Source organism: Sphingobacterium yanglingense (assembly GCF_004363245.1).
GTDB lineage: Bacteria > Bacteroidota > Bacteroidia > Sphingobacteriales > Sphingobacteriaceae > Sphingobacterium > Sphingobacterium yanglingense.
The window spans coordinates 1-115,343 of the sequence record NZ_SNYV01000014.1 but is presented as its reverse complement, the minus strand read 5'-3'; the positions used below and the strand labels follow the sequence as shown (position 1 = coordinate 115,343).

At 40.4% G+C, this 115,343-nt stretch carries 101 protein-coding genes, 6 tRNA genes and 1 other RNA gene; 55 read left to right on the top strand and 53 right to left on the bottom strand.

Annotated features, from left to right (window positions below; translation table 11 throughout):
- Nucleotides 1–125: 125 nt before the first annotated feature.
- Nucleotides 126–1,475, bottom strand: coding sequence for a sigma-54-dependent transcriptional regulator (locus CLV99_RS11710; protein WP_133584696.1), 1,350 nt, complete (start codon nt 1,473–1,475; stop codon nt 126–128).
- Between the two features lie 125 nt (nt 1,476–1,600).
- An RNA gene (rnpB, locus tag CLV99_RS11705) (RNase P RNA component class A) lies at nt 1,601–2,012 on the bottom strand.
- A 127-nt stretch (nt 2,013–2,139) separates the two neighbouring features.
- Between rnpB and CLV99_RS11700 the strand changes: the two genes are divergently transcribed.
- The 5 genes from CLV99_RS11700 to CLV99_RS11680 all read left to right on the top strand — a co-directional run bounded on the left by CLV99_RS11700 (nt 2,140) and on the right by CLV99_RS11680 (nt 4,733).
- The gene (locus CLV99_RS11700; protein WP_133584695.1) at nt 2,140–2,511 is read left to right on the top strand and encodes a DoxX family membrane protein; all 372 of its coding nucleotides are present in this window, start codon (nt 2,140–2,142) and stop codon (nt 2,509–2,511) included.
- A gap of 20 nt (nt 2,512–2,531) precedes the next feature.
- Nucleotides 2,532–3,029 carry an SRPBCC family protein gene (locus tag CLV99_RS11695; protein ID WP_133584694.1) on the top strand — a complete coding sequence of 166 codons (498 nt, stop codon included), beginning with the start codon at nt 2,532–2,534 and terminating at the stop codon, nt 3,027–3,029.
- Nucleotides 3,030–3,043: 14 nt separating this feature from the next.
- Nucleotides 3,044–3,496: a VOC family protein gene (locus CLV99_RS11690; protein ID WP_133584693.1), complete on the top strand. Its 453-nt coding sequence runs from the start codon at nt 3,044–3,046 to the stop codon at nt 3,494–3,496.
- A 7-nt stretch (nt 3,497–3,503) separates the two neighbouring features.
- Nucleotides 3,504–4,022, top strand: a complete 519-nt coding sequence (locus CLV99_RS11685) for an SRPBCC family protein (RefSeq protein ID WP_133584692.1) — start codon at nt 3,504–3,506, stop codon at nt 4,020–4,022.
- 249 nt (nt 4,023–4,271) lie between these two features.
- Nucleotides 4,272–4,733, top strand: coding sequence for a copper resistance protein NlpE (locus tag CLV99_RS11680; protein WP_133584691.1), 462 nt, complete (start codon nt 4,272–4,274; stop codon nt 4,731–4,733).
- A gap of 3 nt (nt 4,734–4,736) precedes the next feature.
- Here CLV99_RS11680 and CLV99_RS11675 read toward each other — a convergent pair whose 3' ends face one another.
- Both CLV99_RS11675 and CLV99_RS11670 read right to left on the bottom strand, forming a co-directional pair.
- The gene (locus CLV99_RS11675) at nt 4,737–5,657 is read right to left on the bottom strand and encodes an endonuclease/exonuclease/phosphatase family protein (protein WP_133584690.1); all 921 of its coding nucleotides are present in this window, start codon (nt 5,655–5,657) and stop codon (nt 4,737–4,739) included.
- Between the two features lie 77 nt (nt 5,658–5,734).
- Nucleotides 5,735–6,661, bottom strand: a complete 927-nt coding sequence (locus CLV99_RS11670) for an endonuclease/exonuclease/phosphatase family protein (RefSeq protein ID WP_162850099.1) — start codon at nt 6,659–6,661, stop codon at nt 5,735–5,737.
- Between the two features lie 244 nt (nt 6,662–6,905).
- Between CLV99_RS11670 and CLV99_RS11665 the strand changes: the two genes are divergently transcribed.
- The 11 genes from CLV99_RS11665 (at nt 6,906) to CLV99_RS11610 (ending at nt 17,123) form a co-directional block, all read left to right on the top strand.
- Nucleotides 6,906–8,081, top strand: a complete 1,176-nt coding sequence (locus tag CLV99_RS11665) for a glycosyltransferase family 4 protein (protein ID WP_133584688.1) — start codon at nt 6,906–6,908, stop codon at nt 8,079–8,081.
- A complete protein-coding gene (locus tag CLV99_RS11660) occupies nt 8,069–9,091 on the top strand; it encodes a lysylphosphatidylglycerol synthase domain-containing protein (protein ID WP_133584687.1) in 1,023 nt (340 codons plus the stop codon). Before CLV99_RS11665 ends, CLV99_RS11660 begins: the two co-directional genes overlap by 13 nt.
- A gap of 21 nt (nt 9,092–9,112) precedes the next feature.
- Nucleotides 9,113–10,285 carry a glycosyltransferase family 4 protein gene (locus tag CLV99_RS11655; RefSeq protein ID WP_133584686.1) on the top strand — a complete coding sequence of 391 codons (1,173 nt, stop codon included), beginning with the start codon at nt 9,113–9,115 and terminating at the stop codon, nt 10,283–10,285.
- Nucleotides 10,286–10,373: 88 nt separating this feature from the next.
- Nucleotides 10,374–10,745, top strand: coding sequence for a hypothetical protein (locus tag CLV99_RS11650; protein WP_133584685.1), 372 nt, complete (start codon nt 10,374–10,376; stop codon nt 10,743–10,745).
- A gap of 243 nt (nt 10,746–10,988) precedes the next feature.
- Nucleotides 10,989–11,849, top strand: coding sequence for a DUF3347 domain-containing protein (locus CLV99_RS11645; RefSeq protein WP_133584684.1), 861 nt, complete (start codon nt 10,989–10,991; stop codon nt 11,847–11,849).
- An 8-nt stretch (nt 11,850–11,857) separates the two neighbouring features.
- Nucleotides 11,858–14,089 (top strand): multicopper oxidase domain-containing protein, encoded by a 2,232-nt coding sequence (locus CLV99_RS11640; protein ID WP_133584683.1) that lies wholly within the window; start codon nt 11,858–11,860, stop codon nt 14,087–14,089.
- Nucleotides 14,090–14,242: 153 nt separating this feature from the next.
- Entirely contained in the window at nt 14,243–14,701 is a 459-nt protein-coding gene (locus CLV99_RS11635) for an SRPBCC domain-containing protein (protein WP_133584682.1), read from the top strand.
- Between the two features lie 33 nt (nt 14,702–14,734).
- Nucleotides 14,735–15,667 carry a DUF1801 domain-containing protein gene (locus tag CLV99_RS23330; protein ID WP_211348530.1) on the top strand — a complete coding sequence of 311 codons (933 nt, stop codon included), beginning with the start codon at nt 14,735–14,737 and terminating at the stop codon, nt 15,665–15,667.
- 151 nt (nt 15,668–15,818) lie between these two features.
- Nucleotides 15,819–16,211, top strand: coding sequence for a VOC family protein (locus tag CLV99_RS11620; RefSeq protein ID WP_133584681.1), 393 nt, complete (start codon nt 15,819–15,821; stop codon nt 16,209–16,211).
- 11 nt (nt 16,212–16,222) lie between these two features.
- Nucleotides 16,223–16,687, top strand: a complete 465-nt coding sequence (locus CLV99_RS11615) for an SRPBCC domain-containing protein (RefSeq protein WP_133584680.1) — start codon at nt 16,223–16,225, stop codon at nt 16,685–16,687.
- 7 nt (nt 16,688–16,694) lie between these two features.
- Nucleotides 16,695–17,123, top strand: a complete 429-nt coding sequence (locus tag CLV99_RS11610) for a DUF1801 domain-containing protein (protein WP_133584679.1) — start codon at nt 16,695–16,697, stop codon at nt 17,121–17,123.
- A 50-nt stretch (nt 17,124–17,173) separates the two neighbouring features.
- On the opposite strand, the gene CLV99_RS11605 is transcribed toward CLV99_RS11610, so the two are convergent.
- Nucleotides 17,174–17,836 carry a tetratricopeptide repeat protein gene (locus CLV99_RS11605; RefSeq protein WP_133584678.1) on the bottom strand — a complete coding sequence of 221 codons (663 nt, stop codon included), beginning with the start codon at nt 17,834–17,836 and terminating at the stop codon, nt 17,174–17,176.
- A 312-nt stretch (nt 17,837–18,148) separates the two neighbouring features.
- On the opposite strand from CLV99_RS11605, the gene lon reads away from it, so the two are divergent.
- Nucleotides 18,149–20,629, top strand: a complete 2,481-nt coding sequence (gene lon / locus CLV99_RS11600) for an endopeptidase La (RefSeq protein ID WP_133584677.1) — start codon at nt 18,149–18,151, stop codon at nt 20,627–20,629.
- A gap of 49 nt (nt 20,630–20,678) precedes the next feature.
- On the opposite strand, the gene CLV99_RS11595 is transcribed toward lon, so the two are convergent.
- From CLV99_RS11595 to thrS, 5 genes are all read right to left on the bottom strand, one after another.
- Entirely contained in the window at nt 20,679–21,266 is a 588-nt protein-coding gene (locus tag CLV99_RS11595) for a 2'-5' RNA ligase family protein (RefSeq protein WP_133584676.1), read from the bottom strand.
- Between the two features lie 197 nt (nt 21,267–21,463).
- Nucleotides 21,464–21,808, bottom strand: coding sequence for a 50S ribosomal protein L20 (gene rplT, locus CLV99_RS11590; RefSeq protein ID WP_021069890.1), 345 nt, complete (start codon nt 21,806–21,808; stop codon nt 21,464–21,466).
- Between the two features lie 100 nt (nt 21,809–21,908).
- Nucleotides 21,909–22,109 (bottom strand): 50S ribosomal protein L35, encoded by a 201-nt coding sequence (gene rpmI / locus CLV99_RS11585; protein ID WP_021069889.1) that lies wholly within the window; start codon nt 22,107–22,109, stop codon nt 21,909–21,911.
- Nucleotides 22,110–22,145: 36 nt separating this feature from the next.
- A complete protein-coding gene (gene infC / locus CLV99_RS11580) occupies nt 22,146–22,670 on the bottom strand; it encodes a translation initiation factor IF-3 (protein ID WP_380893145.1) in 525 nt (174 codons plus the stop codon).
- 48 nt (nt 22,671–22,718) lie between these two features.
- The gene (gene thrS, locus CLV99_RS11575) at nt 22,719–24,644 is read right to left on the bottom strand and encodes a threonine--tRNA ligase (RefSeq protein ID WP_021069887.1); all 1,926 of its coding nucleotides are present in this window, start codon (nt 24,642–24,644) and stop codon (nt 22,719–22,721) included.
- A gap of 237 nt (nt 24,645–24,881) precedes the next feature.
- On the opposite strand from thrS, the gene rlmF reads away from it, so the two are divergent.
- Nucleotides 24,882–25,796: a 23S rRNA (adenine(1618)-N(6))-methyltransferase RlmF gene (rlmF, locus tag CLV99_RS11570; RefSeq protein WP_246032747.1), complete on the top strand. Its 915-nt coding sequence runs from the start codon at nt 24,882–24,884 to the stop codon at nt 25,794–25,796.
- Nucleotides 25,797–25,839: 43 nt separating this feature from the next.
- On the opposite strand, the gene CLV99_RS11565 is transcribed toward rlmF, so the two are convergent.
- Both CLV99_RS11565 and mgtE read right to left on the bottom strand, forming a co-directional pair.
- Nucleotides 25,840–25,913 (bottom strand) — tRNA-Asn (locus CLV99_RS11565).
- A gap of 111 nt (nt 25,914–26,024) precedes the next feature.
- The gene (gene mgtE / locus CLV99_RS11560) at nt 26,025–27,404 is read right to left on the bottom strand and encodes a magnesium transporter (RefSeq protein ID WP_133584674.1); all 1,380 of its coding nucleotides are present in this window, start codon (nt 27,402–27,404) and stop codon (nt 26,025–26,027) included.
- Between the two features lie 681 nt (nt 27,405–28,085).
- On the opposite strand from mgtE, the gene CLV99_RS11555 reads away from it, so the two are divergent.
- Together CLV99_RS11555 and CLV99_RS11550 are read left to right on the top strand one after the other, a co-directional pair.
- Nucleotides 28,086–30,878: a TolB-like translocation protein gene (locus CLV99_RS11555; protein ID WP_133584673.1), complete on the top strand. Its 2,793-nt coding sequence runs from the start codon at nt 28,086–28,088 to the stop codon at nt 30,876–30,878.
- Nucleotides 30,879–30,963: 85 nt separating this feature from the next.
- Nucleotides 30,964–31,377, top strand: a complete 414-nt coding sequence (locus tag CLV99_RS11550) for a hypothetical protein (protein ID WP_133584672.1) — start codon at nt 30,964–30,966, stop codon at nt 31,375–31,377.
- Nucleotides 31,378–31,380: 3 nt separating this feature from the next.
- Here the strand turns inward: CLV99_RS11550 and pssA are convergent, their stop codons facing one another.
- Nucleotides 31,381–32,061 (bottom strand): CDP-diacylglycerol--serine O-phosphatidyltransferase, encoded by a 681-nt coding sequence (gene pssA, locus CLV99_RS11545; RefSeq protein WP_133584671.1) that lies wholly within the window; start codon nt 32,059–32,061, stop codon nt 31,381–31,383.
- Nucleotides 32,062–32,134: 73 nt separating this feature from the next.
- Nucleotides 32,135–33,637, bottom strand: a complete 1,503-nt coding sequence (gene rho, locus CLV99_RS11540) for a transcription termination factor Rho (RefSeq protein WP_133584670.1) — start codon at nt 33,635–33,637, stop codon at nt 32,135–32,137.
- Nucleotides 33,638–34,118: 481 nt separating this feature from the next.
- Between rho and CLV99_RS11535 the strand changes: the two genes are divergently transcribed.
- Together CLV99_RS11535 and CLV99_RS11530 are read left to right on the top strand one after the other, a co-directional pair.
- Nucleotides 34,119–35,843 carry an MFS transporter gene (locus CLV99_RS11535; protein ID WP_133584669.1) on the top strand — a complete coding sequence of 575 codons (1,725 nt, stop codon included), beginning with the start codon at nt 34,119–34,121 and terminating at the stop codon, nt 35,841–35,843.
- Between the two features lie 197 nt (nt 35,844–36,040).
- Nucleotides 36,041–36,898, top strand: a complete 858-nt coding sequence (locus CLV99_RS11530; protein ID WP_133584668.1) for an N-acetylglucosamine kinase — start codon at nt 36,041–36,043, stop codon at nt 36,896–36,898.
- A 60-nt stretch (nt 36,899–36,958) separates the two neighbouring features.
- Here the strand turns inward: CLV99_RS11530 and CLV99_RS11525 are convergent, their stop codons facing one another.
- Nucleotides 36,959–37,657, bottom strand: coding sequence for a metal-dependent hydrolase (locus tag CLV99_RS11525; RefSeq protein ID WP_246032746.1), 699 nt, complete (start codon nt 37,655–37,657; stop codon nt 36,959–36,961).
- Between the two features lie 18 nt (nt 37,658–37,675).
- A complete protein-coding gene (locus CLV99_RS11520) occupies nt 37,676–37,990 on the bottom strand; it encodes a YbaB/EbfC family nucleoid-associated protein (protein WP_133584667.1) in 315 nt (104 codons plus the stop codon).
- 175 nt (nt 37,991–38,165) lie between these two features.
- On the opposite strand from CLV99_RS11520, the gene CLV99_RS23325 reads away from it, so the two are divergent.
- Nucleotides 38,166–38,645 carry a hypothetical protein gene (locus tag CLV99_RS23325; RefSeq protein WP_211348528.1) on the top strand — a complete coding sequence of 160 codons (480 nt, stop codon included), beginning with the start codon at nt 38,166–38,168 and terminating at the stop codon, nt 38,643–38,645.
- Between the two features lie 56 nt (nt 38,646–38,701).
- On the opposite strand, the gene CLV99_RS11510 is transcribed toward CLV99_RS23325, so the two are convergent.
- Nucleotides 38,702–39,562: a hypothetical protein gene (locus CLV99_RS11510; protein ID WP_133584666.1), complete on the bottom strand. Its 861-nt coding sequence runs from the start codon at nt 39,560–39,562 to the stop codon at nt 38,702–38,704.
- Nucleotides 39,563–39,710: 148 nt separating this feature from the next.
- On the opposite strand from CLV99_RS11510, the gene CLV99_RS11505 reads away from it, so the two are divergent.
- Entirely contained in the window at nt 39,711–40,295 is a 585-nt protein-coding gene (locus CLV99_RS11505; protein ID WP_133584665.1) for a thymidine kinase, read from the top strand.
- A gap of 140 nt (nt 40,296–40,435) precedes the next feature.
- Here CLV99_RS11505 and CLV99_RS11500 read toward each other — a convergent pair whose 3' ends face one another.
- Nucleotides 40,436–40,948 carry a glutathione peroxidase gene (locus tag CLV99_RS11500; protein WP_133584664.1) on the bottom strand — a complete coding sequence of 171 codons (513 nt, stop codon included), beginning with the start codon at nt 40,946–40,948 and terminating at the stop codon, nt 40,436–40,438.
- Nucleotides 40,949–40,975: 27 nt separating this feature from the next.
- Entirely contained in the window at nt 40,976–41,839 is an 864-nt protein-coding gene (locus CLV99_RS11495; RefSeq protein WP_133584663.1) for an N-acetylglucosamine kinase, read from the bottom strand.
- A gap of 217 nt (nt 41,840–42,056) precedes the next feature.
- On the opposite strand from CLV99_RS11495, the gene CLV99_RS11490 reads away from it, so the two are divergent.
- Entirely contained in the window at nt 42,057–43,790 is a 1,734-nt protein-coding gene (locus tag CLV99_RS11490; protein ID WP_133584662.1) for a M61 family metallopeptidase, read from the top strand.
- Between the two features lie 18 nt (nt 43,791–43,808).
- Here the strand turns inward: CLV99_RS11490 and CLV99_RS11485 are convergent, their stop codons facing one another.
- On the bottom strand, nt 43,809–44,315 hold the full coding sequence (locus CLV99_RS11485) for a hypothetical protein (RefSeq protein WP_133584661.1): 507 nt from the start codon (nt 44,313–44,315) through the stop codon (nt 43,809–43,811).
- Nucleotides 44,316–44,588: 273 nt separating this feature from the next.
- Between CLV99_RS11485 and CLV99_RS11480 the strand changes: the two genes are divergently transcribed.
- The 3 genes from CLV99_RS11480 to CLV99_RS11470 are packed head-to-tail and all read left to right on the top strand — an operon-like array spanning nt 44,589 to nt 48,214.
- Complete coding sequence (locus tag CLV99_RS11480; RefSeq protein WP_133584660.1) at nt 44,589–46,349, top strand: AMP-dependent synthetase/ligase; 1,761 nt, start codon at nt 44,589–44,591, stop codon at nt 46,347–46,349.
- Entirely contained in the window at nt 46,339–47,346 is a 1,008-nt protein-coding gene (locus CLV99_RS11475) for a YihY/virulence factor BrkB family protein (protein ID WP_133584659.1), read from the top strand. The genes CLV99_RS11480 and CLV99_RS11475 overlap by 11 nt, the downstream gene beginning before the upstream one ends.
- A 7-nt stretch (nt 47,347–47,353) precedes the next feature.
- Entirely contained in the window at nt 47,354–48,214 is an 861-nt protein-coding gene (locus CLV99_RS11470) for a DMT family transporter (RefSeq protein ID WP_211348527.1), read from the top strand.
- A gap of 33 nt (nt 48,215–48,247) precedes the next feature.
- Here CLV99_RS11470 and CLV99_RS11465 read toward each other — a convergent pair whose 3' ends face one another.
- The 5 genes from CLV99_RS11465 to CLV99_RS11445 form a co-directional block, all read right to left on the bottom strand.
- A complete protein-coding gene (locus CLV99_RS11465) occupies nt 48,248–50,956 on the bottom strand; it encodes a carboxypeptidase-like regulatory domain-containing protein (RefSeq protein ID WP_133584658.1) in 2,709 nt (902 codons plus the stop codon).
- A 168-nt stretch (nt 50,957–51,124) separates the two neighbouring features.
- Nucleotides 51,125–52,603, bottom strand: coding sequence for a cardiolipin synthase (cls, locus tag CLV99_RS11460; RefSeq protein ID WP_133584657.1), 1,479 nt, complete (start codon nt 52,601–52,603; stop codon nt 51,125–51,127).
- Nucleotides 52,604–52,701: 98 nt separating this feature from the next.
- Nucleotides 52,702–54,042, bottom strand: a complete 1,341-nt coding sequence (locus CLV99_RS11455; RefSeq protein WP_133584656.1) for a dihydrolipoamide acetyltransferase family protein — start codon at nt 54,040–54,042, stop codon at nt 52,702–52,704.
- Between the two features lie 103 nt (nt 54,043–54,145).
- Complete coding sequence (locus tag CLV99_RS11450) at nt 54,146–55,402, bottom strand: competence/damage-inducible protein A (RefSeq protein WP_133584655.1); 1,257 nt, start codon at nt 55,400–55,402, stop codon at nt 54,146–54,148.
- A 179-nt stretch (nt 55,403–55,581) separates the two neighbouring features.
- Nucleotides 55,582–58,230 (bottom strand): putative LPS assembly protein LptD, encoded by a 2,649-nt coding sequence (locus tag CLV99_RS11445; RefSeq protein ID WP_246032745.1) that lies wholly within the window; start codon nt 58,228–58,230, stop codon nt 55,582–55,584.
- Between the two features lie 164 nt (nt 58,231–58,394).
- Between CLV99_RS11445 and CLV99_RS11440 the strand changes: the two genes are divergently transcribed.
- From CLV99_RS11440 to CLV99_RS11430, 3 genes are all read left to right on the top strand, one after another.
- The gene (locus tag CLV99_RS11440) at nt 58,395–59,204 is read left to right on the top strand and encodes an N-acetylmuramoyl-L-alanine amidase family protein (RefSeq protein WP_133584654.1); all 810 of its coding nucleotides are present in this window, start codon (nt 58,395–58,397) and stop codon (nt 59,202–59,204) included.
- A gap of 140 nt (nt 59,205–59,344) precedes the next feature.
- A complete protein-coding gene (locus tag CLV99_RS11435) occupies nt 59,345–60,292 on the top strand; it encodes an MlaD family protein (RefSeq protein WP_133584653.1) in 948 nt (315 codons plus the stop codon).
- Nucleotides 60,293–60,452: 160 nt separating this feature from the next.
- A complete protein-coding gene (locus CLV99_RS11430; RefSeq protein ID WP_133584652.1) occupies nt 60,453–60,794 on the top strand; it encodes a DUF4870 domain-containing protein in 342 nt (113 codons plus the stop codon).
- 33 nt (nt 60,795–60,827) lie between these two features.
- On the opposite strand, the gene CLV99_RS11425 is transcribed toward CLV99_RS11430, so the two are convergent.
- The 7 genes from CLV99_RS11425 to CLV99_RS11395 form a co-directional block, all read right to left on the bottom strand.
- On the bottom strand, nt 60,828–62,927 hold the full coding sequence (locus tag CLV99_RS11425; protein WP_133584651.1) for a S9 family peptidase: 2,100 nt from the start codon (nt 62,925–62,927) through the stop codon (nt 60,828–60,830).
- A 252-nt stretch (nt 62,928–63,179) separates the two neighbouring features.
- The gene (locus CLV99_RS11420; protein WP_133584650.1) at nt 63,180–63,605 is read right to left on the bottom strand and encodes a TRASH domain-containing protein; all 426 of its coding nucleotides are present in this window, start codon (nt 63,603–63,605) and stop codon (nt 63,180–63,182) included.
- Nucleotides 63,606–63,634: 29 nt separating this feature from the next.
- Nucleotides 63,635–64,771 carry an efflux RND transporter periplasmic adaptor subunit gene (locus CLV99_RS11415; RefSeq protein ID WP_133584649.1) on the bottom strand — a complete coding sequence of 379 codons (1,137 nt, stop codon included), beginning with the start codon at nt 64,769–64,771 and terminating at the stop codon, nt 63,635–63,637.
- A 76-nt stretch (nt 64,772–64,847) separates the two neighbouring features.
- On the bottom strand, nt 64,848–68,006 hold the full coding sequence (locus CLV99_RS11410; RefSeq protein WP_133584648.1) for an efflux RND transporter permease subunit: 3,159 nt from the start codon (nt 68,004–68,006) through the stop codon (nt 64,848–64,850).
- Between the two features lie 60 nt (nt 68,007–68,066).
- The gene (locus tag CLV99_RS11405; RefSeq protein WP_133584647.1) at nt 68,067–69,464 is read right to left on the bottom strand and encodes a TolC family protein; all 1,398 of its coding nucleotides are present in this window, start codon (nt 69,462–69,464) and stop codon (nt 68,067–68,069) included.
- A 90-nt stretch (nt 69,465–69,554) separates the two neighbouring features.
- Nucleotides 69,555–69,977 carry an HYC_CC_PP family protein gene (locus CLV99_RS11400; protein WP_133584646.1) on the bottom strand — a complete coding sequence of 141 codons (423 nt, stop codon included), beginning with the start codon at nt 69,975–69,977 and terminating at the stop codon, nt 69,555–69,557.
- 170 nt (nt 69,978–70,147) lie between these two features.
- Nucleotides 70,148–73,087, bottom strand: coding sequence for a M16 family metallopeptidase (locus CLV99_RS11395; RefSeq protein ID WP_133584645.1), 2,940 nt, complete (start codon nt 73,085–73,087; stop codon nt 70,148–70,150).
- A 481-nt stretch (nt 73,088–73,568) separates the two neighbouring features.
- Here CLV99_RS11395 and CLV99_RS11390 point away from each other — a divergent pair, with 481 nt between their 5' ends.
- Nucleotides 73,569–74,204 carry a DUF6266 family protein gene (locus CLV99_RS11390; protein WP_133584644.1) on the top strand — a complete coding sequence of 212 codons (636 nt, stop codon included), beginning with the start codon at nt 73,569–73,571 and terminating at the stop codon, nt 74,202–74,204.
- 75 nt (nt 74,205–74,279) lie between these two features.
- Here the strand turns inward: CLV99_RS11390 and creD are convergent, their stop codons facing one another.
- From creD to CLV99_RS11375, 3 genes are all read right to left on the bottom strand, one after another.
- A complete protein-coding gene (gene creD / locus CLV99_RS11385; protein ID WP_133584643.1) occupies nt 74,280–75,752 on the bottom strand; it encodes a cell envelope integrity protein CreD in 1,473 nt (490 codons plus the stop codon).
- Nucleotides 75,753–75,861: 109 nt separating this feature from the next.
- Nucleotides 75,862–76,164: a winged helix-turn-helix domain-containing protein gene (locus CLV99_RS11380; RefSeq protein WP_133584642.1), complete on the bottom strand. Its 303-nt coding sequence runs from the start codon at nt 76,162–76,164 to the stop codon at nt 75,862–75,864.
- On the bottom strand, nt 76,161–76,781 hold the full coding sequence (locus tag CLV99_RS11375; RefSeq protein WP_133584641.1) for a hypothetical protein: 621 nt from the start codon (nt 76,779–76,781) through the stop codon (nt 76,161–76,163). Before CLV99_RS11375 ends, CLV99_RS11380 begins: the two co-directional genes overlap by 4 nt.
- A gap of 314 nt (nt 76,782–77,095) precedes the next feature.
- On the opposite strand from CLV99_RS11375, the gene CLV99_RS11370 reads away from it, so the two are divergent.
- From CLV99_RS11370 to CLV99_RS11360, 3 genes are all read left to right on the top strand, one after another.
- Nucleotides 77,096–77,177 (top strand) — tRNA-Leu (locus CLV99_RS11370).
- Nucleotides 77,178–77,253: 76 nt separating this feature from the next.
- Complete coding sequence (locus CLV99_RS11365; RefSeq protein WP_133584640.1) at nt 77,254–78,591, top strand: trigger factor; 1,338 nt, start codon at nt 77,254–77,256, stop codon at nt 78,589–78,591.
- Nucleotides 78,592–78,664: 73 nt separating this feature from the next.
- A complete protein-coding gene (locus CLV99_RS11360) occupies nt 78,665–79,222 on the top strand; it encodes a GNAT family N-acetyltransferase (protein ID WP_133584639.1) in 558 nt (185 codons plus the stop codon).
- Here CLV99_RS11360 and CLV99_RS11355 read toward each other — a convergent pair.
- The 4 genes from CLV99_RS11355 to CLV99_RS11340 form a co-directional block, all read right to left on the bottom strand.
- Nucleotides 79,219–80,694, bottom strand: coding sequence for a DUF3943 domain-containing protein (locus CLV99_RS11355; protein WP_133584638.1), 1,476 nt, complete (start codon nt 80,692–80,694; stop codon nt 79,219–79,221). The two genes, CLV99_RS11360 and CLV99_RS11355, sit on opposite strands and share 4 nt — an antisense overlap.
- Nucleotides 80,695–80,927: 233 nt before the next feature.
- Nucleotides 80,928–81,641: a pirin family protein gene (locus CLV99_RS11350; protein ID WP_133584637.1), complete on the bottom strand. Its 714-nt coding sequence runs from the start codon at nt 81,639–81,641 to the stop codon at nt 80,928–80,930.
- A gap of 114 nt (nt 81,642–81,755) precedes the next feature.
- Nucleotides 81,756–82,325 carry a Crp/Fnr family transcriptional regulator gene (locus CLV99_RS11345; protein WP_133584636.1) on the bottom strand — a complete coding sequence of 190 codons (570 nt, stop codon included), beginning with the start codon at nt 82,323–82,325 and terminating at the stop codon, nt 81,756–81,758.
- Nucleotides 82,326–82,330: 5 nt separating this feature from the next.
- Entirely contained in the window at nt 82,331–84,478 is a 2,148-nt protein-coding gene (locus tag CLV99_RS11340) for a prolyl oligopeptidase family serine peptidase (protein ID WP_133584635.1), read from the bottom strand.
- Nucleotides 84,479–84,653: 175 nt separating this feature from the next.
- On the opposite strand from CLV99_RS11340, the gene CLV99_RS11335 reads away from it, so the two are divergent.
- The 11 genes from CLV99_RS11335 (at nt 84,654) to CLV99_RS11285 (ending at nt 95,208) form a co-directional block, all read left to right on the top strand.
- Nucleotides 84,654–85,403: a UDP-2,3-diacylglucosamine diphosphatase gene (locus CLV99_RS11335; protein WP_133584634.1), complete on the top strand. Its 750-nt coding sequence runs from the start codon at nt 84,654–84,656 to the stop codon at nt 85,401–85,403.
- A complete protein-coding gene (locus CLV99_RS11330) occupies nt 85,391–85,954 on the top strand; it encodes a Crp/Fnr family transcriptional regulator (protein WP_133584633.1) in 564 nt (187 codons plus the stop codon). The genes CLV99_RS11335 and CLV99_RS11330 overlap by 13 nt, the downstream gene beginning before the upstream one ends.
- A gap of 91 nt (nt 85,955–86,045) precedes the next feature.
- A complete protein-coding gene (locus tag CLV99_RS11325; RefSeq protein ID WP_133584632.1) occupies nt 86,046–86,375 on the top strand; it encodes a DMT family transporter in 330 nt (109 codons plus the stop codon).
- Between the two features lie 168 nt (nt 86,376–86,543).
- Complete coding sequence (prfA, locus tag CLV99_RS11320; protein WP_133584631.1) at nt 86,544–87,617, top strand: peptide chain release factor 1; 1,074 nt, start codon at nt 86,544–86,546, stop codon at nt 87,615–87,617.
- Nucleotides 87,618–87,690: 73 nt separating this feature from the next.
- A tRNA-Asp gene (locus CLV99_RS11315) sits at nt 87,691–87,764 on the top strand.
- Nucleotides 87,765–87,830: 66 nt separating this feature from the next.
- A tRNA-Asp gene (locus CLV99_RS11310) sits at nt 87,831–87,904 on the top strand.
- 32 nt (nt 87,905–87,936) lie between these two features.
- Nucleotides 87,937–88,010: transfer RNA gene (locus tag CLV99_RS11305), tRNA-Asp, on the top strand.
- A 361-nt stretch (nt 88,011–88,371) separates the two neighbouring features.
- The gene (locus tag CLV99_RS11300; RefSeq protein WP_133584630.1) at nt 88,372–88,962 is read left to right on the top strand and encodes an RNA polymerase sigma factor; all 591 of its coding nucleotides are present in this window, start codon (nt 88,372–88,374) and stop codon (nt 88,960–88,962) included.
- A 5-nt stretch (nt 88,963–88,967) separates the two neighbouring features.
- Nucleotides 88,968–90,056, top strand: coding sequence for a S1C family serine protease (locus tag CLV99_RS11295; RefSeq protein ID WP_246032744.1), 1,089 nt, complete (start codon nt 88,968–88,970; stop codon nt 90,054–90,056).
- A gap of 326 nt (nt 90,057–90,382) precedes the next feature.
- Entirely contained in the window at nt 90,383–93,829 is a 3,447-nt protein-coding gene (locus tag CLV99_RS11290; RefSeq protein ID WP_133584628.1) for a SusC/RagA family TonB-linked outer membrane protein, read from the top strand.
- 8 nt (nt 93,830–93,837) lie between these two features.
- Nucleotides 93,838–95,208, top strand: coding sequence for a RagB/SusD family nutrient uptake outer membrane protein (locus CLV99_RS11285; protein ID WP_133584627.1), 1,371 nt, complete (start codon nt 93,838–93,840; stop codon nt 95,206–95,208).
- Between the two features lie 100 nt (nt 95,209–95,308).
- On the opposite strand, the gene CLV99_RS11280 is transcribed toward CLV99_RS11285, so the two are convergent.
- Nucleotides 95,309–95,944: a peroxiredoxin gene (locus tag CLV99_RS11280; RefSeq protein WP_133584626.1), complete on the bottom strand. Its 636-nt coding sequence runs from the start codon at nt 95,942–95,944 to the stop codon at nt 95,309–95,311.
- 146 nt (nt 95,945–96,090) lie between these two features.
- Between CLV99_RS11280 and CLV99_RS11275 the strand changes: the two genes are divergently transcribed.
- Nucleotides 96,091–97,227, top strand: a complete 1,137-nt coding sequence (locus tag CLV99_RS11275) for an acyl-CoA dehydrogenase (RefSeq protein ID WP_133584625.1) — start codon at nt 96,091–96,093, stop codon at nt 97,225–97,227.
- A 10-nt stretch (nt 97,228–97,237) separates the two neighbouring features.
- Here CLV99_RS11275 and CLV99_RS11270 read toward each other — a convergent pair whose 3' ends face one another.
- The 3 genes from CLV99_RS11270 to proB all read right to left on the bottom strand — a co-directional run bounded on the left by CLV99_RS11270 (nt 97,238) and on the right by proB (nt 99,975).
- Complete coding sequence (locus CLV99_RS11270) at nt 97,238–97,627, bottom strand: hypothetical protein (RefSeq protein WP_133584624.1); 390 nt, start codon at nt 97,625–97,627, stop codon at nt 97,238–97,240.
- Between the two features lie 6 nt (nt 97,628–97,633).
- Nucleotides 97,634–98,881 (bottom strand): glutamate-5-semialdehyde dehydrogenase, encoded by a 1,248-nt coding sequence (locus CLV99_RS11265; protein WP_133584623.1) that lies wholly within the window; start codon nt 98,879–98,881, stop codon nt 97,634–97,636.
- A gap of 62 nt (nt 98,882–98,943) precedes the next feature.
- Nucleotides 98,944–99,975 carry a glutamate 5-kinase gene (gene proB, locus CLV99_RS11260; protein WP_133584622.1) on the bottom strand — a complete coding sequence of 344 codons (1,032 nt, stop codon included), beginning with the start codon at nt 99,973–99,975 and terminating at the stop codon, nt 98,944–98,946.
- A gap of 406 nt (nt 99,976–100,381) precedes the next feature.
- Between proB and CLV99_RS11255 the strand changes: the two genes are divergently transcribed.
- Nucleotides 100,382–100,813 (top strand): hypothetical protein, encoded by a 432-nt coding sequence (locus CLV99_RS11255; protein ID WP_133584621.1) that lies wholly within the window; start codon nt 100,382–100,384, stop codon nt 100,811–100,813.
- A 24-nt stretch (nt 100,814–100,837) separates the two neighbouring features.
- On the opposite strand, the gene uvrB is transcribed toward CLV99_RS11255, so the two are convergent.
- Complete coding sequence (gene uvrB, locus CLV99_RS11250) at nt 100,838–102,865, bottom strand: excinuclease ABC subunit UvrB (protein WP_133584620.1); 2,028 nt, start codon at nt 102,863–102,865, stop codon at nt 100,838–100,840.
- A gap of 123 nt (nt 102,866–102,988) precedes the next feature.
- Between uvrB and upp the strand changes: the two genes are divergently transcribed.
- The 3 genes from upp (at nt 102,989) to CLV99_RS11235 (ending at nt 104,875) form a co-directional block, all read left to right on the top strand.
- Complete coding sequence (upp, locus tag CLV99_RS11245) at nt 102,989–103,636, top strand: uracil phosphoribosyltransferase (RefSeq protein WP_133584619.1); 648 nt, start codon at nt 102,989–102,991, stop codon at nt 103,634–103,636.
- Between the two features lie 149 nt (nt 103,637–103,785).
- Nucleotides 103,786–104,259: a ribonuclease H-like YkuK family protein gene (locus CLV99_RS11240; RefSeq protein ID WP_133584618.1), complete on the top strand. Its 474-nt coding sequence runs from the start codon at nt 103,786–103,788 to the stop codon at nt 104,257–104,259.
- 61 nt (nt 104,260–104,320) lie between these two features.
- On the top strand, nt 104,321–104,875 hold the full coding sequence (locus CLV99_RS11235; RefSeq protein ID WP_133584617.1) for an AAA family ATPase: 555 nt from the start codon (nt 104,321–104,323) through the stop codon (nt 104,873–104,875).
- Here CLV99_RS11235 and CLV99_RS11230 read toward each other — a convergent pair.
- The gene (locus CLV99_RS11230) at nt 104,859–105,473 is read right to left on the bottom strand and encodes a S24 family peptidase (RefSeq protein WP_133584616.1); all 615 of its coding nucleotides are present in this window, start codon (nt 105,471–105,473) and stop codon (nt 104,859–104,861) included. The two genes, CLV99_RS11235 and CLV99_RS11230, sit on opposite strands and share 17 nt — an antisense overlap.
- Before the next feature lie 401 nt (nt 105,474–105,874).
- Between CLV99_RS11230 and CLV99_RS11225 the strand changes: the two genes are divergently transcribed.
- Nucleotides 105,875–106,285, top strand: a complete 411-nt coding sequence (locus CLV99_RS11225) for a BrxA/BrxB family bacilliredoxin (RefSeq protein ID WP_133584615.1) — start codon at nt 105,875–105,877, stop codon at nt 106,283–106,285.
- 73 nt (nt 106,286–106,358) lie between these two features.
- Here CLV99_RS11225 and CLV99_RS11220 read toward each other — a convergent pair whose 3' ends face one another.
- The 4 genes from CLV99_RS11220 to CLV99_RS11205 all read right to left on the bottom strand — a co-directional run bounded on the left by CLV99_RS11220 (nt 106,359) and on the right by CLV99_RS11205 (nt 109,370).
- Entirely contained in the window at nt 106,359–106,547 is a 189-nt protein-coding gene (locus CLV99_RS11220) for a hypothetical protein (protein ID WP_133584614.1), read from the bottom strand.
- Between the two features lie 61 nt (nt 106,548–106,608).
- Nucleotides 106,609–107,226, bottom strand: a complete 618-nt coding sequence (gene prfH / locus CLV99_RS11215) for a peptide chain release factor H (protein WP_133584613.1) — start codon at nt 107,224–107,226, stop codon at nt 106,609–106,611.
- Nucleotides 107,227–107,230: 4 nt separating this feature from the next.
- Complete coding sequence (locus tag CLV99_RS11210; RefSeq protein ID WP_133584612.1) at nt 107,231–108,631, bottom strand: RtcB family protein; 1,401 nt, start codon at nt 108,629–108,631, stop codon at nt 107,231–107,233.
- A gap of 7 nt (nt 108,632–108,638) precedes the next feature.
- Nucleotides 108,639–109,370: a hypothetical protein gene (locus tag CLV99_RS11205; RefSeq protein WP_133584611.1), complete on the bottom strand. Its 732-nt coding sequence runs from the start codon at nt 109,368–109,370 to the stop codon at nt 108,639–108,641.
- A gap of 564 nt (nt 109,371–109,934) precedes the next feature.
- Here CLV99_RS11205 and CLV99_RS11200 point away from each other — a divergent pair.
- On the top strand, nt 109,935–111,146 hold the full coding sequence (locus tag CLV99_RS11200; RefSeq protein ID WP_162850098.1) for a type III PLP-dependent enzyme domain-containing protein: 1,212 nt from the start codon (nt 109,935–109,937) through the stop codon (nt 111,144–111,146).
- Nucleotides 111,147–111,264: 118 nt separating this feature from the next.
- On the opposite strand, the gene CLV99_RS11195 is transcribed toward CLV99_RS11200, so the two are convergent.
- Nucleotides 111,265–111,338, bottom strand: a tRNA-Pro gene (locus CLV99_RS11195).
- A 201-nt stretch (nt 111,339–111,539) separates the two neighbouring features.
- Here CLV99_RS11195 and CLV99_RS11190 point away from each other — a divergent pair.
- Both CLV99_RS11190 and CLV99_RS11185 read left to right on the top strand, forming a co-directional pair.
- Nucleotides 111,540–111,935: a group III truncated hemoglobin gene (locus CLV99_RS11190; RefSeq protein ID WP_133584609.1), complete on the top strand. Its 396-nt coding sequence runs from the start codon at nt 111,540–111,542 to the stop codon at nt 111,933–111,935.
- Nucleotides 111,936–111,948: 13 nt separating this feature from the next.
- Nucleotides 111,949–112,251, top strand: a complete 303-nt coding sequence (locus CLV99_RS11185) for a Smr/MutS family protein (protein WP_133584608.1) — start codon at nt 111,949–111,951, stop codon at nt 112,249–112,251.
- A gap of 10 nt (nt 112,252–112,261) precedes the next feature.
- Here CLV99_RS11185 and CLV99_RS11180 read toward each other — a convergent pair whose 3' ends face one another.
- The 3 genes from CLV99_RS11180 to CLV99_RS11170 all read right to left on the bottom strand — a co-directional run.
- Nucleotides 112,262–113,569: a M20/M25/M40 family metallo-hydrolase gene (locus tag CLV99_RS11180; RefSeq protein WP_162850097.1), complete on the bottom strand. Its 1,308-nt coding sequence runs from the start codon at nt 113,567–113,569 to the stop codon at nt 112,262–112,264.
- A 156-nt stretch (nt 113,570–113,725) separates the two neighbouring features.
- Complete coding sequence (locus CLV99_RS11175) at nt 113,726–114,724, bottom strand: 3-keto-disaccharide hydrolase (protein ID WP_133584606.1); 999 nt, start codon at nt 114,722–114,724, stop codon at nt 113,726–113,728.
- 235 nt (nt 114,725–114,959) lie between these two features.
- A partial coding sequence (locus CLV99_RS11170) for a thioredoxin family protein (RefSeq protein WP_170180430.1) occupies nt 114,960–115,343 on the bottom strand: 384 nt, incomplete at its 5' end.

The following is a 115,343-nucleotide window of genomic DNA, read 5'->3' as shown; positions in this document are numbered from 1 at the left end:
ACATCTCCAACTGTATTTATTATAATTGGACTAATACTACTGGTTATTGTAGTATTCATGCTTTACAATAAACAAAAGAGAAGGTATAACGATTAAAAAAAGGGCTAACGCCCTTTTTTTGTTTATCAAAGATTATACTTCTTTACCCGCTCTTCAGAGACTCCTACCGCACGAGCAGTCCGCTCAATGTCACCTCCATTTTTACTCAGCTTATGAGCCAAAAATTTCTCTTCCGCGAATGCCAAGAAATCTTCCAGCGTATTCATTCTATCCAAATCAATCATAGAAGTTGTACTTCCCATACCATGATGGGTAGATACCGAAGGATTAGCAAATGAATTCACTTCTTTATCCGTAATCTTACGATCACTCAAAATAATAAGTCGTTCCACCATATTGCGCAACTCCCTGATATTTCCAGTCCAAGGAAGCGCTTGGAGCGCTTTCATTGCATCAGCTGTTATCTCTTTCGTCGGTATATTATAATCAGCGCAGATTTCTTCACAGAATGATGTAGCTAACGTAGGAATATCGTCTTTACGTTCTGCCAAAGAAGGGACGTGAATCAAAATCACACTCAATCGGTGGTATAAGTCCATTCTAAAGTTTCCAGCATCTATTTCTTTCAACAGGTCTTTATTCGTCGCTGCAACAACACGTACGTCTACCGATATTTCCTTTTCACCCCCTACACGTGTAATTTTATTTTCTTGAAGCGCCCGCAATACCTTTGCCTGCGCCGAAAGACTCATATCACCAATCTCATCTAGAAACAAGGTCCCTCCACTAGCTTGTTCAAACTTTCCGATACGTTGCTTTATAGCCGAGGTAAATGAACCTTTTTCATGCCCGAACAGTTCAGATTCGATTAATTCGGAAGGTATAGCAGCACAGTTTACTTCCACCAAAGCGGATCCTGCCCGATTTGATTTCTCATGTAACCATCGAGCGACCAATTCTTTTCCAGATCCATTAGCTCCTGTGATCAATACCCTAGCATCCGTAGGTGCCACCTTTTCTATACTATCTTTAATAAGTGATATCCCATCTGATGCACCCAATATTTCTTTAGTTTTAGAAACCTTCCGCTTCAATACCTTTGTTTCTTTAACTAAAGATCCTTTTTCAAGAGCATTACGTACCGTAATCAACAGACGATTTAAATCCAATGGCTTTTCCAAAAAATCATAAGCTCCCTTTCGCGCAGCCTCCACCGCTGTTTCTATCGTACCATGGCCCGAAATCATAATAAACGGAATATCCGAAAACTCTTTAGCAGCCGTCAGAACCTCCATCCCATCCATCTTGTTCATCTTGATATCGCACAGGGTCAAATCAATCTTCTCTTTCTTGAGAAGCTCTAATCCATCTACACCATTATCTACATCAAGAACCTTATAATCCTCATATTCCAAAATATCACGCAGCGAACTACGGATAGGACGTTCATCATCAATTATTAAAATTGTAGCCATATTCACATTTGAATTAATGTCGAGCAAAATAAGAAAAAACTTTCAGGATTCCAATGAACCCCAGGTAGCTGATAACTGCAGGAATAACTCTTTAAATCATTAAAAAGCACAAAAGAAGGAAATAAAAAGAAGCAAACCTTGTAAGCCGGGTTCTGTTCCCAATAAATTGGGATTCTATCATTTATCTAGCCCTACAATCACTCATAGGGTCCATCAACCTACCCATTGCGGTTCCCGATAAATCGGGAGAAGACGAGCAGCCTTCAGCTCCCGCAACCTATTTGGTTTTTCAACACACGAGGTTTACCGTAATGCATGTCACCATACAAGACCGTGAGCTCTTACCTCACGTTTTCACCCTTACCCTGACTAATCAAGGCGGTATATTCTCTGTGGCACTTTCTGTCTCCGACAAATCGGAGCCTTCCCGTTAGGAAGCGTGTTGCTCTATGTTGCCCGGACTTTCCTCTCTTCCAGTAGACCGACAGTACGTAACTTATCGGACACAATCGAAACAGCGATAGAACCAGTTTGCTTCAGCTGCAAAAGTAAGATATTTTTTAGAGACAAATAATTTTAAATTTTTTAAAACTTATCTTATGTCAAGTTGTTTATTCTATCCCTATAATAACTTTGAATAATAAATTATAAACGACTAGATATTATGAAGATTTTCAAACTCGTCATTTGTTCCCTATTCGGGTTGATGTTTATCAATGCAGGGCTCAACAAGTTCTTCATGTACATCCCCGTTCCTGAAATGTCCCCCGAACTCACTCAAGTGACCCAAGCTTTTGCAACCATTAAATGGCTTATGCCCTTAATTGCAACTGTCGAAATCATTGCTGGAGTTCTCTTCATTATCACCAAGACCAGAGCATTGGCTGCACTTATGATTCTACCTATTATGATCGGAATCGTACTTCATCACCTCACATATGCACCAGATGGACTACCAATGGCACTGGTACTCTTCTTCATTAACGCTTGGATAATTATCGATAATAGAGATAAGTACAAACATCTTATATCTTAATCACACAGCAATATACGATTATGGCCAACAGTCTATTTAACATCGATCGCAATACAAGCACTATCACAGTGACTAGTACCTACCATGCATCAATCGAACGGGTGTGGGCCGCCTGGACCGAGTCCAATATATTAGACCAATGGTGGGCACCCCACCCATGGAAAGCGGTAACAAAAGAAATGAATTTCATCCCCAAAGGGCGATGGCTTTACGCCATGGTCTCTCCAGAAGGGCAAAAAGTATGGAGCTTATTGCAATACATAGATATTGTAAGCCATCATTATTTTACGGCCGAAGATGCTTTCTGTGATGAAAATGGTGTAAAATCTATAGATAGCCCTCCTAGTAGTAAATGGCATAATGCAATGGTACAAACCCCTAGTGGCACCACAGTGACCAATACAATAGAATTCGAAAACGTAGAGGCAATGGATAGCCTATTAGAGATGGGCTTTCGCGAAGGATTCCAAATGGGATTAAACAATCTCGAACAATACCTATCAGAACATAACACGTAATAAATAAACAGACTATGGCAAAAATTCACGCTTACTTAAATTTTAATGGCAATTGCGAAGACGCATTTGCCTTTTACAAAACCGTTTTCAATACAGACCTTATCGGCACCTATCGTTTTGGCGATATGCCTGCAGACCCTAACTTTCCACTTAACGACGAGGATAAAAGAAAGATTATGCATACCGCACTGATGATCAATGCAGACAGTATGCTCATGGGATCGGATTGCATCGAAAATTTTGGACATAAAGCTACCCCAGGGACCAACACCTACATCATGCTCGATGTAGCATCGACGGAAGAAGCTAAAAAACTGTATGATGCATTGGTAGTCAATGCTCAAAATGTAGAAATGCCATTAGGCGAACAATTTTTCGCTGAGCTCTATGCTTCTTTCACCGATCAATTTGGAATTTCGTGGATGGTCCATTACGAAGGAAAAAATCAAATGATGAACCAACAATAATCAACAAATGAAATTTATTAAATATTTCCTATTCACTGTACTGGGGTTGATCGCGATCATCCTTCTTGTTGCCGCTATACTGCCAAAAGACTTTCATGCTGGCAGTCAAATAGTCATCAATCAGCCTTCATCCTTAGTATTTGACTATGTAAAGCAAATAAAAAAGCAAGGAACCTATGATAGTTGGTCACAACAAGATCCTCAAATACAGAAAGAGTACAGCGGTACCGATGGGACTGTAGGCTTCACTTACACTTGGCGTAGTAAGAAAGTAGGAGACGGAAAGCAAATCATCACAAAAGTAGAAGCCGGCAAACGTTTGGAAATGGATCTTTTTTTTAATGGATCTGATCAAGCCAATAAGTCTTTCATACAGGTCGATTCGCTCGCTCCCAACCAGAGTGAGGTTCGCTGGGAGATTAATGGAACAATGCCCTATCCTTTTAATCTTATGTCAGTTTTTTATGACATGAACAAAGATTTTGAAAAGGGTCTCAAAACGCTCAAAGGAATCTTAGAAAAATAACAACAGCAGAAAAGCCAAAACACCAGAAGTTCTCTGTAATTTACAGAGAACTTCTTTTTGAATACCGAACCTAGGTTTTCACAGACTACCTCCCATCATTCCTTACAAATCGAATCACCTCCAAGTGGAGTAAGTGCAACAGGCAACAATTCCCCCCTCCTTCAATAATAAATACGATCTTTTAACGGCTACTTAAAACAAAAGGGAACGGTAATTGTATTTACCATACAATTACAAAACAATTTAAGTATGAACAAATCACTTACTACCATTGCGCTATGTTCAATTCTGGCTTTCACAGCCTGTAATTCCAACAATTCAAATAGCCAAAAACAGCAGGACTCTACGGTACACAACCACAGCCATGCAGATTCTTTAGATACCGAGCACACCTCTCAGAACTCCGTCGATTGGATGGGTACCTACCAAGGTACAACACCTTGTGCGGATTGCCCTGGAATAGAGACGACCGTAAAGTTATATAAAGACGATACTTTCTCTTACAAAGCAACTTACCAAGACCGTAATCTTACTGTGGCAGACACTGGCAAATTCATGTGGCACAACAATGGAAGTGTAGTACATTTAAAAGGAAAAGATACGGATATCAAATACAAAGTTGGTGAAAATGTATTGATGCAACTTGATACAGAAGGCAAAGAGATAACTGGAGAGTTAGCAGAAAAATACAATCTTAAAAAGACTCCATAATATCTACTGGTACTCCCATTTTAAGTTTACATGCACCGCCAAATGATCTGATAACGCTAGATTAGCATCGTCTTTGAACAGCACACGATCTACATCATAAAAGGTAGGTGTAAACTTAAAATGGGTACTATTCCGATATAATACCTTATCCAAGCTTTCTGTCATATCGGTCAATGACAGCATATCTTTTGCCTTAAATTCAGGATCAACAACCGGAAATACCCCTTCCCTCTTTAAGCCTATCCAAACATCTTCCAAAGCCGTCTTTTTGAGAAAATCCACCATATTATCTTCACCATAGGCATAATGAGCATTAAAATCTCCCATGACCAACAGAGGGCGCTCCAACGAATGATCATGTATATATTGCGCCAATTGATTTAAATTATGTCGTCTTGCCTGTGCGGACCGAATAGTATCATGTGCATTAGCATGCAGATTATACAGATCTATCGTTATCGTTTTGGAGAGTTGTACACGGATATAGCTAAATCCCTTGGGAGTCAAGCAATCCGATCCATGACATACGCTCCAAGGTATGCGCCGATATTCCAATATCGGGAACTTTGATAGCGTACTCAGTCCATCACCGAAGGGAACCTTCCCCTTGTGGATCGTTTTATAAGGATGCTCAGCAGTAGAGAACAAGAAACTGTTATAGTTAAAATCTTCCTGCACATTTACAATATCATAATTATTAAGGAGCCTACCGATGATCTCCATGCTCGTCTTTCGAGGAGTATCAGCACTGGAAATCCGCTGCGGAAGACCCGCGACATTATAAGTCAGCACCTGAATGGTGCCACAGCGCGCATCTTCGACGTCTACCGGAGGCAATACAGCAGAGATAAATATATTCCTGGCTTTCCTAAATCTTAGGAAAAACAACAATAGAACAATCAGAAGACTAATAATATAAAACATTCCAATAACGTGTAAAGTTATTTAAATAGCTACAAAATTAGTATTCCTTTGAGAATTTATTTTAAGCACTAAAAACACTATTTGACACTTTGCCAACATAGCTTCAACGAAATGGCACAATGATCCGAGAGCGGTTGTCCCAACTCATTCTGAAAAAGATCATGCTCTACCTGATAACTTGTAGGATGTAGTAATAGGCGATCACTGTTCCTAAAATAGATCTTATCAATACTCTCACAGCCATTCGTCACGTTCAAGGCAGGTTGCGCATTAAATTCATCAACCACCTCTGGAAAGAATCCATCATTTTGCAAAAGAACCCAGCTGTCAATTACATCCACTTTCTCCTGAAATTCCTTTATCCATTCTCTTTCAAATGCATAATGAGCATTAAAATCTCCCATCAGTAGAATTGGCTGGCATGCAGAGTGCTCCTCTACGAATAGTGCCAATTGCTGTAAGTTTGCTCTTCTTGCCCGCGTAGCTTGAATATCATCTTGTGCGGTAGCATGTACATTATATACATCCAGAAACACGCCTTTGGCTAACTCCACTCTGGCGTACGAAAATCCCTTCGGAGTCAAACAGTCCGCCCCATTACAATCCTCCCAAGCGATGCGCTCGAACTTAATAATTGGATAATTGGACAGCGTCGTCAACCCATCTCCAAAAGGCACTCCCCCCATATTAGATGTCCGATAACGATGCTCATTATCACGATAGAGAAACTTGTTGTAGTTGAAATCTTCTTGAATATTAACCAAATCAAATCTATTGATTTTTTGGCCTATGCTGACTATACTGGATTCACGCGGTGTCTCCGCGCTAGAAATCCACTGTGGCAAGCCTGCAATATTATAGGTTAGGACATCGATTTCTCCGAAAGACATTTCAGGAAGAGGTAACACGCTAGGTACCAAACTGTGCTGTACCGTACCTTTGCTTCTAAAAGCCAGCAACAGGCAAGCTATACCACATACAACGGATAGAATTAAAATTCTCATGTTCCATTGCTTCTTGTTCCTTTCGTAAGACAAATACAATAACATATCTTTTTATTCTGATCTACAGCAAAAGTACAGCAGCAGTATAAACACAGACCCACTTCTACATTAACAATCTGTAGCTCATCTGTATCCATAATATTAACCCCAAACATTTTGATTACAAATCGGTTACAAAATCTTAACACTTCCTTATCCCTGACATCACGTTTACCGTATATTTTTACAGATAAAGTTTATAAGAATGAAGAAAATAGCCTTCTTTACCGAAATATTGATTGCCGATTTTGACGGTGCTTCACGCACAATGTTCCAATTAATAGAACGAATCGACCCTAACGTATTTGACTACCTATTCGTTTACGGAAATGGACCAGAACAATTTAGAGACTTTAAATCCTATAAAGTACCGACTTTTAGAATTCCTGTGAATGAAGATTACTGCCTGGCCATACCTCATCTCATAAAAGCAAAATTAGAAGCCACCTTGGATAGTTTTTCGCCTGAGGTAATACATATAGCTACTCCTTCCCTTCTTGGCTTTTTCGCACTCAATTATGCCAAGAAAAGGGGAATCCCCGTCCTGACCATATATCACACACACTTTATTTCCTATATCGACTACTATTTTAGAAACCTTACTTCCTTAGTAAAACCCACTCAGCATTGGATCAAAAAAGCAATGTTGAGCTTTTACAACCGCTGTGGAGTGACCTATGTCCCCACACAATCTATTGCAGACGAGCTATCAACCATAGGAATCGACACCGAAAGAATCCAAATTTGGCCCAGAGGTATAGACTGTCAGCTCTTCACCCCATTAAAACGAGATTGTCGTTACATACAGCATATTACAGGCAATAACAAACCCAATATTTTATTTGCAAGCCGCTTAGTCTGGGAAAAGAACATAAAAACCTTGATTGCTATCTACCATAGATTAGCTCATGAGCGATTAGACTACAACTTGATCATAGTGGGAGAAGGTACTGCCCAAGCTGTTGCCATGCAAGAAATGCCCAACGCCTATTTCTTAGGCAAGAAAAACCATGAACAGCTATCTAAATTGTATGCATCTGCAGATGCATTTGTATTCACCTCCACCTCCGAAACCTATGGCAACGTTGTTGTCGAAGCTATGGCCTCTGGGCTTCCTTGTGTAATTGCAGATGGAGGAGGCTCAGCTTCCCTAGTCCAACATGGTATATCTGGATTTAAATGTAGTCCTCAAGATCCCTCAGAATACGTACACTCGTTAAGATCTATAATCGAAGACAGTTCCTTAAGGTCGAAGTTCAGGAAAGAAGGACTCGAGTTCGTATCACGATTGGACTGGAACACACTGTCTCAGCAGTATTTTCTAGATATACAACAGTTAGCGCTCCAAAAACATAGATCAGGTTTGGCATGGGCAAACTAATTTCGGGACGCCAACTCTTCAAAGTGGTGATAATTCTTATTGCTATAGTTTCTATAGGGGTATTTATTGCACACACCGACTTTATTACCTTAAAAAAGCAGCTCGAACTAGTAGGTTTCCGGTTTGTCTATATCCTGTTACTAACATTTTCGGCATATTTTATCGGAACCATAGGTTGGTGGGTATGTCTGGGACAACAGAGAAAGAAGATACATTTACTCCAACTGTTCGCAATTCGACAGGTTGGCGAAACACTCGCCTTGTACAATCCGACCAGCGTGATAGCAGGCGATCTATTGAAGGCTCAACTGCTAAAACCATACGAGATTAACCAAGAAGTTGCATTGAGATCCGTAACGTCTTCTAGGATTACTGCTACCCTGTCTCAGATATCACTATTCATCATCGCTATGATTTGGCTTTTAGCCAATGCTGAACACACATCCTTATCCAAAGAGCTAACGTGGATAATAAGCAGTGTAATCTCCTTACTGCTTCTGATAAAAATAGCTTTATTCATTGCGCTATCCCGTCCTGCAGGCCATGTACCTGTACAGGACCAAAGCTCAATCTGGAAAAAAACATTAACAGCCCTATCCATAACTTTCTACAACTGTAAGATCTTCTTTCAACAGGACAAAAAAAACTTCTGGTATTCCTACCTGTTATTTGCTTTGCACTGGGTTATTGGTAGTATGGAACTTTATCTTCTACTCGCATTCATCGGATACCCCATACAGATCATGGATGGCCTCGTACTAGATATGTCCATCATCATTATAAAAAGCGTAGGAGCCGCAATTCCCGGTCAGATAGGTATTGAAGAACTTGCCAACAAAATCACTTTAGATATGATTGGCGTCAAAAATGCCACCCTATGGGTTTCTATTTCCATACTCCGGCGATTCAGGCAATTAATATGGTGTGTTATCGGGTTGCTATTAGCCATATTGTTAAAAGCCCTCCATAACCAAACACGAACCAAACCAATCCCCCTATCAACCGATTAATACCTATAGAAAAATTAAGCCATGCAACAATTGCACCCTATAGAAATACTATTTGTAAGCCATAAGTCCCCTCCTGCAACAGGTGGAATGGAAAAGCAAAGCTATGAACTGATCAATGGTGTGGCCTTATACATCAAAACGCATACCATTGTCTATGACCATCAAGAGTCGCTCTTCGCATTCTTTCTCAAATTAAACAGCCGTATCCTGACATTGATCAAAGCGAATCCGAAAATCAAGATCATACACTTCAATGATGGCTTGATCGCTGCTATTGCCTCTTATCATAAAGGATACGAACAGCTAAAAAAAACCGTAACGATACACGGCTTGGACGTTGTATACCCGTTAGCGTATTTTCAAAAGAAAATTATTCCTCGCTTTAACAGCTTTGACCGTATTTTTGCCGTAAGCGACGCGACGGCAAAAGCCGCTTATGATCGTGGAATCAAGATCGAAAAACTTCAGGTGATACCCAATGGTGTGGACTTTCCTGAGCATCAAGTTAAAAAAAAATTAGCTGACATCAGCCACAAGTACCCAGACATACAGATAGACAAAAAAACATTCGTCACCCTAGGTCGCCCTGTAAAACGCAAGGGATTCTCTTGGCTCTTACAACAAGTCATTCCTCATGTAGATACAGATTTCCAATTGTTGATGCTAGGTCCCTATAGTACCAAAGAGACTTTAACAGACAGATTAATCAATCTACTCCCCTCAAAACTAAAGAATCTGACCATGTTATTTCTGGGGTACCCATCGGATCAAAGCTCACTCCGAAAAATACTACCACACTGCTACCCTAAAGTTATTCATTTGGGTAAAGTGCCTTTCGAAGACTTACAGATAATCCTCAATGAGTCTCTCGCATTCTTGATGCCTAATATCCCGATTCCTGGAGATATGGAAGGCTTTGGGTTAGTGTGTCTAGAAGCATCTACAGCAGGATCTTTGGTCATTGCATCTGCAATAGAGGGGATAAATAGTGCAGTGCAGCACAAAAAAAATGGCATACTTGTTCCGGCGGAAAACAGTCCTGCTTGGATAACTGCCCTAAAGGAGGTTATAGATAACCCAGACCTCTATAGACAACAAGCAAAAACCTACGCTGAATATACACGTGCAACTTACAGCTGGGACATCATGGCACGTAATTATGGTACCGCCTTTCTAGAGATATGCAATAAATGAGTTCAAAGGCACAGTTATTGTATATCACCGTATAGTTACGCAAAATGACTTTCCATTTATAAAGGAAATATGTAATTTTACATTACGCATGAAAAAGTATATGTTCATATGTTTCACCTTACTCTTTGGTCTACTCACCTTGACCAAATCAGTATCTGCTTGTGAGCAACATGAGCCTGTACACAGTGCCCCTTCCTGCTGCGACCAAGAACATAAGAGCAAGACGCACGATTGTTGTCAGACGGAAACTTCCTCTAAACATGACCATGGCAAACACTGCGATGGGCAATGTAAAGGTGCTAGCTGTCAACAAAGCGGCATTAAATTTCAACTCTTCTTTAACCAGACCAATATCCACCAATGGAGCGGCAACGCCAATGGAAAGGTCTCCTTCTGTGCCAACGACAACCGTATTATACCAGGTTTTCTGTCGACATGGCTTCTTCCCAAAATAGGTTAATTTAACAACTGTATAGCCAAAGGTATGTCTTTACCAGACCTATCCCTATGCTATGATTCGACCTTTAAGGGTAAATCAATCGGATAAATTTAAACAAATTCGCATACAAGCGGTTAAACAATAAGCAGGATAACATATGCATTCACAACAAGGCATGCATTCCATCCGCTAATAGATTAGTTAGTCACCGTTAAGAAACAAACCGATCCGCCAGTTGACGGATCACAAAGTAATTATACACATATGAAGACAATTATTTTTTGGATTAGTATCTGGAGTATACTATTCACTACTACCGATATATACGCACAAGTTAAAAATGCAAAGACAGAAACATTTCATGTCAATGGCAATTGTGATATGTGCAAAGCTACCATCGAGAAAGCTGGGAACAAGAAAAAAGAAGCTCAGTTGATATGGGATTCAGCTTCACAAAGCGCCAAGATCGTTTACGATGCCGAAAAAACAAACAGTGATGCCATTTTGAAACGTATAGCCTTAGCCGGTTACGATAATGAAAAATACCTAGCTCCAGATGAGACTTATACCCAATTACATGGCTGCTGTCAATACGAAAGAACATTGAAGGGGAAAGAGGTGGCAGCGGTAAGTTCCAACCACACACACAAGCAGGAACATCAGCACCATAGCAGTGATAAAACCAAAACAGAATCACACACCTTTCAAACAGTCATGGAAACTTATTTTCCCCTAAAAGATGCATTGGTCAATTCAGATTCAAAAGCTGCTACTTTACAAGCCAAGTCACTACTTCAAGCTATCGAAAGCTTAAAAATGGAAACACTTTCTAATAACGCTCATCAGATTTGGATGGACCAAGTAAAAGAAATCACTACATCGGCCAATAATATCGTCAATAGTTCCAACATCACCGATCAACGGAAACATTTTGCAGCCTTGTCAACTAAATTGTATCTCATGGTCAAGGCCAGCCCATTAAAATCCCCAATATACTACCAAAACTGCCCCATGTTTGAAAATGGAAAAGGAGCAAACTGGCTGAGTTTAAATGAGGAGATCAAGAATCCATTCTATGGTTCAAAAATGATGACCTGTGGGAGTGTAAAAGAAAAAATAAACTAACCTGAACTATGCTGTTAAAAAAAATAAATATAACACTACTCCTGCTACTGTGTCTACTAGGCACAGTACAGGCGCAACGTACGGTAACTTACCACCTCTATCTGCAGGATACAGTCGTTACCTATGGAGGTATAAAAAAGAGAGCCATTGCGGCCAACGGGCAAATCCCTCTACCGACATTAACATTCACAGAAGGAGATACAGCAGAAATTATCGTGCACAACCAATTAAAAGAAAGCAGTTCTCTACATTGGCATGGCGTATGGCTTCCCAACCGCGAGGATGGCGTCCCGTTTCTAACACAGATGCCCATTCCACCTGGTACAACCTATACCTATCGTTTCCCTATCATACAGAACGGCACCTATTGGTATCATAGCCATTCGGGACTACAAGAGCAAATCGGCATGTATGGCTCCATGGTATTCAACAAGAGAAAAGACGATCCTACATTCAGAAAAGGAGTAGACGACATTCCCTCAGTATCTGTCATGCTCAGCGAATGGACAAATACTAAGCCCGAAGTCGTCCAGCGAATGCTTCATACAGGCAACGATTGGCCGGGCATTAAAAAGAACACTGTACAAAGCTATGTTGAGGCCCTAAAAGAAGGACATTTAAAAACAAAGGTAACCAACGAGTGGAAACGTATGGAGGCCATGGATGTCAGTGACGTTTATTATGAAAGCTTCCTTATCAATGGGCAGCGCTCCAGCCAATTAGCACAATTCAAAGCTGGAGACCGCGTCCGATTACGAGTCGCCAATGGAGGAGCATCGTCTTACTTCTGGCTTACCTATGCAGGTGGAAAAATAACTGTAGTCGCTAATGATGGCAATGATGTACAACCTGTTGAAGTCGACCGGCTGATAATCGGTGTCTCCGAAACTTACGATATCATTGTCACTATACCCGCTGAGAACACTTCCTACGAGTTATCAGCTACGGCAGAAGATCGCTCTGGTGCCGCCTCTCTTTTCATAGGGGAAGGTATCCGACAATTAAACACGCCATTACCAAGGCTTCGTTATTTTGAGGGGATGAAAATGATGAACGACATGATGAAAATGAATGGTGATATGCATGACATGGGAATGCAGATGAGCCTACAAAAAATGGACATGAATGCCGTAATGTATCCCGAGATGACCGGACAGCAACATGAGATGCAGTCCTCTTCTGATCATAGCGGGCATCAGGAGCAGAACAAGCATGGAAATAATATGGAGAAGGTCACTCTGAATTATGCTATGTTAAAAGCCACCGAAAAAACAACCCTCGACGCCAACGCCCCCATACGGGAACTCCGATTTGAACTAACGGGAAATATGAACCGATATGTATGGAGTATGGACAATCGAGTGATGTCCGAAACAGATAAAATTCCCGTCAAAAAAGGTGAGATTCTCAGAATTACCTTGTATAATAACTCCATGATGCGCCATCCCATGCATCTACACGGCTTTGACTTTAGACTCATCAACGGACAGGGCGATTATGCTCCAATGAAAAATGTCATGGATATTATGCCTATGGAGACCAATGTCATCGAGTTCGAAGCCAATCGTGAGGGCGATTGGTTTTTCCATTGTCACATCCTGTATCATATGATGGCTGGAATGAATCGGGTATTTGAGGTTGGAAACTACAACAATCCCCTACTTCCAGACAAAGAAAAAGCATACAAGGTACTTCAGAAAGAGAGTAATATGATTCATTTCATGGCGCAGAATGATTTTGCTACCAACGGTAATGATGGAGAGGCCATGCTTCAAAATGCCCGTTGGAGCCTGGGAACCGAATGGCGTCTAGGATATAATGATATGCATGGCTATGAAGTCGAAACCCATTTGGGAAGATATATTGGTAAAATGCAATGGCTTATGCCTTTCGTTGGCTTCGATTGGCGCTATCGCAGAATGGGCGAAGATGAGCATGAGAAAAACATGTTTGGTCAGGTAAACAAGAAAGACAATAGAAGTGCTATCAGTTTAGGAGTAATGTATACCCTACCCCTATTAATCAATTTTCAGGCAGAGGTGTACCATGACGGTATAGCCAGACTCTCCTTAATGCGGGAAGACATTCCGCTTTCCAGAAGGCTACGAGGCGGGTTCATGGTCAACACCGATAAGGAGTACATGGTAGATCTTAGGTATATACTCCATAAAAACCTTGGAATCCGCACGCATTATGATAGTGATATGGGATTTGGTGTAGGTGTCGCTGTCAACTACTAAAAACAACAATGATGAAACAAATTCGCTATTCGGTGAACGGGTAGCGAATTTGTTTTTTATGATTCGCTATACGGACAACTAAAAACCTATTTTCACTATTTTTGTTTTTAGTATAACAAAGCTTTCCAATCAAGTCGACTAAAACAACAACAGATGAACAAGACGTTATCAGCAAAAGCTTCAATTCAGATTCAGAAGCCCATAGAACAAGTTTTTGATGCTATCATTTCTCCAGAAAAGATGAATCACTATTTTATAGAACACGGCACCGGACAACTAGAAACTGGTAAAACCGTTCAATGGAAATTTCCGGAATTTGAAGATAAATTTCCGGTAACAGGCCAACAAATAACTCAAAATGAATATATTTCTTTTGACTGGAGCGGTGGTGCCGAAGGCATGTTAGTAGAAATATTCTTAGAATCGCAAGCAGACGGTAGCACGGTCGTTCGTATCAAAGAAAGTCAGATGATGGCAGATGAAAGCGGTATCCAGCAAGCGATCGGTCAGACCGAGGGATGGGCCAATTTTTTAGCCTGTCTAAAAGCCTACTTGGAATACGGCATAAATCTTCGTACAGGCGCTTTTAATTTTATGAAGAATATCAAGTAAGCGAGTGCCCCTAATTACTTAAATACAAATACGATGCAGACATCTTTCTCTACCATAGATGAGTACATTCACAGCTTTGATAAAAACACTCAACAAACACTGGAAGAACTCCGTGAGATTATTCGCGATGCAGCACCAATTGATGCCAAAGAGACAATTAACTACGCCATGCCTACCTATCGTTGGCATGGTAATCTTATCCATTTTGCGAAGTTTAAAAACCATATAGGAATATATCCTGGTCCAGCCGCAATAGAGGCTTTGGCAGACAAATTAGCTTCATTTAAAACGACAAAAGGCGCTATCCAGATACCATTGGACCAAAAACTACCTCGAGAATTAATCACCGATATCGTCTATTTCAATACACATCTCCTTAAAGACAAGCAGGGGCCTACCTGGGATGCTCATCGTGACAAGTGGATAGACTGTGAAGAATTTATGAATCAGCTGATCCTACAAACCGAGCTAAAAAAAGAATTCAAATGGGGAACCGACATCTACACCCTCAACGGTAAAAATGTAATAGGTTGGGCTGGCTTTAAAAATTTCTTCTCGCTTTGGTTTTATAATGGTGTTTTTTTAGAAGACCGAGACAAAGTACTGGTAACTGCATCCGAAGGGAAGACGAAGGCCTTGCGACAGTGGCGTTTCAAAAGTGTTCAGGAAATGGATCCGCAAAAAATACGCAGCTACATTGATGAAAGTATACAGACCATAAAAGACGGTAAAGAGATAAAAATTGAACGGACACCAGTTCAACCGCCGGAAGGATTTTTTAAAGAAGCATTAGAACAGAATAACACTTTAAAGCAAGCATTCGATAATTTGACTCCGGGAAAACAGAAAGAATACATAGCTTACATCAATGAAGCAAAGCAGGACAAAACAAAACACACTCGAATGGAAAAAATAACGCCTCTGATTTTAGATGGCAAAGGACTGCACGACAAATACAAACGTTAATATAATTCTTGTCTTGTGTCAAGTATAGTCTCCTATCCATATCCTATATTTAATAGCGGATTGATAAGGTATTGATTCATCAAACAAGAAGGCACGATGCTATTGCCCAACGGTGTCAATCTATTTCAACAATCACACAAAATATGACCATATGAGTAAAAACAAACCCAAACATGGACAATTTTATTGGACAGACCTCACTGTAGATAAGCCTACTGAATTAAAGGAATTTTACAAAACACTATTTGGATGGCAAGAAATCGGAGTAGCGATGGAAGATGGTGAAGAATCGTATGAAGACTATGCAATGGCAGTTGATACAGAAACTCCCGGAGGTGGAATATGTACACATCGGGGAGTCAATTCAGGTATTCCACCACAATGGATTCCCTATTTTTTTGTCAATGATGTAAAAGAAAGTCTTTCCACTTGTCTACAACTCGGAGGCACACTACTAAAAGAGAGTAAAAAGAAAGACGGCAGCCTCAACTATGTGATTGTCAAAGACCCACAGGGTACCGTCTTTGGAATGGGAAACATGTAGATATAAGGGCTATGAAAAATTTAAAAACGCTATACTATACAAGTACAATACAGGCCACTCCACAAAAGGTGCATCAAATAATGTTAGCACCGGAAAGCTATAGAGACTGGACCTCTTTCTTTAGTCCAGACTCTGACTTTAGGGGCGACTGGTCCGAAGGTTCAAAAGGATATTTTACAGCAAAAGATGAAACCGGGCATGAAGTAGGTTTAATAGCAAGTATTGACAAGAATATACCTGGAGAGCTCGTGACCATAAGACATATCGGCATCTTAGGAAAAGATGGAGAATTATATGAAGGCGAACAGGTAGATGGATGGAAAAACGCGTATGAAATCTATAGATTCCGTGAGATCGAGGGAGGAAACACCTATCTTCTTTGTTCCGTAGAAGTTGATAGCGAAGAGCACGAGAAGATGTTTGAAGATATTTGGCCCAAATCTTTGGTTCGATTAAAAGAACTCTGCGAAAAATAAATTTAAAATGGCTAAAAATAAAACAGAATATACAGACGAAGACGTCATTGCCTTTATTGAAAAGGTTGAAAACGCTCAAAAAAAAGCCGATAGTTATCGACTTATAGAACTGATGGAGGAAGCCACAGGTCAAACAGCAAAAATGTATGGCCCTTCAATAATTGGATTTGGCACCTATCATTACAAGTATGCGAGTGGTCACGAAGGCGAGGCTCCTCTCCTAGGCTTTTCTCCACGCAAAGCAGCCATTTCACTTTATGTTTTCACGGGGGCAGATGAACATAGCTATCTTCTAGAAGGGTTGGGAAAATTCACGATGGGCAAGGCTTGTATCTACATAAAAAAACTAGCTGATATCGACGAACAAAAACTATCCTTAATGATGCGCACTACACTTGATTTTATAAGCAATAAATACGAACGTATATATTCTTAATCACAAAAAAAGGTTCTCCAAATAGAGAACCTTTTCTGTATGACTTTAATCTATTTTAGATTATCGCGATAGATCTTAGCTTTCTTCAGTTCAGTCTGAATATCCTTACGTGCCGCATCATATGAAAGCACTTTTTCATAATCAGTCACCGCCTTATTGTAAGCTTCTGTAGCTGCGACTTTGTTATAATTATCCGTACCAGCTGTTCCTTTTAAAATACCCAAATCACGGTAAGTTACCGCTCTATTTTGATACAACTTAGCATCATTTGCATTTACAGCGATAGCCTTTGTATAATCTCCGATTGCGGATTGAAGCAACTGCTCCCTTTGGGCATTTGAAAGCTTACTATTTTCTGCCAATGCGTTATTTGCCTTCGCTTTATAATAATACGCGTTAGCATTCTTCGCATCCAATGCGACTACTTTTCCAAAAGAGGTCGCTGCTTTCTGAAAGTCGCCCGACTGAAACTGAGAATATCCTAACAAATACAGTACATCTGGATCTTTAGATTCCGTAGGCATTGCTTTCTCCAAATGGGTAACAGCCGATTTGAAATCTCCCTCAAGCAATGCTTTCTGTCCTAATCTCACATTTGGATTACTATGCTCCTGCTGTTGCGCTTGAGCTGTCAAGGTCATCAAAGCCAAGGCCAGTGCTGACATTCCCAACTTCAATGATCTCAATTGATTATTTGCAATTTTAATATTCATATCCTTGATTTAATGTTTCTAGTTCACGTTTTAAAGTAAAAATGCCATAATAAGTTTAAGTCATCAACAAATACTTATAAACATTTCCACAATATTACAATTTCTTTTATTTTTATCATTATCTACAACATCAAAATGCTGTCATAAACCAACATACCACGTGACGATTTAGCAGGTTTCATAAATACTATAGCATAAATAATACCAGTTTTTACTCTTGGCACTTAGCTTGTACTATAAGCATTCATAATCCATAATGGAAAAAGTACACCTAAAGTCTGACATGTTGTCGGATTTTAAACAAAACAATATATGAGCAAATTTGACACATTCGACTTCAACCAGGCAATTCCAATAATTAGTGAGGATACCGAATTCTTCCCGTTATTGAGCCCGCAGGATGAAGACGAAATGCGAAACGAGGATATACCTGAGATTTTATCTATTCTTCCACTACGTAACACCGTTTTATTCCCTGGTGTTGTTATTCCGATAACAGTCGGCCGGGATAAATCTATAAAACTCGTCAAAGAGGCCTACAAAGGAGATAAAACAATCGGTGTTGTATCCCAAAAGGATATGTCTGTCGAAGACCCTGGTTTTGACCAGCTCCATAAAGTCGGAACGGTAGCCAATATTATCAAAATATTACAGATGCCGGATGGTAATACAACCGTTATTATTCAAGGTAAACAACGCTTTAAGCTTCAAGAGCTCGTTCAATCGGAGCCCTACATCAAAGCCAAAGTAGAACGCTTTGCTGAAGAAAAGCCAAAAACCAGCAGTAAGGAATTCAAAGCTTTAATTTCTTCCATCAAAGAGCTTGCTTTACAGATTATCCAACTATCCCCTAACCTTCCATCAGAAGCAGGGATAGCGATTAAAAATATAGAGAGCCCTACGTTCTTAGTCAACTTTATCTCTTCCAACCTTGCACTGGAATTACCGGCTAAACAAGAGTTACTAGAGCTAAAAGATTTTGTTAAACGGGCCAGACTACTGCTAGAGCATTTAACAAATGAAGTGCAGATTTTGGAATTGAAAAATCAAATTCAAAACAAGGTACGTGTAGATTTGGATAAGCAACAACGGGATTACTTCTTAAATCAGCAACTTAAAACAATCCAAGAAGAGTTGGGGGGTAATACCCCTGATTTGGAGATGGAGGATTTAAAAAAACGTGCTAAAAATAAAAAGTGGCCTCAAGATGTAAAAGAACATTTTGACAAAGAAATTGAAAAACTGGCCCGGATCAATCCAGCTGCAGCGGACTATTCGGTGCAACTCAATTACCTAGAGCTTCTTCTAGATCTTCCTTGGGGCGAATATACAAAAGACAAATTTGATCTAAACAGAGCTATAAAGGTATTAGACAAGGACCATTACGGTTTAGACAAAGTTAAGCAACGCATTATAGAATACCTCGCGGTATTAAAGCTCAAAAACGATATGAAAGCGCCTATACTTTGTCTTGTCGGGCCTCCAGGGGTAGGTAAAACATCCTTGGGGAAATCTATAGCCAAAGCACTAGGACGTAAATACACACGTATGGCCTTAGGCGGAGTAAGAGATGAAGCTGAAATCAGAGGTCACCGCAAGACTTACATTGGGGCTATGCCAGGCCGGATTATACAGTCGCTTAAAAAAGCTGGCACTTCCAATCCCGTCTTTGTACTCGATGAAATTGACAAGATAGGTTCAGATTTTAAAGGGGATCCCTCTTCAGCATTATTAGAAGTGCTGGATCCAGAACAGAACACTCATTTCTATGACCACTATGTGGAGATGGAATATGATTTGTCAAAAGTGATGTTTATTGCTACTGCCAACTCTCTAAGTACCATACAACCGGCACTACTCGACCGTATGGAGATAATAGAAGTAAATGGTTATACTATTGAGGAGAAGATAGAAATTGCAAAAAAACATTTACTGCCAAAACAACGTGAAATGCATGGCCTCCAGAACAAGGATGTCACATTGAACAATAAAGTAATTGAAAAAATTATTGAAGAATATACCAGAGAATCTGGTGTCCGTGGTCTAGAGAAAAAGATTGGTTCTGTTGTAAGAGGTATTGCGACCAAGATTGTCATGGAGAAACCTCATAGTGCAAACGTCAGTGCAGAGGTTGCCGAAGAAATTCTAGGTGCGCCAATTTTTGATAAAGATAGCTATGAGAATAATGACGTTGCTGGAGTAGTTACCGGATTAGCATGGACGTCTGTTGGTGGCGATATTTTGTTTATAGAATCTAGTCTCAGCCCGGGAAAAGGTAAACTAAGTCTAACCGGTAATCTTGGTGATGTAATGAAAGAATCTGCTGCCATTGCTATGGCTTACTTACGTTCCCATGCCGAAGATTTTGGAATCGATTATCGCATTTTTGACCATTGGGACGTCAACATACATGTGCCAGCAGGTGCCACTCCGAAAGATGGACCTTCTGCCGGTATCACTATGCTTACCGCGTTAACTTCATTGTTTACACAACGTAAAGTCAAAGAAAAGTTAGCAATGACAGGCGAAATCACATTACGTGGCAAAGTCCTCCCTGTTGGTGGTATAAAAGAAAAGATACTTGCCGCCAAAAGAGCTAATATCAAGGAAATTATTCTTTGCAAATCGAACAAGAAAGATATTCTAGAGATCAAAGAAGATTATATTAAAGACATGCAGTTCCACTATGTATCGGAGATGCATGAAGTAATTGATCTAGCTTTATTAAAGAGCAAAGTAAAAAAAGCCAAAGATCTCAATAAATTTAACAACGAACCGGCTAAAGAAAAATAAAAGCACATCTTAAAAAAAAGCATCATTAAAAAATGATGCTTTTTTTTGTCTAAAAATTAAAGCTCAATTGCCCTGCTCCATATACCTTCCTTTCTTTCCCACCGAATGGGATTTTGGTATATATATCATATTGCTTCACAATGGGATTGAATACACGTATAAACACCGCATCACAGAAGAAATCTAGATCAATTTGTTGAAGGTTGCTTTTTGCTTCTTTAAGCATATTTTCCTCAAGGCGCCGACCAATAGATAGGTGCGGTTCTTTGGAGATAGAACGCAGAGAGAACTTCGCTTTCAGCGCATTGATGACTACCGCAGAACGCTGATTAAAATAATACCGAGATTGTACAGTTGGAGCAATATAGTAAGTATAGCTATCTCCATTCTGAAAAACAGAATAGTCGTTGAAATATACATATTGAGCATGTTCATAGCTCAACTCTTCGCGCAATATCGCTACTATACCTTCCAATTGATCCTGGGTGGCCTCAAATTCACAAATCGTTATATGCCCTGCGGCATTACAGCTAGAATACCAGCCAACCAAGGATTTGAGCACATCTTTTATGCCTTTGATTTTGGCATTAACTTTTTCACAAGGCATAAAAGCCAAAGATATCTTAACACTTTCCATCGCACATTCTTTAAGGTTACCTCTTAAAGATAAGAAAAACTAAGCAGATCTCCTCACCTTATGAATCGATAAAAGTACAAACCACTATCGGCAAATTAAACGCCTAACAGTCTGACCCCATCTGTCTTAAAAAAGAAAAAGGAACCCGATTGGGTTCCTTTTAATATCTAACAAATTGACTGCGATTTAAAACTAAATTAATTTACAGCGTCAATAACTGCTTTGAAAGCATCAGGGTTGTTCATAGCTAAGTCAGCTAAAACCTTACGGTTCAATCCGATATTCTTAGCATTCAATTTACCGATCAACTTAGAATAAGAAATTCCGTGCTGACGGGCACCTGCATTGATACGCTGAATCCATAAAGCTCTGAACTCGCGTTTTTTGGTTTTACGGTCGCGGTAAGCGTACTGTAAACCTTTTTCTACTGTATTTTTAGCAATAGTATATACTTTGCTACGTGAACCGAAATAGCCTTTAGCTAATTTCAAAATTCTTTTTCTTCTTCTTCTCGAAGCAACTGCGTTAACCGAACGTGGCATAATTATTAAAATTTAATTTGGTAAAAGGTGTTACGTTTTTCAGCAAGCTTACAACCCTATACCCGGTCAAAAAATATTGTTTTTTTTTGTTAAGAAAGGATTACTTTCCAAGAACTAACATACGTTTTACATTACCTAAGTCTCCGTCAGAAACATAAGCTGTTTGCGTAAGATTACGTTTTTGTTTAGTAGTCTTTTTAGTCAAGATGTGGCTTTTGTAAGCGCTTTTTCTTGCAATTTTACCTGTCCCAGTCACTTTAAAACGTTTCTTAGCGCTGGAATTGGTTTTTACTTTTGGCATAATACTTAATATTTATATCAATCTGTTAGAATACTTTTATTTCTTAGCGCCCTTTGGAGCCAACGTCAAGAACATGCGTTTGCCCTCCAATTTAGGCAACAACTCTACTTTACCATAGTCTTCTAGAGCCTGAGCAAATTTCAACAATAAAATCTCTCCTTGCTCTTTAAAGACAATAGCACGTCCTTTAAAGTGTACATAAGCACGGACCTTCTCTCCAGCTTCCAAAAACCGCATAGCATGTTTCAATTTGAATTCAAAATCGTGCTCACTGGTATTCGGTCCAAAGCGAATCTCCTTAATAACTGTTTGTTTGGCATTCGCTTTGATTTCCTTTTGCTTTTTCTTCTGCTCATAAATAAACTTGCTATAGTCTACAATTTTACAAACAGGAGGAACAGCATTTGGAGAAATCTCGACTAGATCTAGCTCCAATTCGTCGGCCATCTCTAACGCTTTGCGGGTAGGGTATACCCCTGGCTCAACATTATCCCCAACTAAACGTACCTCAGGCACACGTATGAATTCGTTAATACGATGCTCCGGTTCTTTTTTCCTCATTGGTGGTCTAGGACCACTAGGTCTTTTTAATGCCAAATGTTTAAAATTTTAAACGGTTATTTCTTTTATTAATAAATCTCTAAACTCATCAGACGTCATTGAACCCAAGTCCACTGACCCATGCTTACGAACAGAAACTGTGCCACTTTCCATCTCCTTTTCCCCTACAATAAGCATGTAAGGCAATTTTTTAACCTCAGCATCACGTATCTTACGTCCTACTTTCTCGTCACGGAGATCGATTAGACCGCGAATATCGGAATTATTTAGCGATTCCAAAAGTTTTTGCGCATAATCTTCATATTTTTCTGACACTGGCAAAACGATAAACTGCTCAGGAGCAAGCCATAACGGAAACTGTCCACCACAGTGCTCGATCAATACCGCTACAAACCTTTCCATAGAACCAAACGGCGCACGGTGAATCATCACTGGACGATGTTTTTGGTTATCGCTTCCTGTATATTCCAATTCAAAGCGCTCTGGCAAGTTATAGTCAACTTGTATCGTACCCAATTGCCATTTACGGCCCAATGCATCCTTAACCATAAAATCTAGTTTAGGACCATAAAACGCAGCTTCACCGTATTCTACGACAGTTGGCAATCCTTTTTCTGCAGCAGCTTCAATAATAGCCGATTCAGCTAAAGCCCAGTTTTCATCCGAACCGATATATTTGGTTTTATTCTCTGGATCACGTAAAGAAACCTGCGCTGTATATTCATTAAAGCCCAACGCTCCAAATACATAAAGAACCAAGTCGATAACCTTCTTAAATTCTTCCTTCACTTGATCAGGACGACAGAATAAATGGGCATCATCTTGTGTAAACCCACGAACACGAGTTAAACCATGAAGCTCACCAGATTGTTCGTAGCGATATACCGTTCCGAACTCTGAAAAACGAACCGGCAATTCCTTATACGAACGAGGCTTAGTCTTATATATCTCACAGTGGTGAGGACAGTTCATTGGCTTTAACAAGAACTCTTCTCCCTCTACCGGCGTTTTTATCGGCTGGAAAGAATCTGCACCATACTTCTCATAATGTCCTGAAGTGATATAAAGCTGTTTGTGCCCAATATGTGGAGTCATTACAGGTTCATAGCCTGAATTCAGCTGTGCTCTTTGCAAGAAGTCTGTTAGCTTCTGTCTTAAAGCAGTTCCCTTAGGCAACCATAATGGTAATCCCATACCCACTTTTTCAGAAAAAGCAAAAAGCTCCAGCTCTTTACCCAACTTGCGGTGATCTCTCTTCTTAGCCTCTTCAATAAACTTGAGGTAATCCGAAAGTTCCGATGCCTTCGGGAAGGTAACACCGTAGATACGTGTCAACTGCTTTCTTGTTTCATCTCCACGCCAGTAGGCCCCAGCAACATTAGTCAGCTTAATAGCTTTGATAAAACCAGTATTCGGGATGTGTGGACCTCTACATAGATCTGTAAAGTTACCTTGCGAATAAAAGGTAATCGACCCATCCTCTAGATCTTTAATCAAGTCCAGCTTGTACTCGTCTCCTTTATCTTCAAAATAAGCCAGTGCTTCGGCTTTAGAAACACTTCTTCTATCGAACACCTCTTTCTTCTTGGCCAATTCAAGCATTTTATCTTCAATCTGCTTAAAATCGTCAGAAGAAAACACCTGATCTCCAAAATCCACATCATAGTAAAAACCCGTTTCAATAGAAGGGCCAATACCAAACTTAATACCTGGATACAATTCTTCCAATGCTTCTGCCAACAAGTGTGCAGAAGAGTGCCAAAAAGTAGACTTGCCCTTATCGTCATTCCAAGTCAACAACTTGACAGCGGCATCCGAATCGATAGCACGGGACGCATCCCACACTTCCCCATTTACCTCTGCTGCTAATACATTGCGTGCTAAACCTTCGGAGATAGATAGAGCTACCTGCATAGCGGTAGTCCCTTTTTCATACTGACGTACCGAACCGTCAGGGAGAGTAATGTTAATCATCTACAATTATGATTTTAAAATTTGTTAATGCTTTAGGCACACCCACATACAGTATGTACAATTACACTGTTCTACATGCAGGCCCACCTAGTTAATTTAATAAACGTCCAAACATAGATAAAATGCTTGGCATTAGCGAATCCCTAACATAAAAAAGCCACATACATGCACTAATTTTACCTTTAAATGCTATTTAATAGCGCTACAAATGTACCTTTGTTTTTTCAACAATAGTAAATGAACATGATTCCAAAAGGCGCTACTCCTTCAAAACTGCACCCTCGCAACAAACACCGCAATGGCTATCAGATGGAAAAGCTGTGTAAAAGCAATCCTGCCCTTCTCGCCTTCGTATTTACGAACGACTTCGGTACCCAAAGCATCGACTTTGCCAACCCCAAAGCCGTATTCGAATTAAACAAGGCTTTACTTGTCAGCGAGTATAAAATTAAAAACTGGCAAATTAGCCCAAATAGCCTTTGTCCAGGCATCCCAGGAAGGGCCGATTATATACACTATATCGCAGACATCTTGGCAAAAGACAATAATGGTCAAATACCAACAGGAGAAAAAGTCAAAGTTCTTGACATCGGCACAGGCTCTAGCATAGTCTACCCACTTATTGGGGCACAAGAATACCTATGGGATTTTACAGCTACCGAAATCGACCCAAAATCTATTCAATACGCTGAAATAAACGTCAACAAAAACATCTGGCTCAAAAAGAAAATACAATTGAGATTCCAAGATGACAAAGAACACATCCTACAAGGTATTATATTTGAAAAAGACAGGTTCGATGCTGTAGTCTGCAATCCCCCATTCTTCAAATCGCGCGAGGACAACTGGAATGTAAGCTCCAAGAAATTCCAGAACCTACACAAGAACAAAGAGCAGCCAACCGTTCAAAACTTTTCAGGCCACCCTAACGAGCTATGGTATCCTGGAGGGGAGAAAGCTTTCATCTCAAAATTAATCTACGAGAGTATACAATTTAAAGATCATCTCAACTGGGTCACAACTCTTGTCTCAAGCAAAGACCACATCAAACCATTGGTCGCCATACTCGAATACCACAAAGCTGCTGCTATAGAAATCATCCCTATGCAACAGGGTCAAAAAATTTCAAGAATTCTTGCTTGGAAATGGTAATAAAAAAAGCCATCAACTTATGTTGATGGCTTTACAAACATTGCTCCTGAAGCTGGGCTCGAACCAGCGACCCTCTGATTAACAGTCAGATGCTCTAACCAACTGAGCTATTCAGGAATCTTATGTTGTTTTCCCTTTCGGTGATGCAATTATCGGAAGTTTAATTTGTCTTTGCAAATATTTTTAAGCACAAATTCGCAACTTCCTCAAATCCAATCAGATTTTTTATCATAAATAAATACCACCCAAGATAAGACTGGCAATAGTGAAATAAATAATCAATCCTGTAACGTCAACTAGGGTCGATACAAACGGTGCAGACGAACTTGCAGGATCGGCCCCCAAGCGTCTTAGAATAAAAGGCAGCATCGATCCGGTGAGCGACCCCCACATGACCACCCCGACCAAAGACAGACTCACGACCAGCCCTACCAATACCCAGTATTCACCGTAAGCATCCAAGAATGCCTCGAAGCCTGCAACACGTACAAACCCTAGAACTCCCAGTATCATACCCAGCAATAATCCTGAAATAATCTCACGTTTCATAACACGCCACCAGTCTGACAGAGTCACTTCTCCCATGGCCATTGCTTGAATGATCAAAGTCGATGCCTGCGAACCAGAGTTACCTCCACTAGACATAATCAGCGGCATTAGCACCATTAAAAAAACAGCCTTCTCTAGTTGCCCTTCAAACTGCTCGATTACGGTAGCAGTCAACAATTGCCCCAAGAACAAAACGACAAGCCAGCCCCCACGTTTTTTAACCAAGTGCAAAATCGAGACATCCAAATAAGGTTCGTCCAAAGCCTCCGTACCACCGATACGTTGCATATCTTCGGTATACTCTTCGTTAGCCACCCAAAGTATATCATCGATTGTCACAATACCCAACATAATCCCCTGCTCATCCACCACCGGTAGAGCGACTCTATTATTCATCCGGAAGACCGTAACAGCTTCCTCTTGCGGATCGTTCGCATTTAAAGAAATCAAGCGGTTATCGATCAACTCGCCAACCCGTGTTTCTGGATCGGCCAATAAAATATCTTTGATTCGAATATCATCAATTAGCTTTCCTTCGGAATCGATCACATACAGCACATCAATAGTTTCCGATGCGCTTCCGTACCGACGGATATGATCTAAAATACGCGTAATACTCCAGTGTGCTTTCACCGTAATATAGTCAGGCGTCATCAGTCGCCCCACACTATCTTCAGGATACCCCAACAGCGAAAGAGCTTCCTTTCGCTCCTCTGGAGAAAGCATGATGATAAGACGTTTTACAACATCTCCCTTAAGCTCTCCGAAAAACGAAGTCCGGTCATCGGGAGGCATCTCATTAATAATCTCCCGGACTTTTGCAGCGGATAATTTTTTGAAGATACGCTCTTGCGTCGGGAAGTCTAAAATACGGAATACGTTGACAGCTCGTTTTAGATTTAAGGTTTCCAAAAAAAGTGCACCGTGCTCGGGAAGTTCGTCGATCAATTCCTCGACGTCAGAAATATTAAGTTCATTCAGAAAATCCTCTAGCGCTACCAGATTACCTTCCTCAATTAGCTGTTCTACATGCACGACCTGCATTTCCAATTCTTCCATATTGCCTCCGATATTTATCCTACATGTTTTACTTCTTTTGAAAGAGTATGTTAATTAGTGTGCACCTATCAAACACCAGATAGTGGTTTTAAGTACGTTTGCAAAAGTCGCCTTTTTATACCGAAAAATATAATCTTTTTTTTTGCTTGATTTACATCCAAATTCAAAACAGACACTATCCCAAAAAAAGACATTATGTCACTTCTTGTTAAAATTAAAAAAGCTCCTCATCTGATAAAATAAAAACCAAATATGCATTTGTTGAACTGACAGCACGAGACACAAAACCTGATAACACTAAAAGGAAGACTTCGTGCAAAACGAAAGTCCCCTTAGAAAGGAAAGCACATTCCTCACCTTTGGAAACACATTACCTTTAAAGCCTAAAGTCTCACCGCCGCTGACTTTCTCAAAAACAACAAACCTAATACTGAGTTAATAAAAAAACACTACTTTAGTAGCTGTATGCACAACAGCATTTTGATATACTTCAAAAGGCATAAAAAGTAACTTTTTGAATATAAAAAACAAACAAAAAAAAGATTAAACAAAAGAAGTTTAACCAATAAAAATCAACACATTAAGTTTAATAAACTAAACAAAAACAAAACACAAGAACTAATTAATTTGCTATTATTTTTAGCAATAAAGAAATTCATCTTATTAATCAATTGCTACTAAATGAAAATCAAATCATTACTAACATTTATATTAACCATAAATTTCTATATACTCTATAGTCAGGTTTTCGATTACAGTCAAGCCCACTATAAGGTAAAATGGAAGCAAATCACGACGGACCAATTCCGGCTCATCTTCCCCAGCGAGTTTAGCCCCAGTGCACCGAAGCTAGCTAATAATATCAGCCAATATATACAAAACACTTCCTCCGATTTAGAAAGAAAATCACGATTCATCAATATCATAGTTCAACAAAATCACATACAACAAAACGGTTTTGTGCAGTTAGCCCCACGTAAATCAGAGATCTACTCCACCCCCTCGGCTATTGCTGACAACCAGGAATGGTTGCCCAATCTAGCGCTTCATGAATCAAGACACATCGCCCAATTTGACAATTTGACAGGTAAAATAAGAGCTCCTTTTGGCGAACAATTAGCCCTCGCTCTATTCGGTTTGAACCTTCCCGGCTGGTACTTTGAGGGGGACGCCGTCCTTCAGGAAACATTGTTTTCTAAAGGAGGAAGAGGCCGACTTACCTCCTGGCAAATGCCTATTCGAACAGATATTTTAACTGGACGAACTTATGATTTCAACAAATATGTTCATGGCTCTTTTAAAGATATAGTCCCCAGTTTCTATACAATTGGTTACTTTATGAATAGCGAACTTTATCAAAAAGACTCTTTGATCCATGGCAAAATATTAGCCGAAATGAACGGAAAATTACTCCGACCTTTTAACTTTCAACGCAGCTTGAAGAAGAATTACGGACTAAAATCCAATGCTATCTTTAAGCTAACAATGGCAAATTTAGCCAAGACATGGACTCCTGATTCAGTGCTTTTCGACACCGACATCCCAGAAAAAACTGACCGATATCCGACCAATTACCTGCTACCACAAACTAACGAACAAGCGACTTTTGCACTACAAGAAGGTCCGCAAAGAACAGCGAGAATCGTCCAAACAGATCAAAAAGCACCTCACAACAGCACCCCAGTCTTAACTTTGGGCCTCCAACTCATGCCCTATTTTCACTTACGAGACCAACTCATCACTTGGGACGAATACCGCAAAGATGCAAGATTTGAAAAACAAACCTACAATGTAGTCATGGTCTACGATATGGCCAGCAAAAAGAAAAAAACACTTAGCAAAAACAGCCGTTACTACACTCCGATCATCGCTCCAAATCAAAAAGAAATCATCTGTATAGAGGTAGATCTCGCCAATAGAACCTCCCTGGTATGGTTAGATATTGCCTCCTCCAAAAAGATTGACTCCCTCATTTTACCTGTAGGATTACATCTTCAACAACCCCAGTTCAACACCAACGGAACACATTTAATAGCTATAGCTGTTAGCGAAGAAGGCACTAATTTGATGCAGATAGATCTGCAGACAAAAAGCTTAACACCACTACTTGACTGGTCAAATGCACAAATAGAAAGACCCATTTTCGACCAAGATGCCATTATATTTAAAGCAAATTACGGTAATAAAGACGACCTATTCAGATGGAAAAAAGGAGAAATAACCAAACTAACAGACAGTCGTTTTGGAGCTTTCAACCCTTCCTTACATGCAGACACACTATGGTACAATGATTATACCCCAAAGGGATATCAGATACGAAGTATTGCTTTATCCCAACTTAAAGAACAATCTATTAAGCCTCACATGATAGAAGCACTCTATAGCAATCAAAGCCTAAACAGAGCACACAATACCCCAATAGACACCTCTATCAGAACAGAATACACAATTAAAGACTATAAAGCCTTCAAAAACAGTTTTAATTTCCACAGTCTAACACTTAGCGGAAATGACTTCGAGAGTTTTGACAACTTAAAACCGGGCATCTTCTGGATTTCCAACGACCTTCTCAACACCACAGACCTAAGGGTAGGATACGAATATGACAACGATATCCAAAAAAGCATCTATTCCGCGTCACTATCATATCAAAAGTATTTTCCAAAGATTACCTTATCCTACACCGACAAAGGTCAGATTGGATCCGCACAGACCAACAATTCAACAAGCATCCCCTTTGACTGGAGAGAACGTACCACCGCACTTGACATCAGCTTACCCTTCAGCAAATATCGGGGTAACACTATATATTCGTACGGATTCAATTTCGGGACATCCTATCTCAAGAGATATAACATAAGCTTAAGCAACTTAACGAACTTCAATGACGCAATCGCATTCCCGCTCAATTATCAAGTTTACTTCAATCGTAACTCACGTAGAGCGACAATGGATATCACTCCGAGATGGGGACAAAACATCAGTTTCACATTCCGCCATCTACCATTTGAAGATCAACTGACAGGAAGAGCCTGGTCATTACGCAGCAACTTCTACTTCCCTGGTTTAGCATTGAACCACAGCCTTCAGATACGGTACAGCATGCAGTCTACAACAGGCAGATACATCTATACCCGAGACATCCCCCCTATTGAAGGCTTTTCCTATATCCCTTACGAAACGGTAAAAAACACACTATTATTTGACTACAGATTTCCTATTAGCTACCCTGACTTATCTATAGGCCAAATCGCTTACATAAAACGTATACGGGCTCGTCTATCTGCCAATTACCAAAACATCCATAGGGCAAGCTTCGTCCCTAAGTCAAGCAGCGCAGGGATAGATATAGACTTCAACCTGTTTAAATACAACTTTCCTTTATTCACCGCTTCTGTAAAAGGCACTTATATCAACGATTCAAAAGCAACAAAAAAAGCATTTCCAACCTTCGGACTAAGCTATACATATTAACTACAAGAAGAATCATAAAAAAACAAAACAAACACCAAATCAGTTTGTTACCTAACTACACACATACAAAGGACCGAAAACACTTATGGCACTGATACCAAGGGAAACGGAGCTACAAGAAGGATTAACAGCAATTTTCGACCACCTTCTCCTTAAAAAGGAAGGCGTCAAGAAAGAACTTGTCCGTACAAGAAAAGATTTCAACAAAGCATGTGACCACCACATCAAAAATGGATTTCAATCCGAACAAGAGTGGGTAAATGCCAACATTTGCCACCAAAACAAATTCATAGAATATGAAATGTACTGCCACATAATAGACATACTCAATGACTTTAAAGATATATATGGACAATTCCCCGAATATATCGAAATGCACCGCACCTTAAATCAAATTATGATAAAGCTAGCGCAAGATGAAAAGTACGAACTGGCAGCCATAGCAAAGCTATGGGTAGACAAGATCGAATCCACAATCCAGGAGTACAGTTATTGTTAACAGCTATAATCTGCTCTCCTGTTTGAAATGAAGAAGGGAGAATATGATATAACATACAAAGATAATAGGCACTGCCATAACCTTAAGCAACAAGACCATTACCAAAGAAACCATCAGAAATAGGTATTTGAATTTATTCTCGGCCCAACCCAACGAACTTAATTTCATCGAGAACAACCGAAGTTCGGACACGAGCAACAAACTACAGATCAAGGTCAACACCAATAAAAAATACAGATTCCCAATCAACAAAGGATATGAACCCGCTAAAAAAGGCAGAGAAACAATCAAAAACGTATTCATAGGCGTATTTACTCCAATAAAATCGGATGTCTGCCGCTCATCGAGATTAAATTTGGCCAATCGCAAAGCAGAAAAAACCGTTATCAAAAAGCCAAGGTAAGGAACATAAGTATTATCTGTAGTCTGTTGTAATAAACTATACATTACAGCCCCTGGCAGGAAACCAAAACTCACCATATCCGCCAACGAATCCAACTCCTTACCTATTAATGATTTTACATGGAGCAAACGTGCTACCATACCGTCAAAGAAATCAAAAATACCGGACGCCAAAACACAATACAGCGCCAGCGTATATTCCCCCCTAAAAACACACAGAACACCAATACAACCACTAAAAAGATTCAAACAAGTTATGGTATTCGGAATATATTTTTTCATCGTATGAATTTACAATATGTACAAAAAAAGCCATCTAAAACTAGATGGCTTAAAAATATCAATTTAATACGGATTATCCATTCATACTCATCAAAAATTCTTCGTTTGAGCGTGTTCCTCTCAATTGTTGAAGTAAAAACTCCATCGCTTCAGTCGAATTCATATCTGAAAGATGATTTCTCAATACCCACAGACGCTGTAATGAATCTTTATCCATTAACAAGTCATCACGACGCGTACTCGAAGCAGTAAGATCGATAGCTGGGAACAAACGCTTGTTGGCAAGTTTACGATCCAGCTGAAGCTCCATATTACCTGTACCTTTGAATTCCTCAAAGATCACATCATCCATTTTAGAACCTGTATCCGTCAATGCTGTAGCCAAAATAGTTAATGATCCACCGTTTTCTATATTACGTGCCGCACCAAAGAAACGTTTAGGTTTATGTAGTGCATTTGCATCCACACCCCCAGACAAAATCTTACCAGAAGCAGGAGCTACTGTGTTATATGCACGTGCAAGACGTGTAATAGAATCTAACAAAATAACCACATCATGCCCACATTCTACCATACGTTTAGCTTTCTCTAGTACGATATTAGCAATCTTCACGTGTCTATCCGCCGGTTCATCAAAAGTAGACGAAACTACCTCGGCACGTACTGACCTAGCCATATCAGTCACCTCTTCAGGACGCTCATCAATCAACAGAATAATAAGGTACACTTCAGGATGATTTTTCGCGATTGCATTAGCTACCTCTTTCAACAAATTGGTTTTACCTGTCTTAGGCTGAGCCACGATCAATCCACGTTGTCCCTTACCGATAGGTGTAAACAAATCCATGATACGCGTTGAATAGTTATTTGTACCCAAATCTAGGTTTAACTTTTCATCAGGGAACAAAGGCGTTAAGAAATCAAACGGGACACGATCTCTCATTTCCGCAGGATTTTGGCCATTGATCGACTCAATCCTTACCAAAGGAAAGTATTTCTCACCTTCCTTAGGAGGGCGGATACTACCTCTTACATTATCTCCCGTCTTAAGTCCGAACAACTTAATCTGAGACTGAGACACATAAATATCATCTGGAGATGTCAAGTAATTATAATCCGAAGAACGTAAGAATCCATAACCATCTGGCATAATTTCCAACACACCTTCATTAACAATTACATTATCAAAATCCGTGTTTGTCGAAGATGAACTTTCCGCTTTCTTAGTTTCTACAGGACTTCCTTGCTCTTGCACTGCTTGTACAGGCTCACTAGCAACAGATTCTGAATTAAACAAATTTGGTGTAGCCTCATCCTCTGGTTTATCTCGACGCACAACAGGAGATGCTTCTGTTTTTACAGTCCGAGTACGACGACGGGGTTTATCTGCCGAATCTTCTTCCTCTTCCGATCCTCCAGCTACGGCCGGCACTTCAGCTATTGGCTGCTGAGCAATCTCAGCAATCCTATCAATTAATTCTTGTTTACGAAGTTTTTCAACCTCGACAATGCCTAACACCTTCGCTATCTCGCGCAATTCTGACACGAGTTTTGAATTCAATTCGTTAATATTCATTAATGTTGAATTATGATTGTACTTTTTGGATTTTTAATAGTTTGAAATTTAACCTTAATACTTAAAAAGCTTTCCTTTTTAAGTTACTATAATCAAAACGAAAAAAATATCACTTTCTTATTCTGAATCAGGATAAACTTGAGAATGCACAAAGAAAACCATAAGATTTGATATTTCAAAAAAAAAATAAAAAATCTATCCTAATACAAGTACTTATTGTCCATATAGATATCATTATGATTTAAACATATTTATTTTTTTCGTATGTTTAACTTCTGTAAGTACAACTTAAACCAAAAACACCACCATAGTAACAGGAATGAGATAAATTATAGATAAAAAAGCAATGTAACTGTGCCATAGGATGCACAAGCACTAATATTAGCAAAACAGTAGGTGCACATTTTAAAAACGTACCTCCTATGTTTACGTCATTCCATACGACAAAGAAAAAACAAACATTTAGAAATAATTATATAATATGAATAATAATAAGGAAACAAATTATTCTGCCCTATACACCTTAATTGTTGTATTTTTCTTTTGGGGCTTCATTGCTGCGGGGAACAGTATTTTCATTCCTTTCTGCAAAAACTATTTCCATCTAGATCAGTTTCAATCACAGCTTATTGACTTCGCATTTTACAGTGCGTATTATGTAGGTGCATTGCTACTTTTCATCTTCGGAACACTATCAGGCCGAGACATTGTTGGAAAATGGGGCTACAAAAGAAGTATAGTCTATGGGTTACTATTTTCAGCCTTAGGAGCCGCAGCAATGATTGTAGCGGTAGAAGTAAACCTGTATTTCGGTATGCTCATCGGTCTGTTTATTGTAGCCCTAGGTTTTTCCCTACAACAAACCGCAGCCAATCCATTTGCAGTACTATTAGGAGATCCTAAAACGGGGGCTTCTCGAGTCAATTTAGGAGGCGCTGTCAATTCTTTTGGAACTACCATAGGCCCATTGGTCATTGGATATGCACTCTTTGGTACATTTGAAACAATTTCTGATACCGAAATATCAAACTTGCCCCTAAACAAAGTCATCTACCTTTATATAGGAGTCGGTTTGTTATTTATCCTAGCAGCAGCGCTCTTCCACTTTTCCAAAAAGGTACCCGCAGGGATTAATAATGAACCCATGGAGTCTGCCAACAAAGCAAAGAATACCCTCATCACGATGACTGTACTCCTTGCATGTATGTTTATTCCAGTGTTCTTAAGCTACAAAAGCGATATCGCATTACAGATTGTAGGCCTACAAGAACAGATCAAATCTACCTCAGATAGCGGATTAATTCAGCAACTAAAAGATCAAATCAAAGAAATCGGGCACCCACTGGAACTAAAACGGATGGCACTTTTATTTGGCGCCTTTATAGTTGTTGTTGGATCATTATTATTCTCCTATAGTCGGGCTACCAAAGCAGCAGAGGGCTGGGGTGCTATGAAATACCCTCAACTCGTATTAGGGATGTTAGCTCTTTTCATCTATGTCGGTGTAGAAGTTGCAATCGGCAGTAATCTAGGGGAGCTATTAACCTTAGAAGAGTTTGGCAGTTTGCAATCATCTGAGATTACGCCCTACATCTCCATGTATTGGGGCGGGATGATGATTGGACGCTGGGCAGGGGCGGTTACCGCATTTAATTTTGCCAAAGCAACAAAACAGATTCTTGTCGCCACTATACCATTTGTAGCCTTTGGAATTATATTGGCTGTAAATTCTATAGCTGGGTTTGATATGTCTCATTTATTTTTCTTCGCTATCTGTATCATTGTACAGGTCATAGCATTCTTCATCAGCAAAGAAAAACCAGTACGCACATTAGTCATTTTTGGAACTCTAGGTGTCCTCTCTATGTTTATTGGACTCGTGTCTTCAGGCACAATTGCAATCTACGCTTTCCTTACCGGAGGTTTAGCCTGTTCCATTATGTGGGGATCTATTTTCTCCCTTTCTATTGTAGGAATCGGCAAATACACCGAACAAGGGTCTGCCTTCTTAGTAATGATGATTCTTGGCGGTGGTATCATCCCTCCTATACAAGGTAAGTTGGCAGATATCATTGGTATACACAACTCTTACATCATTCCACTGCTTGGTTTTATGTATATCATCGCTTTTGCTATCCTCGCCAAGCGATTCCTCAAGAAACAAAATATAGACATAGACCAAGTTGAAGGCTCCTCGAGTCATTAAGCATGAAAACTAATTGTACTTTTTACACTAAGTTTTAAATAAAAAAAACGCCTTCTACATTAGTTTGAGGGCGTTTTTTTTATTTATCAGCTTTTCCTTTCAAAATATTACGATAGTTTATCATGGATATTTGTTAATAAAAATGTATCTTCGAGGTGCATATAAACATTTGAATTACTGGACTAAAACAAACTAGAATGATCATTATTGCAGATGGAGGTTCAACCAAAACCAATTGGTGCCTATTAGACGATAATCAAAAAAAAATCTATTTTAATACTGAGGGTTATAATCCCTATTTCGTAGGAAGCGACTATATTGTAAATTCTCTAAAAAAGGGATTACCACAAGATCTTCCTTTAGACAAAATAAAAGAGGTCAACTACTACGGAGCAGGCGTACATAATCAAGAAAAAGCAAAGATTGTCGAAGAGGCTTTCCGCGTATTATTTCCAAATGCAAAAATTGAAATCGGCCATGACTTATTAGCTGCAGCTCGCGCACTATTAGGTAAGGAGGCAGGTTTTGCTGCGATATTAGGCACTGGAACCAACAGCTGTATCTATAACGGAGACGAGATAACACACAATATCAATTCAGCGGCATATATTCTAGGAGACGAAGGATCAGGATCATATATTGGCAAAAAACTATTAACCGACTTCGTCCGCGGTCTAATGCCTGAGGATGTCTCCAAAGTATTCTTCGACACCTATAAGCTTACACCAGACGAAATCATGGATAGCGTTTATACCAAACCGCTGGCAAACCGCTTCTGTGCTAGCTTTAGCAAATTCGTATACGACAACAACGTTAATATCGAATACACACGCAAAATTGTTGACGACTCGTTTGAAGCATTCTTTGCAAACCTAGTAAGTAAATATCCAGACTATCAAACCTATACATTCAACTGTATTGGCTCTGTAGGTTATAATTTCAGAAATGTATTAGAAGAAAAAGCAACCCAATACGGAATGAAAGTTGGAAAAATATTACGTTCGCCAATTGACGACCTCGTAAAGTTCCATATTGATAGATCAATGGGCAACTAAACGAACATTACATTAGCAACAAAAAAGAGGAACATTTTCAACGTGTTCCTCTTTTTTGTTTTATAAAGACAAGGTCTCTCCGACGTCCGGCAGATATAAGGTCGCCCCTTCGGCAGCGAACACTTTCTTAGCCTCTTCCTTATCAATAGCGATCGGCGGGAAAGTATCATAATGAATTCCTACGACTTGCTTACAATTGACAAGTTTAGAGGCTTTGACCGCATCATACATGTCCATGGTATAATGACCTCCAATAGGCAAAAAAGCCCAGTCCAATGCCAGATCTTCCAACAATTTCATCTCTAGCGTTAGAGCAGTATCTCCAGCAAAATAAATCTTTTTATCACCTATAAAGAAAATAAAGCCACATGGCATTCCCCCGTAAACTCCATCCGGAGTAGAATTTGTATGTAGCGCATACACCATCTTAACCTTACCGAAAGGAAGATGTAATGTACCTCCGAAATTAAATTCAATAACCCTATCTTCCGACACCCCTTCTCTTCTTACCCAAGCAGCGGTCTCAACAATTGCCGCAACAGTAGCGTCACTATTCTTCTGGATTTCTAACATATCCGCCACATGATCTTGATGACCATGGCTTAGAAAAATATACGAAGGCTGTAACAACTGCACATCAACTCCTTTGGCTAAAGGGTTGAACGAAACAAAAGGATCCAAAAGCACCTTGGTTCCATTAAAATCAAACTCTACACAAGACTGCCCTAGATATCGGGCACTTATATTATTGGCATTCATATAAAAATCCTCCGATTACTATTTGTTAAAAAGATTACCTAAGCCTCCTAATCCTCCAAACATATCCTGCGTTGCTGCCTGCATCTCCGTCTGACTTACATTTTCAGCCTGCGCCAAAGCCTTATTAAGAGCAACCAATAAAAGATCCTCTATTTGCTCCTTATCCCCCTCTGCAAATAATTCATCGCTAATGACAATCTCCTTTATCTCCTTATTTGCTGTCGCTACAACACGGACCTTCCCTCCTTCAGCCTCAGCAGAAACAGATATATTATCCAACCTAGACTTAATCTCCTGCGCCTTCTGTTGCGCTTGAAATAATTTATCAAACATAGTATTTTCTTTATATTAAATATTCATCGTTTCTTCTATAGGTAGCCTATTCTTTTAGAACTCACTTTAGACATACCACCTACACTTTTCTCCGACCAAAATACGAAATCAAGATTGTAGCTCAAAATAACGAACATAATTAGGTTTATACCCCGTCCCTGCTTAAATTTGCAACATGACAAAATACAAGGAGATAATAGCCACACTAAAACAGCAAGACGATGTACTGGCCGAACATTGGGAAGAGGAAATTGATACCATTATCCACAAATTAAAATTTCTCACACCCGATGCCATTCCTTCTGTCTGTATCGTAGATCAAAATAATTTTCAGGTTATCCATTCTGATGAACTTCAGGAAAAAGTAAAAATTGCCGGAGGCACTTTGGCCGAAAAGCTTCATTCTGATATCGCTATTTTCATTATACTCCAACGTGATGAAAGTTTATATAGCCTAATACCTACTTTTATCAATTCACAGGCCGACAGCAAAGCTGTAGCAAACAACAATATATATATTGTTCAAACAGATCACTTCAACGAAGGCGAAGCAACCTACCTACAGGATGTGGAGATCCTAGCAGAAATCATCCAGCCAAAATATTTTATTTTTGGAAGGAATGGTTCAGACTGGATCAAATTTGATCTGAGTTAATATCGTTCAACAAAAATGGCATCTTTAAAAAGATGCCATTTTTGTTTACTTTCATATTAATTTGAGAACTTCTTTCTCAACAGTATGTAAAACTTATCCACCGTCTGTGGTTTCTCTGCCCAACCGTTTTTCAACGCATAGTTAGATTGTAAGAAAGCATCTGCTTCGGCAAAATTGTTCAATCTATTTAACAGCTCCAATGCTTCACTATAAGCCAGGCTATATCCATTAAACAAATCTTTAATAAACAAGAGTTTATCATTCAAACTCACAGCCGATTTCAGATCCATCACCCGTTCCTGTGCATTGGATGTCTGAAATTGTTGAGTCATATTTACACCCGCAAGGCGTTGTTGGTGAATCAACTCATTTATCGTCAATGGTCTTGTCGATTCTTCCTCTATTACTGTCTCTACTTTAACCTCAACCTGCTCCACAACCAGTACTTTCTTTTCTTCAATAACTTCACGCACCACAGATTCCTCTTCCTTCTTTATAGGAGCCACAGGCTCTTCGAATCGTTGTTCCGCTTCGAATGAAGTTTTAGTTTCCGCTGCCGGAGCTTGATCTACAAAACTAGCTGGAGCTTCCGTCTGTACCGGTGCCACTGGAGCCGCAGGGATTTCTTCAAATATCGCCTGTGAATCTACTTCTTTCGTAATGACCGATTCTGGAGTAAATACAGGAGCTTGAGGTGCAGTTTCAAAGACAACATCATTTATGATCTCTACCTCTTCGAACTCCACAAAGTAACCCAGTGCTTTGATATGATTCGACAGATAATCAATATCCCCCTCTAAGAGAGTCAGTTCTACCGCATCGAGATCCTCATTAGACTTTAACAATTCATATTTAGAGTTAATATCAGAAAGAAGGTAATCTATCTTCGCAAACAATTGATCTTTAGACTTAGCCATGGGTATCGTATTTTTTTATAATGAACACTAGTATCCTACATCTTAGGTATACCAAAAATAAGATATAATTTCGATATTCGTGCTGTTGTAAGTACGGATTTGTGATATATTAACAGTTCCCAAAGCACTATTAATAAATAAAAATAATATGTTATTTTCCGAACAGTATTTCAATCGAAGAGATGGACAGATAGGAAGCATCGAGGTGATTTGCGGATCCATGTTTTCTGGAAAGACCGAAGAGCTTATCCGTAGAATGAAGCGGGCTCAATTCGCTAGGCTTCCCGTTGAAATATTTAAACCTTCCATCGACGTAAGGTATGCCGAAAAAGAAGTTGTATCACATGATAGCAATAGCATTCCATCGACACCAGTCAATCATTCTTCTGCAATACTACTTTTGAGCAGCGACACTAAAGTCGTAGGTATAGATGAGGCACAGTTTTTCGATGACGAACTGCCCAATGTCTGTGCACAGCTCGCCAACAAAGGGGTACGTGTTATCGTAGCAGGGCTGGATATGGATTTTCAAGGTAAACCATTTGGGCCTATCCCCGCACTGCTTGCCATTGCCGAACACATCACAAAGGTACATGCAGTGTGTGTACGATGCGGATCGCCGGCCAACTACTCCCACCGGATTACAGCACATGAAAACATCGTATTATTAGGCGAAAAAGAAAGCTATGAACCACTATGCAGGTATTGCTATCACACCGCAAATGATATTTAACACAAACTTAATTTTAAGTAACCTTAAATATGCAAGTAAGCCCCTACTTTTGTAGTGTACTTCATAAAGATGAGTTTCATCAAAATTTAGGTTAAAAATTGGTTAGTTAAAAACACTCTTGCCCATCAAGAGTGTTTTTTTTATAACTGTCCAGTCAACACCATATCCATCGGACTCACTTGCGACCGATAGCGGTGGATCAACTTACCATTTTCATCGACCAAAAACTTCTCAAAGTTCCATTTAATAGCTCCTGTAAAGTCAGGATTAGGCTGTTCGATCAAAAACTTAAACAAGGGGTCGATCTTATCGCCTTTAACTTCGACCTTTTCTGCCATGAGAAAACTTACCCCATAGTTTTCTTGACAAAACTCTTTGATCTCCTCATTGGCACCCGGTTCTTGATTACCAAAATTATTCGCAGGAAAACCTATGATGACCAAATTGTCCCCATATAGTGTATGCAACTCCTGCAGATCTTTGTACTGTTTAGTAAAACCACATTTTGATGCAGTGTTCACTATCAATATTTTTTTTCCTTTAAACTCCGAAAGCTCAATTTTCTTTCCATCTATAGACGTAAAAGAAAAATCATACACACTAGCTGGTGGTACAATCATATTAAGCACCATAATCAATGCGACTGTAAACATAATTAACGTTTTTTGTTTTATAATGACTTAATAATCAACACTACTTGACTCACGCTGTATGATAAAATGAAATATCTCTTCTATCGGCGAGCGCAATATTTTCCCCACTTCTACCCCATGGAGATTGCACACTGCTTGCAGATGCATATCAAACACATACGCGATACTGCCCACAAAATTGCACTTATACTCCCAAAAATTAGGATACGTCATGATATTTGTGCGTACAAACTCATCAAATCCATCTGTCAAAAGCTTATCCACGTAAGGATGCGCTCTATGTTCTGACATAAAGGGCATAAACGATGCCAGATAAGAATTAGGCCTATCCCGTTGATAGACATTCTTGATTACAATATCTTTAGTCACATGATACTTGGCTTCAAAGAGTTTTGCCAAATCCCGAGGCATAGTACCATAGAGAAAACTTGTTATCAGTCTTTTGCCAAACCAAGCCCCCGATCCCTCGTCCCCTAATACATATCCGTTACCATGTAGGCTAGTCTGTAGATCTTCTCCTTCGTAATAACTGATATCAGAACCTGTGCCTAATGTTGCCACCAGGCCCTTTGTCGACCCGCAGGTAGCATAAGCTGCTCCCAACAGATCCGACTCGACAGCAATAAACGCTTTCGGAAACAGCACAGTCAATGCATTAGAGACAATCTCTCTCCGATCAGGTGTGATACAGCCTGCACCAAAAAAATAAACCTCTCTTATTTCATCAATGTAAGGTATAATCTCAGGGACATCTTTCAATACCTTTTCTATTTCCTTTTCATTCACGAAAAAAGGATTCAAGCCTTGTGTCTTAAAAAACAAAGGCTTACTATCCGGCACATTCAACATCCAATCCGAACTAGACGAACCACTATCCGCAACTAAAATCATTCTTTCTTACTTTACAAACAACAATACTTTTGTATGTCAAACTTAGATAAAATGCTTTGCATTCACCAATTCCGAGATGAAAAATTACCGTCTCAAAGTACATTTTATATATCAGATATAATTTTGAACTCCCCCCCATTACCCCTACCTTTGAATCAGGTTGCCAAAATATGCACCCATAAATAAAAATGGTCATTAAAGAACACCTTATTTACATATGAACCCCTCTATTCATTTTACACTCTCATTCAGCGAACCACAGGCACATTATGTAGAAGTGGAAATGCACATCAAATCCTTTACTTCTTTAGACTACCTCGATTTAAAAATGCCCGTATGGGCACCAGGATCTTACCTGATTCGAGAATACCCAAAAAATGTAGAACGCTTTTCAGCCTCATCTACCGAAGGCAAAGAGCTTAAAACATATAAAACGAGTAAAAACACCTGGAGAGTAACTCATAATGGGGACGATATTATTGTCAAATATGCTGTTTATGCTTTTGAAAATTCAGTACGTACCAGTCATATCGACCACTCTCATGCCTTTCTCAGTCCAGTAGGTATTTTTATGTTCGTCAACGAGCATCTGCACCTTCCATGTGACATCTCTGTTCATATGCCCTCGCATTGGAATAAGATATCAACAGGTTTGGAACCAGGCAAAGACTTACATACCTATCATGCTGACAACTTCGACATCCTTTATGATAGTCCCTTAGAAATAGGGAATCAGGATACCTGGTCGTTTGAAGTAGACGGTGTACCGCATGAATTTGCAATGGTAGGGATAGCTGATTATGACCGTGAACAAATCTCCAGAGATGTATCAAAAATCATAGCAGAAGAAAATAGAATCTGGGGATCCAACCCAAATCAACACTATACCTTCATCACGCACAATTATCAGAGCGCACACGGAGGTCTCGAACACCTTAACTCCACCGTTCTCGCGGCTTCAAGATATACTTACAGCCAACCGAACACCTATAAAGGCTACCTGAGCCTTGTGGCCCATGAATACTTTCACCTCTGGAATGTAAAACGTCTGCGTCCAAAAGCCTTAGGTCCTTTTGACTATGAACAAGAGAACTATACCACCGGATTGTGGATCATGGAAGGTTTTACAGCGTATTATGACAATCTGATTGTACGTAGATGCGGCTTCTATGAAGAACGCGAATACCTACAGCAACTGGCCATAGACTTCAATACCGTCTATAACAGACCTGGCTACGAATTACAAAGTGCCGCCATGTCAAGCTTTGACACTTGGATCAAGCAATATAGACCTGACGAGAATTCCCACAACACCAGCATCTCTTATTATAACAAAGGAGCAATGCTTGCAGTAGCGTTAGACCTTAAAATCATAGCAGAGACACAAGGAGAACGCCGACTAGACGATGTCATTAAAGCTGCCTATGAGCAGTTTTACCTCATTGAAAATAGAGGCTTCGAAGAGGACGAATTCCGCCTCTTGGCAGAACAAGTCTCAGGCGTAGATTTACAAGAGATATTTCAGGCTGCACATAGCCTAGAAGAGTTAGATTACAACAAATACTTTAACGCAGTAGGTTATCGATTGATTGATCATAATGCCAATCAGCATACCCCTACATTAGGCATAAAAATCGTACATAGCGACAGCAAGACCATCATAAAACAAGTAGATCGCAACTCTGGTGCCTGGAAGGGAGGATTGAACGTGGAAGATGAGTTAATCGCTATCAATGGACATCGGATAGACCCACAGAATAAAGCCTTTGACTACATATTAGCGCAGGCAAAAGTTGGTGATACCGTAAGCATACTCATAGCCAGAGATGGACTAGTGCACACCTTAGAAATCCCAGTGCTTCTCTCCGATAAGAAAGCGTTTAGTATCGAAGTCATCCCAGATGCAGATACTAGAGCAACTGAGCTAGGTAAAATATGGTTGTCTCTATAGAGACAACCATATTTTTTTTTAAAACTTATACCGCACAGAAAACCCAAAGGGATCAATCAACCGGATACTAGACTCTTGTATAAAGTCAAAGTAAGGCTTCAAATCCAATGAAATGGATAGCGGCGTGGTCGGAATCCGGTATTCAACACCGATTACTCCGTCAATACTCAAAGCCACCTCAGAATCTTTAGGGTAATCTCTTCCATTCTGATAGTCACGGTAAGCCTTTTGTGTATAGCTACCTACACTTCCCCCAAAGCCATAGTACCACGAAAAATCATCATTAATCGGTTTATGGAATTGATACAAGCCCACAAGCCTAAAACGATTAGTTCTTGAGTTACTCTGTATACTCATGATTGCCTCCACAGCACGGTCCGGAGACAGCGTGTATCGATAATTAATACCCGTTGCAGAGCCAAAACGGGCTCCGATTGCATGTTGGCTATCCAATTGTGCAAAACTATCCTTACCTATAAAAAGCAAAACTGCTACAAATAGAAGATTACGTAAAGTTTGATTCATACTATATTCCAATAAATTTCAAAATTAACACATTTACATTGTAAAAAAAATCACGGTCTACAAACTCCCCTTCACACGCGTGGACAGTGTACAGGACAACAGGCCTTGTGGTTTAAGTTCCATAATCTATATAACGTATAAAAATAGAAATAGGTATGTCATTACTACCTTTTTAACCATTTTTGATTTCAATTCTTCAAGCCGATTCACTATATTTATAGAAGCCACAGTTTGGGGCTCTTATCCATTTGTAAACATCAAAAAAAGAATATCATGAGCAGTGCAACAAGATTATTCGATTACATAAAGAACGACCAGTATACCGCCGATCGCGAACTACTACTCGCCAAAAGAGAAGACAAAGGCTGGAAAAAATACAACAAAACGGAAATCATAGAACTGGTAGATAGCCTTAGCAAAGCAATGCTATCCAAAGGACTTCAAAAAGGAGACCGTGTTGCACTGATGTCAGGGAACCGACCGGAGTGGAATATCATCGACTTTGCCTGCAATCAAATCGGGGTAGCACTAGTCCCATTATACCCTACTCTCTCAGCACAGGACCTATCCTATATCATCAATGACTCCGACGTCAAACTCATCTTCATCAGTAACGCAGAACTCACAAAAAAAGTAAGTCTCGTTCTCCAAGAAAATCAGCTAGACATTAAAATATACACCTTCGATCCGGTCGATCAACATCTAAACTACAGCACATTGGTTGACGAGGGTAGAAAGTCTAGTATAGATTTAGCACCTTACAACGATGCCGTCACAACGGATGATCTTCTTACACTAATCTACACTTCGGGTACCACTGGAAAACCCAAAGGGGTATATTTAACCCATCATAACATCATTAGCAATGTGGAAGCCTGTACTCACCTATTGACAGACGATATTACCAAAGCCCTGAGCTTTCTTCCGCTATGTCATATTTTTGAGCGCATGGTAGTCTATCTGTACATATCAAATGGTGTACAGGTCTATTATGCTGAAAATTTAGACAATATTGTACAGGATATCAACGATGTTAAACCACAGCTTTTTGCTACGGTTCCACGTGTATTAGAAAAAGTTTACGATAAAGTTATCGAAAAAGGAAAAGCCTTGACCGGAATAAAGAAAGCATTGTTCTTTTGGGCCGTCAATCTTGGACACGAGTTTAAAGAACCTCATGCCAATTCCGCCTTCTACAACTTCAAACTCAGTATTGCCCGAAAACTAATTTTCTCCAAATGGCAGGAAGCCCTAGGTGGCAATATTAAATTCATTATATCCGGAGGGGCAGCCTTACAGGAGCGCCTAGCCCGTGTATTTTGGGCCGCAGGCATAAAAGTACTTGAGGGATACGGCCTTACAGAGACTTCACCCGTAATCGCTGTCAACTCCTGGGATCCCAAAGACGTCAAGTTTGGAACAGTAGGACGCGTACTCAAAAATTTAGATGTCAAAATAGCTTCAGACGGCGAAATCTTAGTAAAAGGGCCTTCTATTTCATCTGGGTACTACAAAAACGATGAAGCTACAAAAGAAGCCATCGACGAACAGCATTATTTTCACACGGGTGATATTGGCGAACTCACTCCAGATGGCTTTCTACGGATTACGGATAGAAAAAAGGAAATGTTTAAAACCGCTGGCGGTAAATACGTTGCTCCTCAAGTACTCGAAAACAAGCTTATGGAATCAACACTAATTGCACAGGTAATGGTCATCGGAGAAAACCAACGTTTCCCCTCGGCACTTATTGTGCCGGCCTTCGAAGAACTTGAAAAATATTGCAAATTCAAAGGAATTCCTTACGAATCCAAAGAGAAAGCTATCCAGACTCCACAAATTTTAGAAAAGTACCAGCAGGAAGTTAACAAAGCAAATGCTAACTTTGGCCACTGGGAACAGATCAAAAAATTTGTTTTACTTCCTACAGAATGGTCCATCGACAGCGGTGAACTCACACCGAAATTATCGTTGAAGAGGAAAGTCATCATGCAGAAGTTTGAAACAACGATTAAAGAAATCTATGCAGAATAAAAAAGGGCAAACAAAAAAAAAGAGTTCTATCATCCAAAAATTAAAAGGCTTTGGACAATTGTTACTTGATGCCGGAAATGGATTCATCGATGACAATTGTATGAAACTAAGTGCCTCACTTGCCTATTACACTGTCTTCTCCATAGGTCCATTACTGATTATTCTCGTCTGGGCATTAGGTTTTGTATATGGCAATCACCTTGAGGGGCCGGATGGGGCCCAAAACACGGTTATGTCCGAATTGACCGATCTATTAGGCCCCGACATATCCAAATTGCTAGAAAGCGCAGTACAGAAGATTTCCTTTGAAAACAAATCCAGTATCGGACTTGTCGTAGGTATATCCACTTTAATCGTTACAGCGACGACAATCTTTGTCGACATTCAAAACTCCATAAACACCATTTGGAAGATAAAGGTAAAACCCAAAAAAGGTTGGTTAAAACTAATCATAAATCGACTAATATCATTTTCTATGATACTAGGTCTTAGCTTTCTTTTAATGGCGTCCTTACTTATTAGTAGTGTTATAGGCATTCTCGCTCGACATATAGGCAATCTCCTCGGAGACTGGGACATCCAATTATTAGGCTGGATCAATTCCGGCATCACCTTTATCGTCATTGCAGTCCTTTTTGGTTTCATTTTCGCAGTTTTACCCGATGCCAAGATTCGTTTCCGGGACATCTTAGGAGGAGCAATCTTTACAACTATCCTATTTATGATCGGGAAGTATGGCATCTCGCTCTACTTATCTGTCAATGCGACCGCTACCGCTTATGGTGCAGCAGGCTCTATCATTATACTTTTAGCGTGGGTATACTATTCCGCAGCTATACTCTATTTTGGAGCCGAGTTTACGAAAGAATACGCCATCCGCTACGGAAAAGGCATAACCCCGGCCTCATTTGCCGTTCTCGTCAAACAGACAGAACTGGAGATCACCCCCAGCACAGCGAATAAACAATCACCTTCAAAAGACAATCCTCTTATTTAACTAGAACATGCAGGACAAAAGTGTTCAATACATGCTACTGGCAGGTTTCTTCTTCGCCATGATGAATGTATGTGTCAAATACGTTTCTCATCTCCCGACCTTAGAAGTCGTGTTATTCCGTTCCATCTTTAGCCTCTGCGTTACCTATTACCTATTGCGGAAAAACAACATTCCTCCTTTAGGCAACAACAAAGGCACACTGACCCTACGAGGCATAGCCGGCTGCCTAGGCCTTATTGGATCCTTCTACACCTTACAGCATATTCCATTAGCTTCTGCCGTAACCATCAATTATCTTTCACCATTCTTCACAGCGATATTGGGAATATTCATTGTCAAACAAAAAGTTCGAGCAATTCAATTTCTATATTTCGCCATTTCCATAACGGGAGTAATTCTTCTAAAAGGTTTTGATTTTAGGATAAGTACCTTAGACCTCATTATTGGTTTAGGAGCAGCCTTTTTCGCAGGAGTAGCTTACAACATGATTGCCAGAGCCAAAAATGACGAACATCCGCTAGTTATTATATTTTACTTCCCCCTACTGACGATACCTGTTGCCGTAGTGTACTGCCTTTATGATTGGACAACTCCTATTGGTATAGATTGGTTTTATCTCCTATTGATCGGCATATTCACACAGCTCGCGCAATACTATATGACCCTTTCCTATCAAACCGCTAATCTGGCCAAAGTGGCCAGCCTAAATTACCTAGGGGTAATATACGCTTTAGGCTTTGGTTACTTCATCTTTGACGAAAGTTTCAGTACCATGAGTTTCGTTGCCATCGGTATTATATTGTTAGGTGTATTACTTAATCTGTTTGACCAGAAAATCTTAACGAAAATTCGCTCTATTAGAGTTTAAAATAAGAAAGGGAGCCTGTAGCTCCCTTTCTCTTTATTTTACATTGTAATAATATACCGTCCGTCCGATTCTGCCGGCATTGTCTATACCTTCAACAACCACTTTATATTTACCATTGCCATCCGCATTGAAATAATCAAGCGCTATCGTCCCAGTTTCATCAATCATTATATCCGGATTCCAATAAACCGTCGTCCTATAATCATTCGTTGACTTACTTTGCTCTGTATCGTATTTAGGCATATAAAACTTACGCTCCTTAATATAGCCCAACGGATACAAATCAACCACATTCGACTTCGGAAGCAAAGCTTCTATCTGTGCCAATGTCATACGAGGACCTTTCGGCTTCTCCTTCTTCGTGATGATAGAGACCACACCGTCATTTTGATACAGACGGCTCACCGTTCCCAAGTCATCTCTATTAAAAATCTCAATTGCCTCGATTTCCATAGGGACAATAGAATTAAGTGTATTCTCGTCGATAGGCATCCCATTCAAGAAAAACTGCACGGGAACTCGGCTACCTTGGTTATAGCTGCGGGTCAGATAGTATTTCAAGGTCTGGCTATCATAAGTCACCCCAGTCAATAACGTATTCAAACACATAGTCAGCATATTACATCCGTTGAGACGATCTCCTTCAATGCGATGATCTGCCATAGAAAGACCAGATAATGCTGAGAATTCCTTACTTGTCCGCACTTCTTTTCTAGAGGCCGTCACAGTAACTTCATCAATAAGGTTAGATGTTCTAAACTCATTTCTACTGTTCGCTAAATAATCTACCATTTGCTTATCGATATTTAAGATATCATTCGCTTTATAGGGATTATTATTATCGACTTCCGGATAATAAGATTGATCTAAATTGATAACAAGATTTCGGTAATTATCGTTGCTTCTCGCATTGACAGTCACCTTCACCGAATCAGGAAAATTCAGATCTTGAAAAACGAATCGACCATCCTTATCCGTGTACGCATCTTTTCGTAATGCGCGTGCAGGTATAGACAACAATAAGCCCCCATTTGGATAAGGTCTACCCGTATTCAGACGTAATGTTCCTGAGATTGCTATCCCCTGTTCAGGCATGAAATTGACCTGCGGATACTTCTCTGCCACCAAATCATCATAATTAAAACGACGGAACCCTTGTGTCATCAATAAAGCATCCATCGCCTGCTTTCTATTAGCAACCTCTTTATCAAAATAATAACCCGGTTTCTCGATAAAACCGCGCAAGTCAGATGTCAGTAAAAGACTACTAAGAATACCATTTTCCTGATGATCGTCATACGGCACCTTTGTTTCATCTATCACCGCTACCGAGAGCGAGCTCATTAGTTTTTCTGAAGTTATATTGCTGATATCCAACTTTACTTTTTCTTTCCTTGCATAGTTTGCTTTATCCGTTTTCACCTGAATCGCGAGGTTCTCGGCAAGGTCATAAAACACCAAACGTTCACTCAACGCCTTTCCTTGAGGACTCATCAACGTAAATTGTATGATTCCGTTCGGTAGATCCTTGACCGGTACAGATAGTGCCAGGCTCGCATTTTTCATTGTCGCTTGTGCACCGTAGATAAGCTGTCCATTCATTTGTCCAAAAATGTAAAAAGGCTGATTTTCAATCTTTGGAAAATAACTATCACTCGCCACAAGGCCCACCTGTATCGCTTCTTCATCGACCTTAGACACCACTACATTGATTCCTTCAGCCTGTACTTCAGGAAGGTCAAACGTCCTTTCAGCTCCACCATCTACAGACACAGTCGCTTTGTAATGCTCCCCAGCAATCGGCAACAGATTAAAATACCCCATTCCTAATCCCAAATCAGCAAACTCAACAACTACCTTTTTCTTACTATCGATGACCTTACCTGTTACTTTTACACCTTTTCCTTCTGTGTTCACAGCTTTAAAAGCAACATTCTTTGCCACTCCAGCCAATAAATCACCTCCTTCTGGAAAAAACTGTACATCCAAAGACTCTGCCAACGCATTCTTCAATGGAAAATCACCTATCATAGACGACTCCCCATCGACTTTTACAATCAGACGTCCCTTTTTTAACATCTCCTTATCCTTTGATGAGAAAGAGACTGTCACCCTTCCCATATCATCCGTTTCGGATTTTCCCTTATCAAAGGGATCCCAGCCATCTATTGCTTCCCATGTCACCTTCTTTTTAGCCAACAAAGCCCCTTTAGAATCGCGGAATTGAATCGTAGCTTTCGTTTTATTTCCCTCTGGTGAATAGACAATCTCCGATGCTAACTTTTTATTAATAGCATCACCTACCGTCACAATCTTATTAAAGAAATAACCGACATCAAAGTTCATCATCCATTTCGTATAAGCTCTAAAGCGATAATTATCCTGCTTCATAACTTGAGGGTCTAGCACAAAATGACCTGATCCAGCATTGTTCTTTAAAGGAATACGTAAAGTTTGTATTAAAGAGTCCCGCCCATTGATAATATCAACATAAGCTATTTTGCTCGGATCATACGACACGGGGTTATGATAAAGGTAAGTCTTAAACCAAAGCGTATCTCCTACCGCATAATAAGGTTTATCAAAATGTACGTGCACCTTCTCCAACGGATATACACCGAAATATTTCTGCACACGGTCTACAACCGTATTAATAGGGATTCGAGGGACTTCTTGTGCCCGTACCGTCTGAAAAAATAGAAGTAATAGGAATAAGGAATAAATAGGATATATCTTTTTCATCTAATAAATTGTCTTAAACCGGCTATGTCGGTTACATCAAAGCGTATTTAGCTAAAGATAAATATTTTTAGCTTTTATCCGCCTGAAATACGAAAATTAAGCAGGTAATTTAACACATTTTCAGATATACACAGGCTTGCACAGTCGGCTATGCTTTCGTAGCCTCCTTTATAATAATGGAGCCATTAATCTACAGACCGAATCTACGCCACGTTTCCACCGCGGCCGGTTCATCCAATCTTCTAAGGTCAGAACATCACAGTCTAATTTATCTAAATCAAAAAGTCGCTCTGTCTGTAAACACAACGACGTATCCGAAACCACTGCTGCAATTTCGTAGTTGATATAAAAACTTCTGATGTCCAGATTAACCGTACCAATAAACGTCAATTTACCATCTACAGTCATCGTTTTTGCATGTAAAAATCCTTTCTTATACAATAAGACCTCTACCCCTCTTTCAAGTAGAGGCTTCAAAAAAGAAAAAGAAGCATGTTGTACAAAATATGAGTCCGAAGTAGATGGGATCATCAATTCAACCTTCACTCCCGAGGCTGCCGCAACAATCAATGCACGCTCAAGTTCCTCACTTGGAATATAATAGGGAGTACACAACCGTACATGTTGATTCGCTTCACCGATAGCAATCAGCATCGCTTCCATATTATAAGGACCGACCGATGCAGGATCACTGGACACAAAACCAACTCCTGCATCTCCACTGGACTCCTTATGCATTCTTATCATATGCAAATAGCCATCTTCCAATAGAAAAGGAGCACCATCAGTCTGATTCCAAGAGCTCCAAAAATTGATCTGCAACATATTGATCGCTAACCCCTCGATACGCAATGAAATATCACGCCAGTAAGCTGCCTTTCTATTTGCAGAAGTATTACTATACCTGTCCGAGATATTAATTCCTCCTATATAGCCCACTTTACCATCTACTACGACTATCTTGCGATGATTACGATAGTTGGAATTAGCTAAAGAAGTAAACGTGACAGGTAGGAAGGCATGGAAATCAATCCGGGAATCCTTAGCGCGTCGCATATATTTAACCAAATCCGGTGATCCAAAACTATCCACAACCAGTCGAACGACCACTCCTTCAGCGGCTTTTTCCTCCAGGATGTTCAAAATATCTAATCCCACATGGTCCGGCTGAAAAATATAATACTCCATGTGGATCGAATGCTTCGCTGCCCGTAAATCATCTTTCAATGCTTCAAACTTCTCTTCTCCATTTACCAAAAGTCGAACATCATTATCCAATGTCGGCGACGACAATCGTTCTCTTTTCATCAAGCGGAATACCTTAGACAGATCGCCGATTTCCGCATGTATATCCTGGATAAAAGACTCCATTAGCGGATCCAGTAATTCCCATTGTTTTTCTAAGCGTAATGCCTGCTGCTTATTGATCTTCTTTATTTTCTGGACTTTCACGAACTTCTGTCCGAAGAAATAATATAAGATAAGCCCTATAAAGGGAATGAATATAATCACCAAGATCCAAGCTATAGTTTTTGTAGGATTTCGGTTTTCAATCAAAATCGCACTGATAACCCCAATATATAGGATTGCCAATGGAACCCAATACCAACTTAATGCAAAATCAACAAATGGCTTTATCGTCTCCATAGGGCGGATATTTATTTTACAACCGAAATATACCAATTATAAAAAGGCTATACAAGCAAAAAGCCTATGCGGGGCATAGGCTTTTTGTTTATTATAGATTAAATCTCTCGATCTTTATCCCAGTTTTCTAAGTAGTCTCCCACTCTTTTCAAAAACGTTCCGCCTAACGCGCCATCAATAACCCGATGATCATAAGACATCGTCAAGTACATCATATGACGGATAGCGATCACGTCTCCGGCTTCAGTCTCTAAGACCGCTGGTTTTTTAGTAATAGTACCTACCGCCAATATCGCTGCCTGCGGTTGATTAATAATAGGCATACCAAAGATATTGCCGAAAGCACCAATATTGGTAAATGTAAATGTCCCACCTTGGGTATCATCAGGTTTCAACTGATTACCTCGCGCACGCACAGCTAAATCATTGACCGCTTTACTGAGACCGACCAGACTCAATTGATCCGCATCTTTAATGACCGGAACAATTAGATTACCAGAAGGTAATGCTGCCGCCATACCAATATTAATATGTTTTCTCTTAATAATATTATGTCCATCAACAGACACATTAATCATAGGAAAATCCTTCAATGCTTTTGTAATGGCCTCTATAATCAAAGGTGTAAACGTTATATTTTCACCTTCTCTTTTCTTAAAACTATCTTTTACTTTGTTACGCCAATTCACCAGGTTCGTCACATCAGCCTCAACCACCGAAAACACATGGGGCGAAGTACGGATGCTATTAACCATATGGTCTGCGATTAACCGACGCATACGATCCATTTCAATGATTTCATCACCATTGTTGGCCTTTACCACTTGTACCGGAGTTACAGGCACCTGCTTTTCCGTTCTTACTTCAACAGGTTGAGTGCTAACAGCGGACTTACGGATAGGCTCTCCGTCAGACCGCTTACTAATATAATTTAGGACATCCTGTTTAGTCACTCTACCGTCCGAACCAGAACCACTGATTTCTCCTAGTTCTTGCGTAGACAGACCTTCTTGTTGTGCGATACTCTTGACCAATGGAGAATAAAAACGCTCTTCGCCAACAGCTCTTTCTCGAGTAGTAGGTATAGTAGACTGGCGTTCTAAAGCGTCCAATCCAGGAATAGGTGTTTCATTTTCTTCTTCGGAAACAGGAGCTTCTACAGGAGTTGATATGGCCGTTTCTTCAACTTCCCCCGCACCTTCTACTTCCAACAGAGCGATTACATCGCCTACCTGCGCTACTTGTCCCTCTTCAAATAGAATTTCTTTCAGTATACCTTGAACAGGTGACGGAACTTCTGAATCCACCTTATCGGTTGCCACTTCGACCACGGTATCGTCCTCGTCAATACGCTCTCCCACAGCTTTCACCCATTTCGTCAAAGTCGCTTCAGAAACACTCTCCCCCATCTTTGGAAGTACCAATTTGAATATTCCCATAATTATTTCGTGTTTTATCGCACTAAGTTAAAGAATTACGAATGAAATCCCTAAAAACAAAATATAATATTTAAATATAGAGATAACCTAAAATTATATTCCACTATTTACCCTTATCCTTCTTATACAATTTCCACAACATATTCAAAGCCTGTGCCATACTTCTTTCAATATTAACATGCCTATCATTACGAAAGTGAAACAACTGGGTTACGGTTTCTGAAGGGCCTGCTACAGCAATCCAAACCGTTCCTACAGGCTTTTCCGGAGTTCCCCCTGTCGGCCCTGCGATACCACTAGTTGCAATACCATATGTCGCATCGCCCAATCGCTTTACTCCTTCCGCCATTTGAATGACGGTTTGTTCACTTACTGCGCCGAAAGCTTTTAAAACCTCCTCGTCTACGCCCAATACCTGTTGCTTAATGCGGTTGTGATAGGCTACTATACCACAGTCAAACATTGCGCTCGCTCCTGGAACGGCAGTAATAGAACCTGCCAGAAGCCCACCGGTACAACTTTCTGCTATCGCTAGACGGATACCATCCGCAGTGAATTTTTCAACTATTGCTTCCTCAATAGTCACATCCTTTTCAGCAACCAAGTACTCTTCTGTACGTGAAGCAATACGCCGGGCAAAAGCATCCGTTTCTTTTTTAAGCGTTACCGCCTCTCGCCCTACTGCCGACAAGCGAAGCCGCACTGTACCTAACTTTGGTAGATAAGCCAAACGGATATACGATGGCAATTCAGCTTCTATATCCGCAATCATCTCTGCGAGATAGGACTCTCCTATGCCCATGGTGATAACATGCGCATGATAAATACTATGTTCGCTCCTAAAAGCTGCCAATTTCGGGGATACCCGTTTTTCCATCAGAAACCTCATTTCAAATGGCACACCTGGCAAAAACACAAAACACCGTCCTTCACGTTCAACCCACATTCCCGGTGCGGTCCCAACATCATTAAAGAGAACTTCACTACACGCCAATACATCCGCTTGCCCATAGTTCATGACAGGCATAGTCCGTCCATTTCCGAATTTTTCAAAAATAGACTTCACATGACTCAATACCTGTTCGTCCCGAATTAATGTAGTTTGAAAAAAAGAAGCAATGGTTTCCTTTGTCACATCATCTTTGGTGGGGCCGAGTCCTCCGGTGACTATAATAAAATCTGACCGTTTAGCGGCTTCGTCCAAGGCATGAGAAATAGCTTCTCTACTATCCGAAATGGACACAATTTGATGAACAGTAATATTCAGGGAATCTAATAACTGTCCAAGCCATGCCGAATTTGTATCAACGACCTGACCAAGCAATATCTCGTCCCCTATGGTTATAATTTCTGCTTTCATAATTACCATGAAGTTATAAGGTTACAAAGTTAGGAAAAGTTATGAGGTTACAAGGTTATGAAAAGTTACAAGGTGATAAGGTTATAAAGTTATAGAAGCCCCTTGATAACTAGATAATCCCGATACTCGGGACAGGCTCCCCATAACTCGATAACTTCAGAACTCGTTCACTTGATAACTTAATAACTATAATGACTATTTCGTTTTGTTAACTTCAGATCCTGCAAAACGGAAGCCTTGGCTCTAATGGTAATATTATAACTCTGATAACGTCCAAATGGCACCCATCCCACAGACATATCCCAGCAGTGCAAATCCCGATAAATAGAGAAACGTGTCAAAGACACTTCCTTCTGTTTGAAATCGTATCCTGAGTTAAACTGTATCTTCCATTTTGGAGTCACATTCACATCGCCGTGTACATTGATCGTAGCAGAATAGTCAGAACGTTCGCGTCGTACCACTGTATCAAAGCGTTTAAAATATTGAAAACTGAAAGATCCCGCTAGATTCCAAGGAATATTAAAATCCACAAAGGCATTGGGGTCTCGACTGATACGTGATAACGCCTCCGATTGCTCCTTGGTCATATTTGGCATACTATTACGCATCGAGTCAATATTTCCATTTCGGCTCTTTGAAGCATCTGGGTTGAAACTATAGTCAAAAGATAAACCAAAATTTGTTAACCGTGCCAATTTACCATTTTCTATAGCGAATTTATCAATACGTCTACCGGCATAGTCCAATTGGTAAGGATCCAAACTACCATTGAAATTCAGATTAATCTTTTCGTTAAAAATAGTAGTTCTTCCCGAAAAGCTAATGGTTGAAAGTTTTAATGAGTCCGCTGCAAAATTATAGTTACCACTAAAAGTCAAGCCTTGAAGGATAGGTATTTTCTTAAAGCCTTTACCCGTCGTATCATTTTCCGTACGAATTTTAGCCTCAATATTATTATCTACCGAGAAACCAATTCCCATGGATTTACCCGCAGAAGGTCCTCCAAAAATAGCGCCGTCAAAAATCGAGTATTCTGACAAACGTCCATTTTGATCGATATAAGACTTATAAAAACCAAACTTCGGATCCGAAAAATCCGGTCTATAATTAAAGTTGATAGATGGTGTTACGACGTGCCGTATAGCGTCTATTTTACCCATTTTCGGATATCTACCATACACCTTAGTCGACAAACCAGTCGAGAACGAATAGTCATAAGCTCTTCTAAACCCAGAAACGGTGTCACGTGTATCGATATAACCGTTAATTTCATTATCTATCCCTTTACGGATGGTTTGTAGATACCACCGTTCTGTATAGTTCATCGAAGTATTAAACTGGAAGTACTTGAAAGCATTCAAGCTCAAACTCACGGGGATGTTATGTTGAAATCCGTTTGTAAACTGCTTTAAAGCCTGTTTCGTAAAAAGCACGGAGTCACCTGTCGAAATAGAGTTTCTACCTTGCATGCTATATCCTACCGTAATCCGTTGGTACCACTTCTGCTCACCTACCCTATCCTTAGAATCAAAAGGATTAAACGTTGATACGTTAAGTGCAAAAGTTGGTAATTCTAAATCCACTTTACCGCTAGCCATATCTTGTCGATGACTCAAACTGGATGTAAAATTCACTTTTCCGTCAGCAAAGACCTTACCATAGCTAATAGACGAAGACATGTTATTTCGCGTCAACTGATTGTAGTCATAAGTACTGTTTGCTCCGGTATTTTGAAAATATGACGCTGTACCAAAATTCACGGAAGCAGAGAAGGATGTTCCCGGATTTGCTTCCTGACGTTGGGTATGGTTCCACGTAACATTGAAATCTTTGTTACTGCCGTAGTTACTAGCTCCCTCGGTACCGACCTTGGTCGATGCATAACGAATGTTAAAACCTCCACTATACTTATAATTCACCAAATAATTGGTACGTACTGAAGCATCCCACGAACCTTTGGAGTAGAAACTACCCCGGATCTCTGAATCCCAATAGTCGTTAAAAGTAAGGTACCAACCCATATCGCGTAAACCGAATCCACGGGCCACATCATCACCAAAAGAAGGAAACAGAAACCCAGAAGACTTCTTATCCTGTTTTGGAAAAAAGGCAAAAGGTAGCGCAATAAACTTGAGCGGAATATTCTGCACGACCAAATAAGATGGTCCAGCTATAATCTGCTTGTCCGTCACTAATCCTTTGGTAATATGTATACCAAAATGCGTATGGGGTTCTGGAAGATCACAGGTACTATACAGTCCTTTAAAAATGGACATCTCATCATAAAGATTCTTTCGTAAGATTTTGGCCTGAATAAAACCACCATCCACCTCTGTCATAATTCCAAAGGTTTTACCTTCCTGCGACTTATAATTATAACGCAGAGAATCCACCGCCTTAGGGCTATCATTCGGGAATAATACAACGGGTCTTCCGACATACTTTCCATTATGGTCCATCATACCACTGGCAAACAACACATTCGTGTTTCTATCCAATCGGATATAATCCGCAGATAATTCAAAATCTTGGTATTTAACTTTAGCTCCCTTATACAAGTGAATGATATTCTTACTGACCTCATTCCAGGAAGAATCATTTGCTACGATGGTAACAACAGTTTCCAGTCCACTATCGCCTTTCATAACGACAGTATCCTTCCCACTTTCTACTTTTAGATGATTTTTTGTTGTATCATTAGCAATTAATGACGTATCTTGAACGTTGATACTTGTAGATTTTGTAGTTTCAACCTGAGCTAACGCTGTATGCAGCCCTAAGAATAGGGACACTAATAAAAATAAAATACGAGTCAGCGTTTCCAAAGTTGAAATACGAAATATTATTTTAGTCGTAAAAATAAACTATTACTGGCAAAAGTAGTCAAAATCATTAATAAAAGGCTGTTATTTTTATCATATACAATTAAACAACTATCTTTGTCAGTTCCTTATAAATCAGCTAGGACAAAAATGTAAAAAAAATACCGATGAAATTTTTAAATATTGTTAAAAAATTAAGCTTCACCTTACTCACTTACGCTCTTTCAGTAACTGCTGTTTCATCTACACCAATAAGCAACGACCCTCCTGTTTCAAAAAACAAAAAAACCTTTACAGTGGTCATTGACCCTGGTCACGGAGGTGTTGCATCGGGTGCCGCAGGTCGAAGATCTTTAGAGAAAAATCTAGTACTAGATGTATCTAAAAAACTTAAGACAGCATTAGAAACTAAATTAGGAGCAAATGTAATATTGACACGTACTACCGACGTAGACATACCCTTCCGAACCCGCTCTGAAATAGCCAATAAAAATAATGCTGATATTTTCATTTCTATTCATGCAAATTCAACAAGCCAAAGAACTTCAAAAGCGTACGGGACCGAAACGTTTGTACTTGGATTCCATCGTATGTCCGAACAAGATGTAGCGATCCGGGAGAATGCGGATATGCTACTTCACAATGACGACAACAGTGACTTGGGAGATTTTGACCCTAAAGATCCTTCGAGTTATATCGTATTCAAGCTAATGCGTAGACAGTATCGTGACCGTAGCATTCGTTTGGCTTCTTATATACAGAATGAGTATACCAATTCGAACCGATTCGACCGGGGAGTAAAAGAGCTCGGGTTAGCTGTGCTCTCGCGTGCCTCAATGCCTGCCGTCTTGACCGAAATAGGCTTTATCAACAATTCTGAAGAAGAAGACTACATGCTATCCGACGACGGACAGGCAGAAATAGTAGAGAATCTCTTTCAAGCCATAAAAAAGTTCAAAATATCGGCAGAAAAATAAACATTTGCCCTATTTTCTGTGTTAAATAGAGTACAGGCTCATAGTTATAGCCCCATCAGTTGTATTGCATATAAAAATGAATTTATGTAAGTTTAGACTGTTTATATAAGGTATAAGCTAAACCCTTAAATGATTATATTTTGAAAATATCGAACGAAACTAAAGTAGGCGCATTAACGGCAATAGCAATTGCCTTATTATTTATCGGTTATAGTTTTTTGAGAGGAAATGACGTATTCAGTTCAGACAACATGTTCTACACAGATTATGACAACGTGGACGGTCTGGCTACATCAAAACCCGTGATGGTCAATGGCTATCAGATCGGCCGTGTGTCCAAGATGTCTCTCATGGATAATGGAAAGATCCGTACAGAGTTCAAAATCAAAAGCGACTATGACATCCCTTCCAATACCATTGCACGTATCGTCAGTGAAAGTATACTAGGCAGCAAAGTTATTGTTTTCGATATCGGAAACAGTAGTACAATGGCTAGAAATGGAGACCCTCTACAATCCGATGTACAGGCCAATCTTATGGAAAAGGTGGAACCGCTACAAAAGAAGATTGAAAATCTCGTTGTCAAACTGGACTCTGTGCTAAGTGCAGTCAATACTGCATTGGACGATGAGTTCCAACGTGACTTTAAAAAGAGCTTACGTAGTATTTCGGTTTCTTTAAACAATATGGAAAATATAACCCATGATGTCGAAAGTCTAATGGGATCAGAACGCATTCGTTTGGCAAAGATCATGCAAAACCTAGAATCGATAACCAGTAACTTTAAGAACAACAACGAAAAAATAAACTCCATTTTGACAAATCTGGACAATCTTTCGGATGACCTCGCTAAAACGGAAATCAAAGCAACCATTGACAACGCGCATCAAGCCATGAAAGATGTACAGGCGATAACTGGAAAAATAAATAAAGGAGAAGGTTCTATTGGTCTATTATTGAATGATGATCAGCTTTATGACAACCTCAACAAAGCTTCAGCCAATCTGAATGAGCTCGTTCATGACCTGAAAACAAATCCAGGTAAATATTTAAAAATTTCTATTTTCGGAAAGAAGGATACCAAGTAATTAAATTATACTCCCAAAAAAGCCTTTCGATGCAATTGCATCGAAAGGCTTTTTTTATACCCTCTGTGTTCCTGTGCATTCTACAATATCCCGGTTTTCGGGGACGTATAGGCACGTCTTTTGTTATTACCTTTGTTAAAACTAATACAACATAATAACAATGGACAACACACCAGTAAAAAACAACGTTGAAGAAGGAAAAAGCATAGCAATTATATCCTACATCACGTTAATTGGATTAATCGCAGCTTTTGTGATGAACAAAGACAAAAACAACAGTTTTGCTAAATTCCATATCCGTCAAAACTTAGGATTATTAATTATCGGAGTAGTATCTGGCGTGTTTCGGATTATCCCTGTTGCTGGAGAAATAATAGGTATGGTAGTAGGTATCGCTTTACTAGTCCTTTGGATCATGGGACTTATTTCAGCCATCAACGGTAGTCAAAAAGAACTTCCAGTCGTGGGACCTTTATTCCAGAAATGGTTCAGTACAATATAAAAAAAGGGATCCAATTGGATCCCTTTTTTTATATTAAAGTGTCTCTTTGAGCCAATCAAAAAACTCCCGTTGCCACACCTGTGCATTATGTCCAGACAGTACCCAGTGGTTTTCATCTGGCATATATACCAACCGACTTTTCACACCCTTTAGCTGTGCTGCCTGAAACGCTTCTAAACCTTGCCCTATTGGCACACGGTAATCCTTACCTCCTTGGAATATCAATATAGGCGTATTCCATTTATCCACGTGCTTGATCGGATTAAAATCGGTATAAGTCTTTTCATTTTTCTTATCCCAATACGCACCTCCCAAATCGTGGTTTGCAAAGAACAACTCCTCTGTAGTACCGTACCAAGATGTCATATCAAACAAACCACAATGGGAAATAAATGACTTGAAACGGCCTTCGTGTACACCAGCCAACATAAACACCGAATAACCACCATAACTAGCACCGATAGCACCAATTCGGGACTTATCAACATAGCTCTCTTTCGAAAAATCATCGATTGCAGAAAGATAATCTCTTATCGCTTGCCCTCCCCAATCTTTCGATATGTCTTCATTCCATTTCACCCCCCATCCGGGCATTCCGCGACGGTTAGGAAGAATGACAATATACCCCTGAGAAGCCATCAGCTGAAAACTCCAACGGAAAGAATAACCTTGAGTAGTAGCAGATTGCGGGCCGCCCTGACAGAACAATAACGTAGGATATTTTTTAGTCGGATCAAAATTAGGTGGGTAGATCACCCAAGAGAACAAGTCCTGACCATCCGAAGCCTTAGTAAATCGCCCTTCCACTTTAGTCTCGTTCAATTTTGCATAATGTGCATCATTAACGCTGGTCAACGGGACAAGCTTCTTCGTTTTGAAACCATAGTGATAGATCTCCGTCGCTTGAGTCATCTTCGTAGAAGTCACCACCAAACCATCCTTCAACTCACCAACTATTCCTGTAACATCAAATTGTCCTTCACTGATCTGTTCAATAATAGGCAATGATCTTACATTTAGATTAGCAGGAACATGGATCGCAAAAAGTTGCACCGTACCTTTCGTCGGAGCCACAAAATAGATCTTTTTATTATCCTTACTCCAGACAAACGAATTAACAGTACCATCCCAATGTGCCGTCAAATTTACTTTTTGAGAAGTAACCGGATCGACAAGGATGATATCATTTTTATCCGCTTCATAGCCATCCGTTTTCATACTCAACCAAGACAGACGTTTCCCATCGGGACTGAAGACAGGGTTTGTATCATAGCCCAGCATTCCCTCCGAAATATTGGACGTTTTGCCTGTCGCAATATCGTATCGATAAATATCCGTATTCGTACTTGTTGCGTATTCCTTACCGAATTTCTTCTTACAAACATATAGTACCGACTGCCCATCAGGACTCCAGGCAAAATCCTCTGCACCGCCAAAAGGGGCTGTAGGGCTATAGTAAGGTTCATCTTTTAAGATATCCAATGCTTCACCAATCTTTCCATCTGTATAGCTCGCAATAAACGGGTGATTAAAACGTCCGTCATTAAAACTATCCCAATGTCTGTAGTCTAGATCATCATAAATATAGATATTCGATTTCGGCAGATCCTTATATTTATCGACGCTGTGGTAATTTTTGATTAACACCGACTTACTGAACAATATGTATTTTCCATCCGGCGAAAACTTGACATTCTCCAAGCCCCCCTCCACATCAGTCAGTTGTACCGCAGCTCCGCCATCTAGGCTTTTCCGCCAGATCTGCCCCTTAGCGCTATAGATAACATCGCCATTGGTTTCGATTTTTAAGACAGATTCCCCACCTGCTTCAGCTGTAAACTGCTTCACGGACTTACTATCCATTGCGAGGGCGTATAAATCCTTCTCCGATTTATTATCTTTCAGTGAATAATAGGACACTCCATACAACAATGTCTTTCCATCAGGACTTAAGCCTTCTGCAGACACCCGTCCCAATTCCCATAAATCCATTGCCGTCATATTCTTCTTTCCAAACGATTCCTGCACTTTCGTAGTGATTAGCGATTTATCAAATTCAACTTCTGGTTTTTTTTGCGCTACAGTAGTCACACTTATAAGCAACCCCGCAGCCAACATGGATAATTTGTTCATAACCTTTTCTAATAAGCAAAGGTGCAAGATAAGAAAATATCCTAAGAGTAGTCCAACGGGAGTTGGACCCTACATTAAAACTTAGGTCAAAAAGATGCCTTTAAAATTAAAACCCGGAAGATAGGCTTTATCAAACTACCTAGAGATTGAAAGCGCGGAACGGTGTAAAACTTCAAAGGTCTTAATCTCGCTATAAGCGATTAAAAAGGCATCTAAATAAAAAAAACTATAAACAACTAAAAAACTTACATACTAACTTTCACTGATAAACTTGTGGTAATTCTCTTCCTTCTGAAAATAGGCAACCTCACCATTATCTCCAACAACCACAATAAAGGCACTCGCTTTATCCACTTTCTCTAATGAGTAGGGATCTGTAGCAAATCTAGCGGTCTCGTCCTTAGGGATTTTCTCCTTACACATATTACAACAGCCGTAATACTTTTTACCCTCATGCTCAACCAATATCTGTTCCTTACCCATGTAAGCATCATTCACCATACATACCAGATTTTGCGGCACTTGCTTTCCTTTCAAAGGATTTTTACTGGTATTAATAGCTTGGCGATCTAAAGAAAGCGCAGCGGTATCGTCTATCTTTTTATCGCCACTATTACAGGCTGTAAAGGATATCGCAACCATTGTTGCGATACCCAAAATTTTGGTTATACTCTTCATCTAATAAACTCTTTATAAAAACCTTGCAACTATGATTTCTTCATTTCGCCAGCTGCAGGCACAGTTGTACCTTCTAAAATCTCTTCTGTTCCCATCTTAAGGATAATGTCTCCCTCACTCAAATCACCAAACACCTCTACCTTATCCGGCATCATGCGTCCTTTACTCACCGGGACATTTTTTGTCTTACCATTCTCCACACGGATTACATATATTCCCATGCCACTTTCTACAACTGCCATTTTCGGAACAAAGAATGTCGCTTCCGTATTCTGTAAAGGAATAACCGTCTCGGCAACCATAAATGGCTTCAAAGCATTGTTCGTATTTACAAAATCTGCTTCAATCTTCTCGGAACGGAATTTCACATCTAAACTGCCAGATTTGCGTGTTACCAAGGCCATATGTTTGGTTTGAGGCTGTGAACGTACATGAAAGCGAATCGTATCCCCTTGTTTTAGATAAGGTGTAACAGCCTCCGGAATAGAGAGATTAAGACGTAGCTTTCTATTATCTTGAATCACTAATAACGGTGTTTTTTCCATCGGCCCCACATAAGCCCCTGAATCGACATTTCTATCGGTAATAGTTCCCGCAAATGGAGCTCGGATTACCAGATAGTTATCGATATCCTTTATCTCTTCATACGCCGATTTCGCTGCATTTAACTGTGCTTCATCAGATAGTTTTCTAGCTGTTATCTGATCGATAGCATCTTTTGCTATTGCACCTTCCGTCTTGTCTGCATCCAACATACGGTCATAAGTAGACTTTGTCGATACATATATCGCCTTTTGGGCTTCGTATTTAGCTTTCGCGCTAGCAACTTGAGATTGGATCTCAGGTGCTTCCAAAACCATCAGAACCTGACCCTGCGAGACTTTATCGCCGATATCTACACGGATATTCTTCACGTAGCTATTCACCTTAGCAAACAATTGCGTATGTTGGTCAGGCATCAATTCACCGGCCAGCTGCAATTTCACCAAAGGATTACTCTTGGCGATCGACACCGTTTCAAAAGGATTCATCGACATACCGCCCATAGCCATACCAGGCATGCCTTTTCCCTCCTCCTTTTTTCCTTCTTTTACTTCTGTTTTATCGTTATTGCAAGCTGTAAAAACAAACATGGATGCAATAGCTGTATATACTAATAACTTCATACGTGTATAATTTGATTTTAAAAACATAATGACTATTCGTGCGTGCTTCACAACACCACACGAATAATTACTTTTATTAATTTGTTGCCTGATTAAAATGAACACTTTCTTCGTCTTCTGGATCCAATGACGGACTTAGGATGCTAACATTTTTCATCATCCATCCATATACCAAAGGAAGAACGATCAACACCGAGAAGGTAGAGAAAATCAGACCACCGATAACAGCTCTTCCCAACGGAGAGATTTGATCACCGCCTTCACCAAAACCAATAGCCATTGGAAGCATACCAGCGACCATTGCTAGCGTCGTCATGATAATCGGCCTCATCCGCAACTTCGCTGCCTCTAACCCTGCTGCTAATGCATCGTTATTCGATTTCCGAACACTTTCCGCATTACTGATCAGGAGTACCGCATTCGCAATAGAAACCCCTACCGACATAATCAATCCCATGTAAGACTGTAAATTCAACGTTGATCCAGTCAGGTTCAACAAAATCAACGATCCAACCATTACGAAAGGAACTGTAGTCAAAATAACCAAGGAAGCTTTAAAAGATTGGAAAGTAGCCGACAGCATCAAAAAGATCACAACTACAGCAATCATTAAACCAGTAGCTAGACTTTTCAACGTTTCATCCAATACTGGAGCCATACCTGCTACATCAATATTCACCCCTTTCGGTAGTTCACCCAAAGAAGCTATTGCTGCCTCCACATCTTTTGATGCCCGTTCCAAATCCGTTTTATGGATATTCGCTGTTACCGTAGTATATCCCATAGTACCGAGGTTGTAGCTCTCTCCTAATTCCTTGGTTGGTGTAATAGTAGCCACATCGCTTAGCACGGGGCGTTCTGCATTTTTAGACAAAGGCAAATTAGCCAGTTCTTCTTTACTATTAAGTATATTTTGAGGAGTCTGGACCTGCACATCATAAGCAATTCCCATCATACCTCCTACCCAAAAGTTTTTATTCGTATAACGCGTAGATGCTGTAGCTGCCACCAATGACTTCGCTATATCCTGTGCATCCAGCCCTAATTGAGCAGCTCGGGTACGATCAATATTAATTTGCAGGGCAGGATAATCCATCGATTGAGGGACCTGTTGATCCCGCATATATTCAAATTCCTTTAGCTTAGCCAAAAGTTTATTCGCATACATACGGTTCATCTTCTTCATCATTCCCGACACCCGGATCTCGACCGGTGTATTCGCACCTTGACTCAGAATTTTCTCTGTCAACTCAATAGGCTCAAAAGAGATATGCAAATCTGGCATCTTCTCCTTGTAATAGGCACGTAACTTATCCTTAAGCTCATCAGAATTACCCTTAAACTCTTTTAAAGCGATTTGCATCAACGCCTCGTGAGGTCCCGCATTGTATAGATATATCGGACTCACTGCAAATGTAGATGGGTGTTGACCGATAAATACCGAAGAAATAGCAATATTATCTTTACCGACGACATTTCCCAAATGATCCAGAAAACCTTTAACCTTTGCTTCAGTAACCTCAATACGAGTACCCTCGGCAGCTTTGATCCGTACCTGGAACTGTCTTGAATTTACCGTTGGCAACACATCCTTACCTGTGATCTGATACAATCCGAATACAGCAAATAAAATTGCTACAATACTCACCACAACTATTGGCTTTCTGAACTTCATCATTCCGGTCAACATATTCACAAACCGGTCTCTGATTTTAGTAAACCAGTCTTCTTTATGTGAAGGATTTGCACAAGTGTCGGGATGATGCTTCATAATCCAGTTGCCCATGATCGGCACGAAAGTCTGTGATAGCAAAAATGAGACGACCATGGAAAAACCAATAGCCAATGCCAATGGCATAAATAAAGAGCCTGGAATACCCGTCATCATAAACGCAGGGGCAAATACAGCCAAGATACATAGCATGATCAGCAACTTAGGAAAAGCAATCTCCTTACACGCATCCCAGATAGCCTGCGCCCGTGTCTTGCCCATTGCAAAGTGCTGGTGTATATTCTCAATCGTAACGGTACTTTCATCGACCAAAATACCAATCGCCAAAGCCAGTCCCGAAAGGGACATTATATTTACCGTATGTCCGAATAGCTTCAAAAATAATACGCCAGATATCACGGAAATCGGTATAGTCATAATTACAATCAATGCTCCACGTCTATCATTCAAGAACAACATAACCATGAGTCCTGTCAATAAAGCACCAAGCACTCCTTCGATAATCAAACTCTTAAGTGCGTTAGAAATATATACAGATTGATCAAACTCGTAAGAGATCGTCACATCGTCAGGCATATTCCGCTGAATTTTTGGAAGAGACTCTTTCAAGGTATTCACCACATCAAGCGTAGAGGCATTACTCGCCTTCGCGATATTAATATATACCGAACGCTTTCCATCGATCAGCGCATACCCCGTAGCGATATCAGCCCCATCTTTTACCGTGGCAACATCGCGTATATACACATTATCTACTGTTCCCTTAAACAAAGGTACATCGCCCAATTCCTCTACTGTTTTGACGGTATTGTTAGTCGGTGTCAGATAATTCGTATCACCGATATACACGTTTCCGGAGGGAGATGTGATATTATTTCTACTGATCGCTTCAACCACCTGCTCTGGAGATAAGTTATGTGCTCTCAGCTTAATAGGATCAATATTAATTTCTATCGTCCGCGGACTTCCTCCAAAAGGAGGCGCTGTCGTCAGTCCAGGAATAGCAATCAGAAACGGTCTCGCATTGAAGTTCGCGATATCCTGTAATTGGTTGCTGTTCTTCGTATTACTCCGAAACACCAACTGACCTACCGGCTGTGAAGAGGAGTCAAAACGAATAATAAATGGCGGCGGTGCGCCTGGAGGTAAAAACACCTGCGAACGTGTCGAAAGCGCATTAATTTGAGCTAAGGCCTCCCCCATGTTAGTCCCTTCATAAAAGACAACTTTCATTAAAGTAAGCCCCTGCGTATTCTTAGATTCAATACTTTTAATACCATTTGTAAATAAAAGCATGTTTACATACATCTTGGTGAAATAACCTTCCATCTGCTGTGGCGTATACCCATTGAATGAGTGTGCAACGTAGACTACAGGAAGATCCATCTCAGGCAAAATATCTACTTTAACATCTTGGGCTGCCTTAATCCCGAAGAAGAGTAACCCCAGGACCAACACCATAATAGCTATTGGCTTACGAAGGGCAAATCTGATTAAATTCATATATAATTTGTTCTTTAACTGTCAATAATTCTCACCGACCAATCGGGATGGAATATCCAACTATTTTACATCCGCGTCTAAGAGGATGGTAAGATCTCCCTTAGCGGAAGCAAACAACAATACACTCTGCCAGACATTGTTCTGTGCTATTTCATAATCAATCTCAGCTCGATGAAGACTGTATAGCGCTTGCGTAAAGTCAACCAAAGTTGTCAGACCATTTTTGTAAAGTGCTGTATGTTGCTTATAAGCGAGCTGTGCAGCTGAAAGCTGAATCTTAGTTTCTTCAAAATTTTCAAAAGAGTTATCAATCTGTCTTTTTGCTAATACAGACTGTGCATCCAGGTCCTTGTATACACGATCATAATCGTATTTCAAGGACTGTGTCATCAAGCGTTGCTCTTTAACTTTACTATCGAAGCGAAGTAAATTTGTAATATTCCAGCTCAGGGTAAGCCCTACTAAAAAATTGCCGCGATCGACGCCAACACCTTTTAGGTAAGAGGAAGAATAGGCGGAATTGTCCTGCACATAATTCCAATCAAATCCAGAACCACGTCCCTGAATAACACCAAATCCAGAGAGATTTGGTTTCTTATGCGTGTTAACCAATTTTTCGGCCTCCACACTTTCATCTATTTTCTGCTGCTGCCAGACCAATAGCGGATGACTATCCAGACTCTCCGGATTAGAAATACTCACCACAGATACAGGAGTAGCTGTACTGTAGGTACTATCCAATGTATAAAGGCTAAAATCCTCGCCCATCAATACCGCCAATTGCTTAGAAAACTCCAATTCCTTATCAAAGGACTTAATTTCCATAGACTTGGCATTAGAAACTTCTGCTTTCGCCAACGAAGCATCTACCTCAGGAATCAATCCACTTTTGGCCCTCGTACTCGTCATATCAAAAAAGACTTGAGCACGCTCAAAATTCTTTTGTTGCACATATTTGATACGCTGACTTGCCAAGAGATTGAGGTAGGCAGCACTTACCCGGACCTGATGCTGAAATATCTCCTGGTCAACATCCGCGGTGGCAGTCTTTTCTTTAGATAAAGCAACATCTACTTGCTTTTTCAAGCGACCAAATGTGAAGATATTCCAGTTTACATTGGCAAAATACAACGAGCCAAATGCAGCATTCCAGCTTTGCTCGGGCATCGGCATTGAAGTTGCTGCCGAAGCTAATCCACCATAAGCATACAATGGCCCATTTTGGGCATTGATAGTACCGAAACTCTGTTGAGCCGCTACCGTGACATCAGGCAAATACTGTTTTTGTTGAAACACGGTATTCTGTCCAGCCGCTTCCACCAACACCCGCTTGGCCTTAATTTTGTCGTAATTTTCAACAGAGCGCTTTAACGCGTCCTTTAGATCCAGAATCTGAGCAAAACCACTTGTAGAAATCCCCAGTGCCATGCATATAGACGCAATGAACTTTAAATTCATCGATAAATACATTTAAAATAAAAAAATAAGATGTGTGCAGATCTGTGACAACAGATCGGTCTTCGGTATTATAAGAAAATTGAAAGGGGATTAGATTCTATAAACGCAATAGAATATATAGAGGGGATTGCTCCAAGGGACTACCTTGGTAGAATAGTAATTTGTATTGACCACAACATCTTCTTCAATAGATCTATCGAAGAGAGCACCGAGCATACGCTCAGGGAATACATGGGCAAATACCTTTAAAGCATAATCTGAACTGCTGTTGCCCTTGGTGGACACATCAACCTTCAACGTTTTGCTTTCATGTTTGCAACAGTCTTTTTTTGATTTCTTTAAGCCCTTCTCTTTAGCGAGGCAAATCGGACAAGGTTGATCACCGACAGCCGAAGAAGAGGTAAGACTCACAGATCTAACCGCCGATCCTACACACTCATGCGAAAACTGGGTAAAGCCAGAAGACAGTACCAAGTACAGGAGCGATAATAAGATGACGAATAGTTTTCTCATAGCAACAGCCACAAAGTTAGATAGCGAAGATAGACTTTCATTTATATCATTTAGATAAAATGTTGTAAAATTTTGGTGTCAATACAAAAAAGAACGGGCCACTCCTGAGAAGAGCGACCCGTTATCATCCATTAATTGAGGTATATGATCAGGTAGTTGTTTACAATATTTTAATAACCGAATATCTCTTCAAGAGTCAACTTCTTGACTTTACCCAACCCATTTAGGTCGTCAGCCTTTAGTTTAGACTCATCTGCTACAATACAGTAGACATATGGTTTTTTACTGAATTCTTTCGCATGGAAAGCTTTAACATCCGCAAATGTCAATGCTGGTATTTTTTCATAAACAGACTTGCGGATATCCGTTTGATTTCCCAAACGCTCTGCTGCCATATAGCTGTTCAGAATAGCTGTATTCGTCACCCGCTCACTGGCAATCGATTTTAACAGGCTTACTTTAGCCGTCTCAAAAGATTTCGAGGACTCAGGGAGCACATCGATAAGTTCATTCATCCCAGTAATAGCGTCCATAAACTTATCCGACTGCGTACCGACATAAGCACCTACCGTATAGTGATTCTCCTTTTTATAAGGCGTGCCATAAAAGGCATAAGTCGAGTAAGCTAATGCCTTCGATTCGCGGATCGTCTGGAACACAATACTTCCCATACCTCCACCAAAATAACTATTAAACAAAGAAACCGTAGGTGTCAATGCGGCGTTGTAGGCATCAGAATTTCTGAACCAAAAGATATCGGCCTGCTTCATATTATAATTAGAAACCAACACTTGATTCTCTGTAGTAGGTAGCTCTTTAAATGATGTACCTTGAGGAATAGCCACAAATGCTCCTGTTCCCAACTTAAGCGCTGGTAAACTCGCTGCCAACTGCGCTACTTTCTGAGGTCCAAAATAAAGCACTGTATGCTTTGTTTTAGACAAATCATGTAATGCCTTAACTAAATCATCGGCTTTCAGCTGATCCAGCTCAGCATCCGTAAATGTGTAATTGAATGGATTCTTAGCACCATACTTTGCATAGGCTTTAAGCCCATTCATTATTGCTTCTTTATTCTCTTTTGAATTGACACGAGACTTTTTGATGCGTCCGATATAAGCTTCAAATGCAGATTGATCCACTACGCAATTTCTTAAGAGATCCTGGATCAACGCTACAGAGGCTCCAAAATTACGATTAAGCCCTGCGATGGAAACAGTAGTCTCCTCATTACCTGCAGACACCGAAAAATCAGTCGCTAACTTATAAAAGTCTTTACTGAATTGTTCGCTGCTTTTCTCTTTGGTCCCCAGGAACTCGAGGTAACCTGCGGCTAGTCCTAGCAATCTATTATTCCATCCTCCAAGAGGGAAACGATAGACTAAACTGAACAACTCATTATCCTTATTCTCTACAGCCAAGACCTCTACCCCATGGGATGTAGATTTCTGAATGTCTTTACTGTAATCCAACCATACTGGCTTGATTTCCTCTTCAGGCATAGCATTCACCTTAGTCAAGAATGCGGATTGTGCTTCACGGTTTACAGTGACCGGAGTGATCTCCGGTTTAACGACCTTAACCACATTTTCATCTACCCCTTGTTTTTTATAGATAGCCACATAGTTTTGATCATTTAGGTATTTGTTTGCGAAATCAACAATATCCTTTTTCGTTACCGTCGCTAACCAATCCGTATTACGTAGTTCATTGGCCCAATCCAATTCAGAAGTAAAGGCGCTCATTAACTCTTCGGCCCTACTCTGATAACTATCATTTCTGGCAATTTGTGCTTTGCGTTCATTATTAACGATAGAAGTAATCAAATCTTCTGAAAAATCGCCTTTACGTAATTTATCAAGCTCCGCAAGCAACAATTCTCTGACCTGATCCAAAGATTGACCTTGAGAAGGGTTCCCTTGAAGGATCAACATCGAGTAGTCTTTCAATATATAAGGAAAGGCTCCCGCGCCTAGTAATTTCTGTGATTTTACCAGATCTAGGTCAATCAAACCTGCAGACCCATTGGTAAGAATACTTCCCAAAAGATTAAGCATCTGTGCATCTTTCGTAGCTGCACCTGGAAATCTAAATCCCAAGAACAAGAACTCTGCGTTAGGTCCTTTTACCTCTCTGATGATAGGTTTGGTAATCGGTTTTTCTGGTGCAAAAGTATAAGCCGGGACCGTTTTAGTTTGCATATAAGCAAATGCCGCATCCACCTTTTTGATCATGGTGTTCGGATCGAAATCCCCCGACATGATGACCCCCATATTATTCGGCACATAATAAGTCTCAAAATAAGCACGGATAGCTTTTAGCGAAGGGTTCTTCAGATGTTCTACTGTCCCTAACACCGTTTGCTGTCCATAGTTATTCGTAGGGAATAATCCCTCAAACATGGCTTCAATAGCTTTACGATTGTCTGTATCTAAACCGATATTCTTCTCTTCATAAACAGCCTCTAGCTCGGTATGGAATAAACGGAACACCGGACTTTTGAACCGCTCAGCCTGCACAGCAAGATATTTGTCCACCACATTATTAGGGATGTCTTCGATGTAGACAGTCTGCTCAAATGAAGTAAATGCATTTGTCCCTTCTGCGCCCATATTACTCATGAGTTTATCATACTCATTTGCAATGGCATATTTTGCAGCTTCACCCGAAACCGCATCAATCTCTTTATAAATAGCCTTACGTTTTGCCTCATCCTTGGTAGAATTATAGTCTTCGTATAAACCATCGATCTTGTCTAGCAGCGGTTTCTCTTTAGCCCAATCCAAAGAGCCAAATTGCTCTGTCCCTTTAAATAATAAGTGCTCCAGATAATGCGCTAGACCAGTATGATCTTTAGGATCTGTTTTACTTCCCGCTTTCGTGGCAATATAAGTCTGAATCCGAGGTTCCTTTTTACTCGGGCTCAAGACCACTGTCAAGCCATTCTTTAAGGTATAAAATCTGGAGTGTGTGGGATCATTAGAGACATACTTATAGGAATATCCTCCTTCTGTCGCTTGCTTCCATTCGTAATTTGTCTGTTGGGCATTACTGCTACCTACTGAAACAAACAAAAACGCGAAAACATAAAAGACTTTAGCTTTTTTCATACTTTGTACTTCGCTGAGTTTACATGTGCGCAGTCCACCTTAAGTTGAAGACTGCTTGGGTTACAATCAAATTTAGGTTTAATATCATTTACTTCAGCTAGGTTGTTAATTTTTCGTAAATTTTTCGGATACAACCTTGCATCACAAAAAAAAACACAAAAAACCTTCCTTTTACAGCAATATTTAGCGATTTATCCAGAAACCGACATCTGCGATGGTCGCTCAAAACATATTTCTTTAAAATTAAACTACAAGAGGGAATCAAGCTGATTATTGATTATAAAATAACAGAGATTTTATAGTGCTTAAATAGAGGGTTTGTAGAGGGTTCATAGAGGTAAAACACTATAAATACACTAGATTGACTCTATTATATTTCTATATTATCAGAACTATATGTATATTTAGTAATAATTAATTATAAACTATTACGGAATATGTTTCGAACCCTATCTGGATTCGACAATTCCAAAATCAAAAAATGATGGCAATACTAAAAGAAGGAATCAATGGTCCATTCTCCGGAAAAGTAGGTAGTGTTGTAGGTTACGAATTAAATGGACAGGCAATTATTCGTGGGCTTCCTAATTATGTCAAGCGTAAACCCAGCCCCTTGGCTCTGGTCAACCGTAACCGGATGAAGGCCGTGTCAAAATTTTTATCTCCAATCAAAGAAATCATCAAACTTGGATACAAAAATATCGCTCCTCCGGGCAGTCGAGTTGGGGCTTTTCAAGCAGCGCAATCACATGTCTTCCAAACGGCATTGGACTATACAGAAGACAACATCCCTTATGTTAATCCAGAAAAAGCACTCCTTTCTAGAGGTGAGCTCCTAACACCTATTGTGTTATCACTGAGCCGAGATCAGGATAAATTAACAATAGCTTGGGAACCGCAGCCTTACCGAGGTAAATCTTACAACTTATTACTACTGGCGTATGACATCGAAAATGAAGCCAGCTTGTATGAAGGAGGGGCCACCATCCACTCGGGCGAATTGGAATGGCAACTTCCCGATTACTATGCTAAAATACAACAGCTGCATATTTACATTGCTGTCATCGACATATTCACCGGGAAAACGTCGGATTCAGGCTATGCAGGCTGCGTCTAGCAGAGCTTTGTCAAAACCGTTTAAGTAGCATCAAGATGTAGGTAACATACATCTTGATGCCTTCTGGACCTAGTCTCATTGTTTGTCAAACTGATACCAATTGACCTTAGTGGATATACGCATAAGAATAGCTAGAATAACAAATACCCCGACTGTACCTACGATTAGGGAGTAATCGCGCAGTTGCATCAATACGAATATAAAGCCATAAAACAACCCTAAGATCCCTGTAAATAACAACGCCGTTTTATTGTCTTTGGTAATCATCCGGATAAAAGATGCAATCAATACGATGGTAGCCACTGCAGCCAGCAAATAAGCAATATTAAATCCCAGGTGTTCCGAGATTGCCAATAACAGCGAATAGAACAAAATCATGGCCGCCCCTATCAGGATATACTGAATAAGATGAATGCGTTGCTTTTTAATAATCTCCGTAAAAAATAAGGATGCAAATGTCAATACAATAACGAGGATTCCATATTTGGCAACCCGGGTTGTCTTTTGATAATTATTCACTTCAGGCAGGAAATTGATCTGAACCATATCCATATCTGTCGCTGCTTCTATATTCACACTTGCTGCAGTTTCGGTTGCCTCTATATAATTATCGAAATCTGCCTCAGCGAGCGACATTCCCGAAAAGCGGTACAGACGGTCATTTCCTCCGGACCATTGCTGTGGTAGCTTTCTGCCAAAAGAAGGAATATTCCATGATGCATTAAAATCTTTATCCGATACCTCACGCACCTCTGGGAGGTAGGCCCCGTTGAAACTTGGATTTCCCCAATCTCCCTTTGCTTGGACCACCGTATGATTGGCCAACGGTAAGAAGTTGATAGACTTAGACCCTCTTAACTTGACCTGAATCTTAAAATCAAACTTTGTATCCTCCCCTTTAGTTAATGGAAGACTAGCAGCCATATTATTATTAAACAACTGGAAGTTTCGGACATCCATGGTTAGCGGCAATTTCTGCCCTGCCCATTCCAGCTCAGGATCAGCAGAAAGTCCTTTCACATCTTGCACACCGAAGACCAGACGAGCCTCACTCCACCTCATCCTATCTGCCGCAACCGGAAGCGATTTCATATCCAATCCAGCGAAATTTCCTTTTATAGTAAAGCTTGAATTATATACGACAGATTCATAGATCCCCCTCTTTAAGCTCTCCGGTTTAATATCTGTCTGCACCTGTGCCTGACTAGGCAATAGAAACATCCAATCTTGCTCAAGACGTTGTACAACCACATCTTTACCTTTACTATCTTTTTCAACAACCTCGCTTACATAGTCGTAAGGAACTGCCAATACTGGACTCGCAATTACCTGATCCCGTCCCCATTTTGCTGCAATCTCGGAAGAAACCTGTTGCTCGCGATTCTTGCGCTCGCTGACCAAATCATCAACCAATGACATCGGAATCATCATAATCAATAGTAGAACAAAGATGACAAACAACTTTAGAATGACAGAATTACTAAGGCGCTCGAAAACCGTGATATTCGAACCTGGGAGTTGTGGAGGGGTTTTTACTTCATTTTCCATGATTGTTATTATTTTAAATGTGATTAACTTTTTTTATATAATGTATTTATTCAAGCACTCTATTGACAAAAAAAGTACTTTGCTTTTCAAAGTTGATAGACAAAAAAAACTATTTATACTGTTGTTTTATTAAATTTTCGAGTGCGCTTAAATGGTTTTCAAAAGCTTTCTGCCCCTTATCTGTACGGATATACTTAGTATTAGGCTTTCTATCCACAAAACTCTTTTCAACGATAAGGTAGCCTTCCTTTTCCAAGCTCTTAAGATTAGAAGCTAAATTACCATCAGTAACCTGCAAGAGTTCTTTCAGCGAATTAAAATCATAATACTCATTTGCAACCAATACACTCATGATCTGCAAACGGACACGATTCTCCAACACTTTATCATATAGGGATAGGTCTAAACTCACTTCTCGTAACGTTGATGAACTATAATTCCGTAAATAATATGCAGTAGACCAAAACCGATCGCCCAAAACCAAAGTCCGTACCCAGGAAAACATAGTGCCAATAGTCCTAATACGATATCCATTAGACCTAACCATCTTGCCTCTTTAAAGGTAAATGTGCTGGCAGCACATAATGCCAATCCGTAAAAAATCAGTAACGAAGAAGCAATCAAACCGTACTCGCCTTTATATACCAATAACAATGAGAACAAGCCCCCTGTCAATAGTGGTATCGCTGTAGCTGTCAACAAGCCTTTACTGGTCGCATTCCATATAGTCTGATTGTTCTTTTTTGCTTTGTACCTGGCCATCAGGAAACCAGTAAGGATAGACAAAAGCAAGACCAATCCAGCAATAAGCACAAGCTTTCCGATAATCCCCGAATCGGTTATATAGTTATCCCTATATCTGAAATCACTGCGGTAGCCGTATACTGTAATATAACCAAAGAAGGCACCTATTAAAGCATAGCTTCCTATAAGGATTCCCGAAAGACCACTTATAGACATAAATTTAGAGGAACGCTCCATCAACGAACGTATCTGCCCTATTTCCTTAATTAAATCCTGTTGACTCATAAAAGTACTTTGATATTCAAAGTAACATACAAAAATCCATACTCGCAACTATTTTTTCAAAAAACAATCTCCTTTTATAGGAACCAATCGGTAAATACTTAACTGATTTCCCCCATTTAAAGGGATAAATCCTCCACAGAAGGCCTCATCGGCCCTCTATTTAACATTTCGACAAACTTTTTTTAAAAAAAATCAACTTGAATTATAGGCTGTTAGATAAAAAACACATCTGTATTATCATTTTTTTATAGAAAATCCTTGACAAATATCGTTTTGAGTTCTATCTTTGTATCACAAAAGAAATCCTAATAACTGCGGAAGTGGCGTAATTGGTAGCCGCACCAGACTTAGGATCTGGCGCCGCGAGGCGTGGGGGTTCGAGTCCCTTCTTCCGCACTTGATATCCTCCCGACCAACAGAAATCGGGAGGATTTTTTTTATAATGCGAAAATAACGAACGCTTAAGAAAAGTATGAACATTTCACATCAGAAAATCGACGATATCAGCGCTAAAATTACCGTTGATTTAACCCCAGAAGATTATAATCCTGCAGTTGACAAAGCGATTAAAGATCAAGCAAAAAAAGCAAAACTACCTGGTTTTCGTCCTGGATTGGTACCTACGGGCCATATTAGACGTACATACGGTAAGGCTATTTTGTTGGACGAAATCAATCGCGTTGTAAACGAAAAAATCTCTGCATATATCACAGAAGAGAAACTTGAAGTTTTAGGTCAACCTCTTCCTGTAGATAACGAAGAAGACAACAAATACAACTGGGATTTTAAAGATACTTTTAATTTTAATTACGAAATCGGACTAGCTCCTATTTTTGATGTTCCTTTCTCTGCTGAAACAGAGTTTACAGAGTATGACATCAAAGCGGATGAAGCTACTTTGGTAGAACGTACTAAAAATTTACGTCGTAGCTACGGAAAGATGACCAACCCAGAAGTCTCTGAAGAAGGTGACGTATTATACGCTACTTTAAAACAAGAGAAAGAGGACGGTATAGAAAAAACTACATCTGTACGCACAGATGTAATTGAGGATGCTAAGATTAAAAAATCGTTGGTAGGTCTTAAAAAAGATGATACCGTTAAAATCGATATTAAAAAAGCATTCAAAGCTGCTGACATCGCTCGTATCTTAGGCATTACAGAAGAAGAAGCTGAAAACCTTGATGTTACTAAATTCGAACTTACAGTTCAAAACATTAACCGTCTTGAAGAAGCTGATTTAAATCAAGAATTTTTCGACAAATTGTTCCCAGAAGGAGAAGTAACAACTGAAGAGCAATTCAACGAAAAAGTTAAAGAAGAAGTTGAGAACTTATTCAAACAAAATTCTGCACAGAAGTTACGTAATGACATGTATACTTTTGGTATGGAAAAAGTTGAGGCTAAGTTCCCTGAAGATTTCTTAAAAAGATGGTTACAGGCTACAAACCCGAACCTTTCAGCTGAGGAAATCGAAGAAGGATTTGCAGACTTCTTGAATAACTTGAAATGGACTATCATCGAAAACAGAATCGTTACGGCTAACAACCTAGAAGTAAAATACGATGAGGTTGTAGATTTAGCGAAAGAACGTATCTATGGTCAAATCAAGATGTACAACATCAATGAAGAGCCTACAGATGAGCAACTAGGTCAATTTGCAATGCAACTTCTATCTGATAGAGAGCAAGCAAACCGTTTGTTCGAAGAGGTAAAAGCGCTTAAAGTTTTTGATCACTTGAAAACTACTGTTAAGACAAAATCAAAGAAAATCGATTACGATAAGTTTGAGAAACTTGATAACAAATAGTAATCTAAGAAATAAGAAAAAGGCTGACAGTAATATGTCGGCCTTTTTTGTTATATATACTTAAATTTGTAGAATGGAGATACGTAGAGCAAAGAAAGAAGATGCACATCAGATAGCTGGGATAATGATACTCGCTATGACTGATATTGTATACCAGTTTATCGGCAGAGAAGATTTTGAAGAAGGAAAGAAATTTCTAGCACAACTGATACAAGAAGAGGGAAATCAATATTCTCATCAATATATCTTTGTTGCGGAGAACCAAGATGGCATACTGGGACAGATATGTCTGTATCCCGGTGCTCAGCTTGAGAAATTGCGCCAACCTGTACTAGACCATATAAAAAAAGAGTATGGAATAGACTATCAGGTTGCTAATGAGACAGAGGCTGGCGAAATATACCTAGATACCATAGCCGTGAGTGAACTGGCTCAAGGTAAGGGTGTCGGAAAACTGTTGATCAACTATGTGATCGAGGAATTTGTACATAAAAGGAATGAAGTTCTTGGACTTTTGGTCGATGATGAAAATCCCGGCGCTAAACGTCTATATGAGAAACTAGGTTTTATCGTACGCAGAGAGGTTTCTATATTCGGCAAAAAGATGGAACACATGCAGTACAAGCTTTAAAACTGGATGTTGTAGCCAACAGAAACAGAACCAAATGGATATTCCCGATGAAAATCGGGATATTTTTCGTCTCTGAATTCTCCCTGAAGGGAGAAATAGCCGGAACGAAGATTGATAGACCACCTTTTAAACACCCTAAGGCTTCCTTCTACCGTACCAGCATGCAAGATATAATACGAAGGAGTACCGCTGATCGTATAAAAGACACCTCCGTTATAATCCATCGTAAATAGCAAACGGTTTAGTAAACTAAGATCACCTTTGAAACGATAGGAAGCTCCGGAGCCATAATTATAATTACGGCTAGCGCCATATAACAGATAAGGATCAGGGACTGCTGCTAGGAGCACTGCTCCCACCCCTAGGCTCAAATTTAGTTTATTCTGACTCTTGTAAGTAAACTCAGACAACCAATTGTAATTTAAACTCTGTGCTCCGTAAAAGAAAGCATCGTTATTATAGAAATCATAATGTGCATTCAGTGTACCATAATGCTCTCCTTTCTGTGATTTAAAAAACTGGGCGCCATATAAGAGCGCATGAACATTGACCGCATTTATAAAGGTACTATCGCCACTCCCTGCCTCTAGATTAACGGAGAATTGGTCGAATGGCCGCTTATAGTTATGCTCACCATTACTGTATTTAAACCTCAAGCGAGTGTAAAAAGAATCTTTACCTTTGGACAAGAAATCACCTTCTTTGGCATCAAATCGTCTAAACCCAGCATCGATTTCGGCACTGATAACCGAAGAGTCTGCCAAATAATAGTCATCTACCCGTTTCCCCCACTTTCCATCCAACAATCGATTTAAGCTATTGACAGGGTTTACTATTAGCGCCACAAGCTCATTGCCGACAACATTATGCCCATTCCTACTTCTAGCTAAAATATTACGGGATACCCGATGAGTCATCTCTCCCAGAATAATACCGCCAAAAGTCGTGTTAACGAGATCATTGATTGCCGGATGCTGTGTCTCACCAGCCGTCTCCCAGATATAAGAACCTACAAATGTGGCCAAACTGGATTGGTAAAAGTTATAACCGTTACTTCTGAATGCGTTAAAATAGATCTGCCCATGATACGGATGATCGATCTGGTTCGTGGTAAATTGATTATCATCCCAATCCCAGGCACTAAGCCGCTGATGCTGGATAAAATTCTTGAACGTAATATAAGAATAAGGATCTTTGGTGATAAACCGGTTAAAGGTGGCAGGGAAAGCTTGCGCTAAAAACCATTCGGTACCCGCCCTCCAAAAGTGCTTGGGACGCTTTGGGTTCAGTACCTGCTGTTCGGAATCTGCCACACCAAGTTGAATAGGCTTCCACAATTGTTTGGGAAACATAACCGAATCAACGGGTTGTTGTACCAATGAATCTATTGTCGACTGCGCTATAGTCACTTGTAGAAAGCTGACACATAGCAACGTCAACAACATTGACAATACATTAGTTTTCTTTATCATACCCCATTTTATTTTAGCTATTCAATACGATGGCAATCCATCCTTCCCTATTCTTAATTCTCCAGTCCACCTTGTTTAAGTCTTAATATTATGACAAACACGTCCAGAAAAACATTGTTTGTGGAGATTGTTAAAATTATAAAAATAGTTTATACCCGCTGCTATAAAAGGAGACAAAAAAAGAGGCTGTGATATGCAGCCCCTCTTCGGATAGATTAAACAATTTTCGTTCCTTACAGCATAGGAACTTCTATAAGTAATAAAGAACTCTCTTTTTTTGCCTGTAAAGTGATACTATTGGTATCGGTAATTCCTACCGCATCTCTACGATGCAATGTTGTTTCGTCTACCTGTACCTCTCCCTCAAGAACAAAAACAAATACACCATTGCCCTCTCCTTTCAACACATAATCTATAGCCTTTCCTTCATCGAGATCTGTTCTATGAAACCAAGCATCCTGATGTATCCAGGCTCCTTCATCCTCCTTATTCGGAGAGACAATCTGCTGAAGTTTGTTTCTCCGATTTGCGGGATCTACACGAATCTGGTCATAACGAGGTTCGACGTTCTGCTTATTAGGGAACAACCATATCTGTAAAAATTGGACAGCTTCGGCTTCATTGGCATTAAACTCACTATGTTGTATGCCCGTACCAGCACTCATCACCTGAATTTCTCCGGGCTCTATCGTGCCACTGTTGCCCATACTGTCCTGATGTGCCAAGGTACCTTCTAAAGGGATAGAGATAATCTCCATGTTGTCATGTGGGTGTCTACCGAATCCGTTACCACCAGTCACATAATCATCGTTAAAAACACGTAGCGCTCCAAAGTGTATGCGTTCTGGATCATAGTAGCCTGCAAAACTAAATGTATGTGCGCTTTTTAACCAGCCATGATCTGCATGCCCCCGACTGTCAGATCTGTACAAAATTGTATGTGCCATTTTTTCCTCCTTTTGTTATATAATACAAAGATAAGTGCTAATTGTGCCTTCAATTCTTAATGTAGATTAAAAAAAAATGGGCTATCATATCGTATGATGGCCCATTTTCTTTATCTAGAACTCTGCACGAAGTTTACTTAGAAACTCCGGCGTGATGCCGATATAGGATGCTACTGATTTTTGAGGAATCGTATTTATCAGCGTTGGATACATCGTACAGAACTTTTCATACCTTATTTTTGCAGGAAGACTAAGGTAGTTTATGGTACGGTGATTACTGGCTGCCAATGCGTTCTCTGTTAAAATTCTGAAGTAACGCTCCAACTTTGGAATACGGTCAAAGATACTCACCTGACAGGAACGGCTCAATAAAAGCACTTTGGTTTCCAAAAGTGCATCGACATTCAATTCGCTCGGTTTATTCTTAACAAAAGAATACATATCGGAAATCCACCAATTGGCTGGAGCAAACTGCAAAATATGCTCAAAGCCATTCCGGTCTACAGCATAAGAGCGCAGACAGCCTTCAACAACAAAAGCAGAATATTGAGCAACTTCTCCTGCCCGATGCAAAAATTGCTTGCGGGCCAATGTTTTCTCTCGAACCAATTCGGCAACAATTCCCTCTTCCTCTTCGGTTAAAGGTGTGATACCATTGATGTGCTGTATGAGGTTTTGAACCATTTGCTTTATTTAATTTCGTTATAAGTCATTCCCATGTTCTGGAACATAAACGCCCATTTGTCTGCATGTTCGGCTATTTGCATAGCTGTAGACTTGCCTGCTCCATGTCCTGCATTGGTATCGATACGAATCAGAACCGGATTAGTCCCTACATTGTATTCCTGCAAGCGAGCTGCAAACTTAAAGGAGTGCGCGGGCACCACGCGATCATCGTGATCTGCAGTCATAACCATCGTTGCTGGATACGACGTATTTGCTTTCAATGCATGATAAGGAGAATATCTGTACAAGTACTCAAACATCTCTTTACTATCATCTGCTGTTCCATAATCAAACGCCCAGCCTGCACCTGCAGTAAACTTGTGGTAACGTAACATATCCAATACGCCCACCGCAGGAAACGCAACTTTAAATAATTCTGGTCTCTGTGTCATACAGGCCCCGACTAACAACCCTCCATTTGAGCCCCCTGCAATTGCCAATCGTTCGGACGAAGTGTACTTCTCTTTAATCAGATACTCTCCTGCCGCAATGAAGTCATCAAAAACATTCTGCTTATTCATCTTAGTCCCTGCTACGTGCCAATTTTCACCATATTCCCCACCGCCTCTCAAGTTTGCAACAGCATATACACCACCTTGCTCCAAGAGAATAATATTAGCCGTACTAAACGAGGGAGTTAGACTGATATTGAAGCCTCCATATCCGTACAACATGGTCGGATTAGTACCATCTAGCTTTATTCCTTTTTTATACGTAATAATCATCGGTACTTTTGTACCATCCTTTGACGTATAGAAAATCTGTTTAGACTCATATTGTGTCGGATCAAATTGGATTTCAGCTTTCTTATACACATCGGATTTACCAGAAGCGATATCATAATTATAGATTGTGCCGGGATTGATATAGGAAGTGAACGTATAATAAAGAGATTTATCTCCTTTTTTTGCTCCAAAACCACTCGCAGTACCAACTCCAGGCAAGGCAATTTCGCGTTCCAATTTCCCATCACGGTCGTACTGCTTCACCAGAGAAGTTGCATCTTTTAAATACGATGCAAATATCTTCCCTCCACCTATGGAAGGGCTTAATACATTTTCAGTTTCTGGAATCAGATCCTTCCACTCGGTAGGTTTAGGATTAACCAGGACAGTCTCTATAATCTTACCATTGGGTGCCCCCAACTCCGTATAAATAAGGAACCGATCTCCATCATTATCTAAAATAGCATGGTTTTTATCAAAGTTATCCACTATCGTTACGAAACCAGCTGTAGGGTTTGTTAAATCCCGAACATACAACTCATTCCCGGATGTGGTATTTGCCGCTGTCACAACTAGAAAGCGTTGATCTTCGGTCACCCCTGCACCTATATATCTACGAGGAAGTTTCTCTCCACCAAAGATTAGTTCGTCTGTAGATTGAGCAGTATTCAGGGTATGGAAATATAATTTATGCTGATCGGTCATCGCTGACAATGCTGATCCAGATTTTGGTTTGTCATAGGAACTGTAATAAAAGCCTTCATTACCACGCCAAGCCAGTTCACTGAATTTGACATCAATTAATGTATCCCCCAATACCGTCTTATCTGCCGTACGTAATACAATTACTTTACGCCAGTCGGAACCTCCTTCTGAAATCTGATAGGCAACCAGCGAACCATCCTTACTGAAATTAATTCCAGCTAATGAAGTTGTACCATCTGCTGAAAATTTATTAGGATCCAAAAACACCTCTTCAGCTCCCTTATCGCCTTTTTTACGATAGAGTACCGCTTGATTCTGTAATCCGTCATTTTTGTAAAAATAGGTATAGTCTCCTTCAATAAACGGAGCGGAATATTTTTCATAATTCCATAACTTCTCTAATCGTTGCGTAATAGCCTGACGGAAAGGAATCTGTCCAAGATAGGCTTGTGTTACTTCGTTTTCCGCTGCAACCCATGCTTTGTTTTTTTCCGACATATCATCCTCCAACCATCGATAAGGATCCGCTACCGAAACTCCAAAAAAATCATCCTTTTGATCTACTTTCTCTGTCTTAGGATAAGGCTGTACTATAATATCTTTCACCGAATCAATCTGTTTATTTTGTTGACATGCTACCAATGCCATTGAGAGCATTATAAAACCAATATTTTTCTTCATAATTGATCATTCTTTCTAACAAAACTAAGGAAATAATTCATCCTTTAAAACTTTCCTCAGCCATTAGCCTACTTCTAGGTGCCAGTCTTACAAAGACTAGCTTAATAAATAACATGGTATTGATCAAGCATCACCTATTTGTAAAATCAGCGCATTTTGGTAGTTTTACACCAACATGCAAATTGCTAAAAAGATATATTTTGCTTCTGACTTCCATTTGGGTTCTTATCCGAAAGAGCAGTCCGAAATCCGGGAACGAGAAATTGTGAAATGGCTCGACCATATCAAACAGGATGCCTCTGAGCTTTACCTAGTGGGCGATGTCTTCGACTTCTGGTTTGAATACAGCACAGTAGTTCCTAAGGGCTATATCCGATTTTTAGGAAAGCTCGCAGAATTAGCAGATGCCGGAATCAAAATAACCCTATTTAAAGGCAATCATGATATGTGGATGTTTGGTTATTTGAAAAAAGAGATTGGGGCTACCATTATCGATAATGAGCTGATCCTGGACCTCAACGGAAAATCATGTTATATCCACCATGGAGATGGATTAGGCCCCGGAGACAAAAAATATAAAATATTAAAAAAAATATTCCGCAGTTCTTTCTGCCAGTGGCTTTTTGCCCGTTTGCATCCCAATCTAGGCATTGGAATAGCTCAACGATGGTCTAAGCACAGTCGCATCTCTAATAATAACGATGAAAAGTTTTTGGGAGAAGATAGAGAATGGCTCATCCAATACGCCAATGATATACTCCATACCCAGCACTATGACTATTTTATCTTTGGCCACCGTCATTTCCCTTATGAAATCGAGCTTAGAAAAGATTCTAAAATTATCAACCTAGGTGAATGGATAAACTATTACACCTACGCCGTATGGGATGGACAAACGCTTAATCTACAACGATGGAACTCATAGATGCTATCCAACAAATAGCGATACTCCCTGATGCGGAGTTGGAGAAGCTGCTGGGCATAACCGAGCGCATTGAAGTTGAAAAGAACAGTATACTGATAGACAAGGATAGAACTTCTAAATATATTTATTTCTTGACAGAGGGAATCTGTCGTATTTACTACCCAAAAGAACAAAAAGAGGCTGTTTTGGACTTCTGCTTCCCTGGAGATTCCATACTATCACTGAAGAGCTATGTACACAACACTCCCGGCTATGAAATCGTAGACACATTAGAGAACTGTGTTCTGTACCGCATCCCGGTTTCAAAGCTACAGCATCTTTATAACAGTTCTTTGCCCATCTCAAACTGGGGGCGTAAACTCGCCGAACTGGAGACATTAAAAATAGAACAACGTCTTATGCAAACGCTGTTCAAAACAGCTACCGAACGATATAGCGATCTCCTAACCAAGGAGGCTAATGTCCTACAACGGATCAAACTGGGCTATATTGCATCCTATCTCGGTGTTACACAGGTGACTCTCTCGCGAATCCGCGCTGAAATAAAATAACACACTCCCAGCGACTGTTACCGGAAAAAGACTCTTTTTTAACATTTGTTAAAAAAAGAAAATCTAAAAAAACGCACCTTTGCACAAAAAAATGAACTGGATATTTTTAATATTAGGTGGATTATTTGAAGTTGGATTCACCACTTGCCTAGGTAAAGCGAAAGAAGCTGCAGGGACCACTTCTCTATTGTGGTATGGAGGTTTTGTAATCTGTCTATTTCTAAGTATGGGATTACTGATCAAGGCTACCCAGACCTTGCCTTTAGGTACAGCATACGCTGTTTGGACAGGCATAGGAGCTGTAGGAACAGTACTAATGGGTATTATTTTCTTTAAGGAGCCTGCTGAATTTTGGAGGATATTCTTCATATTCACCTTAATCGCTTCAATAATAGGACTAAAGGTTGTATCAAGTCATTAACAATTCCTTCTTTTTAAACCATATTTTTCAGTATTTTTGCACTCTCTAAAAGGGAATAACACCTTTTTGGAGCAAAATCCCATAAGCTGTATGCTATAAAATGGATACCTAAGGGCTATTAATTGTCCTTATTTTGGCTTTGAGGATTAATACTTATCAAACGGAACTATGTTAGAAAAACTACAAGCGATTAAAGAACGGTGGCAAGAAGTGGAAGCTGAACTAAGCAAGCCCGAAACCATCAATGACATGAAACGTTTTGCAAAATTGAACAAGGAATACAAAGACCTATCAAAAATTGTAGAGCAATATCATATTTACAAAAATATAATCAGCAATATAGATACCAATAAAGATATATTGGTCAATGAGAAGGATCAGGAATTAAGGGAAATGGCCAAAGAAGAACAAGACATCTTGTTGGTACAAAGAGAAGAGAAAGAGGAAGAGATTCGTCTGATGCTTATCCCTAAGGATCCTGAAGACTCTAAAAATGCGATTATCGAGATACGTGGTGGTACGGGAGGAGACGAGGCGGCATTATTCGCGGGTGACCTTTACCGTATGTATACCCGTTATTTCGAGACCAAAGGCTGGCGTAATGAAGTGATGGATGTTACTGAAGGTACTTCTGGTGGGTATAAAGAGGTAATCCTAAAAGTAATTGGCGATGATGTATATGGTCAGCTGAAATATGAATCTGGGGTACATCGGGTACAACGTGTCCCTGATACCGAAACTCAAGGTCGTGTACATACTTCGGCAGCCTCTGTCGCTGTACTACCGGAAGCCGAAGAGGTTGACGTCGAACTGAACCCAGGTGATATCGAAATGCACACTTCTAGATCTGGTGGTGCTGGAGGGCAGAACGTAAATAAAGTAGAGACAAAAGTACAATTGACCCATAAACCTACAGGAATTGTTGTGGTCTGTCAGGTGGAGCGCTCCCAATTAGCCAACCGAGAATTGGCAATGGAGATGCTTCGTACCAAACTTTACGAGATAGAATTGAACAAAAAGAACGGTGATATCGCTGCAAAAAGAAAAACTTTAGTTTCTTCGGGCGACCGTTCGGCAAAAATCCGTACGTATAACTACCCTCAAGGAAGATTTACTGAACATAGAATTAACTTGACGACATACAATTTATCGACAATTCTAGACGGTGATATACAGCCTATTATAGACGCATTACAGTTCGCTGAAAACGCTGAAAAGATGAAGGAGGGCGCTACAGACTAAGTTTTTTTCAAAAAAAATTAGGATTTATATAAATAAGCGCTATATTTGCACACCTTCTCACAAGAAGGGTTGAGGTCTGGTAGTTCAGCTGGTTAGAATACATGCCTGTCACGCATGGGGTCGCGGGTTCGAGTCCCGTCCAGACCGCTCAAAAAACAAAGAAAAGAAGAGTCTTTTCATCGTTCTTTAAAAATAGTAAAAGTAAAGATTTTAGGTCTGGTAGTTCAGCTGGTTAGAATACATGCCTGTCACGCATGGGGTCGCGGGTTCGAGTCCCGTCCAGACCGCTAAATATCTTTTACAACAATCAAAATTCTTAGGTCTGGTAGTTCAGCTGGTTAGAATACATGCCTGTCACGCATGGGGTCGCGGGTTCGAGTCCCGTCCAGACCGCTAAGAAACAATAAAGGTATCCATTAAGGATGCCTTTTTTTGTTTACAGCTTTCTAGACCTTCTCTACCCTTCTACTTTACAACTCCCCCACCGATCTACCTCACTACTTTAATAGATCAATGTTCCATAAATAAAACAAGTTATTCGTTAGCAAGTTTATAGCTTTTTTTTAGATGCAACATTAGTATTTCATCAAAAATACTATTACGTTTGATTAAGTATTTTTACAAAAGTGCGTATATTCAAGGTCAGAAAACACCCCTACCTGAGGTTAAACACAGTAAAGAAGATATGAAATTGGTTTTCTTTATTAATTTCATGATTACAAGGGTTACTATTTGGATTTTAAGGTATTAATAAGTGAGTAAGATAAAACAAATACTTCCCACAGAAATTTCGGACCAGGAGATTATCGATGGGGTATCAAAAGGCGATAGTAAAGCTATCAATAGGATTTACAAATCCTATTTCCCTTCGATATCACGGATGATTGTCAACAACAACGGATCGGAAGACGAAGCGAAAGATATCTTTCAAGAAGCGGTGATGGTTTTGTATGACAAGATTACTCAACAAAAATTTGAGTTAAGTAGTAAACTTGGGACGTTTTTGTACGCAGTATCAAGAAGACTGTGGCTAAAACAACTGACGCGGAAAGGGAGCGTGGCTAGCACTGCTGATATTTCGGACTTTGAGGACCTCTTACGAGTAGAAGATGATCTTGAACGTCACGACGAGATAGAGCAAAGATTTGACCAGATGAATATTGCCCTGTCACAATTAGGAGAACCTTGCCAGACACTGTTAAAAGATTTTTATATCGCCAACATGTCTATGCAGGACATACGTGACAAATTTGGCTATACCAATACGGACAACGCGAAGACACAAAAGTACAAATGCCTACAGCGACTCAAAAAGATATTTTTTAATTCATCTCTTGAAAAATGAGTGGTATGCAGAGACATGATTTTATAGATTGGGCCGATCAGTATTTACGAGGCGAACTTTCAACAGAGGATGCTGTGGCTTTCGAGAACTTCTGTGAAACAGAGCCTACTTATGCTGACTTATTCGAACAGCACCGTTCGTTTGTACAAAATTTGCAAAAGACTGAACTGCGCAATGCATTTCAACAATCTTTGATCGCTGAGGGTAATGCATTTCAATCAGAGCGTAAAAGCGCGGTAGCTGCTAAAGTAACCTCACTATGGGCTAAACTGCAAATCAATGCTGGGGTGGCCGCTGCTGTAGCGCTAGTATCTGTTTTTTCCACTTTATGGATTACAGGATATTTCTCAAATATCAAAAAGGCCAATACAGACTATAGCGCGTTACGTAGGGAAATGAATTCGGTGAAGAAAAATGTAACGGAGCAAAATAAAGCAATACAAAATATCAACAACGATAAAAACAAAAATGCTGCGGCCATCCATTTTGGAGCGACAGGTTTTATGTTGACCCGTGACGGCTATGTCGTTACCAATTATCATGTCATCAACGGTGCCGACTCTATACATCTTCAAAATGTGAAAGGACAAGCTTACAGGGCCCAGATTGTGTACACTGATGCCCAAAAAGACCTCGCGATCTTACACATCGATGATACGAGTTTTAAAAACTTAAAAAACATCCCTTACACTTTCAAAAAACAAAGTTCAGAACTTGGGGAAGATATCTTCACATTAGGATTCCCGAGAGATGAAGCTGTATATGGTCAGGGATATTTGAGTTCCAATACAGGATACGCTGGTGATACGATAGCGTATCAGATTTCAATACCAGTGAATCCAGGTAATAGTGGAGGCCCTGTACTGGACAACCAGGGTAATATCATCGGAATCATCTCTGGTAAACAAAAGGGGATCGATGGTGCAGCATTTGCCATCAAAACCAAAGAGCTTGTCGAGGCGCTTAATAAAATACCCGCTGAGTCGCTGAAAGGAAATATTTTCCTTAACAATAAAAACACACTATCTACGCTCCCAAGAACAGAGCAGATAAAGAAACTGCAAGACTACATCTATATCGTGAAGGTCTTTTAGTCAATTTTGTTTCAATAAATCAAATAATCGATAAAGCAGATATCTTATTCTAGATATCTGCTTTTTTCTTTCCCTTCGCAAGCTCCTAATCCCCAAGAGCTAGCATAAAGTCTACTTTCTCATTCTGTCTTTTTTCAAAAAAAACCAGAATTGTTAAACAACAAATACAGTTTATCAGCGTTTATTGTTGTACATGACACCATCATGTAACAAGAATGATATAATTAATCACATGATTATTAAACTGTATTACAATCCGCGTCGTTCTCCATTAGTTGCTCGAAGTTTTATATTTCTATCAGAATCCTTATATAATTTTTTTATTTATGATACCCCATATTTATCGCGTATTACTTTTCTCATGCACATTAATTTTTCTTTGCAACACAACACAAGCAGCACTACATGTCAACACAGCGTTTGCTAAGCATCCCAAACCTCCTTCAGGATTAGGTATAAATACAGACTCTCTATCTGTATCCGGCCAAGTAAAAGATTCAAAAGGCAACGTCTTGGAGGGAGTTGTCATTTCAGAAAAGGGTACGACAAATACTGTAGTATCCGATGCGCAAGGTGCTTTCAAAATAGCGGCAAGCCCAAACGGTATATTGGTCTTACTAAAGTCAGGTTTCATACGTTCGGAACTACATGTCAACAATCAACGTCATATCGATGTCGTATTGGCTATTGAAGAGCAAGAAACTCCTGCCGACAGCATTAAGACATCGGCAGATACCACTAAGAGCATTCCTACGGCCATAGCGGCAACAGACACCTCCAAGCTAGATAATGGAGCCGCAGCTTCAAAGAACGCCATAACAGGCCTCGTAAGCGGTCCTGAAGGCCCAATAGCGGGAGCTTCGGTATCTGTAGAGGGCACGAACACCACAGTGCTCACGGATGAAAACGGACGATTCAAAATAACTGCCAATGCGAAAAACACCCTTCGATTCAGTTCGGTAGGCTACAAAACCTTCAGTCAAGCCATAGGCAAGAGGAAAGATGTCCAAGTACAACTAACAACAGAGACGAATACCATCGAATCCGTAAAGGTCGTTTCCGTAGGGTATGGTACGATGAAACGTGCCACATTACCCACGGCTGTATCCAGCATTGGCGCCAAAGACATTGAAGACGAAGTTCTCCCTAGTATTACACAAGCTATACAAGGAAAAGCCGGCGGTGTACAGGTTACCCAAAAGTCAGGCTCGCCCGGCGGCGGAATCAGCATCCGTGTACGCGGTACCACTTCTATCAATGCCAGTTCCGACCCGCTGTATGTTGTCGACGGAATCCCGGTCAACAGTACAACGAATTTTACGGGAGGCTCCTCATTTGATTTTGGTGGAGGTACACAAGGTATCAATGTACTGGCCTCTATCAATCCTTCGGACGTACAGTCTATCGAAATCTTAAAAGATGCCGCTTCCTCTTCCATTTACGGTTCCCGGGCAGCCAATGGTGTGGTTTTGATTACCACCAAAAAAGGTACAGCAGGACATAGCCAATTCAACTTCAACATGTATGAAGGCTTCTCCCAAGTACCCCGCGAGCGCTATTATGACATGATGAATACGGAGCAGTACCAGGACTACATGCGTGATTATTATAAAATCAGACTAGAACTAGGTATCGATACCAACAAAGCTCACGATCAAATATTTGCGAACCCTGGCGTAAATACCAATTGGCAGGATGCCGTATTCAGAACTGCCCCTATGCGAAACTATGAGCTTTCGGCCAATGGCGGCAATGACAAAACAAGATATTATACTTCCCTAGGTTATATGAGACAAGGTGGGGTATTATTAGGCTCGGATTTCAATAGACTAAGCGGCCGTATCAATCTAGATCATGCCCATAGCGACAAGCTGCGATTTTCTACAGCGATCAACCTTACCCGCGCGGTCAACCAACGGGTACAGGAAGAGAACTCTAAGGAAGGCGCTACCAAAAGCGGCATATTCTCCCCACCTAATCTAACCGTATTTGACGACCGTGGCAATTATGTCTATGACCAAGTACGCGTAACACGGGAAAACCCCGTGGCTATGCTCGAACTGCCCACTAATGAAGCGCAAACGTTCCGGATCTTGGCCAATGCCAGTGCTGAATATAATATCATTCCCGAATTGTTGTTAAAGACAAGCTTTGGTACCGATGTAAGCTTTATTGACGAGACCTTCTTTATGCCCCCTAATGGACTACGTTCGTATGTAAGCCAAGGCGGTATAGGCGCACGTCGCAACACAAGAGATCAGCTCTGGATCAATGAAACAACGCTAACATACGATAAGACTTTTGGAGCACATAGCTTAAATGTCTTAGGCGGTTTTTCTTTCCAGGAATCCCGTATTGATTTCGTACATGCACAACGATCTAATTTTCCAACCAATGATATCCCTTATATCACAGCAGGAGGAGTCATCAATGGAGCAAACTCTTACCCCGAAGAATGGGCTATAGCTTCCGGATTCGCGCGGGCAACTTATATTTACAACGATAAGTATATCCTAAACGCGAACGTACGGTCCGATGGTTCATCCCGCTTTGGCAGAGATAACCGTTGGGCGGTATTCCCTTCTTTCGCCGGCGCATGGCGCATCAAACAGGAGGATTTTATGCAGGATGCCAAATTCCTCAGCGATTTAAAACTCCGCGCAAGTTGGGGTATAACAGGTAATCAAAACATTGGCAATTATGCGAGCCGCTCCATGTACACAGGAGGCAATAACTATATGGGCACTCCCGGATTCTTACCGAATGTCTTAGGAGACCGCGGCCTAAAATGGGAGACCACCCAGCAATGGAATATCGGTATAGACGCTGGATTCCTGAATGGCAGAATATCCCTATTGGCCGATTACTATTACAAGAAGACCTCAGATCTATTAATCGGCCTACCTATCCTGAGCAGTTCGGGATATGGAACGCGATTTACCAACTCGGGAGATATCGAGAATAAGGGTTTTGAATTTGAACTGACTACAAAAAACCTGATTGGAGACTTTAAGTGGTCCACCTCACTTAACATGACCTTCAACCGAAACAAGGTGCTGGCACTACCCAATGGATTAAATGAGATGCGTGGCGGGGTCGGCGACCTCAACCGAGCACGCCCTGGACAACCTTTAGGTGTATTCTACGGTTGGAAAGCAATGGGAGTCAACGCACAGACTGGTATGATCGACTATTTGGGTGCTGATGGCACGATGGTGCTACCGACCAACTATGCAGATCATGTTATGATAGGAGACCCTAATCCAGATTTCTTTGGTGGTATATCCAACAATTTCTCTTACAAAAACTTTGACTTAAGTATCCTTGGACAATTCACCTATGGTAATGACATCTTCAATTATAATCTGGCTTCTGGGTTAGAAGGATTCAACCCGAGTTCCAATCAATTTGTAGATATGGTAGACCGATGGAAAAAACCAGGAGACATCACAGACGTACCCCGTCCTGCTCCTGGAGATCTAAACAATGGTGCTGTATCTTCCCGCTTTGTAGAGGACGGCTCTTTCTTCCGTATACGCAATATAACCTTAGGCTACACGGTACCTAGTGCGGTATCAGATAAGCTGAGAATAAAAAAACTACGTTGGTACGCTACCGTACAAAACGCTTACGTATTTACCAAATACAGGGGATACGATCCTGAGGTGAGTTCTAGCCATGGCGGTGCAAACACAGGTTTAATCTATGGTTATGACTATGGTAGCTATCCGCAACCACGCATCTTCACTACAGGCTTTAACTTAACATTTTAGATTTTACTATGAGACAGAACATTATATACTTGCTACTCCTTGCTTCATTCACTTTTACGACGACATCTTGTGACAAGTTCTTAGATCGCGATCCGCTTGGACAGATTGGTCAGGACGAATACTTCAATTCAGAGACCAATGCCAATTCAGCATTAATGGGAATGTACCGCAGCATGATGAACTCTTATTCTTACGGACAGTCTACAATTATTGTCCCTGAGTTTTCTGCACGTCACGTCAGACACGCTGCTGAATACCCAGAATATGAAAACTTTGCAACCCACCAAGTACAGACCATCAATCCTTGGACTGCCAATATGTGGAAAGCACTATATACGACCATAAACGCTGCAAATCAAATCATAGATGAAGTACCAAAGATGACGGCATCTATGATTACAGATCAAAAAAAGAATATCTTTATTGGAGAAGCAAAATTCATCCGTGCGTTTAACTATTTCTTTCTGGTACGGGCTTTTGGACGTATACCGCTAAAGGTAACTTATACTCAAGAAAACAGTGAGTTGGACACGAAACAATCCGAAAAAGAAGAGGTATACGCACAAATCATCAGTGATTTGAACGATGCGATCAATCTACTCCCTGCCGAAAATACCTACACAGGTGATGCTAACCGTGGACGTGCCTCACATTGGGCTGCGAAAGCGCTTCTGGCCAAAGTATACCTTTACCAAGCTGCTTTTACCAATGATTATAAAAATGCAGCCAGCCTGTCGGAAGAAGTCCTATCTTCCGGGAAATACAACCTGCCCACAGCGTATCCCAGTATTTGGACCACACAGAATAGTAGCGAAGCTATTTTCGAGATACAGTTTGATGATCAGGCAACCAACCCTTTGGCAGCAGTATCCAATGATAATGCTACGGTTCTTTTCTTAGCAAAGGATTCTACCTTGTTGGACCTATATCGGGAAGGAGATCAACGCAAGACGTTTACAGTCAAAAAAGGGAGTAAGAATAACTATTTCATGGGCAAGTTTCCCAACTTCTCTCCAGCCAGTCAAAACGTAACAGCGATCCGGCTCGCAGAGATTTATCTCATACATGCAGAGGCAAAAGCAAGGATAGATAATGGTGTCACTCAAGCCGCCTATAATGCCCTCAAAAAGGTCCAGGAACGAGCAGGTTATACGACCCCGATAAATGACTACAACAGCCTTGAGGTCTTTATTAAGGCTGTACAGGAAGAAAAGGAAAGAGAACTATTATTTGAAGGAGAAACTTGGTTTGACTATTGCCGGACTAAACTTGCACTCGCCAAATACAGCAGTCTTAAAGATGAAAAGTATTTCCTCTACCCTATCCCTGCTGCAGAGATTGGACTGGGAAATAACCTGACGCAAAATCCGGGATATTAGTCTTTACAAGTCGACCTAAGCCTATCTTGGAAATACCATAAAAAGTAGAGCGCTATTTCTATAACTAGAAATGGCGCTCTTTATTTATAAACAAAAATGCTTACTTATTCGGTTGAGGAGTAACGCGTAAATAAGGTTTGATCTCCGTAAAACCTTTTGGAAACTTAGCTGGGATATCCTCTGTTTTGATAGCAGGAACTACGATTACATCTTCACCGTCTTTCCAATCTGCCGGTGTCGCGACAGAATATTCAGCCGTAAGCTGAAGAGAATCTATAACACGTAGGATCTCATAAAAATTACGTCCTGTAGACGCTGGATAAGTAAGTGTTAGTTTAACCTTTCTATCTGGTCCAATGACAAATACAGACCTCACGGTAAATGTTGTTGAAGCATTCGGGTGAATCATATCGTACAATTCAGCAACGTGGCGGTCTTCGTCCGCAATAATTGGAAAATCTACCGTTGTATTCTGTGTTTCGTTAATATCTTTTACCCACTGTAGGTGATCTTCAACCCCATCAACACTTAATGCGAGAACTTTAACATTACGCTTCTCAAACTCTGACTTTAGCTGAGCTGTACGACCTAGCTCAGTCGTACATACCGGTGTAAAATCTGACGGATGCGAATACAGCACCGCCCAACTATCTTTTATGTAATCATAGAAATCGATATCACCTATCGTTGTCTGCGCTTTGAAATTTGGCGCGTCATCTCCTAGTCTTAAACCCATATTTGTAAATTTTAATAATCTATATATTCTACTAATATAGTAGACTTTTGGATAACATCCAAATAATAAAGGTTAAATTTTATATTTTTATTATGCACGCATAATAAAAATAAGTATATTTGATAGAACCAAATAGACGACACACCATGAATTTCGAACTATCAGAAGAGCATAAAATGATACGTGATGCGGCAAGAGAGTTTGCCCAAGAGCTGAAAAAAGAAGTTATACAACGTGATGAGAAAGCTGAATTTCCTACAGAATTCATCAAGAAAATGGGAGATCTAGGTTTCATGGGTATCATGACCTCTGAAAAATATGGCGGAGCCGGCATGGATGCTCAGGCTTACGTTCTAGCTTTGGAAGAAATCGCAAAAGTAGATGCATCAACTGCCGTCATCATGTCTGCCCATAATTCACTTGTACTATGGGGTCTAGAAGCCTATGGCACGGAAGAGCAAAAACAACAATACCTGGTTCCCCTTGCAAAGGGCGAAAAATTAGGGGCTTTTGCATTATCTGAACCTGAAGCGGGATCTGATGCTTCTTCACAACATACTACCGCAGCAGATATGGGCGATCACTATCTATTGAACGGTACCAAAAATTGGATTACGAATGGAGGAAATGCCGACATCTATTTAGTTGTTGCACAGACGCATCCGGAATTGGGACACAAAGGTATCAATGTACTGATCGTCGAAAAAGGAATGGCGGGATTCACTATCGGACCTAAGGAAAATAAATTGGGAATACGCAGTTCAGACACACACTCCTTATTATTTACAGATGTCGTCGTACCAAAGGCTAATCGCATAGGTGATGACGGATTTGGATTTAGATTTGCAATGAAAACACTCGATGGTGGCCGCATCGGTATAGCAGCACAGGCATTGGGCATAGCCGCAGGTGCCTACGATTTGGCCTTAGCCTATTCCAAGGAGCGTAAGACTTTTGGCCAACCGATTTCAGCTCATCAGGCTATACAATTCAAACTGGCAGATATGGAGGTAGAAATCGAAGCGGCGCGGCTTTTAACCTACAAAGCAGCCTGGACTAAAGATCAAGGGTTACCCTATGGTAAAGAAGCCGCTATGGCTAAGCTACATGCTTCGGAAGTCGCTATGAAGCACACCATAGAAGCCATCCAAATACACGGAGGGTACGGTTATGTAAAAGAATATCATGTCGAACGATTAATGCGTGATGCAAAAATCACACAGATCTACGAAGGTACCTCAGAGATACAACGGTTGGTTATCGCACGGGAAATTCTGCGATAGACCAGCCTATCTATCGTAAATTGTTGTTGATCTGTTGTAGAAAACCATAGTCTTCGAAGGAGAAGCTCCCTGTCTGTTTCATATGGTACTCAAACAGGGCTTTTGCTTTTAAAAGCAAACCATTATCCTGATTGATCAACCCGTCATACATCAGAAGCTGTGCCAGGGGTCTAATCTGCTCCTGCTCTAGGCTTTTACTATAATCAATAAGTTCTGCATCACTAAGATTTAAGAAAAAAGTACGTTCTTCATTAAAAAACTCCTTATATCCAGTATCAATATTGACAGATTCCCTCGTTTCTTCTTGAAGACCTTCCCACTTCCCGACCAAAAGGCGCAGAAACTTGCCCATCTCATTTATCCAATTCAGTATCGTATCTTTTTCGTATCGAATTCCCATAACTTATTATCTAATCTGTCCGTCACCTGTGACAAACCATTTTTCTGTGACTAATTTTTCCAGTGCAAAAGGTCCACGTGCATGCAACTTTTGCGTAGAAATACCTATTTCTGCCCCTAACCCAAACTCTCCACCATCCGTAAAACGGGTTGACGCATTAGAGTACACCGCGGCGGCATCTACCGAGCGCATAAATTTCGCAATTTTAACCGAATCTTGCGACACGATACATTCAGAATGTTTGGAAGAATGATCAGCGATATGCGAAAGAGCGTCATCTAAACCACTGACTTCTTTTATCGAACACTTTAAATCTAAAAACTCACGACCAAAATCCGATTCCTCTGCGTGCTGCACATAAGGATATTTAGCCTCATGAAAAATATTATACAGTCTATCCGTAGCAAAAACTTCCACCTTAGCTGCCGCAAAGTGAGGGATAAGCTGCTGTATGAACGGCTTATCAATATTTTCATCCACGAGAATTGTATCTAAGGCATTGCAGACAGAAGGACGTGAGATTTTAGCATTCGCTACAATACGGGCTGCTTTATCCAAATCGGCACTGGCCTCAACATAGGTATGGCAGACTCCTGCCCCAGTCTCTATAACAGGAACCTTGGCATGCTGACGGACAAAATCAATCAATCCTTGGGATCCACGCGGGATAATAATATCCACATATCCTACTGCTTCCAAAAGTGAACCGATTAAATCCCTAACCGTAGGGAGCAATTGTATGATATTGGGATCTGTTCCATATTCGCTCAACACGCCCTGAAGGATACCGACCAGATAGCTATTGGTATACCAGGCATCACTGCCACCACGCAGAAGACAGACATTCCCCGATTGTATACATAGCGCCGCAACATCGATCGTTACATTAGGCCTTGATTCATAAATTACGCCCACAACACCCAATGCCACGGTTCTCTTTTCTACCAGGAGCCCATTTTCAAGCCGTTTAGTACTCAACAATTTATCCGTTGGATCTTCCAGTTTACTAATATCTTCCACACCCTGCGCCAAGCTTTCAATCCGCTCTGCAGTCAGCTTCAGACGGTCATACTTTGGATCAGCAACATCCATCTGTTCCAAATCCAACTGGTTCTGCGTCAAAATAGCATTACAGTTAGTCCGTAATAATGTTGCAATGCGTCCTAATATCTGCTGCTTATCTTTCAATTGCAAGCCGTTTACCGCTTGCTTTGCAATACGGCTATTGAGCAACTGTTGTTGTATACTGTTCATTTTCTTTCTATTTATTAAGCTCTACTTCCATCCAAGGGGTTCTATTAGCATTCTAACGAATCCTATAAGAGGACAATATCATCAGCATGTGCCAATGCTATATTTTTCTTCGTATCCGATTTCATTAACACAATGGAGTCCACTTTTGCCTTGGCCACCGCCTGTACAATACCGTCCTTGTCCGCTATCTGAAAAACCTCACCGGCTTCAAACTCACCTACCACCTCTGTTACACCAACAGCCAAAAGACTTTTCCGCTGTTCAATCGCCTTCAATGCCCCCTGATCTAACTTAACCATTCCCGCAATCAAACTACCACTAGCCAACCATTTGTTTCGAGAAGATACTTTTTTCTTCTGAGGCAGACAGACAGTACCCGTCTCCCCTACGATTGCCTTTAAAATACCGTCAGGAGTCTGCATACTAAAAATAACAGCCTTGATTCCCATCTGAGTGGCCAATCTTGCAAAGTTGAGCTTTGAAGTCATCCCGCCCAGACCTACCGCTGATTTTTCTTTTCGCGCCAAAGCTAAAGCATCTTTATCCACCACCTCGATCAATGGAATCACATTCCCTTTTTCATCCAGCACACCGGGCACAGAAGTGCTGAACAATAACTGTTCTGCCCCAAAGCCAACAGCAATCAAGGTAGCCAGTTCATCGTTATCAGAAAATTTCAGTTCCATGTTACTCACCACATCGTTCTCATTCGCCACCGGAATTATATTATTCTTCCATAAGGTTTCATAGGTGCTTTTTAGCTGTAAGAACTGACCTCTGTTCGAAAAATGATGACGCTCACAGAGACTTTGTGCCAGCGCTATACGAAAAGGTTTGAAATAAGTAGAGTAAGTGCGCATGAGCAAAGGGTTGCCTATCGCAGCAGCAGCTTTACGTTGCTCCAAGGTACCCGTATAGCGCGGAATAAACTGCCTACCCGCAGCTACTGCACCTGAGGAGACCAATACAATATTATATGTTGCCTGTAAGGCAGCACACTGACGCGCTATCTCCAGCACAATGCGTTCATCAATCTCTCCCTCTGTTGTGATGGACGCTGAACCAAACTTAATAACCAATACTGGCTTTTTCATCGTAACGACTATTTAACGTATTTCTTTAGATTAATTTTTTGTTTTCCCATTTACGAGAATCCCTCAATATGATTTTCCCATACCTATGGAGTTCGATTAGCCTCTCGCTGCAACTGCTTATCAATTTAGCAAAAAACAATCCATTTCATTTGAAAAAAAATAAACTTAGAGATTTTAAATTTAAAATACAACAAACCACAAAAAATACAAACAAGAGGTATACGCCTATAAATTCAATAGAGATTGATCAATCTCTAGCCTTATTTCCTACAAAAAAATAAAGCCCCTAGCGCATATTAATCAAATTAGGAACATTAATTGCTCTACAAGATAGATTAAGAAGTTTAAAAATAGTATAACGCTTACCATTAAGCACCAAATCATTGACACTTTAAAACAATCTACTATGAAAACACCTATGTTATTACTATTGCTATTTGGCCTCCTCTTGAGTAGCTGTCAATCCTCAAAAGTATCTTCGTCTACACCAAGTACCGACACCTTAACCTCTGTGGGAGGGGATAAGGATAGGCATGGCTGTCTCGTTGCAGCAGGGTACACCTGGTCTCAATTACGTAGCGAATGTGTCCGTCCATTTGAAGAGGGAATTGCACTGCACGCCCTGAACACATCAACGGCCTACCAGACATCAGCTTACATACTGGTAGATAGCGCTAAAAATGAGGCCGAGATTTTCATTCCAGAGGAACAGAACAGTATTCTTTTAAATCAGCGTAACGCAACAACGTACACCAACGGCAGATTTACTCTTGTTCAGGAAGAAAACTGCTGGACACTGAGCTTAAACAAAACAGCTCTCTATCAGGAGAAAAAATAACCGCGGGACGATTTGGATAATAACTTATCCAAATCGTTCTTCATACGATTTCTCTAAAGCAAACATTTCATCACGAAGCTTTGCTGCTTCCAAGAAGTCCATTTCCTTCGCTGCTTTCTCCATCCGTTTACGCACCGTATCCACCGCCTTCTTAAGATCTTTCTCACTCATGTAGGCGATCAAAGGATCTGCAGCCACACTAACACCTGGTTCAGGCTCTACATATGGTTTTTGCTCTCCTTTGAAATCTGCAACAGACGTTTGTTCCATTATCTCTTCCCTCGTTTTGCCGACTGTACGCGGTGTAATTCCGTGCTCCACGTTGTATGCAATCTGCTTTTCTCTGCGTCGGTTAGTTTCGTCGATGGTAACCCGCATACTATCGGTCATCTTATCAGCATACATAATCACCCTGCCCTTCTCATTACGGGCAGCACGTCCGATAGTTTGTATCAGCGAACGTTCCGAACGTAAGAACCCTTCTTTGTCTGCATCGAGAATAGCGACCAAAGTTACCTCAGGTAGATCTAACCCTTCCCGCAACAGGTTCACCCCTACCAATACGTCAAATTCTCCCAGCCGCAATCCACGCAGTATCTCTACACGCTCCAATGTTTTGACCTCGGAATGGATATAACGCACCTTTATATTGAGACGGCTCATATATTTGGTCAGTTCCTCGGCCATCCGTTTCGTCAATGTCGTAGCCAATACACGTCCACCTTCTTTTATTGTCTTATCCACCTGCTCCAAAAAGTCATCCACCTGATTCATTGCCGGACGAACCTCAATCACAGGATCCAGAAGACCAGTCGGACGAATGACCTGCTCAATGATGAGCCCCTCCGTCTGCTGTAACTCATAATCTCCAGGAGTAGCAGATACATATATCGTTTGATTCGTTAGCGATTCAAACTCCGGAAAGTTCAATGGTCTATTATCCAGGGCTGCAGGAAGCCGGAAACCGTGCTCGACCAATGATATCTTTCTCGAACGGTCACCTCCATACATGGCGCGCAGTTGCGGCAAGGTCACATGGCTTTCGTCGATAACCAGTAGGTAGTCTTCGGGAAAATAATCCAAGAGACAGAAAGGTCGTGTTCCAGGCTCCCGTCCATCAAAAAATCGAGAATAGTTCTCTATACCAGAACAGTATCCGAGTTCGCGCATCATTTCCAAATCGTAATTAACACGTTCCTCCAGACGTTTCGCTTCCAACATCCGTCCCTCTTCTTCAAGCTGGGCTTTACGCTGCACCAGCTCCTCTTGTATAGCCCAGATAGATTGCGTAAATTTTTCCTTAGGCGTTACAAACAGTGTCGCAGGGAAAAGGGATAAAGTCTCATGTTTCAATAAAGTCTTTCCGCTTATCGGATCTATTTCACTAAGTTCGTCGATTTCATCTCCAAAGAAAGAAACACGATAAGCATTGTCCAGATATGCAGGATAGATATCTACGGTATCTCCTTTGACCCGAAATGTCCCCCGTTTGAACTCTGTGGTCGTACGGGCATATAATATCTCTACCAACTTATGTAAAAATGCATTTCTGGAAACGGTCATCCCTACACCAAACCGGAAGATCGACTTCGAGAAATCATCGGGATTTCCCATACCATAGATACAGGATACCGAAGAGACCACAATGACATCCCTTCGTCCAGACATCAATGCAGAAGTACTCGCCAGTCTTAATTTTTCGATTTCCTCATTGATCGCCAGATCCTTTTCGATATAAGTATTGGTCGATGCTATAAATGCCTCCGGCTGATAGTAGTCATAGTAGGAGACAAAATAGTTAACCGAATTCTCTGGGAAAAACTGCTTAAACTCTCCATATAACTGCGCTGCCAACGTCTTATTATGACTTAGTATTAAGGTCGGCTTTTGGGTCTGCTGAATGACATTAGCTACCGTAAAGGTCTTTCCTGAACCAGTCACCCCGAGAAGTGTCTGATAAGTATCTCCTTGGTTTACTCCTTGGACTAATTCCTTTATCGCCTGTGGTTGATCTCCAGTAGGGTAATATTCTGACGTAAGTTGAAATTTCATAGTGTTCCTTCTAATGTAAAAATACCAAATTTAGGGCCGCTTTCACAGTGCATTACTATTATTATGACGGAAAAGAAACTAAATAGGCTTTTTTTCGTAATTTGGTCAATAAATACCATTACCATGATCCATATACTGACAAAAGAAAATAGCATCGCAAATCATTTCATTTCGGAGCTCCGGGACAAGGAAATCCAAAAGGATAGCATGCGCTTTCGAAGAAATATCGAACGGCTTGGCGAAGTGATGGCCTATGAAATCAGTAAGACATTCACCTATTCACCAGAAGAAATTGAAACTCCCCTAGGTATTGCCGAGATGCATACCCTACAGGAGCAACCGGTACTGATTACCTTAATCCGTGCAGGCCTTCCGTTTCATCAGGGCTTTCTCAACATCTTCGATCGGGCCGAATCGGGATTTATAGCAGCACATAGACACACCAAGAAAAGTGGGGAATTTGAAATCCACCGCAAATATCAAAACACACCAAACCTAGACGAACGCATCGTAATCGTATCAGACCCTATGCTGGCAACAGGCAAAAGCCTCGTTCTTTGCTGCAAGGAACTTCTGAGCGAGTACAACATCAAAGAGCTTCATATTGCTTCGATAATCGCGAGCCAGGAAGGTGTTGATCATGTTCGGGCATTCGTACCGGAAGCTCAAATTTGGGTTGGTGATGTCGACAATGAACTGACGAGCAAATCGTACATCGTCCCGGGACTGGGTGACGCAGGAGACCTGGCCTATGGTACAAAGGAGCATTAATTCAAACCCCGACAACGGTTGAGGTCTAAGCGCATTGGGCACCTTAGGTTTCAACCGTTTTCAAACCGTATAAATTAACAAAAACAAAACACACAATTAATAGATAATGAACACGATAACACTATATTCAATCAACAAAAACAGATCATATGGAATGGCAAAAATACAATGGCGAATACCTTCGTCTACCAATTATGGATGCTGTTGAGGCTGCAATCCTTAGAGAAAATCTACTTGGAAACAAACTCAAAGTTTTCATCGGCACCGATTCCCAGGTAAAACGAGGAACGGCCGAATTCGCAACCGTAGTCGTATTTCTACGCGAGCATAAAGGGGGATTTATGTTCATCCACAAAGATCGTAAAGCCCATAATATGAGCATCAAGGAACGCATGCTACTAGAGGTTCAAAAATCCATAGAAACCGCTTATCACCTCTGCCCTATTCTCGATCAGTATGAAGTAGATCTAGAAGTTCATGCAGACATCAATACCAATCCTAGTTTCGAATCTAATGTCGCGCTGAAAGAGGCAATGGGCTATATCCTAGGTATGGGCTTTGTATTCAAAGCTAAACCCGAGTCTTTTGCCAGTACAAATTGTGCCAATAAAATTGTGCAATAAAAAAGGCTAACGGATTAGAAGCTTTACGTAACTCCAAAAAAATGCTTAATATTGTTCCTCCATGAACAATATCGAGGACTACTTACGAAAAATCGCGGTCGTTGGCCCTGAATCAACGGGCAAATCGACGATGGCTCAATACCTTGCTAAGGCATTAGACAGCTCTTATGTACCGGAGTATGCCCGATACTATTGCCAGAATCTACAGAACCAATACAGCCTGCAAGACGAAACTAACATGTTTTATGGACAAATCGCCCTAGAAGAGGCAATCTGCTCTCAAGTCAAAGGCAATGTAGTGATCTGTGACACCACTATTATAACCGTAAAAATATGGTGTGACCATTTGTTCAATCATACCCCTACCGTTGTCCTTGACGAAATAAAACAACGCAAATATGATTTATATCTATTGATGGATATCGATCTACCTTGGGAAAATGACCCACTACGAGATTTCCCCCAAGAAAGGGAACATTTTATGGAGATCTGGAAAAAAGAACTGGAGAACAACAATGCAAACTACACGGTTATATCCGGTTTAGGTGATAATAGGTTAAAGAATGGTCTTGAGGCTTGTCGTTTTTTTCTAGACAATTCTACATTGAAATCATAGAGAGTACACCTTTCACTTTGTATACCGCTCTGACCAAGGATATATCAAGTACCAGGTCATCAAAATCGTTTGCGTTTTTAGCCACCAAGCGCCAACTTTTATCATCTAGCCCTCTGATAAAGCGTACGATATTCATTTTTTCGGAAATAATTAAATAGATGTCACCAAAAACGATAGCATCTTTATCAACCTGTTTTACAAAAACCATGCTGCCGTGCTCGATTTCCGGACTCATAGAATCCCCTTGATTGACGAAAGCAAAATCACTACCAGATAGAATGGGAATCTCCAACTCATCGACAATCTGCATCTGTGACAGATCGGTCTTGAACTCATCCAAACTGGTATTATATAATGGTATTCGGGTTGCATTCTCACGGGCTTTGAGCATATCACCTTCGCCAGTAAGCAACCATGCTTCATTGACTTCTGGATATCGATTGACTATAATTCCAGCAAGATTCTTACTGATATCATAGTTTCCTTTTTTTATCTGATATAATCTTTCCGCTCTGCTCAATCCAATCTCTCTCGAAAAAGAATTGACATTCATTCCTAGATGTTGTATTACTTGATCCAAACGATCCCAGTTAGACATATATAATTTATATAAACAGTATTAAAAAAATATCGAACTTTTGCTGGTAATCCCCACCGATAAACAAAAGCATTTTACATCCGCCCTTCTCCTCAACACAAGCTTTATTATTCCAAACTACAGCTTTCCGCACACAGGTAATCAAATATTAGGCCAAATTAAGAAAACCTATTTTAATAACAAAAAACAATTCCCTTCACCTAAAGCCGACAAACTTTCACTCCATACAAGTCCAAAGGACAGGAAGCTCTTGGGGTTTGATTCACAATCTGACATTATCTTGAGGATAACATCTTGCTAGGTCTCAGATAATAACTTATATTTGTATCTAAGGTAACAATGCTTTTAGTGCATGTGTCTATCTTGCTTTATTTTACATTTTAAATTTAATTTTTATACACATGTATCCAGAATATTTAGTTGCTCCGATGCGCCAGGAATTGGTAGATGCGGGGTTCCAAGAGTTGAAGACTGTAGAAGAGGTTGATGCTGCAATACCTTCAGAAGGTACTGTTTTTGTTGTAGTAAATTCTGTTTGTGGATGCGCTGCCGCTAATGCTCGTCCTGCGGCTAAAGCTGCGGTAAAAAATGAAAAACATCCAACAAAACTAGTTACCGTATTCGCTGGTATGGAAAAAGAAGCTGTAGATAAAGCTCGGGATTATATGCTTCCGTTTCCACCGTCATCTCCAGCAATGGCACTTTTTAAAGATGGTAAATTGGTTCACATGATCGAAAGACACATGATCGAAGGCAGACCTGCTCAAATGATAGCCGACAATCTTATCGCTGCTTTTGACGAATACTGCTAAGAAAACACATTATTTTGATTTTAAAATACTAAAAAGGTTCCGCTATATAGCGGAACCTTTTTAGATTCTCTCCCTACCGATTGTTCCCTTTTCCACGCTTATTTTTCTGCTGTCCCGGTGCATGCGCTTTAGCAGACTTATCGCCATGCGCTTTCTTTACCTGACCAGGGGGAACATGTCCATGAGGATGCTTGTTGACATAGCAGGAGCTGACACCAAATGCAATCAGCACGGCTAACAATACACTTATCTTTATCTTCATCGTACGTTTATTTTCTACCGCACAGCAGGGCAAATATCAGACCAACCTTAAACCTCCCATTTTAATACAACTCCTGCTGGATGGTCTTCACAGCATTTCCTCGCTCCAATCCATTATGGGCCTGCCATTGATCCTGTTGTTGTTGCAATAACTGTTCTGTCTGCCAGACCAGTACCTTAGCTTCCAACCTAGCTAAACTGGCCTTTTTATTTTCCAGCTGCGAGCGTGAATCCATTGCCACCACCTGTATTCCAGAGGGCAAGTGTTTCGCACGGACAGCTGTCTCCACTTTATTAACATGCTGTCCACCTGGTCCAGCTGAGCGGCAGGTATCAATTTTTACATCCTTAATATCCCAACGCAGAAGATCCTTTATATCAAATGCAGCGACCCCTACAAACCAGTTTTTACGCTTATGGTATTTGCGATATGGGCTTTGTGCTACCCACTGCACCGTTCCTACCCACTCCTTCAAAAAGTCATCTAAACGATCACCCGTCAGCATCATTGCGGAGGACAGTAGGGTTCCCGTCAACTGACCAAGCTTATTTTCAAGTACCTCTAGCTGCACCCCTTGTTTCTTGGCCTGCTTAACCATTAAGCTCTGCACCTTGGCCACCACCCGACAACATTCCAATGGACCTCGCCCTGATGTAATCTGTATAATTTTCTTCTCCATCACGCTAATCTTTATTCATCCTTACAATACGTGGATAGAACTTCCCTTGTACATCAACAAGCTCCTTTTGTGCCGCCATCACCAAATCGATATCTTTATAAGCGAAAGGATTCTCTTCCACGGTACCTCCGATTAAAGTAACTCCAGATTGCCCTAGAAGCTTTTTCATGGCCGACGAGGTCATACTATCTTTCGCCTTTTTTCTACTCATAGCACGTCCGGCACCATGCGATGCAGAGTACAGCGAATCTGCACTTCCTTTTCCCGATACCAGATAAGCCGGTGTCGTCATACTTCCTGGAATAATACCAAGCTCTCCAGCACCTGCAGGAGTTGCCCCCTTACGATGTAGAATGACTTCCTTACCATCCTCCAGTGTATTTTTCCAAGCAAAGTTGTGATGGTTATCCACCATACAAATTGACTTTAACCCTAATGCCTTTAAAAGGTTGGCGTGAATACGATCATGACAAGCTTTGGCATAATCTCCTGCCAGCGTCATACTAATCCAGTACTCCTGTCCAGCTTCGGTATCCATATCCAGCCAGGCCAGTTGCTGCGCATGTCGCGGCAACTTACAACGATCCATAGCTATTTTGGTGTAATGCATTGCGATGGCTGCTCCTAACCCCCGACTTCCAGAATGCGTCAATAATGCAACATACTTTTTCGCAGGCAAACCTAAGGTATTGCCTGCGAACAATTCAATCTCGCCAAATTCCACGAAATGATTCCCCTTTCCAGATGTTCCGAGCTGCCTTACTGCCTTTCCCTTCAAAGGTTTCAAGAAAGCTAATTCATCAAATAATGGATTATCCAGAACCGCATGCTCCTGACGAATCTCCAATCCTCCCTCCATTCCAAAATGCGTATAATCTTTCAACGCCTGCTTAATCTGATACGCATAGCGTTTTATAAAGTTCTCATTTTCATCAATGATAGAGAGTGCCATCCGGCAACCAATATCCATCCCCACGGCATAAGGAATCACCGCATTGTGTGTTGCCAGAACCCCACCAATAGGCAAGCCATACCCCATATGCGCATCGGGCATCAGTGCTCCCTGCACACTGATTGGAAGCAGACTGGCCAACTCCATCTGCTTTTTAGCAGACTGTTCTATTTCCTTACTTCCATAAATCTTAACAGGTATAGCATTCTCCGACAGGTCATGCACCGTGTAAGTCGCTCCCTGAACACGTCCTATTATTTTTTCGGCGATCTTATTCGTTTCCTCATTAGCAAGATAAGCTTCAGGATTATTTTTAATATCGACCAATAGCTCTAATAGCTGTTGCTTATTGTAGTGTTTAAAGTTTTTGGACACCGTATTAATTACCAAGCTTCGGAGCTGATCATTAAGGTATCCTATTTTACTTAAATCTTTTGTTCTTAAATTTCCCATAGGGGTTTTATATATCTAACACTAGATAAGTCTCTTTGGAACTGTATCTAGGTATATTTTTAATTTTATTAATATGCTTACTGCGCTCGCCTGCCCACCGTTTCCAACTGTATCCAGCTCCATGCGCCAATGTATTGATGCGCGGGCCCAGATTATGATTAGCAATATGATCCTCTATATAAGCTAGTTCTCTTTCGATATCGATATCAAGCGTCCGTACATGTGTAATCATGTGTGGTGCTATTTTCAATCTATAACGCCAAGGCTCCGAAAACACATACTTGATAACCCGGCACCTTGTCTCTACATGGTAAGTTTCTACACAGCTAAAACAGGCCTTCTCCTCCTCGGTGAGCTCTAAGTGATTGCTATCCCAACTGTAGGCAGAGATTTCTTGCAGCAATTGTAGCCTAGAAGTGTACTGGTATCTTTTTCTACGTCGTTTTCTTTGCTTAAAAGCTTTATCATAATGATATTCAACCGTATTGATCTTAGCGAGCAATGCCTCGTAAAACAATGCCTTTGCGTCATACTTCAAATCTTCGCGGAGTACAAAAAAACGCTTCCATCCCCGCTGATAAGGATGCTTCAAAGGTGTTGGAGGCAGAAGTCGCCGCTGCTGCCAAAGATCCAACCGTCGCTTTTCCAGTCGCATCAGCTTTTTATCGCGGTCCGCTTTAACGAGTCGCTTTTTCTGACGTGCCGTTTTTAAAGGGCACAACCATTCCTGTGTGTCCATCACACTTTCAATTTATTTATTATTGAATTTGATTGTTGATTTCTATTCGTCCTAAGTAAGGATATACCCTTTAGAAAAGCGCTCAGAAAAAGCCCATAAAAGTTTGGAGGCAGGCAAACATAGTGCAAACAACTCGCACATCTATTAAATTATAAGAAAAAATAGTTTGACTGCCTTTTTAGGCAATAAGCGAAAGGGGCGATATGTAGATCTGTTCTGTCATGATTCCTTGATGTTTTAAAAGATTAATAAATCAAGAATTGACTGCAAACATAGGGAATTATTTCTATCTGAGCAAAAAAACATAAAAAACACCACTTATTACCTATTTTACACCTTAACCAAGCAGTTTCTCCACCTTACCTTTGCGTTATTTTAACTTTACACAATTTGTGAATGAAAGAACATCTTTTTAGCGCTCATGAGATTAGGCTCCCCAACGAATTTTCGATCGATAATGCTTGCCTTACTTATAGAAATGTAAATCTCCTGGAGTTGGTAAAGAAGCACGGAACACCTTTAAAGTTCACCGTCCTTCCTTCAATCACCCATAAAATTAAAATAATGAAAGATTATTTTAAGCTTGCTTTTGACGTGAACAACTATAAAGGCAAGTATCGGTACTACTACTGCACCAAGAGCTCTCATTTCAATCATGTACTAAAGACAGTTCTATTATCTGATGTCGGTATCGAGATCTCATCAGCATGTGACACCGAACTCATCAGTTCGCTCACTAAAACAGGGCAGATACCTCCTGATACGCAGATTATATGTAATGGGTACAAGACAGAAGATTACTTGACGGGGATATTCAAGCTGATGTGCGATAAACGATGTACCGTCCTTCCTATTGTAGATAGCAAAGGAGAACTGGAACACTATATTGAACAGAGCAAACGCCTGACCAACATCAGCATAGGAATCCGCCTCAATATGAGCTACATCTCCAGCTATGCCCGAGAATCAAGATTTGGTCTATTCCCAGAAGACATTCTATATCATTACAAGACGAGTATCCATGGGAAAGATAACTTAAAACTAACGACTCTCCACTTCTTTAATGACAAAGGTATCGAGAATACGGACTCCTATTGGACTACATTAGCAGAGGTTGTACATTTTTATTGTTATCTAAAAAAGATAAACCCTTGCCTAACCACATTAGATATTGGAGGTGGTATGCCCTTTAAAGATAACCTGAATCACAATCCCAATATATCAGAACTGATATTCCGCATTGTATCTACCATTAAAGATATATGCACACTAGAAGAGGTGGACGAACCGGATATCATAACTGAATTTGGCAAATACACTGTTGCCGAATCAACGGGAACCCTTTTTAAAATATTGGAACGAAAAAAGGGAAATGAGCGAGACTGGGCCATTATTGATGGTTCCTTTATCACGCATCTTCCGGACACCTGGGCTATCAAACAGAATTACCCTGTTCTTCCTGTCAACAATTTAGAAAGTGATTTAATTCCTTATACATTGGGGGGAATAACCTGTGACAGTGCCGACTTTTTCCCCAATAATGGGGATGCAGAAAGTATTATGCTTCCAGATACAAACGAAGAACAATTTGTAGCTTTTTTTCACACCGGAGCCTACCAAGAGGCATTGAGCGGCTTTGGAGGAATCAATCATTGCCTTATCCCGGCGCCAAAACATATTATCATAGATGAAAATGAGGTAAAGGAAATTACTATTTCTACTTTCTCAGAAAAACAAAGCAGTCAGAATATGCTAGCAATACTAGGTTACCAATAAAGAATTAATCCCCAATAGAGGAGGTTCTGGATCGAACATGAACCTCCTTCGGATCGAACCTAGGCTCTGGCACCTCTGTAAACGAAAAAAGCCCTAACTTTTGTTAGAGCTTTTTCTGTCGGGGTGGCAGGATTCGAACCTACGACCTCCACATCCCAAATGTGGCGCGATACCGGGCTACGCTACACCCCGAAAAGGTATCACCTTTAAAGTGATGCAAATATAGCGACCTGTTTTGAATATTCAAAACGTAAAAGTCAAAATAATATCCAATAGCCTGATTTTTTGACAAATAATTTTACACCATCAATCGATTAAGCAAATACAGACGCTAATCTGACGACAATATCAGAAAAAATGAAGAACTTTATCCTGTGCTAAAATAGATATGCAATGGAAAAAAAAGATATCACAACCTTGGATGACGTAAAACTACTTGTAGATACGTTTTACAGCAATATCCGTCAGGATGAAATGCTAGGTATTATTTTCAACCAGAACATACAGGATAGATGGCCTGAGCACCTTGCCAAAATGTATAAATTTTGGCAGACATTACTACTCGGTGAGTACACATATGATGGGCGTCCATTCCCTCCTCATGCCCACCTCCCCATAGGCAAACAGCATTTTGCACAGTGGCTGGTATTATTCAATGGTACTGTCGATAGCTTATTTACAGGTGAAAAAGCCGATGAGGCCAAGTGGAGAGCTCAAAAAATGGCGGTAATGTTTCAAAGCAAACTGGATTATATACAGAATCATCCAGACAAATCGATCATTTTCTAATCCCTTAGTCAACATGTCCCGTACACTACCGCGCCCACCCAAAGTCGTAGATTTGCATGCCGATTCTATTGCAAACTTTGCAGACTATGACAGTGATGAACTACTTGGTCTTTCACTCGAAAAACTACGGGAAAACCTAGACGCTGCAATCTACTGGGAGTATACACAGATCGAGTTTATCCATGGCAAAGGGAAAGGTATTCTTAGAGAGACCGTATATGAGGAGCTTCGTTACTATAAGGAAAGTGGTAGCATTTCATCCTACCATCCTTCCTATCGCAACTCCGATATCGTCGTTGTACATATCGGACTATAACCGAAACGGCTTAATTTGGTAATACCTCGTAATGGGTATCTATTAAGTATAATAATGATGCTAATGCGGCAACCCCTGACTGTAGCTCACGCTTATCCACAGCCTCAAAAACATCCTTGGCCGTATGATGTAAATCAAAATAACGGTGAGGATCTGGCCTAAAGTTAAACATCAACGCCCCTGGATAATGCTTACCCCATACCCCAGAGTCTACACCAGGACTCCCCGGTAAAAATCTGGACACCCAATAGGATTCCTCAAATAACGGCTTCCAACTGCGCTGAATCCAAGCTACCGCTTCAGGCCCACCTTTAATATCAAAACCTCGAGGTGCAAACCCTCCAGCATCACTTTCAATTGCTGCAATCAACTGTTCCCCTTTCTGCTTGGACTGCAAACCGTATTGTGAAGCACCATGTACGCCATTTTCCTCGTTCATATAGAAAACCAAACGTATGGTATGCTTGGGCTTGTAACCGAGTGCCATCAAGGTACGTAACGCATCTAACGTCCCCATCGTTCCGGTACCATTATCATGTGCTCCTTCTCCCACATCCCAAGAATCTAAATGTCCTCCAATAGTGATAATCTGCCCGGGATGGTCAGTCCCTTTCCATTCTGCGATAACATTATGCGAAAGCACTTCTCCTTTCCAGGCACTATGCTGCCGCAAAAAGACTTTCAGATTGGGGTCTTTCTCCAATGCAGTATGCAATCTATTCGCACCGATGGCAGATATAGCCATTGCAGGAATACTATCAATCCCCTTTACATACCGGGTCGCACCGGTATGCGGATAGTCATCTATTCCCGAGCCGAGCGAACGAAACAAATAAGCCACCGCCCCTAGTTTAGCAGCCTCCGCTGGGCCACGGCTCCGTTGTGCACTATTCAACCCATAAGCGATCCCAGTCTCGACAAGGGACTCGTCCCATGGCTTATTTACAAAGACTATCTTTCCTTGCACATTTTCACCATATTTACGTAAATCCGAAAGCAACTCCACTTCGATCACCTCAGCTGTTATACCCTCCTCAGGGGTAGCGACTGAACCACCTAAAGCCAATACCTTCAATCTTTGCGCATCCCCTAAGATATAGGCTTCCTCCGAAGATCCCCGATCCCAGTAAGGCACCCTTACATCCTGCAAATAGACTTTATCAAATGCCAACTGCTCCATTAGCCCTTTAGACCAATCAACAGCCTGTGCAACTCGTTCGGACCCTGCAATCCGATGTCCAATTTTTTTGGTCAGATACCTAAGGTTTTCGTAAGCCTCGCCTCTATAGAACGAATGTTCGTAAATCTTGGCTATCATCAAAGAATCGCTCGTAGCAAAAGCGGGGACACTTGCGAACAAAAATAGAAACACAATTCCCCGTCCGAGTTTTACATTTAGCATAGCAATACAATAAAAATGGTCTGTTAGCAATAAAAGATACGACTAACAGACCATTATGAACGATTAAACAGTTTATTTCGCAGGTGTGATACTTATTTTTCTAAACTCAATACCCGTATGATCCCCTTGTAAATAAATAGGACCTGGTTCGCCCTCCTTACTATCTAAAGCGCCTCCTGTTATACCTGGGATTTCTTGGTTATTTATGATCGTCTTGCCGTTAGAAACAATAGTCACCATCCTTCCACGGAGGGTAATCTCATAGGTGTTCCATTCGTTTGCTCCGTTTGTTGTCATTTCACTCGGTGCCAAAAATCCGTAGACACCTCCATAATATAGAGCACCTGGATGTCTATCTTTCGGCGAATCTTCAATCTGAACCTCATAACGTCCACGCAGATAAATTCCTGAGTTACCACCTTCCGTATACCTAAACTCTGCAGTCAGTTTAAAATCTTCAAACTTCTGCTCGGTTATTAAATTAGCACCAGCTTTTTGGTTAATAAGGATACCATCTTTAACCACCCATTGGTTATCGTCACTCGAAGTCTTCCATCCCGTCAAGTCTTTTCCATTGAACAAATCAATAGGTTCTCCCCATTGTGCCTCTCCCTGACGAACCATGTAAGGTGCTTTTACACCAGAGAAGTTAAATACATTCCCTTTGTTCGTTGTAATAGTACCTTTTATCCCTTCACCTACCAGTTCCCCCTGAATAGTGAAGACTCCTTCTCCTCCCTCCCATTGTGGAGGTATCTCAAACGAAAACTTACCTTTATCCAACTTAATGTGAGATACTGGACGGCTACTTCCTGCATCAGCTACAAAAGCACCAACCAACACATTGAATCCTGAAAGCTTGACTTCAAGCCATGATGGCACTTGCTTTCCTTCTTTTTCTACCGTAATATCCCATCGTCCGATCAACCCTTCTGCTTCTTTAGGAATTGTTTGTGTGGCAGCATTGTGAATTTCTTCTTTATCCGCTTTTTTTCCTGCTCCATCACAAGCACTAAATCCTGTAATGACAAGCCCAGAAAGTAGGGAGTAGACAACGTATTTCTTAATCATAGTGAGTTATTTATAAGGTTTAAGGATTATAATACACAAACTTAGGGAAATTTGCTTTTAATTACAATACTCATTTGTCCCGACACAAGTATAATAGATCTGCCTAAGTAACGTTCCTGATTATCGCATCACCTTAATCGATAAAACCTCGAGGTCACCAAAAAACTTTCAGGAAAAAAAATCCCTTTAACATTTTCATGAAAAAGGGACTATATATTAAACAATTAGTAAAGTACTATTTCGCTTTGAATGCATCTATTCCGGACTGTAGGAATGCTCCATACTTCTCGATATCATAGATCGCACCACTTGTCGGTACCAATAGCTCACCCTCGTTGTCCAAAAGTGCGTACAATGGCTGTGAGTTACTCTCAAACTTCGTAATCTGAAAATCGGCATTGCGCTTACTTACCGTATTGATCTTTTTGCCCGTCTGCTTGGAGACATAGTGCTCGCTTTCGGGAAGATCCAACACCTTGTCATCAACGTACAGCTCTACAAGGATAAACTCATTGTTAAGCATGGCCCGTATTTTAGGGCTACTCCATACTTCAGCTTCCATCTTACGGCAGTTGACACAGTTCCAGCCTGTAAAATCGACCAACAACGGTTTCTTCTG

What these genes read in the sequence shown, in the direction of transcription:
- CLV99_RS11240 (WP_133584618.1), top strand. Translation starts at nt 103,786, where the DNA reads ATGGAATGGCAAAAATACAATGGCGAATACCTTCGTCTACCAATTATG.
- CLV99_RS11285 (WP_133584627.1), top strand. Translation starts at nt 93,838, where the DNA reads ATGAGACAGAACATTATATACTTGCTACTCCTTGCTTCATTCACTTTT.
- CLV99_RS11710 (WP_133584696.1), bottom strand. Translation starts at nt 1,475, where the DNA reads ATGGCTACAATTTTAATAATTGATGATGAACGTCCTATCCGTAGTTCG.
- CLV99_RS11475 (WP_133584659.1), top strand. Translation starts at nt 46,339, where the DNA reads ATGCAGAATAAAAAAGGGCAAACAAAAAAAAAGAGTTCTATCATCCAA.
- CLV99_RS11595 (WP_133584676.1), bottom strand. Translation starts at nt 21,266, where the DNA reads ATGGAAAGTGTTAAGATATCTTTGGCTTTTATGCCTTGTGAAAAAGTT.
- CLV99_RS11555 (WP_133584673.1), top strand. Translation starts at nt 28,086, where the DNA reads ATGAAAATCAAATCATTACTAACATTTATATTAACCATAAATTTCTAT.
- CLV99_RS23330 (WP_211348530.1), top strand. Translation starts at nt 14,735, where the DNA reads ATGCAGACATCTTTCTCTACCATAGATGAGTACATTCACAGCTTTGAT.
- CLV99_RS11275 (WP_133584625.1), top strand. Translation starts at nt 96,091, where the DNA reads ATGAATTTCGAACTATCAGAAGAGCATAAAATGATACGTGATGCGGCA.
- infC (WP_380893145.1), bottom strand. Translation starts at nt 22,670, where the DNA reads ATGAGGAAAAAAGAACCGGAGCATCGTATTAACGAATTCATACGTGTG.
- CLV99_RS11635 (WP_133584682.1), top strand. Translation starts at nt 14,243, where the DNA reads ATGAACAAGACGTTATCAGCAAAAGCTTCAATTCAGATTCAGAAGCCC.
- CLV99_RS11690 (WP_133584693.1), top strand. Translation starts at nt 3,044, where the DNA reads ATGGCAAAAATTCACGCTTACTTAAATTTTAATGGCAATTGCGAAGAC.
- CLV99_RS11440 (WP_133584654.1), top strand. Translation starts at nt 58,395, where the DNA reads ATGAAATTTTTAAATATTGTTAAAAAATTAAGCTTCACCTTACTCACT.
- CLV99_RS11660 (WP_133584687.1), top strand. Translation starts at nt 8,069, where the DNA reads ATGGGCAAACTAATTTCGGGACGCCAACTCTTCAAAGTGGTGATAATT.
- thrS (WP_021069887.1), bottom strand. Translation starts at nt 24,644, where the DNA reads ATGATTAACATTACTCTCCCTGACGGTTCGGTACGTCAGTATGAAAAA.
- CLV99_RS11505 (WP_133584665.1), top strand. Translation starts at nt 39,711, where the DNA reads ATGTTATTTTCCGAACAGTATTTCAATCGAAGAGATGGACAGATAGGA.
- CLV99_RS11610 (WP_133584679.1), top strand. Translation starts at nt 16,695, where the DNA reads ATGGCTAAAAATAAAACAGAATATACAGACGAAGACGTCATTGCCTTT.
- CLV99_RS11650 (WP_133584685.1), top strand. Translation starts at nt 10,374, where the DNA reads ATGAAAAAGTATATGTTCATATGTTTCACCTTACTCTTTGGTCTACTC.
- CLV99_RS11675 (WP_133584690.1), bottom strand. Translation starts at nt 5,657, where the DNA reads ATGTTTTATATTATTAGTCTTCTGATTGTTCTATTGTTGTTTTTCCTA.
- CLV99_RS11520 (WP_133584667.1), bottom strand. Translation starts at nt 37,990, where the DNA reads ATGTTTGATAAATTATTTCAAGCGCAACAGAAGGCGCAGGAGATTAAG.
- rpmI (WP_021069889.1), bottom strand. Translation starts at nt 22,109, where the DNA reads ATGCCAAAAGTAAAAACCAATTCCAGCGCTAAGAAACGTTTTAAAGTG.
- CLV99_RS11470 (WP_211348527.1), top strand. Translation starts at nt 47,354, where the DNA reads ATGCAGGACAAAAGTGTTCAATACATGCTACTGGCAGGTTTCTTCTTC.
- CLV99_RS11340 (WP_133584635.1), bottom strand. Translation starts at nt 84,478, where the DNA reads ATGAAGAAAAATATTGGTTTTATAATGCTCTCAATGGCATTGGTAGCA.
- CLV99_RS11375 (WP_133584641.1), bottom strand. Translation starts at nt 76,781, where the DNA reads ATGAGTCAACAGGATTTAATTAAGGAAATAGGGCAGATACGTTCGTTG.
- CLV99_RS11410 (WP_133584648.1), bottom strand. Translation starts at nt 68,006, where the DNA reads ATGAATTTAATCAGATTTGCCCTTCGTAAGCCAATAGCTATTATGGTG.
- CLV99_RS11325 (WP_133584632.1), top strand. Translation starts at nt 86,046, where the DNA reads ATGAACTGGATATTTTTAATATTAGGTGGATTATTTGAAGTTGGATTC.
- CLV99_RS11480 (WP_133584660.1), top strand. Translation starts at nt 44,589, where the DNA reads ATGAGCAGTGCAACAAGATTATTCGATTACATAAAGAACGACCAGTAT.
- proB (WP_133584622.1), bottom strand. Translation starts at nt 99,975, where the DNA reads ATGAAAAAGCCAGTATTGGTTATTAAGTTTGGTTCAGCGTCCATCACA.
- CLV99_RS11685 (WP_133584692.1), top strand. Translation starts at nt 3,504, where the DNA reads ATGAAATTTATTAAATATTTCCTATTCACTGTACTGGGGTTGATCGCG.
- CLV99_RS11485 (WP_133584661.1), bottom strand. Translation starts at nt 44,315, where the DNA reads ATGAATCAAACTTTACGTAATCTTCTATTTGTAGCAGTTTTGCTTTTT.
- CLV99_RS11210 (WP_133584612.1), bottom strand. Translation starts at nt 108,631, where the DNA reads ATGGGAAATTTAAGAACAAAAGATTTAAGTAAAATAGGATACCTTAAT.
- CLV99_RS23325 (WP_211348528.1), top strand. Translation starts at nt 38,166, where the DNA reads ATGACAAAATACAAGGAGATAATAGCCACACTAAAACAGCAAGACGAT.
- CLV99_RS11495 (WP_133584663.1), bottom strand. Translation starts at nt 41,839, where the DNA reads ATGATTTTAGTTGCGGATAGTGGTTCGTCTAGTTCGGATTGGATGTTG.
- CLV99_RS11295 (WP_246032744.1), top strand. Translation starts at nt 88,968, where the DNA reads ATGCAGAGACATGATTTTATAGATTGGGCCGATCAGTATTTACGAGGC.
- creD (WP_133584643.1), bottom strand. Translation starts at nt 75,752, where the DNA reads ATGGAAAATGAAGTAAAAACCCCTCCACAACTCCCAGGTTCGAATATC.
- CLV99_RS11190 (WP_133584609.1), top strand. Translation starts at nt 111,540, where the DNA reads ATGGAAAAAAAAGATATCACAACCTTGGATGACGTAAAACTACTTGTA.
- CLV99_RS11280 (WP_133584626.1), bottom strand. Translation starts at nt 95,944, where the DNA reads ATGGGTTTAAGACTAGGAGATGACGCGCCAAATTTCAAAGCGCAGACA.
- CLV99_RS11620 (WP_133584681.1), top strand. Translation starts at nt 15,819, where the DNA reads ATGAGTAAAAACAAACCCAAACATGGACAATTTTATTGGACAGACCTC.
- CLV99_RS11490 (WP_133584662.1), top strand. Translation starts at nt 42,057, where the DNA reads ATGAACCCCTCTATTCATTTTACACTCTCATTCAGCGAACCACAGGCA.
- CLV99_RS11665 (WP_133584688.1), top strand. Translation starts at nt 6,906, where the DNA reads ATGAAGAAAATAGCCTTCTTTACCGAAATATTGATTGCCGATTTTGAC.
- CLV99_RS11645 (WP_133584684.1), top strand. Translation starts at nt 10,989, where the DNA reads ATGAAGACAATTATTTTTTGGATTAGTATCTGGAGTATACTATTCACT.
- CLV99_RS11550 (WP_133584672.1), top strand. Translation starts at nt 30,964, where the DNA reads ATGGCACTGATACCAAGGGAAACGGAGCTACAAGAAGGATTAACAGCA.
- CLV99_RS11390 (WP_133584644.1), top strand. Translation starts at nt 73,569, where the DNA reads ATGATGGCAATACTAAAAGAAGGAATCAATGGTCCATTCTCCGGAAAA.
- CLV99_RS11230 (WP_133584616.1), bottom strand. Translation starts at nt 105,473, where the DNA reads ATGTCTAACTGGGATCGTTTGGATCAAGTAATACAACATCTAGGAATG.
- rlmF (WP_246032747.1), top strand. Translation starts at nt 24,882, where the DNA reads ATGAACATGATTCCAAAAGGCGCTACTCCTTCAAAACTGCACCCTCGC.
- CLV99_RS11345 (WP_133584636.1), bottom strand. Translation starts at nt 82,325, where the DNA reads ATGGTTCAAAACCTCATACAGCACATCAATGGTATCACACCTTTAACC.
- CLV99_RS11530 (WP_133584668.1), top strand. Translation starts at nt 36,041, where the DNA reads ATGATCATTATTGCAGATGGAGGTTCAACCAAAACCAATTGGTGCCTA.
- CLV99_RS11425 (WP_133584651.1), bottom strand. Translation starts at nt 62,927, where the DNA reads ATGAACAAATTATCCATGTTGGCTGCGGGGTTGCTTATAAGTGTGACT.
- CLV99_RS11615 (WP_133584680.1), top strand. Translation starts at nt 16,223, where the DNA reads ATGAAAAATTTAAAAACGCTATACTATACAAGTACAATACAGGCCACT.
- lon (WP_133584677.1), top strand. Translation starts at nt 18,149, where the DNA reads ATGAGCAAATTTGACACATTCGACTTCAACCAGGCAATTCCAATAATT.
- CLV99_RS11510 (WP_133584666.1), bottom strand. Translation starts at nt 39,562, where the DNA reads ATGGCTAAGTCTAAAGATCAATTGTTTGCGAAGATAGATTACCTTCTT.
- CLV99_RS11695 (WP_133584694.1), top strand. Translation starts at nt 2,532, where the DNA reads ATGGCCAACAGTCTATTTAACATCGATCGCAATACAAGCACTATCACA.
- CLV99_RS11350 (WP_133584637.1), bottom strand. Translation starts at nt 81,641, where the DNA reads ATGGCACATACAATTTTGTACAGATCTGACAGTCGGGGGCATGCAGAT.
- upp (WP_133584619.1), top strand. Translation starts at nt 102,989, where the DNA reads ATGATCCATATACTGACAAAAGAAAATAGCATCGCAAATCATTTCATT.
- cls (WP_133584657.1), bottom strand. Translation starts at nt 52,603, where the DNA reads ATGGAGACGATAAAGCCATTTGTTGATTTTGCATTAAGTTGGTATTGG.
- CLV99_RS11235 (WP_133584617.1), top strand. Translation starts at nt 104,321, where the DNA reads ATGAACAATATCGAGGACTACTTACGAAAAATCGCGGTCGTTGGCCCT.
- CLV99_RS11640 (WP_133584683.1), top strand. Translation starts at nt 11,858, where the DNA reads ATGCTGTTAAAAAAAATAAATATAACACTACTCCTGCTACTGTGTCTA.
- CLV99_RS11450 (WP_133584655.1), bottom strand. Translation starts at nt 55,402, where the DNA reads ATGAAAGCAGAAATTATAACCATAGGGGACGAGATATTGCTTGGTCAG.
- CLV99_RS11395 (WP_133584645.1), bottom strand. Translation starts at nt 73,087, where the DNA reads ATGAAAAAAGCTAAAGTCTTTTATGTTTTCGCGTTTTTGTTTGTTTCA.
- CLV99_RS11465 (WP_133584658.1), bottom strand. Translation starts at nt 50,956, where the DNA reads ATGAAAAAGATATATCCTATTTATTCCTTATTCCTATTACTTCTATTT.
- CLV99_RS11655 (WP_133584686.1), top strand. Translation starts at nt 9,113, where the DNA reads ATGCAACAATTGCACCCTATAGAAATACTATTTGTAAGCCATAAGTCC.
- CLV99_RS11330 (WP_133584633.1), top strand. Translation starts at nt 85,391, where the DNA reads ATGGAACTCATAGATGCTATCCAACAAATAGCGATACTCCCTGATGCG.
- CLV99_RS11290 (WP_133584628.1), top strand. Translation starts at nt 90,383, where the DNA reads ATGATACCCCATATTTATCGCGTATTACTTTTCTCATGCACATTAATT.
- rho (WP_133584670.1), bottom strand. Translation starts at nt 33,637, where the DNA reads ATGAATATTAACGAATTGAATTCAAAACTCGTGTCAGAATTGCGCGAG.
- CLV99_RS11400 (WP_133584646.1), bottom strand. Translation starts at nt 69,977, where the DNA reads ATGAGAAAACTATTCGTCATCTTATTATCGCTCCTGTACTTGGTACTG.
- prfH (WP_133584613.1), bottom strand. Translation starts at nt 107,226, where the DNA reads ATGGAGAAGAAAATTATACAGATTACATCAGGGCGAGGTCCATTGGAA.
- CLV99_RS11455 (WP_133584656.1), bottom strand. Translation starts at nt 54,042, where the DNA reads ATGGGAATATTCAAATTGGTACTTCCAAAGATGGGGGAGAGTGTTTCT.
- CLV99_RS11185 (WP_133584608.1), top strand. Translation starts at nt 111,949, where the DNA reads ATGTCCCGTACACTACCGCGCCCACCCAAAGTCGTAGATTTGCATGCC.
- CLV99_RS11430 (WP_133584652.1), top strand. Translation starts at nt 60,453, where the DNA reads ATGGACAACACACCAGTAAAAAACAACGTTGAAGAAGGAAAAAGCATA.
- CLV99_RS11200 (WP_162850098.1), top strand. Translation starts at nt 109,935, where the DNA reads ATGAAAGATTATTTTAAGCTTGCTTTTGACGTGAACAACTATAAAGGC.
- CLV99_RS11670 (WP_162850099.1), bottom strand. Translation starts at nt 6,661, where the DNA reads ATGAGAATTTTAATTCTATCCGTTGTATGTGGTATAGCTTGCCTGTTG.
- CLV99_RS11415 (WP_133584649.1), bottom strand. Translation starts at nt 64,771, where the DNA reads ATGAAGTTATTAGTATATACAGCTATTGCATCCATGTTTGTTTTTACA.
- CLV99_RS11265 (WP_133584623.1), bottom strand. Translation starts at nt 98,881, where the DNA reads ATGAACAGTATACAACAACAGTTGCTCAATAGCCGTATTGCAAAGCAA.
- CLV99_RS11355 (WP_133584638.1), bottom strand. Translation starts at nt 80,694, where the DNA reads ATGATAAAGAAAACTAATGTATTGTCAATGTTGTTGACGTTGCTATGT.
- CLV99_RS11205 (WP_133584611.1), bottom strand. Translation starts at nt 109,370, where the DNA reads ATGGACACACAGGAATGGTTGTGCCCTTTAAAAACGGCACGTCAGAAA.
- CLV99_RS11270 (WP_133584624.1), bottom strand. Translation starts at nt 97,627, where the DNA reads ATGGGAATTCGATACGAAAAAGATACGATACTGAATTGGATAAATGAG.
- CLV99_RS11680 (WP_133584691.1), top strand. Translation starts at nt 4,272, where the DNA reads ATGAACAAATCACTTACTACCATTGCGCTATGTTCAATTCTGGCTTTC.
- CLV99_RS11365 (WP_133584640.1), top strand. Translation starts at nt 77,254, where the DNA reads ATGAACATTTCACATCAGAAAATCGACGATATCAGCGCTAAAATTACC.
- CLV99_RS11335 (WP_133584634.1), top strand. Translation starts at nt 84,654, where the DNA reads ATGCAAATTGCTAAAAAGATATATTTTGCTTCTGACTTCCATTTGGGT.
- pssA (WP_133584671.1), bottom strand. Translation starts at nt 32,061, where the DNA reads ATGAAAAAATATATTCCGAATACCATAACTTGTTTGAATCTTTTTAGT.
- CLV99_RS11700 (WP_133584695.1), top strand. Translation starts at nt 2,140, where the DNA reads ATGAAGATTTTCAAACTCGTCATTTGTTCCCTATTCGGGTTGATGTTT.
- CLV99_RS11225 (WP_133584615.1), top strand. Translation starts at nt 105,875, where the DNA reads ATGTATCCAGAATATTTAGTTGCTCCGATGCGCCAGGAATTGGTAGAT.
- CLV99_RS11220 (WP_133584614.1), bottom strand. Translation starts at nt 106,547, where the DNA reads ATGAAGATAAAGATAAGTGTATTGTTAGCCGTGCTGATTGCATTTGGT.
- uvrB (WP_133584620.1), bottom strand. Translation starts at nt 102,865, where the DNA reads ATGAAATTTCAACTTACGTCAGAATATTACCCTACTGGAGATCAACCA.
- CLV99_RS11405 (WP_133584647.1), bottom strand. Translation starts at nt 69,464, where the DNA reads ATGAATTTAAAGTTCATTGCGTCTATATGCATGGCACTGGGGATTTCT.
- CLV99_RS11605 (WP_133584678.1), bottom strand. Translation starts at nt 17,836, where the DNA reads ATGAATATTAAAATTGCAAATAATCAATTGAGATCATTGAAGTTGGGA.
- CLV99_RS11360 (WP_133584639.1), top strand. Translation starts at nt 78,665, where the DNA reads ATGGAGATACGTAGAGCAAAGAAAGAAGATGCACATCAGATAGCTGGG.
- CLV99_RS11180 (WP_162850097.1), bottom strand. Translation starts at nt 113,569, where the DNA reads ATGATAGCCAAGATTTACGAACATTCGTTCTATAGAGGCGAGGCTTAC.
- CLV99_RS11420 (WP_133584650.1), bottom strand. Translation starts at nt 63,605, where the DNA reads ATGAAGAGTATAACCAAAATTTTGGGTATCGCAACAATGGTTGCGATA.
- CLV99_RS11535 (WP_133584669.1), top strand. Translation starts at nt 34,119, where the DNA reads ATGAATAATAATAAGGAAACAAATTATTCTGCCCTATACACCTTAATT.
- rplT (WP_021069890.1), bottom strand. Translation starts at nt 21,808, where the DNA reads ATGCCACGTTCGGTTAACGCAGTTGCTTCGAGAAGAAGAAGAAAAAGA.
- CLV99_RS11525 (WP_246032746.1), bottom strand. Translation starts at nt 37,657, where the DNA reads ATGAATGCCAATAATATAAGTGCCCGATATCTAGGGCAGTCTTGTGTA.
- CLV99_RS11500 (WP_133584664.1), bottom strand. Translation starts at nt 40,948, where the DNA reads ATGTTTACAGTCGCATTGATTATGGTGCTTAATATGATTGTACCACCA.
- CLV99_RS11255 (WP_133584621.1), top strand. Translation starts at nt 100,382, where the DNA reads ATGAAAACACCTATGTTATTACTATTGCTATTTGGCCTCCTCTTGAGT.
- CLV99_RS11175 (WP_133584606.1), bottom strand. Translation starts at nt 114,724, where the DNA reads ATGATTAAGAAATACGTTGTCTACTCCCTACTTTCTGGGCTTGTCATT.
- mgtE (WP_133584674.1), bottom strand. Translation starts at nt 27,404, where the DNA reads ATGGAAGAATTGGAAATGCAGGTCGTGCATGTAGAACAGCTAATTGAG.
- prfA (WP_133584631.1), top strand. Translation starts at nt 86,544, where the DNA reads ATGTTAGAAAAACTACAAGCGATTAAAGAACGGTGGCAAGAAGTGGAA.